The following is an 85,664-nucleotide window of genomic DNA, read 5'->3' as shown; positions in this document are numbered from 1 at the left end:
GGGGGATAGTATACTTTAGAACAGTCACTTCTGGTTGACCAGCTGGGTAAGCAGGGAGAGCCGTTCCATCCCAACTGGTTCTAGTCTTACTTAACGTATCAACGCATACTTCAGCACTAAGCGTAGTTGATAGTAATAAAAGTGAAAGTATTTTAGCGCTAAAATATTCATACTATAAATTTATTGATAATTTAAAATGATGAATTAAGTTGTGGGAATATTGCATTTAAAAAAGTAATTGTTTTAAGGTGCTTAGTGTTTTGTTATTAATGATCTATAAGTTCATTTAAAACCATAGCAGCATGGCTTTCAACGACACCTGCATCAAATCCATACATATGACTATACTTGTTTCTTAAACGTTCTTTAACACTTTTAGTAATGGTGTTTTGCCAACGTTTAAACCAAATGAAGTGATTGCCATCAGCTTTGATTGTAGGGTAATTAGTTGAATTTAGTACTTCTTTTGTTGCTAGCGTTAGATCATGAATATAGTCAAGTAGTTTATAAATATCTGTTTTAGTGCCAATATTACCATGACCACCATTAATAAAGTCCCATTTGGCACAAAATTTATCACTAATTAAATAGTTTAAGTCACGAATATATCCGCGGGGAAAATGTTCAGCTCCTGCAAAGTTATAAAATGGCAACTGATCAGGGTTAATCATATCTACAAAGTGTAATACTCTTTCTTTAGGGAGTAAGATCAAGGTATTATCTTTGGTATGACCTGCACCTTTTAATGTATTAAGTACAAGTTTTTGGTTACCAAAATTAATGGTCTTCATTCTTTTAGAAAAGGTTTCTGTAGGAACTGGTACTTTGGGGTTAATAGACCCATTGTTACTAAAATCTGCATATTGTTTAATGTTATCGTTTACCTGCTTACTTGCAATAATACGAAGACCACGTTTAGCCTTGCTTGGATACTTTTTATTGTTGAGTTCAATTAATGTGTCAGTACCACCAATATGGTCTAAATGATAGTGAGAGTATACGATAGCACTAATAGGTTTATCTGTGATTGAGGTAATGGCATTAAAAAGTGCCTTAGGGGATCAATCACTAAGACACCTTCATCATTTATTATAACGGTAGCATTATAATATTGAACGCCAATCCAGTATGTTTGCGTACCAATTTTTTGAATTGTGTATTCATTATCGTATTGTAAGTTGAATAAATCTTTAATTTTTTCTTTAGTTTTTAAAATTATTTGACTTGAAGGTTCAACATAATTAATAAGTAAGTCATTATGATGAAGGACTGGTTCCTGCTTAAGTTGTGAACTTGCATATGCAGTTAAACAACTTGAAAGAAAAAAGGGGGCTAATGAAATCATTATGCGTTGCTTCATGTATTCAAACTCCTCTTGGTAATTACTACAGCTAGCAAGTGCTGGTTAACTTTAAGCCAATTAATAACTATACTTCAAATGCATAAGTAATATAGTTAACATGCATGAAGTGAATAACTTATTTTGGTGGCGTAGGGGAACCGCGTGGCAGCCTTTAACCTTCGTAAGCTGGATTTGAACCTGTTAACGGTATTAGAACAATTACTTGACTGCCGTCATGTTAGCCAGGCAGCTTCTGCTCCTCAATATGAGTCAACCTGCAGTAAGCCGAGCGTTGGCTCGTTTACGTGAACAGTTTGATGACCCACTTTTGGTAAAAACGCCAAATGGTTATAGGTTAACGAAGCGAGCAATCTTGATACATAATCAGCTTCAACAGGTACTATTGGGTGTGAGGAGTTTGATCCTGCACGCTTTAAAGGTGAGTTTAAAATCGCTGCGTTAGACTATGAAATGTTCGTTGTCATCCCCAAGCTAATGGCAAGGCTGCGTGAGACAGCGCCAGGTGTTCGTATACAAGTTATGCAGTATGACCCTCATATTGGTTTATTATCATCGTTTAATAATGGAATTGATCTGATTTTATATTCGACCGATGATGCACCAGAAGGAATTTTCAAGCAAAAATTATTCAGTGATAATTATGCAATCGTGATGTCTAATACCCATCCCTTGGCTAAGAAAGAGATTAATATCAAAGCCTATTGCATGTTAAAGCACGCTATTGTTTCAGGGGATGGGATAAAACCCACAGATATTGATAAAGCACTTAAACAGCTAAAATGTAAACGAGATGTTGTGTTATCAGTACCACATTTTGCTTTAGCACCAAAAATTGTTGCTAATAGTGATTTTGTTATGACGATGCCAAGTAAGCTAATTAAGTATATTGGTGAGACAGAAAATATTTGTTTGAAGAAGTTACCGCTCACGATGGTAGACTTTTTTATTGAGCAGTTTTGGCATGAACTGAATCATTATGATCTTGCTCATCGTTGGTTGCGACAGCAGGTTAAAGAGGTTGTTGATGGTCTATAGTAGACAGGAAGGGATAGAAAAATAGGTAGATTATGATAGACAAAGCAAGACGATTTGCACTCGAAAAACATGGAAGTCAAACTTATGGCGATAAACCATATTCTTATCATCTGGATAAGGTCGTTGAGCTTTTAGCCCCTTATGGCGAAATAGCGCAAACGATTGGTTATTTGCATGATGTTGTTGAGGATACTGATGTAACGCTTGATGAACTTGCCAGGGAGTTTAATCAGTTTATTGCTGATGCTGTAGGGGTTTTAACCGATCAGGCTGGTGCTAATAGAAGGGAAAAAAAACTGAAGACATACACATTAATGGAAAATGTGACTGGTGAATTGCAAGTGGCATTGGTGGTCAAAGCAGCAGATCGATTAGCTAACCTTCAGACATGTATCAAGTATAACCGATACGATAAACTTAAAATGTACTTAGAAGAACACGAGCATTTTAAAACAGCAGCTTTTAGACCAGGCTTAAGTGATGATTTGTGGCAACAAATAAATGAGTTACTTGATGTTAGTACGTTATAAAAATGAGTTTAATGATCGGTATATGACAATAAGTTTTAAGATTGCATAATATTTATGAATTGGAATGAGTATAAATCAGCATTTCTAGTGGGTGGCTATTTAAGAAAGATAGTAGTAAAAGATGTCAGCGTTGATGGCTGGCAGCTATTGATTGATTTTTTACGTAGTACTGATGCTAAGTTAGATTTATACAAGGGTGGTGAAAAAATTTTTCTTCCTCATAGTGTCAAAAATATCGTTACGAGTATTGAACAGTCTTATAGCTTAATTATCACTTTAAATATGATTAAGTTGTACTGTGATTTTGCTAAAGTGCAACAAATAATACTGATATTTGAACCCACTGAAGTTGATGATGAAATAAAGGCTAAAATTATATTTAGGTTGATGTCTACAGTAGGTAGAATATTAGATAAAAAAGTGGTGCTTACCCAGGAAAATAAAAATAATAAAATATTATTTGAATATGTTTCTGGTGAGGGACTTGAGTATTTGGTATTTTGATGTTGTTAGTGATGACTAAGTGTGAGTGTATTAGTGGGTATATCAAAAAAAATAATGACTGTATATGCGATATGGTTTTTCATGATTATGCTCATTGCACTCTATGGTAATTTCTTTGCAAATCATGGAGAGTTTGGCGTTGCTTGCCACTTATGGCTAATCATTACGGGTATTCCAGCTTCACTTTTATCTGGATATTTTCCTCATGGTTCTTTGTCTGGAATTTTTTTTGCAGGGCTACTTGGCATGATGCAATGGTATTTTGTCAGTATTGCTATATTGTTTTTTCTTAAGAGATAACCCATTTATACGGACTTAGAACGAGTAATTATCTAGTTTGTGAGTCTAGCAGACGTGTTTGAGTATTATGACGGTAGGTGTTAGCGTGAAAGATAGAATCAAAGGTGCTTTAGTCGGGCTTGCTTGCGGTGATGCAGTGGGCACTACACTGGAGTTCAAGCCAAAAGGGTCATTTACACCTATTAAAGATATGGTTGGAGGAGGTCCTTTCAATTTGGAAAAAGGGCAATGGACTGATGATACGTCAATGGCGTTATGTTTAGCGCATAGCCTGCTTTATCAGAAGGGGTTTGACCCAACAGATCAGATGAATCGTTATTGTAACTGGTATCAGCATGGTTATATGAGCTGTAATGGTGAATGCTTTGATATTGGAATAACAGTAACCAAAGCGCTTAATCAATACCTAAAAACAAACAATCCATTTTGTGGTTCTGAAGATAAATACTCATCGGGTAATGGTTCTCTGATGCGGTTGGCCCCTATACCAATTTTTTATCAAAGTAATTACGAACAATGTATTTTCTATGCAGGAGAAAGTTCCCGTACAACAGATGCCTCGGTAGAGTGTATTGAAGCATGTAAATTATTCGCCAGTTTGATACTAAGTGCTTTTGAGTCAGATAAAAAAATTGAAGGTATTGCCCATAGTAAATTTATCGATTTTAATTATGATGATAACCAAGGCAGTGGCTATGTTGTTGAAAGTTTAAATTCCGCTTTATGGTGCTTTTTTAACAGTAACTCCTTTGAGGAAAGTATCTTACTTGCGGCTAACCTTGGAAATGATGCAGATACTACCGCTGCTATTTGTGGTCAAATTGCCGGTGCTTTTTATGGTTTTTCAGCTATTCCCAAACATTGGCGTGAAGGAATTTACATGGCAAAAGAAATAGAAAATTTAGCCATAGATCTATACCAGACTGGTAAAGATAGTGTTTAAGTGGCAAGACGGGAGGCAGATTAAACCTTAACTTCTACAGATAATGAGTCAGTACAATTTATATAAAAAATCACTATTTTGAGAGGTGCCCTAAAGAGCTATATCCCTATAGCGTTGAGTTGTTCTTCTCATTTCTAGTTGTCGTTGCATAATAGAGAGTTCTGCACGATTTTTTCTTTCTGTGTTTTTTAATAGTTGTGTCAAATAGTCATACTTCTCTTGAGATTGTTGTTTTTGTGTCTCTAACTGTATGGTTAGAGCATTATTTTTATTAATAAGGTCTTCGTTAGTTTGTTTGGCCTCGAGTAAGGCTTGCTTAAAACGACTAAGCTCATCATTAAACTGTTTTTTAAGTTGATTAACTTGTTGTTGGCTTTTTAAGAGGGAATTATCATGGAGGATTTCGTTAGACTCCACCCGTTGAATAGTATTTTCTTTAACGGATGTTTTTTGAGTACTTAAGCGAAGGCGGTTTCTTTTTGCGGCTTCTTTAATGAGTGTTAACTCATTCATAGCGTTATTAGAGCTTTGGTCCCATAGGTTTGAGGAGTATGTTTTATTTGAGCATAGTGTTTGTGTAACAAGTCTGGTTGTTCCTGTGCCAAGATAAGGTCCTTGTTTCGCGCTTGATAATATTTGTTTAAAAGGTATGTTCCAGGAACGGTCAGCCATTCCATCTTGATCAAAGTCTAGAAGAAATAAAACAATTGCTGTGACATGTAGGTGAGTATCAATTAATACATAAGCACACCTAACTGTTTGGCCTTTTAATTCATCCATACAGACAACGCCATCTAAAATAGCTTCAAACTCAGGCATGATCATTTCTTTGCAAATACCCTGAGTATTGAAAAACATAATGGCTTCAGTGTGCTTATTCAAGGTCAGCTCCTTTACCCGTATCTATCTCTAAAAGTACTGTGTAAGAAAATTCTTTTTGACTGAGATATTTTCTTGTTTTTTAAATAACTTATTACAGTTAAACTTCGCTCTATTGTAGCGGTATGCCCATAATTAAGCTGTGATGCTAATAGCAATAAATAAAAGATATTTTTTTTATTATCCTAAAAAAATATCTTTTATTCTAAAATGGAAATAGTAGATTGTTTTTTTAAACAAAAAGCTATTAATATATGATATACTATAGCATTTGGAAATAACTCGATCGGACGAAGCATCGTTGCAGTACATCAATCATGATTAAATGAACACCTGTGGTAATGCGATGTATGCCAGTGGTAGACAAAGGCTGGATAATGCACATCGAACTGGTTGCCGCAAGGAGGCGGCAACCAAGCCTTCAGGGAAGGATTCACGGCAGCGTTATGCAGACGTTTGACAAAGGTGGACTTTTATAAAGGTAAAGTTATATGCGATTGCCTTGTCTAATGGTGCTACATGAGCTGAGGGTAGAATCGATGGAAAACAGCGTTTTTTGATCTGGAAATAAGAAACTTAAGGAAAACTAAAAACCTTATAAAATAAATGGAAAAATTGTAAATAGCTAATATTTAAATTTTTTGTTTTAACGCTTTTTTAATAGATGTGTTCAGTGGTTATAAATATTGGTGCGCAATTTATTGATTTTTGCATTTAATTCCCCATCTTTATGTTTGCGGTTTACTTTATACTAAATTCTTGGTGTTTAGAGCTTTCAAGACTTTTTATGTATTAAATATAGAGTGTGACTTTAAATAGCGGTTTTGGTATATATTTGCTCAAATATTTTATACGATTTTAAGAAAAGTTCCAACCTGGGCACTAAGTGTTTAAAGTAGTGAAGTACTGTATATTGTTCAGAAATTTTATAAATTAATATTGAATTAGTATTTTAATAAAAATAACTTGTTGATATTTATTGGAAGAATAAGTTGGCCCATTTTTTGAGGCGTTTGGCTCGTGTGTTTTGATATCTAAAGTAAATGTAAAATAATATTGAGGTGGACAGTCAATATGATTTCTTTTAAAAAAGGCCAAAAGTTTTGTTTTGTAGGGCTTGTAACATTGTTAACGACTAATGTAATGGCTGGAGCAGTTGATTTGTCTGGTTGGGTAGTAAACAATCATCCTGGTCCCGGGGGTTCAAACTGGGTTGTTTCTGGCGCGGATAATGATACTGTACTGCAAACGGTAAATGGTAATCCTACCGTTTTTTTTGATCCAGTAGGCAATGCTCAAGGTACCTCTTTAAGTGGGCAAATTACTGTTGAAACAACTGGGGATGATGATTTTATTGGTTTTGTGTTGGGTTATGATCCTGATGAAATTAATAGTGCAGTAAGTGACTTTATCCTTGTGGATTGGAAGCAGGGTAACCAAGGTTCATTTGGTGGTACAGCATTTGAGGGATTGGCTATTTCACATGTAACCATGCCTGGAGTAGGTGCATTTTGGGGACATGATACGGTACCGCCTGGTGTGTCAGAAATTGCACGTGCTACTAATTTGGGGTCTACAGGTTGGGCAGATAACCAGCCCTATACGTTTGATATTATCTTTACCTCTTCATTGATTGAAGTCTTAGTGGATGATGTCCTTGAGATTTCTGTTACCCCTGATGATGCAGGTTTAACTGAGTTTGATAATGGCTCATTCGGCTTTTACAATTACTCGCAAAGTAATGTACGTTATGCGGGCATTACTGAAGATGTAGTTCCTGATCCAGAACCTGATCCTACGCCTGTTCCTGTTCCGTCGACCTTGGTAATTTTTCTTCTTGGATTGTTTGGGGCTGGTATAGCTCGTAGAGGTAAATAAACTTTTTTAGTAGATCTGTAGCCAGTTGAATGTTTTATACCTTCAACTGGCTATGACTCATTAATCGATGTAGTGCTGATAAAATTGGCTATAAAATAATTTCTCAGGGTCATACTTTGCTTTTAATGCTTTGAAGTGCTTCCAATCAGGATATAGAGTATTGAATTGTTCTTTTGAGGGGAATCGTTGATAGGTTAGGTAATAAGTACCATTATATTTTTGGGCTAAATCAACTAAATGTTGGGTCCAAGTTTTAGCTTTCGATAACCCTTTTTCATCGGTTTCAATATTTATAAACAATACTATAGCAATCATATCATCATTTGCATAGTTGAGAGTACTTTCTTGGTTTTTCTTTAAATAGCGTAGTGTCATACTCAATAAGTTTACATTTTGGGTTGTGAGTTCTTTTCGCAGGTCATCCATGAAGGCCTTAAAAAATACGGTAGGTATAAAGTATTCTTGTAAGATATCGGTGTTATCTGGTGAATGATATGTTAAGAATTTAATAGGAGGACGCATGGCATTATTCCTTGAAAGATGTTGTATCTGACCAGGAATATCGATTAAGTTTTTTTGTAAATGCCAGCGTAATTTTTTTCCTGCAGGACTATGTCTGGATAAATCAAATAAATATTTATTTCGTGTTATATGTTTTTCATTATTAAGCTTTTCAGAAAGTGGTAAATGGTTTTTGCATATGTAGTTTACTGAGTAACACTCTTTTAGAAAACTTTTACCTTTTACGATAGAACATCGGCCATAGTGAAGTGTGACGTTATTATGCTGTAACATTTGTTCCAAGTGCGGCCAGTAGACTGAGTAGTCAATAGGGGTTACTGTTTTTTTGAGGGGCGTATTGGTTGTAAGTGACAGTTCTACTTCTAAAATAACAGCAAGTGATCCATAGCCCCCAATGATTGCACTAAATAACTGTGGCGATGATTGTCGGCTAATCACTTTGGTTTCACCATTAGCAAACATGATGCGTAGTTTATTGATCGTTTCAATCAAAGGTCCGTAGCTCGGGTCTCGGCCATGGATATTAGCACTTACTGAGCCGCCGATAGAGAAAATGTTTGATGACTGCATTACCTTTACTGATAGACCATAAGGGTTTATTTTTTGTTGTATTTCATCCCAAGTTACCCCGCTTTGTACTGTAATAGTATGCTCTTTAAGTGATAGATTCGTGATTTGATTAAAATATGACATATCCAGAACTAAGGCATTTGGGTAAGTAATATGCCCGCCTTGGCTATGTCGAGTGCCAGATATAACTACTTTTAATTTGTGAGTATTGGCATATTTAAGTGCTTGTGCTACATCATGCTCTGATCTTACATGGACAACTTTTGTAATTGCTGTTCGATTTAAGTGAGTAATATCATCCCAAGTGGCTGCATAGCTAACATGACAAAGTGTAAAAAAGAAAGCAAGGATTAGCGTGGAGGGTTTAATATACATAAAGGCTTTTAATATGGAGTAAGTGCTCATTACCCTAAATCTTTTGCTCAGCTTACTCAACTCAATAATCAACAAACGTTAGCTTATCAAATTAAGTAGCCATCACTGATACGCTAAGTATTGCCCAGAGCTGCCAATGATTTCTTTCACTCTGGGCGTTAAACAGCACTTGTGTTTTAGACAGGTTACAATTAATAGTGTTGTGAGGTTGTGCCAATGGTGTTTGTCAATGTAAACTCAATATCCCCAGATAAACCTAATGCAGCACGATCATAATAGAGTTCAATGCCATTAGGGATATGGGCTTCGCAGTAATCTGGCACTAGTCTCAATACAGTGAGTTGTAGTGGTGGTTGTTCATTTTTATTGTTTTTGATATCAATTTTAAAATCACTTTTTGATGTACATCCTCCAGATGCAACATGTAAGACAATTGAATTAGGTTCTATATCAAATCCCATTAATACTTCTTTAACACCTTCGGCAAAAGTTGTTGTTGATATTGCCAGAGTGGCAATTAAACTGATAATGCTGTGTAGCTTCATTTTTTCCTCCGTAATCTTGTGTACACATGGATATTCTTTTTGCCAAGTGCAATATTACAATTGAGTTAGCTGTTCTTACTCATAAGAAAATTCTTTAATTTAGCATCCCTCATATAGGCGTTGTTATATTATTTGTTTTATTGAGCATTTACTATAGCATTTAATTAACTATTCATTGTGTATAGTAAACTCAGTAGCTTGTAAGCTATCTTTATTCAGCTATTTACGCAGAATGTTTGTACCGAATTATGAGTGATAAGAAGCTAAGTAATAGTAGCAATGAAGAAGGTTCAGGAACTTTTGTTGTGTTAAATTGAATTTCTCGTATTTGAAATCGATGTGGTAGTTGAGATTCGATTGGATACAGTCTTATACGGTTGAATGGACCTACTTGCTTTGAATAGGCTATATCATGCGTAGAGACAGATGTTGGTGAGGTTAATGCTTCCTCAAAGGCTACGAGTGTTTTAGCGTTAAAGAAAGCGAGGCTAAATTTTGTTAAACTATCATCGTTGACGGCATAGTCATTGTAAATACGGATAAAGTCACTGGAGTATAAAGCGTCAAAACTAAACTCTATATAAGCATTATCCGTATAGGGGCTAACATATACTTGGTTTCGTGTATCTCCATCACTAAACCTTGCAGCAGAACCATAGACAAAATGCATGCCATTTGTTGTTATAGTATCTGCGGTTATGAGTCCTGCATGGGCAAATGAGAAGGTTAAACCTAAAATAAAATACATCAGAACGATCCGATAAAAACAATGCATTGCAGGCCTCACTAGAATAGAGATGATTAAAGATTGAATAGTAAAGAGTGACGGTAGCAATAGGGCAAAAAAGTGTAAATTGGACTTTAGTCTTATAGGTAAGTGTTTTTAGTGCTGGTAGCCATCAGAAATGTTAGCATCTGCTTGGCTGGTAATCATTCTGGCTGGGTAAATATGCACAGTGAGGGAAAATAGGTAGACTGTTTGATTTCAAAGCATTGACATTAAACGACTGAATGAGTCTATTATATGAGCTGTTGCAGGAAGTTTTTTATCGTCACCTACCTGGTATTTTCCGCTTCGAACTAAACAGCCCCCCAAGCCAGCATTCATTGCCCCTATCACATCACTTTCGACATCATCGCCAATCATAAGACATTCTTTGGGGGAGAAAGTAGTAGAACGAACAGCTTGCGTAAAAAAGGTATAACTGGGTTTACCCATAATGATTGCCTGGGTGTTTGCAGCCCACTCTAAAGCATGAATAAAGGCGCCGGCATCTAACATTAAGCCTTGCTTATCTTTAAAATATTTATTTTTACCGATTCCAATTAATAAAGAACCAGCCATACACAGTTGAAAAGCTTTATTGAGTGTGCGGTAGTTAAGTTGTTCTCGAGCATCACCTAAAAGTATGCAGTTTGGCTGATGTTGGTCAAGCTCACTGAAATCTTCTTTTAAGGCCTCGTGAATAAGGCAAAAAGGCCTAAGGTTATTTGCTTTGATGTATTGTTTAGCAGCTATAGGTGCAGTAAACAGCTCCTGACTGTCAATCTTATAACCCATTTTATGTAGTTTGGTAATAATGTTCTGGTGATTCTGGGTGGCGGTATTAGTCACGAAACGCAGCACTAAATCCATTGAGCGTAGTTTTTCAAGTGTTGTTACTGCTTCTGGAATGGGTTCATCTCCTACATATAACACACCACTTAAGTCGATGAGTAAAGCTTTATAGGTAGGTTTCATGTTGTTTCACCACAGGTTATGTAGGATTGCATAAAGTTAGCTGCTCTTTAAAGGTTAGTGATTACTGATGAGGCACGCAAAAATAGAGTACGTAACATGCGTCATATTCAGGGCAATTGAGCTTAGCCATCTATACTACAATTATTCCTTTCAGGGTAAGTATAGGAAAGGGATATCTTATTCGTGGGCCTTTATTTGGGAGTGGTTGTTGATGCGCTAATGGTTATGCCAAAATACTTTTTCTTTTTCATGTTGTTTTATCTATCGACGCTTCAAGCAAGTGATCAAGAACAGATCGTGTTAGCGAATGGCGAGTGGCTGCCTTATTTGTCAAAAAACCTTAAACATTATGGTGTAGGTTCCCATATTGTCTCTGAGTCATTTGCTGAGGTTGGCATATCTGTCAGATATGTTTTTTTGCCATGGAAGCGCGCTTATGAGAGTAGTAAAAAGGGAAAGTATCATGGTACGTTGATTTGGAGTCCATCAAAGGAACGTAAACAATTGTTTTTCTTTAGTGAGCCTGTTGTTTACGGGACCTCAGTTTTATTTAAGTTGAAGAGTCATCATTTTCAGTGGCAGACTTATGATGATTTAGCTGATTATAGAATAGGTGGTGTATTGGGTTATTCCTACCAGTTGGAAGATAACCCAAATATTAGGATTATTCGTATTCCGAGTGAAATTGAAGCATTTAAAATGTTAGCCAAGCAACATATTGATCTTTTCCCATCAGATTTAGATGTAGGCTATGCGACACTTCACGGTAGTTTGCCTGATAGTGTCGTCAACGTGATTGACTATCACCCGAAACCTTATAATGTTACTTCTTACCATTTAATTATTAGTAAAAAAGTAAAAAATGCCCAGGAGCTAATTGATCGATTCAATAAAGGTCTTAATATTCTTAAAGCGGATGGTCGCTATGATCAATATTTACGGGATTCTCGTATGGGTGGATACCAAGTTAAGAAAAAAGAGACTATTAAAGGATCAATTAAGTGAAGTTGTTTTAATGAAAACTTGCTATTAAACTACAGGCTATGAATTAAGGACGTTTCTCTAAAATTCTGTTTAAAGAATAATGATATAAATCGTAGTAAAATTTAGTTTTCCCTACTTTAAAAATGGCTTTATTGATTCGTTCAACATCTTCAATGGGTATGCTAGCTTTGCTAAACATAAAATGAATCGAGTCATCATTTACTGGGTAGTCTAAAAAGATAAACCTTCCTTCAAGGCCCATTTTTTTAACACGAGACTCTAGAAATGTTTTATCATGTAAGACTGCATCAATTCTGTCATACTGGAGCATTCTTAATCGAGTAGAGTCATCAGTTGTTGTAAAAAGAATGTCCGCAAAGGTGGCATCACTTTCTTTTAGACGTTCAAAATCCTTTCCATAAAAGGCCCCTAAATGGACAGCTACTCGCATTTGAAGTCTTGCGATGTCTTTAAGAGTAGTTATGTGCCATTTGTTTTTATCCTCTTTTCGAACCATTAAACGCATTTGTTCAAACCGGTAAGGCACTGAGAAATTAGCAAACTCTCTTCTTTCTTCGGTAATAGAGGCTAGTGCAATCATATCCAGTCTGCCATAACGAATCTCATGAATCGAACGTTTCCATGGCAAATAGATAAACTTGTAATGACAACGTGCTTCAGTAAATACTTTATCGATTAGTTGAATATCGAGTCCTGTTGGTTTTTCAGTAATATCACCCTCCATAAAAGGTTCAAAAGGTAACCAGCCGATACTAATTTCGTCTTTTTTACATAGGTTAATATCTTGAGCAAATGCTTTTGAAAAACAGAATAAGAGGAAGTAAGAACAATAAAGCACTAACTGAAAATTAGAGTGAAATGTCATGTTACTTTCTCTCAAAATGTTTTCTAAAACATATCATAACTGCTTATTTGACTTCATACTAAAACAATTCAATGTTATTGTCTGAAATACTATTACTAGTTTAGTTAGTAACTTAGTGTGTTGATTTAAATAAATTAAGTTTGTCATAGTATGGGTTAGACATCTTTAACCTGTTTGAGTTGTTGTTCTTTAGATTGAGAGTTCTGGCTTACTGTATGAAGTGCCTTAATCACTGACCGAACGCATTCTTCTTTAACTTGAAAGAAAGGAGATAAGTCGATGGACTGCATAAATTTTGCGCTTTGATCATGTAATTCTTTATCATGAATGAGTGCTAAGGCTTTATTGATATAGTCCGTAATGGATGAGGCTCTTAAACTTGGTGGTGCATCAACCTGATTGAAAAAGTCACTATCTGTTTTTTCAAAAAAGTCACCTATAGGGCAATCCATGATGAGTTTAGGTACACCGACCATAGATAAGTCAATATTGGTGTTTACACCACCAAAAGGAAAGGTACCCAACGCAAGGTCACAGTTGGCTAAATCTTGCAGGTACTGAGCATAAGGCTTATGCGTATGGATTACCGTAGGTCCAATGTGTTGAAGTGAAAAGTGGCCAAGATTGTCACCAAAGGCGGAGCGAGTTTGTAAAATAAAAAAGTGAAACTCAACGGCGATATTAGCTTGCTGTTTAATAGACTGACATGTAGCTAAAAAGGAGGGAGAGAGCTTAGGTAAACTACTATTGATCGCTATACGAAAAATGCCATCATGCTGCTCTTTTTCAGGGATTTTATCGGGTAAATCAGGACGACGTGTAAAACCCTGTTGAGGGAAGTTAACGGGTATGACTGTTTCTTGACAATAGGGTGCAAACCCATTTTCTTGCTGATCGATGCCTAAGGGTAATATGTAATCAATGCTGTCACTAAATGAGGCATGAGGATGCCCCAGAAACATAACTTGAACAGGCGCAAGTCTTAGGTTTGCGAAAAAGACTGCCCACCTGCTCATACCAAGAGAGGGATAAATAATCATATCAGCTTGTAAGTCGATAATCTTTTCAAGATCACTGTTGATGGTGGGGACATCATCATCAAGATAAACAACGCGATGACCATCTTCTTCAGCTTTTTTATCAATCATTGTCTTATTGCACACTAAGATAACTTCATAATGTGTTTTTAGTGCTTGTAATATGGAGTGGTAACAGCGGTACATGGAATGGTTTGATTTATAGGTTTCCATACCCATAATAATGCGTTTAACTGGATGTGATAAAGTTGTGGGTATATGGTTTATTTTTTTATGAACTTTTTTATTTATCTGATACGTTACCCAACGCTCACAAAGTTTATTTAATGCTTTTTTAAGGTGATTTTTGTCAGGGTGTTGCAAATAAGTGCAACCCATCCATGGATTAGGTAACAAACCATAAACGACAGGTTCCAAAGGGACTTTATCGAGTAACTGGTAGGCGCTGACAAGCTCAGCACAATTTTGTTCTGATCTTGAGCCAAAACTGCAATTTAAATTATAGAGAAGACCTAGAAAGAAATAACCAGCTGTTTTTGAGTTGTACTCAAACAATAAGTTATGATCAATTTTAATACTGCTTTCTAAGGAAAAAAATAACAAAAGTTGTTGAAAGTCATCATCACTTTGAATGTTAAGGACATACTGGTTATTACAGACTCCTCTAGCGATAAGGATATGATCCATATTTCTATAAGTAGAGGCACTAAAAATATTACCCACATGGCATTTATAAAATAAAAATGAGAGCCGTAAATCATTGCCCATTGAATAAGCTGGATCACTGGCTAATGCAGTAATAGCTGCCGCCAGTCTATTGTAAAGGCTAAGACGTTGACTCAGGGTTTTACGATTATCGAAGGGAATAAAACCGATAAAGTAGGCTTGATTGTTAGTGATATCGTTTGGATCGACAAAAATAGTACCGAACTGGTTGGAGTTATCCATAAACTTTAAGAGCTGTATTAACAGCTTTTCGGCAACTTGATGGTTGCGCCGATAAACTGCCAGCTCAAAATCAGTGAGACCAAAGTCAATCGTTGGTTTGTTGTTTTCAGCCATGATAACTCCCCCCATTGCCCGTTAACGAGTCCATGTATTCATTAGAATGTTGGCTTTTCCTTACGCAAAAATGAGGTGTTGAAACACCTCATTAATAAGTAAGTAGTAAGAAACCCCAATAATTAATAACTACTGTAATAACTGTAGTACTTGTTGAGGTTGAGCGTTAGCTTGGGCGAGTACAGAAATACCTGCCTGTTGCAAAACCTGGGTTCTTGATAATTCTGCTGTTTCTGCTGCAAAGTCTGCGTCTTTGATACGAGAGTTGGCTGCAGCCAAGTTCTCTCTTGCAATTTCCTGGTTTGCAATGGTTGATTCAAAGCGGTTTTGAATGGCCCCTAAGTTAGCGCGTTGAATATTGATTGACTGTAGTGCGTTGTCTACTGCATCCAGAGCACGTAATGCACCTTCAACTGTGGAAATATCAATATCCTGAACAAACTGACCGGTTTCTGCGCCACCATAAGTGCCTGCAGATAAACCGTGGTTGGAAAGTCCATTATTGGTGTTTGATGTTAGCGTTATCGGGTTTGCTGATGATAGTCGAATGGATGACTCATAAACGGCTGTGGCGGCAATACCTGTTGCAGCACTGGTCAGCGTATTGAACACGATATCAACATTGCGTCCATCTTCAGCGAGCAGTTGGACACCCGCAGTACTACTACCGGTATCAACGGCGGTAACTCCCGTTTGACCCGCAATAGCATTGATTGCATCCACCACGGCAATTCGACTCTCTTCGGCATCAGTGGTAGTGGAAAAGCCAGTGGTTACAACCCCATTAATAACAATATTTCCTGTCAATGCGGCTGGTGTCATGGCTGCACCATTCACAAGGTTAGGGTTAGCTATCGCAGTGACACCTGTTTGCTCACTGACTTTATTGATCGCGGCTGCTTTGGTAATTGCACTGGTGTCTTTACTGGTGGAGGAAGCTGTATCGTCCAGAATATTTCCAGCTGGCACAGGGACACCATTGATGACAATATTGCCATCACTTAGTGTATTCCCTGAATCTGCCAGTGAGGAGAGAAATGCACCTGTACCACTGTATTCGCCAACGGCTAACCCGACATTTTGATTAAGCTGGCCATCAGGACCCTGGTCGATTTTAATGGTTGTGCCATCACGGGAGATTAAGGTGAAGCCACCTGCAGCAGTACCTGCCAGTTCTTCTGCGGCAGTGGGAGTGGCACCTGCAGCAACGTTACCCGTTGGTAGCCCAGTGGCTGCAGCGGTTAACCCACCTGCTGCATAAACGAGGGTTATGTTTCGACCATCTTCAGCTTCTAGGGTAATGCCCGATTGATCATCCCCAGTATTTACAGCATTAACACCTGTTTGATCTGAGTTGGCATTGATAGCTGCGATGACCGCATCACGGTTTCCCTCAGAAGAAATACTGGTATTGACGGCCAGTGAGATACGTACTCCATTGAGGAATATATTTCCTGTTTGATCAGCCACCGTTTGTGCTGTTCCCGCAACGGTATTAGTAAGTACCTCTGCGGTTACGCCTGTTTCGTCAGATTCACTGTTAATTGCACTGACTTTAGAAATGGCGCTGGCACTCTTATTAGTCAGTGACGCAGTATCATCCGTCGCTTTAGAGCTTGGAATACTGACACCGTTGATAATAAGATCCCCTTGTACCAGCGCATTGGCGGTCCCTCGAGCACTTACTCCAACATTTTGTGCTGCTCCCAGTTCATCAACTCGGGCACCTTCGATGCCAAACGTGACACTTTCTCCTTCATTGGCACCTATCTGGAAAGTCACTTGGGTGAATGTGCCATCCAGTAATTTAGTACCGTTAAAACTGGTTTGATCAGAAATACGTGCTATTTCTTTTTTAAGCTGCTCGACCTCGGCATTTAACGCTTCTCGGTCAAAGGCATTATTAGTCGCATTGGCTGATTGCAGAGCAAGGTCACGAATACGTAACAGGTTGTCTTTCATTGCTCCAAGTGCACCCTCTGCTGTTTGCGAGAGTGAAACACCATCACCCGCATTGCGGATTGCTACCGATAGGCCTTGAACTTGGGCGTCAAATCGGGTCGAAATGGCAAGACCAGCGGCATCGTCTTTTGCACTATTGATACGAAGTCCTGAAGATAAACGTTGCAAGGCAACGGCATTATCGGTTTGAGACCTATTCAGATTTCGCTGAGCATTCAGCGAAGGAATATTGGTATTAATTATTTGAGGCATGGCTTTTCTCCACCTTAATACCAGCCGGTCTGCTTCCCTTGTATCAAATGTGCGGGTTACGCCGGCAACTTGGCAACAAGTTGAAATTTGCGTTGCCTATGGTGGGGCAATGCTTATGCCAAAGTGAAAAAAAACTGAAAAAACAATTACATAATTATTTAATAAAAATACCACTTAACCATTAATCGACAGGAAACCGGCAAGATAAAACGTTACAAGGCAAACTATTGCCGGTTAAGCCATAGACAATGATTGCCTATTCACTTAGAAAGGCTTCGTGAAAGTTGTTTAGGAAATAACGACGAAAAGGAGTATGTTGCTGTGATCAAGAGAGCTGTATGAACGAAAGGCCAGTATAAAACAGTGGCTCAGTTATTTTTGAGAAAAAAGCGCTTGGAGACGTCTATGGTTAAACCACCAAGCGTAGATATCACAATATAAAAGAATACAGCACTAGCTTTGTAATAAACTTAACACTTGTTGTGGCTGAGCATTGGCTTGGGCTAATACCGAAATACCTGCTTGCTGTAATACCGTAGTTCGGCTGAGTTCTGCTGTTTCTTGAGCAAAGTCTGCATCTTTTATCCTTGAGTTTGCAGAGCTTAAATTTTCCTGAGCAATTGCTTGATTAGCGATAGTTGACTCAAAGCGGTTTTGGATAGCACCTAGTTTAGCGCGTTGTAAATTAATAGATTGAAGGGCATTATCAATAGCGTCTAAAGCCGTAAGTGCTCCCTCTACGGTTGAAATATCGACATCTTCAATAAACTGTCCTGTTTCTGCACCACCAAATGTACCTGCAGTAAGCCCTTGGTTGGTTAAGCCATTTGTTGTATTTGAAGTTAAGGTAAATGAACCTGCCGATGATATTTGTATTGAAGATTCGTAGGTATCAGCAGCGGCTATGCCTGTTGCAGCACTTGTGAGTGTTGAAAAGCTGATGTCAATATTACGGCCATCTTCCGCAAGTAGTTGAACACCACCTGTTGTACTACCCGTATCAATAGCAGTCACTCCCGTTTGACCAGAAATGGCATTAATAGCAGCAATAACCGCTAGTCGACTTTCTTCTGCATCGGCAGATGTGCTAAATGTTGCTGTTGTGACACCATTTATTGTGATATTACCCGTAAGGGCTGCTGGGGTCATCGAAGCACCATTCACTAAATTGGGATTAGCCTTGGCGGTTACTCCGGTTTGTTCACTGACTTTATTGATAGCGGCAGCTTTAGTAATGGCACTGGTTGTTTTGCTGGTTGATGACGCTGTATCGTCTAATACATTACCTGCAGGTATAGGTACACCGTTAATGACAATATCACCTGTATTTAGACTGTTTCCTGAATCTGCTAGGGATGATACAAATGCTTGACTACCACTGTATGTTCCAACGGCTAACCCCACATTCGCATTAAGCTGACCATCTGGACCCTGGTCTATTTTGATATCACTGTTATCACGACTGATTAAGGTAAAACCACCTGCAGTTGTTCCATTCAGTTCTTCTGCCGCAGTAGGTGGATCACCTGCGGCGACGTTGCCTGTAGGTAACCCTGTTGCAGCAGCGGTTAAATCATCGGTACCCCCTCTACCAAAGACAAGCGTTATATTTCTGCCATCTTCGGCTTCTAATGTAATACCAGAGGCGTCAATTCCGGTATTAATTGCAGTGACGCCCGTTTGTCCTGAATAGGCATTGATCGCTGCAACTACCGCATCACGATTGGCATCAGAGGCTAAGCTAGTACCCACTGCTAAAGGAATTCTCACACCATTAAGGAAAATATTACCTGACTGATCTGCCACTGTCTGGTTGGTGCCTGCAACCGTATTTGTGAGTACTTCCGCAGTGATGCCTGTTTCATCAGAGTGGCTATTTATGGCAGAAACTTTAGCTATGGCACTGGCACTTTTATTGGCGATTGATGCTGTGTCATCACTGGCTTTTGAGCTGGTAATGGTCACGCCATTGATGATTAAGTCACCTTGCGTGATGGCATTGGTTGTTCCCCTGGCACTTACGCCTACCGTTTGTGCTGCACCTAACTCATCAACGCGAGCACCATCAATACCAAAGCTAACAGTTTCCCCTTCGTTGGCGCCAATTTGAAATGAAACACTTTTAAATGTGCCATCAAGGAGTTTAGTGCCATTAAAATTTGTTTGTTCAGATAAGCGTTGTACTTCTGCTTTTAATTGTTGTACTTCAGCATTTAAAGCCTCACGGTCTAATGCACTGTTGGAAGCATTGGCTGCTTGTAACGCAAGATCGCGAATACGTAATAAATTGTCTTGCATGGCTCCAAGCGCACCTTCGGCGGTTTGGGCTAATGACACACCATCACCTGCATTACGAATGGCAACACCAAGTCCTGTAATTTGCGCATCAAAGCGAGTTGCTATAGCTAAGCCTGCAGCATCATCTTTTGCACTGTTAATTCTTAAACCAGACGACAAACGTTGTAGGGCGACGGCGTATTGATTTTGAGATCGATTTAAGTTGCGTTGAGCATTCAACGAGGGAATATTGCTATTAATAACTTGTGGCATGTTCCTTGTCTCCCGCCTGGATGGTGCTGAGTGGTAGGCACTATAACCTTAACCTTCAACCTTAACCTTCAAGACATCCCTTAATTTAAAAAATAGAGACTGTTTCTGGACTAGTAGCTAAACAGCAACTCTTATGCCATTGAATAAAAAACTATTATTATTCAAAATAATACGAAGTTTGATGTATTTATTGATGAGTGATAGCGGCAAAAAAATGCCGAAAAAAAGTGACAGAGATAAAGTTATGTGAAATTAAATATACACTTGAATGACTAATATACGACAGAAAATTATTTTATAAAAAAGTGAGGAAAAAAACTAAAGGAAATCAGTTTGTGGTCGTTATTAAAAGTACTACGGAACATTAGATCTCCCCAAAAGTAGTATTTGAGGTGTGTTGGTAAAGGGAGTAACTGACTAAGTAAGGAGCGATCACATGCCTCAGGTCATTAATACTAACCTTGCTTCTATTAGTGCACAGCGGTATTTGGGTATTTCTCAATCAGATAAAGAGCAAGCAATGCTACGTTTGTCGTCTGGTTTAAGAATTAACAGTGCAAAAGATGATGCGGCAGGTTTAGCAATTTCTACTCGTTTTACATCTCAAATTCGAGGTACGACAGTTGCCATACAAAATGCAAATAATGGTATTTCTTTAGCACAAACAGCTGAAGGAGCATTAAATTCTATAGCCAGTAATTTACAACGTGTTAGAGAGCTAGCGTTGCAGTCAGCTAATGGTAGTAATACCGATATTGACCGTGATGCATTAAACCAAGAGGTGCAGCAGTTAGTTGCAGAAATACAAAATGTGGCGGATAAAACCAATTTTAATGGTAAAAACCTGTTGGATGGATCTTTCTCAAACGCATATTTTCAAACTGGAGCGAATCTGGGAGATACTATTTCAGTAAGTATTGCTAGGACCAGTACTGATTCATTAGGTACCTCACTTGAGGCGGGTATTTCTTCAATGCTAACGGGTAATAGCCAGCTAAATGCAGGCGATTTGGTTATTAATGGTATTGCTGTCGGTGCGTCTTCAGGAGCAGATGATACATCATCCACTAATTACCAAGAACGAGGGGCTATAGCAAAAGCAGCTGCTATTAATAAGGTTTCAGAACAAACGGGCGTGATTGCTAAAGTTAATGCGGCAACTATTGCAGGAGGTACTTACTCCAATACCGATGACAAAACCGGGCAAATTACCGTCAATGGTGTGACAATTGATTTAGTAACAGATAGCGCATTAAGTACCGAAGCCAATTTAGAGGCGGTAGTTACCGCAATTAATGAAAAGTCTGGCCAAACAGGTGTTATAGCGTCTTTTGATGGCAATTCAACCACAGGGATTACGCTAGTTGCTGACGATGGCAGAAATGTTGATATTCAAGACGTTTCAGGTAATGCCTCAGCTGACTTTGGTTTAGCCACAGGGAACACCACCTACTTTGGTACATTTACTTTAATTTCACAAGATGGTGAAGATATTACTATCGATTCAACGACAGGTAATATTGATAATGCTGGGTTAGAAGTAGGCACATTCAGTGGTGTAAATGGTGGTTCGGTCGGTGATAATGTTACGAATACAGCATTATCAATTGGTGACTTAGTTATTAACGGTGTTGCGGTAGGTGCTTCGTTAACGTCATTAGATACATCATCAACGACAGGTAACGCAGCGAGTGCTATAGCAAAAGCTGCGGCGATAAATGCGGTGAGCGAAAAGTCTGGGGTGACAGCAAAAGCAAATGCCACAATTGTCACTGGTGGAACAATTACAACAGGTACTGCCCAAAGTGGTAATGTGGTTATTAATGGGGTAGATATCCAGATATCTTATGGTGCAGATGATTCTGCAAGTGATATTCAAAATACTATTATTAATGCCGTTAATTCTAAGTCAGGGCAAAATGGGGTTAGAGCAGAAGCTTTCGGCAGTACTTTCCGGTTGATCGCCGATGATGGAAGAAATATAGATGTCAGTGCGATAAACACAGTGGCAAATGCGGGTTTTTCTGTAGCAACCACTTATAGTTCAGTGTCTCTTACTTCGGCAGGGCAGTTTACACTCACCTCAAATACAGGGTCGATAAGTCGGGCAGGTTTCCAAATAGGTACTTTTGGAGGTCAAGAAGCTGGACAGTTATTGGATGATTTAGATATATCTACCCTGAGTGGGGCAAATGATGCGTTAATATCCATTGATAATGCGATTAGTAGAGTCTCTGAGCAAATTTCAGCGCTTGGTGCCTTGCAAAACCGCTTTTTATCAACTGTGAGTAACTTATCGGTTAATAGTGAAAACCTGTCAGCAGCAAATTCCCGTATTTTGGATGCTGACTTTGCGGCTGAAACGGCTGAAATGAGTCGTGCTACTGTACTACAACAAGCCGGTATTTCAGTGTTGGCACAAGCCAATGCTCAACCCCAGCAAGTGTTGTCGTTATTACAGTAGTAAAATGGACTCCCTTTGTGAGAGGGACGTAGAAATTAGCATAATGTATTAATAACCAGCCCAGACCCTATAGCGGTTTGGGTTTGGTCATGAAAGAGGACATTATCATGGGAGGTATAACACCAATAGGTTCTCCTGTGGTCGCACCTACTGTTGATGATACTAAAAAACACTCGTCGTTAAATACGATAGATAACGTTCAACAGGGGGAAATGCCGCGTGTTGAAAATACAGAGCCGCAGGTTAATGTTAATCAACCCAAAGCATTCAATGAACAGCAAGTTACTGCTGCTATTGAGCAGTTAAATGACTTTGTTTCTGCTAGGCAAAGAGATATTTTATTTAAAGTTGATGATGATGCAGGGCGAGTGGTGATTTCTGTGGTTGATCGGGAATCTGAAGAAATTATTCGGCAGATCCCTGAGGAACTTGCATTGCGTTTAGCTAAAAATCTTAAAGAGCATGGGGATTTAATATTAATTAAACAACAGGCTTAGTAGTGGTTTAATTATGTTTTATTGTGATTAAGATTTTTATACTTTTATGTTAATGGTCAGTATTTTTAGACGTGAGAAAAAGATAAAAAAATAGCCGCCCAAAGGCGACTATTTAAAAAGCAAAAACAAAGTAGATTTATTTGTCTCTATTTTTACTTATGCTTTTTTGCGACGGATGCGAGTCAAACCTAAAAGACCTAGACCCATCAATGCTAAAGCTGAAGGAGTAGGTACTGTGCCTTTAGCGTGAAGTAAATCATTACCACATTCCATAGTGTAATGCAGCCAGAAGTCTGTACCTTCACCCAAGAAGCTTAAGTCAAAACCATTCGCATAGTGGTGAGATGCTTGACCGATTTCTGCGTCACCTTCATAACCTGTTTGAGCATCAGTCAATAGGTCAAGTGTGAAAGAACCAGTTGTTACTTGCTGACCACCACCGGCATAAGCCCAAGGGTTAGAGAATTGGTGGTTGTTTAAAGTCGTTGTTAATGTTTCTGAGTCAGCATCTAACTTGAAGACAGTGTAAGTTAATTGATTCCAGTCGATGTCCAGCACATAGTCATAACCGAAAGTATCTTTTACTTGCTGGCCTGGACCATAAGCACCAGTGTTAGAAGAGAAATCACCGTCAAGGTCGATAAAGATATCACCTGAAGCGAAATTACCCTGACCGTTTTTTAAGTCAAAGCCACTTACGATCCCAACATTGTAGTTATCGCTTTTGATGACGGCTTCAGTATCAAACAGTTGAGTACCTGACTGGCCAACTTCAACTTCTTGATCTTCGTGAGAGCTGCCATACCAGTCATTGTATGATCCAGCTTGAGAATTTCCATCATAAATTGTGAGGTCACCACCTAAAGGTGAAGCCATCACTTGTGAAGACACTGCAACAACTGTTGTAGCAAACAATGCAGCTAATTTATTCATTTAGAATCTCCCTATAACGCCTATGGCGTGTAATAAAAAGTCTGTGAGTTACTTCAAAAGACAATATGCTTGCGAGCGAGAGGTATAAGCATATGTTATGCCAAAAATAAAAAACTTAATAAAAACAATTATTTATATATTTTTTGTGTTTATTTTAAAACTCGCTGTAAAAAAACCTTAATGTGATTAAGTTCTATAAAAACAGTGATTTGGTTTGCTTTTGTGGAAAAAAAACATGTTTTTGTTCACGGTTGGAATGATGAAAAACAAAAAATTTAAATTGCGTCTCACTTATATTTTGTTGTTTTTCAAAAAAGTATGTTTATTCCAAACAGGTAGATAATCATGATGTGTAAAAAAAACTAACAGTGCCTGTGTTTTGATGCGTGGGAACTAGGAATTCGCACTGTTTTAACCATTGCTTAAAGGTGCATGTTTCTTTGATGAAAAAAATATTGTGAATTAGTTAAAGTTTTTTTGGGGCATGTCGCTAACAGGAATAGACAGGTTATCGCCATGAATTCGGTGCGCAAGTTCGGATGAAGGGATGGCCTGATGAGATGGCTTGTTGGATGAAGTAGTGAGCAGGAGTTTGAGACATGCCACAAATAATTAATACCAATATCGCCTCGCTGAATGCCCAGCGTAATCTGGATAGATCACAGTCTGCGCAGGATACTGCATTACAGCGGCTCTCATCTGGTTTGCGTATTAATAGCGCACGTGATGATGCTGCTGGCCTGGCGATTTCGACACGTTTTGAATCACAAATCCGCGGTACCAATGTCGCAATTCGTAACTCAAATGATGGTATTTCTTTAGCGCAAACCGCTGAAGGTGCCTTAAAATCTGTTACCACAAACTTACAACGTATTCGTGACCTGGCATTGCAATCTTCTAACGGTAGTAACACTGAAATAGATCGGGAGGCACTGAATGCAGAGGTACAGCAACTGATTTCAGAAATTGAAAATGTTGCTGAGAAAACGAATTTCAATGGTAAAAAGCTGTTAGATGGTTCATTTGATAATACGATCTTCCAAACAGGCGCTAATTTGGGCGATACCATTGGCGTTAGTATTGCTAAAGTATCAACAGATGGTTTGGGCTCTGCACTGGAAGCAGGCATTTCCTCAAATGTGACTGGGAATGCGCAGCTAAGTGCGGGTGACCTAGTCATTAATGGTATCGCTGTTGGTGCATCCTCAGGTGTTGATGATACATCTTCTACCGCTTTCCAGGAGCGTAGTGCTATTGCCAAAGCTTCAGCAGTTAATAAAGTTTCTGAGGAAACGGGTGTTATTGCTCGCGTTGACTCTAATGCTGTGGCTGGTAACACTTACTCAAATACTGATGATAAAACGGGTCAGTTAACAGTTAATGGGGTAACTATTGACTTAGTGACTGACGGTGCTCTCAGTACTGAAGCCAACTTACAGGCTGTTGTTACAGCAATTAATGAGAAATCAGGCCAAACTGGTGTTGTTGCATCCTATGATGGCAATGCAACAACAGGTATTACACTGACTGCTGAAGATGGACGAAATGTAGATATAGCTGATGTATCTGGTAATGCCTCAGCAGACTTTGGGCTGGCAACAGGAAACTCTACATACATAGGTACCTATACACTGATCTCTCAAGATGGCAGTGACATCAGTCTTGATACCACTACAGGAAATATTGACAACGCAGGGTTTGAAGTAGGGTCCTTTAGTGGTGTCAACGGCGGAGCTGTAGGTGATAATGTTACTGCTAACGCATTAGTGACAGGTGACCTTGTTATCAATGGGGTTGCGGTTGGGCCTTCTCAGTCATCCTTTGATACAGCATCAACCACTCAAAATGACGGCTCTGCGATATCTAAAGCTGCAGCGATCAATAAAGTAAGTGATCAAACTGGTGTAACTGCTGTTGCTAATACAACGGTTGTTACTGGTGGGGCAATTACTACGGGTACAGCACAAAGTGGTAACGTGGTCATCAATGGCATCAGTATTGCCATATCTTATGGGGCTGCTGATACTACTAGTGATATTCAAAACACCATTATCTCCGCTGTTAATACCAAGTCAGGTCAAACAGGTGTTAAAGCAGAAGCATTTGGTAGCACTTTCCGCTTATTAGCTGATGATGGTCGTAACATTGATGTTAGTGCAATTAATACTGTAACCAATGCTGGATTTACCGTTGCCACTACGCGAAGCTCTGTAGGCCTCATCTCTGGAGGGCAGTTTGAGCTATCAACAGATACCGGAAATATTAACTTTGCAGGCTTCCAAGTTGGTACTTTTGGAGGGCAGGAAGTCGGTCAGCTGGTAAGAGATATTGATATCACCTCTGTTGAAGGTGCAAATGAGGCACTTGTCTCTGTCGATAATGCCTTACAGCAAATATCCAAACAACAGGCGGAATTGGGTGCAATCCAAAACCGTTTCCTATCAACCATTAATAACCTGTCAGTGAGCAGTGAAAACTTATCAGCTGCCAACTCTCGTATCCAGGATGCGGACTTTGCGGCAGAGACTGCTGAGTTGAGTAGAGCTCAGGTGCTCCAACAGGCAGGTATTTCAGTCTTGGCACAAGCCAATGCAAGGCCACAGCAGGTTCTGGCTCTCCTGCAGTAACAGGACGCCAGAGAATAGGGATGAACCAGACCCAGGCCAGCAATGGCCTGGGTATACGTGTTGGTTAAAAAAGGATAAATGAGGTGCACTATGAATGACCTCAAAGTGTCAACGTCGATAGTTAGCACACGTGAGCTTGATACAAATAAAGGTAAGCTATTGCCTCAGGCTGATCGGCAAGGGCTAGTGAGCGTTAATCAGTCCCCTACGGCTACAGGTCACACCTCACAAGCAAAGTCTGTGCAAGAAGCACAGTCAGCCACGGAAGAGCAGCTGTTGGATAAGCAGGAAACGCTTCGTGAGCAAGTTGAGCAAGCAGTTGCTCAGCTCAACGACTATGTACAGACAGTACAACGGGACTTACTGTTTAAGCTCGATACAGATAGTGGTGAAACCGTAATTTCAGTCATTGACCGGAGCACCGATGAGGTTGTTCGGCAGATTCCTGATGAGGTTGCACTACGTTTGGCACGAGATTTGAAGGATTCTGCATCATTTGAGTTATTTAACACGAAGGTGTGAGGCTAAAGTCTTGATGTTAGATGGATTTATAAGGTTTTACGTTAAATAGATAAAACAGGTAAAGATTTGCCGCTTCTTGCCGTTACTATAATTGATGAAAGGATAATCAATTTTGTGTTGAGTACAAAGATTTATGAGTAACGACAATTTGATTCGCCGCGTGATGCAGCAATTCCAGAAAGGAATGATCTTATGGCCAGCATTAGTTCAGTAGGTTTTGGTTCAGGTGTATTTAGTTCAGAGCTAATTGACCAGTTGGTGCAGGTTGAACGTGAACCTACTGTAAAGCGTTTAGACCAGCGGGAAGCTGAAATAAATACGCAGTTATCTGACTTTGGCCGTATTCAAAGTGCATTAATTAACCTTCGACTTTCTGCACGCGTTTTAAGTAATCCTGATGCTTTAGGTGCTTTGAAAGCGACATCAACAGCCAGTAATTTTTCAGCGACGGTTGATGACTCCTCTGCGGTAACGGGCACCTACAGCGTTGAAGTAACTGAGTTGGCTCAGGCGCACGCGATTGCCACAGGTGTTTTTGTTGATAAAGAAACAACATTAGGCACAGGTACACTGAATATTACCGCTGGAGGCACTTCTGCAGCTATTACTATCGATAACGGTAATAACACTTTGGAAGGCGTGCGTGATGCGATTAATGCTGAGTCGGACCTTGGTGTGACTGCCAGTGTGATTGACACGGGTAGTGGTTATCAACTGGTACTGGCAGCAACTGAGACGGGTCTAGATAATGCTGTTGAAGTGAATGTCACTGATGATGATGGTAATAACATAGATACTTCAGGCTTATCACAACTGGCATTCAATGGTAGCGCGCAAAACCTAACTGAAACCGTCGCGGCACTGGATAGCAGTGTCAAAATTAATGGTATTACCCTAACACGTAGCAGCAATGTGATTGATGATGCAATTGAAGGGGTGACATTAAACCTGACGGGCAAAAATGCTGGCTCACCCGCTACATTGAAGCTTGAGCTTGATAGTAGTGGCATTACTGAGCGTGTTCAGGATTTTGTTGATAAGTACAATGAACTGCAAACCCTGGTTAATGAAGTAACTGCTTTTGATACGTCCACAAATCAATCTGGAAGTTTGTTAGGGGATGCTTCTCTTCGTAATATCATGTCACAAACACGAAATCTGCTGGGTAGTATCGTCAGTGGACTAGAGAGTGCGGGGGTGAGAACCCTATCTGAAATTGGTATTACCACTAAAGCCAGTATTGGAGAATCATCCTCTGATAGTGGAACCCTGATTTTTGATGCAACAACGTTTAAACAAAAGTTAGCTTCGTCCCGCGATGATATTATGGCGATTTTTGCAGAGCAGGGACGTACAACCGATAGTCAGGTTAAGTTTCTTTCTTCAACAGATTTAACAAAAGCGGGTAGCTATAGCATTAATGTGACACAACTTGCCACCCGAGGAGCGCTGACAGGAAGCCTTGGACTGGCCGCACCCGTGACCATTGATGATGATAATAATAATTTTAAAATTAAGGTTAATGGTGTTGAGTCTGCCGACATAACCCTTACCAATGGCAGCTACACACTGGATGAATTGACGACAGAAATTGCTACACAAATTAATGCAGATAGTAATTTAAAAGGCGCTAATGCCACCGTCAATGTCAGTGTTGATGGCAGTAACCAATTGCAAATTACTTCAACAAAATATGGTAGCAGCTCGACTATAGAATTTACTCAAGTGGACACAAACTCAGCAGCAACCTTAGGGCTTTCTGTGGCTACAGGTACAGCAGGTGTTGATGTTGCTGGAACCATCAATGGTCAAACGGCAACAGGTGTTGGCCAAACTTTAAAAGCGGCAACGGATGATGACAGTACGGGTATTAAGGTGCAAATCACTGGGGGCAGTACTGGTGATCGAGGAACAGTCACATTTATTGAAGGGGTTGCTGAGCAGTTAGTCAGTCTGGTGACCAGTTTCGTCTCTGTTGATGGAGCCTTATCAACTAAAACGGATGGCCTTAATACAACGTTGCAGCAAATAAGTGATGAGCGAGTAAAACTTGATGAACGCCTGGAAAGCTTTCGTGATCGGATAACCAAGCAGTTTATCGCCGCAGATATTTTAGTGACAAAACTGCAGTCCACTCAGGATTATATTAAGCAGCAGCTGGATGCTCTGAATGGTGTTAACCAGAAAAGTTAAAATAAAAAAATAATGAAAGTGCTGCGTTTCTAACACGTGGCTTTTACAAAAACGACTAGTTAAGCAACAGGCATAGGATGTAGCGATGAATGCAATGAATCAACTTCAGCAATATCAGTCAGTAAATCGAGAGACAGGGGTAATTGATGCCGATCCTCATAAGCTAATCCAGATGTTATATGACGGGTTAATTGAGCGGTTGGCAACTGCCCGTGGCTTTATTTTGCGTCAAGATTTTGAAGCAAAAAATGTCTTCATTAATAAGTCGATAGAAATTCTGGAAGGTTTGCGCTCTTTTTTAGACCACGACCAGGGTGGAGAGTTGGCTGCTAATTTGGACAATTTATATCAGTATATGGAATTGCAGTTATTTAATGCCAATGCAGACAATGATGCAGATAAAGTCGATGAGGTCATCAAGCTTGTAAAAACGGTCAAGGATGGCTGGGATGAGATTCGCTCTGAAGTCATGAAATCTTAACCTCATAGCGTTTCGATTGATACCGTTGTTTAACTGATTAATTAAAAAGTCTGATACTGAATAATGCACGTGGTTAAGGTGGATGGTTATGACAGGCTCTGATCGAGGTAGCACGACAGTTGCGCAATTAGAGCAGCTACAAAGTGACTTGCAACATGCTTTACTAAACCAAGACTGGTCGAGTGTGACTGACTTAGATGGACGTTGCCGCAATATTGTTGGTGCTGCAATGCAGCAGGGAGCTCCCGCTGATTTATTAGTGGCTATGGGTAAGCTATTAAGCACATACCAACATGTCATTGATGCTTGTGCTGCACATAAACAATCATTAAGTGCTGAAATTCATCGTTTACAGCGACACAAGCAAGGCGTTGCTGTTTACCAGCAAATGCAATAACTTTCCATAGCAATAATTTAGTTACTATGAATATATGGTTATAACAGTCCTGCTGTGGTACTTCTTTAATGTCCTTTATTAGCCGTTAGTGAGAAAGTATGTATAGATTATTGAATACTGACTTCCTGTCTGAGGCTAAGTTACTTACCTTACTTTTTACTCACCAGGTCATTTGACCGACGCTTTTTTATTGTCTTTACTCACACATACTGAGTCAAAAAACCAGCGTTTTTTCAAGACAACAACCGTTTTGTTAGCAATCTGTCCGAAAACTGTCTTATTGCTTATTTGGGTCATTGAGTTGTTGTAGCAATATGCCCCGTAGGTATCGTCTTAAATACTCATTTTTTAGCGTGTGTGTAGAGAGCAACGCCCATGTGGCAAGAAGCAAAGATACTGCTAGTTGATAGTGAGCCGCATCGTCGTGATGATCTGAAGATTATTCTCGAGTTTTTGGGGGAGGAAATCCTGTTACTTGAGGATAATCAATGGCAACAAGCGGTTGTTGATATTGATGCGGTCAAAGATATTGCAGCTATTTTTCTGGGGCAGATTAGCCTGCCGCTTACAACAATCATCCAGCAGATACATGACTGGGAGCCTTCTGTACCCGTATTACTGATTGGTGACCAGGTACTGCCTGAGGATATGAATATTGATCATCGCCAGCAAGTGATTGCCAATGTTGACTTTCCCCCCACCTATAACAAGCTGCTTGATTCTTTACATCGAGCGCAGGTTTTTCGTGAGCATTTCAATAAGAGTCGAGGTCGTGGACAGCAGCGAGAGCTTCAGTTATTTCGGAGCTTGGTAGGTACCAGTCGTCAGGTACAGAAAGTGCGGGAAATGATGGCCCAGGTGGCTGATAAAGATGTCAGTGTACTGATTACCGGAGAGTCTGGCACGGGTAAGGAAGTGGTTGCCCGAAACCTGCATTATAACTCTCACCGCCGGACTGGGCCGTTTGTGCCTGTGAACTGTGGTGCGATTCCCAGTGAGTTGCTGGAGAGTGAGTTATTTGGTCATGAAAAGGGAGCATTCACGGGAGCGATTTCAACACGTATTGGTCGGTTTGAGTTAGCCCAGGGCGGTACACTCTTTTTGGATGAAATTGGCGATATGCCTTTACAAATGCAGGTGAAGTTATTACGGGTTCTGCAAGAAAAAGTGTTCGACCGAGTGGGTAGCACTAAGGCTATTCAAGCTGATGTCAGAATAATTGCGGCTACTCATAAGCTCCTGGAAGATATGATTCAAGAGGGAACATTCCGAGAGGATCTGTATTACCGGCTTAATGTTTTTCCTATTGAAATGCCCCCACTTCGCGAGCGAGTTGAAGATATTCCATTATTATTGAATGAATTGATTTCGCGGATGGAAAATGAAAAACGAGGGTCAATTCGTTTTAATTCGGCAGCCATTATGTCGTTGTGCCGTCACGATTGGCACGGGAATATCCGGGAGTTGGCAAACTTAGTGGAACGTTTAGCCATTATGTATCCTTATGGTGTTATTGGCGTGCAGGAACTACCGAAAAAATTTCGGCATCTTGCGCCTCAAGATGAAAGCAATGCTGATATTGCAGCCATGTTTCCAGAAACAAACATTACCTCTAGTGGTTTGGTGGGAGTTGACTCACCAGCACTCTTACCTGTTAATGGGTTGGATTTAAAAGATTACCTCAGCAACCTGGAATGTTCGCTTATCAAACAAGCCCTTGATGATAGCCATGGGATTGTCGCTAGAGCCGCAGAGCGACTTCATATTCGCCGAACTACGTTGGTTGAGAAAATGCGAAAGTATGGCCTTAACCGCAAAGAATCATTTTCCGCAAATAGTTAACTTGTAACCCTCCAAAGTCTGTAAATTGACGCTCTCCTTAATCAAGTTTCTAACCTATTGAATTGTCTGACTATTTAGGTTTGGCCTGGACCTTGCTTTATCTTTAAAAAGTTTAACTAGATCACATTGCTGTAGTCGTGGCTTATTAAGAAAGCTATTGAGTACATGTGAACAAAGGCGCTAGTTAAGTGCCTGGCAAGGAGTCGAGCCTATGACGGGCAGAGTCGAAAGGCAACGTCAAACTTCAAACTATAAAGCCGTTTCCACTGGGGCTATCTCATCAATGGCAGAGGTTGCCAAGGCAGAACCCAGTGCATTTGCAGCAGCCCTGCAGGATGTGCAGTCATCCGTGGATGATCGAACAGGGCTGGAGAAAGCATTTTCATTGTTTAACCAAATGTCTGAGCAGCTTTCAGAGTCTTACCGTCAATTAGCTGGCAGGGTACAGGCATTGAAAAGCGAGCTGGCAGATGTTGGTGAACAGCGTTTGCAGGAGCTGGCTGAAAAAGAGCGGCTAGCGAACCGTCTGGAGCATTTATTAAACCTGCTACCTGGTGGCGTCGTTGTGCTGGATGGGCATGGGGTCATTCAACAGTGCAATCCTGCAGCCATTGAGCTTTTAGATGAACCGCTTTTAGGTGAGCGCTGGCTAGCAGTGATTAATCGCTGTTTTGCACCAAGAGAAGATGATGGGCATGAGATTTCACTAAAAAATGGTAAGCGGGTCAGTATTGCTACTCGGTCACTGGAGTTAGAACCTGGGCAGCTCATTCTTCTCACTGATTTAACTGAAACCCGATGTTTACAACAACAGTTAAGTCACCATGAGCGGTTGTCAGCCTTAGGCAAAATGGTGGCGTCACTCGCTCACCAGATTCGCACACCTCTTTCTACCGCTATGCTTTATGCCGGCCATTTACAAAATCCGTCACTTCCCAGAGATAAGAGCAGTGCTTTTGCGAATAAGTTGATGTCCAGGCTAACGCACCTTGAGCGCCAAGTGAGTGACATGCTGGTCTTTGCTAAAGGGGAATTGGTATTAGCTGACAATATAACGGTTAAGGCTTTGTGGCAGGAGCTTCAGCAGACAGTAGTAAGCGCGATGGGTATTGGCCAGGTTAAAGCTGGTCAGGTTAACCTGCGTTGGCGTTATCAGTTGGAGCAGCCTTACTTTATTCGTTGTAACAAGGATGCATTAATCGGTGCGCTGATGAACTTGGTTAACAATGCCTTAGAGGCGGGTAAACCAGGTCTTACCTTGGTGATTTCCTGTAGTCTTTATCAACATTACTTACGGCTATCAGTGGTGGATAACGGGCCAGGCATGAGTGCCAAAAGCTTGGCACAAACGCAGGAACCTTTTTTTACCACTAAACCCCATGGTACGGGGCTAGGAATTGCTGTTGTGCAAGCAGTAACTAAAGCGCATCAAGGTGAGTTTGCGATTCACAGCCGAGAAGGGCAAGGCACTGTGTGCCAAATCCTCCTGCCCCTAAATATATCTGCCGTTTCTGAAGAGGATCCATCATGGCCAAGATAACCATATTGATCGTAGAAGATGATCCTGATTTACGAGAAGCGTTAGCGGATACCTTGGCGCTGACAGATTTTAATTACTTACTGGCAGAAGATGGGCAACAAGCCATCCAGTTACTGCAAAATAAATCCATCGATATGGTGGTATCTGATGTCAATATGCCAAAGGTGGATGGCTATCAGTTGTTGCAGTGGGTTCGCCAGCATGTACCTCAGCTTCCTGTATTGCTGATGACTGCTTATGGCTCAGTAAGTCAAGCGGTCGAAGCAATGAAGCAAGGTGCAGTAGACTATCTGGTTAAGCCGTTTGAACCTGATGCGTTACTGGCTGAAATTCGGCGGGTATTACAGGGCACTCCGAAAAAAAGTTGTGATGAGCCTGTTGCTGAAGAGGAAAGTAGCCGTCAACTACTGTTGTTAGCCAGAAAAGTAGCTGCTACAGATTCTACGGTATTAATTACGGGTGAGAGTGGTACGGGGAAGGAAGTACTCGCACAGTACATACATCGACACTCGCCAAGAAATGAGCAGCCTTTTGTAGCCATCAACTGTGCAGCCATTCCAGAAAACATGCTAGAGGCTACTTTATTCGGTCATGAAAAAGGTGCCTTTACTGGGGCATACAGTAGCTCACCTGGAAAGTTTGAGCTGGCAAACAACGGAACGCTGTTGCTCGATGAAATTACAGAAATGCCATTAGGATTACAGGCTAAATTATTGCGTGTGCTTCAGGAGCGAGAAGTAGAACGGGTTGGTGGTCGTAAGACCATTCGCTTGGATGTGAGGATCATTGCAACAACAAACCGTGAAATGCTGAGTTATGTGCAGCGTGGTGAGTTTAGGGAAGATTTATATTACCGACTGTGTGTTTTTCCGCTGATGTGGCAGCCGTTACGAACCCGCCCAAGAGATATTGTGCCCCTTGCTGAGCGTCTTTTAGTCGTCCACTGTCGAAAGTTAAAGCATCCTATTGTTAAGCTCAGTAATGAAGCTAAAAAAACATTATTGCAATACACATGGCCTGGTAACGTCAGAGAGCTTGATAATGCCATTCAACGTGCATTGATTTTACAGCAAGGCAATCTTATCCGCCCAGCTGACTTATGTTTAACTACGACCAGTACAGTGGGACAACCGGTGTTACAGACAATGGCACCTGTACTAAAAGAAAGAGTGATTAATACATCAGCACCCACTGACAATAATGCACAGCCCATGATGGCTAAAGAACTGACCTCAAATGAAATAGAGGAGGGGATGTTAGCTGGTGAGGACACTCATGGTTCAGGTTCAGCGATGGAGAGTAGTTTTGATCGTGCAATAGAATCAGGCCCATTAGGTGAGGACCTAAAACAGCGTGAATATGAGTTGATTATTGATGCGCTCCGTACTGAAGGGGGACGCCGCAGAGAAACAGCGCTAAAGCTTGGTATCAGCCCAAGAACGTTGCGTTATAAGCTCGCCAAAATGCGAGAGCAAGGTATTGATATTGAAACGATGATTGCTTAGCGAACTACGAGGCGGGACTGATGAATAATAATGTCACACTCAATCGGATGATGCTTGATTTGCGAGCAATGCAACTGGAGAGTCAAATCAAGCCTGCGGCAGACCAAGTGCTTCCAGCAGAAAAGGAATTAAGCGTTGAGCGAAAAGAAACACCTCATTTTGCCACACTATTTAAACAAGCGATCAATTCTGTGAATGAATTACAACAGGAATCAAGTGATTTAAAGACTCGTTACCAGTTTAGTGATCCAGAGGTTAGCTTATCTGATGTCATGGTTGCAGGCCAAAAAGCCAGTGTGGCTTTTGACGCAATGGTTGAGGTGCGTAATAAATTAGTACAGGCCTACGAAGAAATTATGAAAATGCCAGTTTAGGTTATGCATGAGTTTAGGAAGACAGGAGTAGGCATACAATGGCTGATCCGATAACTGAACCTGGTAGCCCAGGCGCAAAAGCTGAAGGTGCAGCGGCTGTACCTATGGCTCGAAGTAGCAACCCATTCTTTGATGTGCTCAATGACTTGTCAATTTCTCGGCAAGTACTCTTTTTAGTCGGACTGGCAGCCAGTGTGGCTATTGGCTTTGGCATTGTTTTATGGTCACAGGAGCCTGACTTTCAGCCAATTTATGGTTCTCTGGAAGGCTATGATGCAGCTCAAGTGCTGAATGTGCTGGAAACCAGTGATATTCGCTATAAGGTTGAGCCAAAAAGTGGCGCTATTTTAGTCCCTGCAGAATATGTTGCTGAGGCACGGCTCAAGCTGGCAGCAGCGGGTATTAAAAGTGATAGTACCGTTGGCTTGGAAGTGCTGGATAAAGAGCAGGAGCTAGGCACCAGTCAGTTTTTGGAAAATGCGCGATACCGCCGGGGACTGGAAGGTGAACTTGCTCGAACGGTTGCGAGTATGCGCGCCGTAAAATCGGCACGTGTTCATTTGGCAATTCCTCGGCGGACGGTATTTGTTCGTGATCGCCGCAAACCCAGTGCCTCTGTATTTATTGACTTACAGCCTATGCGTGAGTTAAAGCATGACCAGGTAAGTGCTATTCGCAACTTAGTGGCATCCAGTGTGGCTGATATGGCGGCGGCTGATGTGACGGTGGTGGATCAAAATGGCACGCTATTATCTGTAGAGGAAAGCAAGGATGATACGGAGTTAAAAATAGCCAATCAGCAACTGGCTTATACCGTGCGTGTTGAAGATAAGCTAACACAACGTGTGCACAATATTTTAGAACCCATTTTAGGTAAAAATAATTACCAAGCTGAAGTATCAACCGATATTGATTTTAATAATATTGAGCAAGCTGTAGAGCAATTTAATCCAGATGCGCCAGCTATTCGCAGTGAACAGTTATTAGATGAGACTCAAGGTGCAAAAAGCACGGCAAGTGGTGTACCTGGGGCATTATCAAATCAACCGCCAGGTGAGGTCACTGTTCCTGAGCAGGTTGGTACCGAAAATCAGACTGCGGCGGTGACCACTGCAGAAAATACCTCTGCTTCTAAAGCCGTTAACTCTCGCTCGAAAAAGACCAGAAATTATGAGCTGGATAAAACGGTAAGTTATACCCGGTTTCAGCAAGGACAGATCAGACGATTGACGGTTGCTGTTGTCGTAAATGATCGGGCAACGGTTAATCCTGACTCTGGTGAAGTGACTTATTCCCCCTGGAATCAGGCCGACCTTGATCGCTTTTCTCAGCTGGTAAAAGATGCTGTGGGGTTTGATGTGACACGGGGTGATAGTGTTAATGTGGTTAACGCTTCTTTTGTGCCTTCTCCTGAGGAGGTGATTCCCCCAGTTAATTTTTGGACAGAACCCTGGTTTTGGGAGGTGGTCAAACAGGTACTGGCAGGCATATTTATAATCGTGCTGCTGTTTGGAGTCGTCAGACCTATGGTACTGAGTTTATTTGGTAAGAAAAAAGAAAAAGAGGATGAGTTAGCCGTACTGGGTGGACCTGAAGGAGATGCTTTTGGTGAGTTTTCTGACACAGACATGGCACAGGATCAAGTGAGTTTATCAGGAGGAGGAAGCATGCTACTTCCTGGTCCCCATGAGGGTTATGAGCAGCAGCTTAATGCCGTCAAAGGCTTGGTTGCTGAGGACCCTGGTCGGGTCGCGCAAGTCATTAAACAGTGGGTAACCGAAGATGGCTGAGGCACAAGCAAGTCCGGCACCAACCCAGAGTGCGGGAGTTACTGAAGAAACGGCGCTAGCCTCCAGAATGTCTGGAGTACAGCGTGCTGCTATTTTTTTGTTAAGTCTTGGTGAATCTGAAGCGGCAGAAGTCTTGCGCCATATGGGGCCAAAAGAAGTACAGCGGGTGGGTGCTGCAATGGCCTCAATGGATAATGTTAATCGCAACCAAGTGACATCAGTACTGAAGTTCTTTATTGAGATTGTGCGAAACGAGACCGGCTTAGGCGTAGGTGCTGATGGTTATATTCGCAAGATGTTGACCCAAGCCTTAGGTGAAGACAAAGCCAGTGGCTTAATTGATCGTATTTTACTAGGGGGCAATACAACCGGATTGGATACGTTGAAATGGATGGAACCAAGAGGTGTAGCTGATGTGATTCGTTATGAGCATCCACAGATACAGGCAATTGTTGTTGCTTATTTGGACCCAGACCAATCAGCAGAAATTCTCAGTTATTTTGCTCCAAAAGTACGGTTAGACATTATGTTACGGGTTGCAGGGTTAACAACTGTCCAGCCTGCAGCGTTACAAGAGTTGAATGATATTTTAGAACGCCAGTTTTCTGGCAGTGGTACGACCAAAACGACCTCTATGGGTGGGGTGAAGCGCGTTGCAGATATCATGAACTATGTAGAAGGTTCCATTGAAGCGCCGCTTATGGAGTCAATCAAACAGGTTGATGATGACCTGGGGACTCAAATCGAAGATTTGATGTTTGTCTTTGATAATTTGGCAGATGTGGATGATCGCGGTATTCAGTCATTACTTAGAGAAGTTTCTTCAGATGTTTTGATTATTGCACTTAAAGGTGCTGATGAAACCGTTAAAGAGAAAATCTTTAAAAATATGTCAAAACGTGCTGCTGAACTGCTTAGGGATGATTTAGAAGCAAAAGGACCAGTCCGCATTAGTGAAGTTGAAACGGCTCAAAAAGAGATTCTGACTATTGCACGGCGGATGGCCGAAGCTGGCGAGATAGCTTTGGGTAAAGGTGGTGAGGAAATGGTTTAGGGGAAAGGTTTTGACATATGCCAAAATCGCAAGAAAGTACCATTATACGTGGCGAAGCCGCAAAAGCTTTTCAGAAACTAGGACTACCTAATTTTGCAGGTGCCAAACATCTCGTTCGTAGCCAAGCTAAAAATGATCCAAAAGGGCAGTATTACATCCCTAAAGAGTCAGTGCATTATGTGCCTCGTTCAGCCGTTAAACCAGAAAAAACCGCACACTCAGCTACAGCGGATAGTCCACCACCTAAAGTCGATTCCCAAGCTATAAAGCCAAAGATACAACCTAGCCATGAGCAAAAAGCAAAGTCTAAAAATAGGGTGGAGAATAAAGCCAAGGATGCGAGTGAAGCGATACCTTCAGCGGTGACTCATTATCCGCCCACAACCACTGGAAGCGAGCACTCGGCTTTAACCGTCGAAGCATTGCTGGAGGCACTGGATAAAGCGCGTGATAAAGGTTATCAGGATGGTTTTGCTTTAGGTCAGCAGGAAGGCAAAACCAGTGGCTTAGGCGAGGGGCAAAAGCAAGGTTATGAAGAAGGTTATCAAAAGGGCGTTCAAGAAGGTCAACAAGCGGGACGGCAAGCTATTCAAGGTGAATTACAACAGGTTCAGCAACAGCTGGCTTCAGTATTAGATGGATTATTTCAGCCCTTGTCTGAGCAGGATGAACAATTAACCAAGGTACTGGTTGATATGGTTACTCAGATTGCACGTAATGTCATTCATCGTGAGCTTCATGCTGACTCAAGCCAAATTACTACATTGGTAAAAGAGGCGATGCGCATGCTACCTGCAGGAGGGCAAGCTATTCGCGTGTACTTACATCCCCAGGATTTAGGGTATATCCGTGATCTTCAGCAGCAACTTCAGGCGACATGGCAACTATTACCCGATGAGCAATTGTTACCTGGTGGTTGTTGTGTTGAGACCAATCATAGCATTGTTGACGCAAGCGTCGCTTCACGCCTGGCTCATTATGTGGATGCCATAGCTGAGCAGCATTTGCATGTGCATGCGGTCAGTCTTGAGCAGATGCAACATCAAGAATCTCCAGATCCATCATCAGTAAAGGTATCTAACTCTGTGGAAAAAACAAAACCTTTAACATCCTCAGATAGCAAGGGCAAGCCAAATGAGTCTCAAACGTCTGGCACTGACTGAGCGCTTAGAGCCTTATCAATCGGCGTTAAATAGCTGTCCTACTATGCAAGTGGAGGGACGGTTGACACGGGTGATAGGTTTAACCTTGGAGGCTGTGGGTTGTCGAATGGCATTGGGGCAGCGCTGTCAGGTCATTTTGGACAATTTGCAAAAAATTGAAGCGGAAGTGATGGGGTTTGATGAAGAAAAAATATACCTCATGCCGCTGATGGCTACGCAAAGTATTCACCCAGGTGCACGTGTCTTACCGTTAGAAGGTGAAAGTCTTATACCTGTAGGATTTAACTTATTGGGCCGGGTATTAAATGGGTTAGGTAAACCACTTGATGGTAAAGGTCCGTTAAAGCCTGATGATTATGTGGGATTAACAGGGCACCCTATTAATCCGCTGCAGCGCTTTCCTATAAAAGAACCGCTGGATGTTGGCATCAGAGCCATCAATGCATTGTTATCTGTGGGTAATGGTCAGCGATTGGGGCTGTTTGCAGGGAGTGGTGTTGGTAAAAGTGTACTGTTGGGTATGATGACACGCTTTACCAGTGCTGATATTACCGTAGTAGGGTTAGTGGGAGAGCGGGGGCGTGAGGTCAAAGAGTTTATTGAGCAGACATTGGGAGAGGAAGGCCTAAAGCGTTCAGTTGTCGTTGCGGCGCCGGCTGATGACTCTCCTGTGCTTCGACTACGGGCTGCCATAGTATGTACACGTATTGCTGAGTACTTTCGCGACCAGGGTAAGCGTGTGTTGTTATTAATGGATTCATTAACCCGTTATGCTCAGGCTCAGCGGGAGATTGCCTTGGCGATTGGCGAACCCCCTGCCACTAAAGGGTATCCTCCCTCGGTATTTGCCAAAATTCCTCAGCTCGTAGAGCGTGCTGGAACAGATGAAAGTGGACAAGGCTCAATTACTGCCTTTTATACCGTGCTAACGGAAGGGGATGATCAGCAGGAACCTATCGCAGATGCTTCTCGGGCCATTCTCGATGGGCATGTGGTGCTGTCTCGTAAATTAGCTGAGTCTGGGCATTATCCAGCCATTGATATTGAAGCATCGATTAGTCGAGCGATGCCGCAAATAGTTGATGAAAATCACATTGAAATGGCCCAGCAGTTTAAAAAAATCTATTCGGTTTATCAAAAAAATCGTGATTTAATTTCAATTGGTGCTTATCAACAAGGTAGTGATCCGGCCACGGATGAGGCTATTCGATTGAACCCAGCAATGATGCAGTTTTTACAGCAAGGGTTGCGTGAAAGTGAGTCTCTGGCCAAAAGTGTTGAACGTTTACAAGCCTTAATGGCAGAGCGTCAACTTTAGTCTATAGATGATGATCTGATTGTAATGGTCGATTGCTATAGTCATTTGTCTCGCGGCTCACCCGAAGTAAATCATTTGCTTTAAGGGTTATGTCATGGAAACGAAACGCTCGGACCGTCTGTCGACGGTGCTTCGTGTCGCAGAGGTCAAAGAGGCTCAAGCCGCTAAACAGTTTGGCCGCTTGCAAGAACAACTGTTGTATGAGCAAAAGAAGCTTGAACAGCTGTTGAATTATGAAACTGAGTATCAGGAAAATGCCAAGCCAGTGGCTGGTCGTCCAGTGACTGTCCGTCGTTTGCAGCAGATGAGTCAGTTTCTTGCTCAGCTAACGCAGGCTGTACACCAGCAGCAAGAGCAGGTAGATAATATTAATAAACACTGTAAAACGTTGCGGGATGTGTGGGTTGATGCTCATCAGCATGCACAAACAATGCAACAGTTGCTGGATCGTTATCGTCAAGAAGAACAACGGCAGGAAGAAAAGCAAGAGCAGCAGGACGCAGATGAAGTAAACACTCAGCAGTTTATTCGTGGCAAGCAAGGACCGTAGCTGCACCTGTGCTTTTAATAATTAAAGGCTATGCTTTATTGAAAGCATTTTGTTAGCCATCGGTTGGGAAAGGAGCAAGGGGGAATTCATGGCCGTAACTGCCATACAATCCGAGGATGGATCTGAGCTCACCATTCGCATTCAGGGACGGTTTGACTTTAGTGAGCATCAATCTTTTAGAGATGCATACGAACGTACGGATAAGTTGCCAAATCAGTACACTATTGATCTTAATGAAACAACTTACCTTGATAGTTCTGCCTTAGGCATGCTGCTCTTGTTACGCGATCATGCAGGAGGTGATACAGCTAATATTCAAATTGTTAACTGTAAACCGGACGTAAAAAAAATCTTGCTCATCTCGAACTTCGAACAGCTTTTCTCCATTCAGTAACTAAATAATGTGATACATCATGGAGCTGGCTGAGCGTTCTCTCAAAATTTTGGTTGCGGATGATTCTGAAACCGATCGGATGATCTTGCGGACATTGGTTCAAAAGCAGGGTCATCGCGTAGTAACGGCAGAAGATGGCCAACAGGCCGTTGAGCTATTTCTCCTTGAGCGCCCCCAGCTGGTTTTACTTGATGTCTTAATGCCAGTAATGAGTGGCTATGAGGCTGCTCGGCAAATTAAGCAGCTGGCAGGTGAAGAGTTGGTTCCTGTCATTTTTCTTACTTCGTTAAAAGATGCTCAGTCTCTTGCGGAATGCTTAGATGCAGGGGGGGATGATTTTTTATCAAAGCCCTACAGCCCATTGATTTTGCAGGCCAAAATCAATGCATTTAACCGAATGCGGATGATGCATCATACGTTGCAAGTTCAGCGGGATAAGATTGCTGGTCACAATAAGCGACTACTTCAGGAGCAGGCTTTTGCTAAGGAGATTTTTGATAAAGTCGCTCACTCTGGTTGCTTGAATGCTCATAACTTACAGCATTTACAGTCACCTTATGCCATGTTTAATGGCGATGTATTAATTGCTGCACGTAAACCCTCTGGTGGAATGTTGGTATTCATTGGGGACTTTGCCGGACATGGTTTACCTGCAGCGATTGGCGCTATGCCTCTGGCTGAAATTTTTTACCATATGGTAGCAAAAGGCTTTTCTATGCCAGAGATTCTTAGTGAGGTGAACAGTAAAATGAAACAGGTGTTGCCTGTCAGTGGTTTTTGCTGTGGTGGCATGGTGGATGTGGACTTTGATAGTAAAGTCATGAAGGTTTGGATTGGAGGGCTTCCAGACTGTTATCTATACCGAGCTAAATCCAAAACACTTGATGTCCTTTCTTCAAAATGGTTACCGTTAGGTATTTTGTCTCCAGATAAGTTTGATACAGGCTATGAAATTATTGAGGTTGAGTACGGTGATCGGCTTTATCTTTGGTCCGATGGTGTTATTGAAGCACAAGATGACCAGAAACATTTTTTTGGTGAGGAGCGTCTAAAAGCAGTATTTGCTAATAACGAAGACTCTGATCAGCTTTTTAATGAAATTAAAGAGGCTGTTTTTAGTTTTATTGGGGAGCCGACAGATGATCTATCTATGATCGAGATCAGCATGGTGCCTCGGGAGAGTTTTAGTGATAAGCCAGTACCAGTAGAGCCCAGCACCATACGTGGAGCACGAAATTGGTCGGCCTCTTTTGAGTTTCGTCCTGAGACGCTACAAAGCTATAACCCAATACCATTAATTTTGCACTGCTTAATGCAAGTTCCTGGAGTGAATTTACACAGTGGCCGGTTGTATACCATTTTAGCTGAACTGTATTCCAATGCTTTAGAGCATGGTGTTTTGGGTATGGACTCTTCATTAAAAGCCTCACTCCATGGTTTTACACAATATTATGCGGAGCGTGAGCGTCGACTTCAGCAATTAGACAATGGTTTTATTCGCTTTTGGCTGGAACATAAGATTGAGCAGCAAGGGGGGGTATTGATTATTACTGTTGCTGATAGTGGGCCAGGGTTTGACTACCAGAAGATGTTGAACCGTATCACTCAAGATACTAATTACCATGGTCGCGGAGTAAATTTACTACGTTCTTTTTGTCGGCGGATAGACTATTCCAACGTGGGTAACCAAGTCACTATTGAATATGGTTGGAATAATGAGCTGGATAGTGCTCGTAAGGAGCATCACTGATGCATATGATGTAAGGAAACACTATGGAACATATTGATTTAGCTGCGTTGCAGGAACTACAAGAAGTTATGGAGGATGAATATAATCAGCTGGTGGAAACCTTTATTCGTGATAGTGAACAACGGATTGCCGCAATGGATAAGGCGCTTTTAGAGCACAATGCGGAACAAATGAGGGAGCTGGCTCACAGCCTCAAAGGAAGTTGTTTAAATATGTTTATTACCCCTCTTGCACAACAAGCAAGGGAAATTGAAAACCTCGCAAGAGAACAGCAACTTGAACCCATTTCGTCATTAATTGCAGGGCTACAGCAAGAGTTTAAAATTGTATCAAGGTTGCTAAAAGAAACCCTCACAGATTAATTTGGTTGGGCATAAAGTTTGCTCACTTTTTAGTGAATGCAGTCAGGATCCCTACATTAACTTGGGTTGAGAAATGGCTATGAGTGAGCAAATGGGTATTTTTGAGCTGGGGCACTCTAAATCTCAGGATAAAGCTTCACGAGTGCGTCAGAACGTTCAAGAAAGTTCCAGTCCAGCCGCGTCAGACCAGAGTGAGTTTAAGCAGGTTTTGCACGATAAAGGCAAAACCACACAAGGCAGTTCAGATGAAAAAACGTTACATAAAGCGCTTGAGACTCAGGAAAAAGAGGCAAAAGTAACGGAGCAAAATCATCTGGATATAGAAAGCGATGCGACCAATGATGTTGTTGATTCTTCCTTATTGTTCATGCCTATTACTATGCAATGGACTGCCGGCCGGCAACAGGCTGCCAGTGCTAATCAAAGCCCGACTATACTGCCTTCAGCTCAATTACCCTCAGCTCAAACAAACTATCTGCGCCTGTCCCAATCTGGCCAGGTAACAACTGGCCTTGATCAACTACTGCAACATAATGCTCAGGCTATACCCACTGTCCAGCTGACATCGATGATGTCTGAGGATAAACAACTGCTTATGCAGCTAAGAGAAAATATGAATAGTGGAAGTTTTTCTCTGGCTTCTGGACAAGGTAATGGTGAAGCAATCAGTTTAAAGCAGTTATTAGACAATCAGGGTCAGCAAAACAACGATGATGGTTTAGCGAAGCATTCACTTTCTCCGTTACAGCAGGCAATGTTTAATCGAGGGGGGAATAGCTCATCAACTGATTTTTCACAGCTACTTCAAGGACTATCGACTGGAGTAATGCCTAAACATGTTGATGTAAGTGGCTTAAGTGCAACGAATGTAGATCCAAGTCTGCAAGTCGTGAATCAAAATACAGTAGCTTCTTCAGCTGATAGAGCTGGAAGCTTGGTGACAACAACACCCCATGCTAATACGACTAACCAAGATATGCTGCTTAGTACGCTGGTCTCGCCTTCATTAAGAGCACCTGAGTGGGGGCAAGCGTTTCGGGAGCAAGTAAGTTGGCTGACGGGGCAAGGTGTACAACTTGCGCATTTGCAGTTGGACCCTCCAGACCTGGGCCCTGTTGAGGTCAAAGTGAATATTCATCATGATCAGGCTAATATTAGTTTTACCAGTCATCATGCTCCTGTCAGAGATGCCATTGAGCAGCAAATTGCACGTCTTCGTGAGCAACTTATACAACAAGGATTTACGGATGTTAATGTCGATGTATCTGGGCAGGATCGACAGGAACATCAAGGGGCAATGGGCAGGAATGGTCGTGATGTAGAGGCTGACTGGAATCACTCGTCTACAGCAGAAGACGGCATGGAAGTGCAGGCGGTTGTTCAGCCCATTATTGGTGGCAGAGTAGGTGGTGTGGATTTTTATGCTTAACAGTCATGTCTGAAGAAAGTGCAGAAGAAAAGCGTACAGTATATTTGTTCTTTGTTTTCTTAAATACAACATTATATGTTTTTTCCAAATCAAAAGTACCTAGTAGTTATTTAGTGGAAACTGGAAATGTTGCTTTCAGTATCGACTAGTTGTAAAGGAATGAGTAATAATTCAGTTATCTGGTGCATGACCAGCTTGTCATCACCTTAGTGCTTTTTATACGATAGGTAGTGTTAAACCATGTTCAATGCTTGTTGAACATGGTTTTTTGTTTTTTTCACCAGCAAAAGCTTAACTTTGTACTTTAATTATCAGTAATTGTTTTTTCAGTTTCAGGTATATCCATAATAAAGGGTATAGACAACACGCAAACGCAGGGGCTGTAAATGACCAAACACATTGGCATTTTAACAAGTGGTGGAGATTGTCCTGGTCTAAATGCTGCAATTCGTGGAGTGGTAAAGGCTGGCCAGTATGGCTATGGCATGGAGTTTATTGGATTTAAAGATGGTTTTCGTGGAATTGCTCTTGATCGATCGATGGAACTTAATGACAACGTCCTCTCTGGGATTTTGACTGATGGTGGCACGATTTTAGGTACAAGCCGCGATAAACCACACAAGATGCCTATTGGTAACAAAGTGATTGATATGACGGAGACCATCGTCCAAAACTACCATCGTAATCATTTAGATGGGTTAGTTTGTATTGGGGGGGGAGGAACTCAAAAAAATGCACTGCGTTTAAAACAGGCAGGACTTAATGTCATTACATTGCCCAAAACCATTGATAATGATGTTGCCATAACGGATGTGACCTTTGGCTTCGATACCGCATTAGGTATTGCAACTCAGGCTATTGACCGTTTACACACGACAGCTACAAGTCATCACCGAGTCATTGTGGTGGAAATCATGGGGCATAATGCTGGGTGGCTGGCATTAGGTGCCGGTATTGCGGGAGGGGCTGATGTTATCTTATTGCCTGAGTTACCTTATCGACTGGAAACCGTAGCTGAAGCCATTAAGCACCGTGTTCGTTCTAACAAGCGATTTAGTATCATAGCTTATGCAGAAGGCGCTTTAACGGTTGAAGAAGCTCAGCGTCTAACAGCATTAGAGCAACAGCGAAGTGCTACACAGGATAAAGCAAAACGAAAAGAGTTAAAGCAGCAAATAAAAGCGATTGCAAATCAACATGCTGATCATAGTGTGTGGTTAACTGAACAAGTTGAAAAACTCACTGGGCAAGAGTCGAGATTAACAATATTAGGCCATTTGCAACGGGGAGGTACTCCTTCTGCAGGTGATCGCCTATTGGCAACACATTTGGGAGCAACCGCTGCTCAATTAATTCACCAAAACCAATTTGGAGTGATGGTCGCCATTAATGGACAGTCATTAATTCCTGTACCTCTTGAAGAGGTTGTTTTGCAAAAGAAACGAGTGCCAGAAAACCATCCTTGGGTACAAACTGCAAAAGAGATAGGAATTTGCTTAGGGGTTTAACGCTTGATACGTTTTGTTAATGAAAAATACACTATGTAATATTATCTATTTAATGTTATCCAACTGTTGTATTTTCCTTTATTTTGAGGGTTAACAATGGATAAAAATATTTTTCTGACGTGCAATAAGTTGCTTTAGCTCAGTATTAATGGGTTTTAAAGTTGTCGCTCACGATGCGATAGATATAATTGCAGCTATCGACAGAAATCAGCCACATACGTATCGAAAACTAGAACCATTGTTCCTTAGAGTCCGTTAGAAATTTTTTTCGTCTGATGCAAAAAAGACAATTATCATTAAAACGACTACCAAGTTCTTTCATGTCAATCAGACTACCGTTTCATAAGTATTAGTTATATAAGTGTTTGGAGGTCCTTTACGTATGTCTAAATTTATTGGCGTTCTCACCAGTGGCGGTGACTGTCCTGGATTAAATGCGGCTATTCGTGGTTTGGTTCGGGCGGGCCAAAATCAATATGACATGCAATTTGTCGGTTTCCTGGACGGTTTTCGTGGTATGGCACAAGACCGGACTTTAGAGTTAAACAGAAAAACACTTTCAGGCATTTTGGTTGATGGTGGAACTATCTTAGGTACCAGTCGTGATACACCAGCTCGTACCAGAGAAATGACCGATGAAATTGTTGCTACCTATAATCGCCATCACCTTGATGCATTAGTATGCTTGGGTGGTGATGGTACTCATAAAAATGCAATGCGTTTAAAAGAGGCAGGGTTGAATGTGGTAACCATGCCTAAAACGATCGACAATGACATTGCATGTACAGACGTAACATTTGGTTTTAATACAGCCTTGGGTATTGCAACTGAAGCAATCGATCGTCTGCACTCTACAGCAACCAGTCACCACCGCGTTATGGTTGTAGAAATAATGGGTAACTCTGCTGGCTGGTTAACATTGGGGGCAGGTATTGCTGGTGGTGCTGATGTTATTCTTCTGCCAGAAATCCCCTACGATGTGGATATGATTTCTGCAGCTATCAAGCGTCGTGCACGCGCAGGTAAGCGTTTTAGTATCGTAGCCGTTGCGGAAGGTGCGATTACTAAAGAAGATGCTAAGGTGGTAGCAGAACTCAAAAAACAGCTGGCAGCAACAGAAGGTGAGCAAGAGCGGGATCAGCTTGAAGAAAAAATTCGTCGCTTAGAAGGCGCGCGTGTTGGACATAGTGTCAAACTGACTCAAGAAATTGAGGAAGTTACTGGCCAAGAATCCCGTTTAACGATCTTAGGCCATTTACAGCGTGGTGGTACACCATCATCATTTGACCGTTTATTAGCAACCCGTTTAGGTACTGCGTGTGCCAGAATGATTCATGAAGAAAAGTTCGGCAATATGGTTGCAGTTAAAGGCCAAGAAATTGTACCTGTGGCTATTGAAGAAGTAGCAAATACCACAAACCGTGTTCCTGTTGATCATGCTTGGGTAGAAACTGCTCGCTTGGTTGGAACTAGTTTTGGTGATCAATAAACACTTATTTTAGGCAAGTACCCTTTTATGGGGTTGTCTGAGTACTACAGTCGGCTTTGTCAGTAGTACTGAAATGAAACAGCAAACCTGAAATAAGAAAGTAAAACTAAGATTGAGTAACACTAAGACTATAAGTTGCTTGATAAAAGCATTACAAAAAGCGCTGCGCATTTTGCCAGCGCTTTTTGTGTATTAAACCAACCATTTTCTGAAGCGCTTTTGACACTTTCTTTTCTTTATCTATTACTTGTTAATTTTAAAAATACAACAGGACTTGTTTGTGGGGAGGGAGAAAGTTGCAGGCGAAACAGAAAAGGGCCGAATTATTTGCAGGGTGCTAATACAGAAGTGACTTATGACAAGCTGTTTGGTTTTAGCTTGTGCGTACTTCAGGAGGTGATTTTATTAGTTGAATTAAGCGGGAACTCGCGTATTCTGAAGCCAATTTTTTGAGTTGATTATATCATGGATGATACTCAACACATCATTTGCCCACTAAAGTGGGTGCAGCTAAGCATTTATTATTATGTATACCCTCATTTAGTTTGCGTTTTTATTAGTCTGAGGAACAGCCCATGGAATGGATTGTACTGTTAATTATTTTGTCATTTTTGCTTCGTCCCAAAGATAGGGGTAAACCCTATAATCATTATTTTTCTTTATTAAACCAGCAGCTTCAAAAAAAAGCCGGAGGACAACCTTCTCAGTTGGTAGACTTAGATACGGTAGATAATAATCTTGAGGCTGTTCAACAACGGCTTCATGGTAAAACTAAATTACGTTTAGTCGTAAAGTCAATGCCATGTTTACCACTCATTAATTATTTGATGGAACGTACTGGTAGCCGACGGCTGATGGTTTTTCATCGACCTTTTTTATCATTTTTGCATCGATATTATCATGATGTTGATTTCTTATTGGGTAAACCATTACCCATTGCTGCTGTCGCCAGATTTTGGCACACATGTGATGATGAGCAAAAACAGCGGTTGAGTCATATTCAATGGTTGATCGATAGTCCAGAGCGGCTAAGGCAATACCTGCGTTTTGCACGGCAACAACACATTAAGTTGAACATAAATGTGGAAGTGGATATTGGTTTGCACCGTGGTGGAGTCAGCTCTGCGGATGAACTTTCGGTATTATTGGGGCTAATTGCAGATCATCCACGTTATCTTCAATTTAGTGGTTTAATGGGATATGAAGCCCATATTGCCAAATTACCTACATTACCTTGGCGTAAACAACAACAGCTATTTCGAGCTCGGGATGAAGTCGCCAGGCGTTTCACTCAATTAGTAAGCTTTATACAACAGCAGTTTCCAGACTTATGGCATGATCAATTAACGTTAAATGGGGCGGGTAGTCAAACTTATATGTTTTACCAACATATGTCGTTATTTAATGATATTAGTGTAGGCTCTGCATTGCTTATGCCTAAGAGTTTTGAACGACACTGGTTACGTGGCCACCGTGCAGCTTACTTCATTGCAACACCAGTATTAAAAAAACTGAACCGGTTTGAGCTACCCTTTTTAGAGGTGATTTCAAAGGCCATTGGTTGGTGGAATCCTAACTGGCGACAAGCGCTATTTATCTATGGAGGGTATTGGAAAGCTATCCCTGAAGCGCCAGGTGGGTTGAGTCTAAACCGTCTCTATGGACGAAGCTCAAATCAGGAAATTCTGACCAGTTCTACTCGTACTGCATTGACGATGGATGACTTTGTTTTTTTTCGGCCACAACAAAGTGAAGCAGTAATGTTGGAATTTGAGGACTTGCTGATTGTCAGGCGGGGACAAATTGTAGAAAAATGGCCTGTATTATCACGAAGTATTAGCGAAGTGAGCCATGGGTGAGACTGAAACTTGGGATTTTCCCAAACCTTTTGTCATGTCAATTTTAGTGCAAGCTGATGCCATTGATCACTATGGACATGTCAATAATGCTGTATATGTAAACTGGTTACAGGAAGTCGCATGGCGTCAAATTGCTGCAGAAGGGATCAGCCTTCATGATTATCAGCAGTGGCAATGTGCATTAGTCGTCAGGCAGCACTGCCTGGACTATTTGCTACCTGCTTATCTTGGGGATCATTTGCAGTTAGCAACCTGGATTACCCGGTGTGATGAGCGTTGGGCATTACAACGTACATTTCAACTGGTGAGAACCAAGGATAAGCAAACATTACTACGTGCCGTCAGTACCTATAACTGTGTTACCCCACAAGGTAAACCACGTCGCTTTCCTGCAGGATTACTAGCAACTTATCAGCGGCTCACAGGTGATACATGTTGAGTCGTGTTTGGTATAACCAACCTATTGTGTGTGGTGCTGTTTTACTCATTAGCGTATTGGGTATGTTGGCTGCAGGTAGTCTTTGGTATCAAGCAAAAACAGCAGAGCAGTTATTTAAACAACGACAACTACATTATTCTCCTGTGTTGTTTGCCGCTCAGCAGTTTCCGTTAGGTGATTTTGAGGTAGAGTGGAATACCAAGAAAGGTGGTGTACTTTCTGTGGTTGATCCTGAGCAAAAGACAATATTGTGGCAAAACCAACCCGGGCTGGGGTTTGTGACACTGAAAGCTATACCTAAGATGCTTCAAGAAAATCAGCTACCTCTTATAGCACAGGCATGCCAGCAACAACTCATTTATGGATTTGCTCGAAGGCCAAAAAAACTGCAAGTGATGGGTAAGGTATTTTGCCCTAATGGTCAGTATTACGATTATAGTTTGGTTTTTAGCGCAATTAATCAGCAACAAGTCGATTTGAATTTGCAGTTTGCGAGTGCTGATGTGGTTGCTCTTACTTTGAAAACAGCCATTGATGGTAATGAAAAAATAATAGGGTATACCCAGGATGAGACGCCAACTAAAGCCCATAGTGAGGCAATGAAAATTGCTTCTGACTCCCCGAAGCATACGTTACCTTATTGGCTATCCACAAAAAACAGAGGCATGGTTTTGAAAGCCAAGTTTCAGGGAGCGTTTGATTTAAAAGAAGCAGAACAAATTGTTGCGAGTGGGCCTGGCAGTAAGCTATATCTCCATACGTTTAGTGCTGCCTCCAAGGAAAAGCTTTGGCAATATCTTCAACCCCTTCATCAGCGTTAATAACACCTGATAAAGCCCTGTGCTGGGTTCGCTTATAGGTTTGCGTTATACTGGCTGCATATTGCTATGTAAAACAAGGCCAGGACTGATGAAGCGTCTTTTACTCCGTTTGCTAAAAATCTATCGTTGGCTCATCAGCCCACTGCTAGGCAATAACTGTCGGTTTTACCCAAGTTGTTCGCACTACGCTGAACAGGCATTACAACAACATGGCGTTAGTTATGGTCTTTGGTTGACTGTGCGTCGCTTACTCTGTTGTCATCCATGGCATCCTGGTGGTTACGATCCAGTACCTGGAGATGACGCAGCATCTGTAATGGTTGACAGTGAAAAAAGTTTACCCCGTACTGATCGTCTAAAGTCTGATGGACTTAATAAATATTGCTGTTTAAAGCAGCGGGCAAAATAACTTTCATCTTTAAATCCTACCAAGTCACTGATTTCAGCAATAGATACGTTGGATTGCTGAAGTAATTCTTTTGCAGCAGATAAGCGGAGTTTTCGAAGGTAGGCTGTGGGGGGTTGATTGGTTGCTTGTCGAAAGCGTCGGTTAAAGGTGCGCAGGCTGACTTGCAGTTGGCTGGCAAGAGCTGACCATTCCACTTCAAGCTGATAATTTTGCTGCAACCATAACTGTGCCTGCAGTACTGTTTCATCAGCATAGTTTCGGTTATCAGTAAATGAGTAATGAATGGACTCAAAAGAACGTCGAATTTCTTGGGAAAACTGCTGCTCAACCCGAGTGGCAATTGAGTGTCCACAGATAACACCCACAAAATGAATCATCAAATCAGCCATAGAGTTAACACTACCCGCACAATATATTCGACCCGCTTGGGTTATGAGGTGATGTTGTTGTAATTGGACTCTAGGGTAGTGTTTTTGAAAGTTGTCAAAGTAAAACCAGTGAGTAGTGGCTGGTTTATTATCAAGTAATCCCGCTTCAGCAATAAGTGAGACTCCAGTGCCTGCCGCGCAGAGCGTAGCGCCTTGTTGATACTGTTTCTTCAACCACTGAGTCAGTGCTTGCAGCTGTCGTAGACTCCGTTGGGGGTTTCTCCAAAGACCAGGAATAACGATGCAGTCTGTTTGTTCGATATGCTCAATACTGGTTTGAGGCGTAATCGTTAAGCCACCAGTAATGGTAACTGGTGTAATTGTCTGGCCAGCCAAGGTGACCTCAAATCGATTCTGTCGTTTATGGCTGGCGATAAGATTAGCATTAGCGGCATGGAGAATTTCCATAGGTAGCGTAATACTCGTACCCAGCATATGAGGAAGTGCTAATACTGTTATATGAGTTGGCATTGGTTAACCGTGATGTTGAGTCATGCTATGGGTGACAGGTGTTAAGCATTATAAAACATTCTAGGCAGTTGGCGATATAGTCCGATAATTTGGCTAAAAAATCCAGATCGCTTTAAGTAACTGCTTTTACACTTAGATTAAGTATTACATTGAGTTTGTATTTAGTGATGAGCTGTTGATTTAAGGAGAGTGCTTTGTCCAGACTTCCAGTGATTATTGGCATGGGAGGGATTAATCCTGCTGGCCGTACATCCATGCATCATGGTTATCGTCGTTTGGTTCTGGATGCTCTGCCTGCTGATGAACAACGAAAGACGCTATTAAGTCTCGCACAGCTGATGAATTTACCTGCTGAAGCGATAGATCGGCAGTTTATTGAGTCTCATACTTTAATACGTAAACTGGAATCAAATTTATTTGACCCTAGTGCGTTATTGCACCATCAAAAATTAGGCTTGGCGGCTGGTAGTGTCATACAGGTTAAAACACGTCAGTTGCCTAGTCCATTACCTGCACACTGGCGACTGCTTAAAGAAGAAGATGGCATTAGCCATGTGGAACTAATGTCAGCTGAAACACTACTACAACCCGCTTTTCGTCAGGCAATTGTCAATAGTGCTGGGCAGCTGCCGATGGGGTTTAATCCAGCGGAATTATACCCATCCCGTAACCATCCTCGAGGTTTGCAGCTTGCTATTTATGGTGCTTCGGATGCTATTCAGTCTTTAGGATTTGACTGGGCTAGTATCGGTCGCTTTTTAGCGCCTGACCAACTCGGTGTGTTTGCAGGCAGTAGCATGAGCCAGTTGGATTACAATGGCAATGGCGGGATGATGCAGGCCCGGTTACTGGGTAAACGAGTGACCTCAAAGCATTGTCCATTAGGGTTTGCGGAAATGCCTGCCGATTTTATTAATGCCTATGTGGTGGGAAGCTTAGGAGGAACTGGTACAAATATGGGGGCTTGTGCCACTTTGTTGTATAACCTGAGCCAGGGTATTGATGCGATTCGTAGTGGCAAGCATCGGTTAGTCATTGTGGGGAACAGTGAAGCACCATTACTACCAGAAATATTTGATGGTTATTCGACCATGGGGGCTTTGGCAACGGATCAAGGCTTAACTCAGCTGGATGGACTTACGCCAAGTACGCTTGTTAACCATCGCCGTGCTTGTCGTCCTTTTGGTAATAACTGTGGTTTTACTTTGGCAGAATCAGCACAGTTTTTTGTGTTATGTGATGATGAGTTAGCATTGGCGTTAGGGGCAACTATTTACGGTGCTATTGGTGATATTTTTGTGAATGCTGATGGTTATAAAAAGTCAATTTCTGGGCCTGGTGCAGGTAACTATTTAACAATGGCAAAAGCCGTTGCGTGTGCGCGTTCAATTTTGGGCGAGTCTGCTCTACCAAAAAGTTATGTGTTAGCGCATGGTACAGGAACACCACAAAACCGAGTCACCGAATCTCATATTCTGAGCGAAACCGCGAAAACATTTGGTATTTCACATTGGCCTGTCACTGCCATTAAGTCGTATGTTGGGCACTCTCTTGGTGTGGCGGCTGGCGATCAACTGGCTGTGGCACTTGGTGTTTGGGCTGAAGGTGTCATTCCTGGTATTACCACAATTAATGAAGTGGCTGATGATGTTTATCAAGATAATCTGCAAGTATTATTGGATCATTTACAAGTGCCTGCGAATGAACTGGATATTGCTTTTATCAATGCCAAAGGTTTTGGTGGTAATAATGCATCAGCAGCCGTATTAGCTCCCCATGTGGCAACCCACATGCTAGAAAAGAAGCATGGACAGGCTGCGATGACTGCTTATTGGCAGCGTAATGAGCATATCCAAGCAGCCGTTTCAGACTATGATGAAGAGTGTATTGCAGGTCAGCGCTCACCGATTTATCGTTTTGGTGATGGCGTCATTGATGCTAATGAGCTTGGTTATACGTCCTCTGCGGTCAGTGTTCCTGGTTATGAAAAAGCAGTAAACTTAAACTTAGAAAATCCTTATCCCGATATGGTTTAAAATACCTCTGTATAGAAAGGCTATCATAATAGCTTTGTGACATTTTCCAGAAGGTATAAATTTTCTAGCAGATATAAAGTACCCATTCATGAGCAAGTAAATAAATAGAGTGGGTGCTTTGTGATAAGGTATAACTTTCAGGATATGTGGGAATTTAAATTAAACTAAGGCATTGATCGTAATGGTCACTAAACAATCAGTATATGGGATATTATCTTTTTCACTCGCAATTTTAGTGATTGCGAGTGGCGTGTTTTTTCTTGGTTGGATGGGGGCATCAAGTACAGATTTGGGGTCTGATTTACGCGAAGCAAACTATCTGGGAATGGTCGTACTTGTTTGTATAATGCTTAATTTAGTTGCGTTGGTCTTAGGGATCATTGGTTTAACAAGGCACCAAAACAAGAAGTCACTCGCCGTATGGGGTATTATTATTAGTGGTTGTTCAGCACTGTCGATTTACTTGCTGATTAGCTAGTTTGTGTTGTATTTTTTTGTCCATAGCGTAGATATGTAATAGGAAAGTCTTTACCAATAATACGTTTTATCCAAGCAGGAGGGGCTAACTCGTGTTCACTGTTTCCTGTCGATAAATATAAATCAGTAAATCCCCGTTCATGAAGCTCTTGAGCAATTTGCAAGCCATCTTTTTCACTATCCAATAAATGTACGTCAATAAAAACAGGTGTGTCTGGTGGAATGTTTGGTAATGTGGTTAGCAGTTGTTGGTAAGAGGCATAAGCGACACCTTTGAGGTTATATTGACTGGCATTAATTTCCCAGCAGGTTCGAATTAATGAGTCATCCTCAATTTGTACAAAATCGGGTTGAAAATAGAATGGTATGGTTTGTGATAATTGATCAGTGATTTGTTCTTTGGCGTTTTGGATTGTAGTAAGTTCTGGGTAAGTAGCAGGTTTCTGGAGGGGGGCTGACGTTGTGTTTACGGACGTTGCTTGACAAATACTATCAAGAAGTTTGAGTAGATGTGTACGTGTCATTGGTTTAGGGATAGATAAGTCGGCGCCTGTTTCTGAAATTTTTCTTTGTAACTCAAGTGCATAGCGATTTGAATGAATACACAGTATGGTTGATGGATAATGGGCTTTTATGATGGGGGCTGCCGTTAAGCCGCTCATGTAATTGTTGCCAAAATCGATATCCAGAATAATGATGTCACTTTGACGAAGCACTGAATTATGGCGAAGGGCTTGTTCTGTAGTGTCAAACACATCAATGGTGATATGTTGGTTAAGATAGTTAGACGTACTGATATATTCTTTAATGTAATCCCGGTAAACAGGTTCATCATCAATAATAACGATGTGTAATTGGCGTTGGTTTAATTTCTCATATAATTCTTTTTCAATTTTATTTTCATCGTGTTGTGTAAGTTGCGGATTTGAGTGATTTTCCGCGGCTTTAATAGCATATTGGGTATAGTACTCTTGGCTTGAGCAAAGAAGACTTTCCATTGTTTGTACAGAAAGTTCATCCGTTATCGGTAGGGTAAAGCTAAATTCGGTGCCAGCTTCTTTGGTCGACGTGACACTGATTTGACCTCCATGGGCTTCCACAATTTTTTTGGTAATGGCTAAGCCTAAGCCAGTGCCATTATTTTTATTGAGTGAGAAAAATGGGTCAAATATTTTTGAGAAAAACTCTCTAGGAACATAACTATTACTGTTGCCAATAGCAATTTCCATCCAGTTATTATCGATTTCTTTAGATAAAAACCATATATTACCTGTCCCTCCCATATGTTCAATTGCGTTGGAAATGATATTGCTGAGTACTCGAATAATACGGTTTGGATCTATATTCAGCTTGTGGGAATGTTGCAGGTTATAGGTAAGATCTATGGTTAGGTTATCATTATATCGAAATTGCTCTATGAGTGCCTGGTGTAATATTTTCTTTAAGTCGGTTTTTTTCTGAACAAGGGGTGGTTGGGGGTTGCCAATTTCCATAATGTCTTGAATCATGCTATTGACGTTGTCAAGGGCTGCATGTATAGGGGTGATACTCTTTTTTAAAATGGATTTAATTTCATAAATATTATCAATGCTGGAAATGAGTTCTATAACAGTATTGAGTAGAGTAAAAGGTTTACGGACATCATGAGCTAACATCTGAGTGGTTTGCACCATGGTATGATAACTTCTTGCTTTGGCAATTTTTTTATTAGCTTTGTTTAAATTAGTTTGAAATTCAAGAAGTTTGTCGTAAACAATATTATATTCAAGTACATTAAATGTCGTTGTCTTTTTGATATGTAAACCATCAAAAGTATTGACTAGCTTATTGATGTCATGAATAACATATTTTTTGTAAAAAAACAGAATGCCATTAATATTAACTAAGAAAGTAATGATAATCGTAATGCAGAGCCAAAAAACACTGTTTGAGCCAATCTCCAAAGGTAATGCAATTTCTTTAGCGACATAAACGACTGTTTTATTGTTATATATGATGGGGTTAATACCAATAAAAGTATTTGTTTTTTCATTATGGCAAGTGGTAGATTGATAGGGAATTATGTGACATTGGGCTCTGTCAATTAACCAGTTTTCAATAACTTTTTTATTGCCAATGGCTAAACCCGTTAAGTTTGAGTGAGCAAGAATATTAAACTTAATAAATTCAAGCGCCTGATAATTATTAGAGATAACTTGAAGGATAATTTCTTCTTTTGTGTTATTGTCAATGAAGTTGACAAAACTGGCTGCACGGTTAATCACTTCCTGTTTTTGCAGTTTTAGTCCAATGATAATAGCAAAGGTAATCAGTGTTGTTTGAATAATAATTAATGACAGAAAGAAAACAACACTGATCCAGACGATAGATTTTTTTTGAGGATAACTACTCACTGAGCCTGTACCCATCTGGCGTCACTTTCATCGTAAATAATTTGTGATAAGCTATGTTGCCATTAGCGTTGAACTCAACTCCTGTTACCCCATGATAGTTAATTCCTGCAAAGGGATTTCGTTGAGGATGACTAGCTTGAGCAAAATAACGATTAAAAATACGTGCGGCGTCGTAGGCTAAAAGAGAAATGACCATTGGTTCTTTATGATATGTTGAACGATACTGTTCTATTATGGCTTGAAAGTCTGGATCTGGGTCGAAGAACGTATTTTGACGAGTGAAGTATGCGGTTATCTCTTTTTCTTTGAGACGATCAAAGAAGGGTTGAAATTTACTTGATCCCCAACTGACAGTACCAATAAAGGTTGTGTTGTGTTTTTGAGTGTTTTGTTGAATATAGTTAACAATTTTAGCAGATAAGCTGGATCTGGTAAGTAAAACAACCAAATCAGGTTTATTGTCTTTTTCAAAAAATGGGATAATGTTTTCAATCGTCGGGTTAATTTCAGTAATGTTAGTATCGGTAAAAGGTTGATTTCTTGCCTTTAGCGCTTGAGTAAAAGCTTTTTGGTAATCTCTCATTCTGGACTTATCAATTGAAGTGATAAGTAATATATTTTTAAATTTTTGTTTGGTAAAGACGCTGTTAAGAATATGCTTAACGTTGTCCTCAATTGGCCGTTGCATTGAATAAATATAGGGTCTGTTTATTTCTGTCGTGATGGGAGTGTAAAGTGAAATAAGTGGAGTTTTATGCTTGTTGAATAAATCCCTAACAGGGATTATATCATTTGCACTGTCAAAACCAATAATTCCATCACAACCTGCGGTAATCATCTTTTCTACAGCTTTAATGCTGCCTAGTGGAGAGGGTGAGAAAAAATGGACTTCGGTCGTTGTATGGTTTTCTTCTTCTGCAGCAAGTCCTAGTTTGATGCCATTTATAAATGCTTCACCATAAGCTGGACTGGTTTTTACTGAAGTGCCTGTCAAACATAGTTTTTTTGGTGATAAGTGTGATGTTTCAGTTGTTGATGTGGGATCTGTAATAGCAATTGATTCTGGGATAATTAATATAGTTGAAAATAACACTATGAATGTAGGCCAAGAAAAAAAACTAAGTATTCTTGTAAAGTGATTTGATAAACCAGGAAGTAATGTTTGTTTATATATTTTTGCTAAGGGTCTTACCAAGGGGGTTAATGCTTTCATTATTTTTATCCTTATTATTGTTTTGTCGTACTCATAAATTTGTCTAAAAAATCCTGGCTATTAAGGTTCTTGGTAAATGTTTTTAGTTGAGTTGTGCTTTTTTGGATAGTATCAGCAGCAAGAAGTATGTCTTGTAAAGTGGAGGTGTTCTGTAATGTAACGTCATCTGTTATTGGTTTAGGGGTTGTAGGTAATTTGTGAATAAGTATCACAAGTACTTCGCTCAGCGAACTTATTGGTGTTGTGATGTTGATGAGTTCATGTTTGATAAAACGAAGCAGTTGTAACGACGTATCTTGCTGTACTTTTTTTAACTGAGCTGGAATAGGGACGATTGATATGACCTTGTGCTCAGTTGCTGGTGAAGAATCTATGTGCACGGAAGGTGGTGGTATTAGCGTGGTAAGGATGGGTAATGTGGTTTGACAAGTGGGTATAGATAATAACGTATTTTCACCTGGTTTTATTGAGTTTACTGCTTGGGCAATTGAATCCTGTTGATTAACTAAATTGAAATGTTTAAACAGAAAACTGGCATACCTATTTAATGGCGTTAATGTTTTATTTTTACTTAAGGAAAAAATAGCCATAGTTAAATTATCAAACGCTGTCTGGTCAGAGGTTTTTTTTGAAAAAAACTGACATAGTTTGTTAAATGAAAATAATTTCAGTGCAGTTGGAGATGCTTTTGTAGTATTTTTGAGTGGTGAGCGTTGATAGTAATGAGAACGCATTTGGTCAACTATACCCAGTACCTGTGCGATAATAATGATAGGTAAGGTTATTAGTATTTCGGGTGATGATGTTTGGATGAATAATAGGATAACAGATAGGCTACATACTATAAGAGAAACATGTTGTGCAAGCACTAGTCGGCTAATTCTAAACAAAACCATTTTTTTCTCTTCCGTTTAAGCAACGGTAACGCTTATACTCCTTTAAGTGAATAAACAATTAAGGAAAAAAATGCTATCCATTGCTCGATGAATCATACTAATTGTTTAACCCCTCCTTATGAGAATGCGTGCTGAATGAAAGCAATAACTCAAAGATAGGGTTTATATACCCATTTCGAAGTGGTATACATAGAATTGGCCAAATTGTAACTGTAACCCTTTTAAACATCAACTAAACACAATGAACTTGTCGTATAACTTCTCTGTGATAAAGGTTGTCTTATTAAGGCGACGTCTATGTAAAGGAGGCGAGAAAACGAATGGATGTAAAAAACAAGTGAAGATGAGAGAGGGCAATCCATGGTGTAGACGCCCTAAAAATGGTTTTAAAAGACACAGCTAGTCATGTTTTCTGCTAGCGCTCTTAGAATATCAGTCCGGGTGATTAATCCTACTAATCGATTATTTTCAACAACAGGATAGACCTTGGGTTTATGGTCTATCATTTGCTGGGCTAGATTAATAATATCTTGATTGGGTGAAACGGTAAGTACATCCGTACGCATGACATCATTGACAATCGCATTTTGATCACAGAAGTAAGAAGATTGTAGTACCTGCTTGATGCAGTCTTGTTCTGAGACAAACCCAATCACCTCCTTATTTTCATTAATAACGGGTAGCCCGCTGAGATGATCTCGCATCAAACGATCGAGTACGACCTTTAGAGGTGTGCCACAGGTGAAGGGTAAGTGGTACTGCGTCATATAATCTTTGACTAAAATAGGTAGTTGCTTTGTTGCTGTACTCTGTGCGGTTTTAGCCATGTTTTATTACCTAAAGAATACGTTTAAACGTTAGTTCATAACTTTATTGTAGATCATTTGGGTGTGTGGACCTGCAAAACGCTACAGATCCATTTTATAGGTTGTTATATCAAACAGTTTGTTACCTGTTTATGCACCTGGCCCACAATCTAGGCAATGCTCGATCATTGCCGGACCCAGGTGCAGCTTACTATTCAGGTCACGCAATGCGGTTCGAACACCTTCTTCAATAACGGGATGATAAAAAGGCATTTCAAGTATTTGTGCTACAGTTAAGCGTTGTTGAATGGCCCAGGCGAGTAAGTGGGCAAGGTGTTCAGCGCGTGGGCCGATCATTTCTGCTCCCAGTAAGATGCCTGTACCATTTTCCCCATAAACATGCAGACTACCTTTGTTTAAGCCCATTACACGGCTACGACCTTGGTCGGCAAAAGAAACTTTACCTGTCGCGAAGCACCCACATTGGCCATGAGATTGTTGTAATTGATGAAAAGATTTACCTACCACTGCAATTTGTGGATCAGAAAATACCACGCCAATGCTTGCTCTACGTTGACCTGCTCGGATATCCGGGTAACGACCTGCATTATCGCCGGCTATTCGTCCTTCATCTGCAGCCTCATGGAGCAGTGGAATATCATTATTGGCATCACCCGCAATAAAGATGGGTTGATCCCCACACTGTAAGGTGAATCGGTCAAAGACTGGGACACCTTGTTCATTCAGCTTAACACCTGTATTTTCCAGCCCAATATGATCAACATTAGGGCGACGGCCTGTGGCTGCAAGCACATAGTCAAAACATTCTGTATGATCATGACCTTGTGCATCTTTGAAAGAGATGACAACTTGATCATTAGAGCGCTCCATATTGGTTACGCGGGCATCAGCATCAATCGCTAATTCTTCAGCCATAAGTTGGTTAGCTTGCGACAATAACTCTGGATCAGTGAGTGGGCCAATAGCACCACCTAAGCCAAATACGCGAACAGTAAGACCTAAGCGGTGTAGTGCCTGACCAAGCTCTAAACCAATCACCCCAGTACCAAATACTGCAACGGAGGAGGGTAAATCATCCCAGGCAAATAAGTCATCATTAATAATTAGGCGTTCACCTAATTTTGCAAAGCTTGCAGGGTAGGTGGGGCGAGAGCCTGTTGCGATAACAATACGCTTGGCAGAAATTTTCGTTTGGTCGTCAACTAGGAGTGTTTGCTTGTCGATAAATTGGGCATGGCCTTTCAGCTTATCTGTATCAGGAATTGCCTCTACAGACTCCAGTACAAAACCGACAAAGCGATCTCGCTCCCGCTTAACCCTTGCCATCACTTCCTGGCCATTTATTTCCACAGGACCTTGAGTATAAACACCAAACTGATCGGTATGTTTTGCATGGTGAACGGCCTCAGCGGCAGCAATCAATAATTTGCTTGGCATACATCCTACGCGAGCACAGGTTGTACCATAAGCACCAGACTCAATGAGAACAACACTGTCAGTGTGCGCTTTTGCGGCACGATATGCTCCAAGACCTGCTGTTCCTGATCCGATAATGGCAACATCTACTGATAATTCATTACTCATGGTGGTTTTACTCTTGATATGATGTATACACGTCAGTTAAGGGTATTACTGTGTCAGCAAGCTGCCTGAAAGACTCAGGCAGTGTTGTAAAGTGCATTAATTGTTGGCGATGATGATTAAGCTTCTGCCAGGAACTCAGCTAACTGATCTGCACCACCAATATGTTGACCTTTAAGAAAGACTTGAGGTACGGTGTTTTTACCTGTGACGGCACTGAGACCGCGTTGGCTTACCTCTTGTTGAACAATAATTTCTTCATAGGCTAAATCATGTTCGTTAAGCATCGCTTTGGCGCGAGCACAGTGTGGACAGCCTGCCTTGGTGAAAAGGGTATAATACGCAGGCTCTTGTGCTTGAGGACAAACATAACTCAGCATGGTATCTGCATCGGATACTTCAAAGGGGTCACCTGGTTTTTCTGGCTCAATAAACATTTTTTCTATTACGCCATCATTTACCACCATTGCATAACGCCAGCTACGCTTACCAAACCCTAGATCAGTTTTATCCACTAACATTCCAACTGCTTCTGTCAAAGCAGCATTGCCATCAGGTAGCATTTTGACATGTTGTAATTTTTGATCCTGCTGCCAGGCATTCATTACAAACGTATCATTTACAGATACACACAAAATGTCGTCAATACCATTCGCAAAGAATACAGGTGCCAGCTCATCATAACGCGGTAAATGACTGGATGAGCAGGTAGGGGTGAAGGCACCTGGTAAACCAAATACGATAACGCGTTTGTTTTGAAATAAGTCATTTGTAGTTAGAGTTTGCCAATCATTATTGACTCTAGCTTGAATGTTAATATTAGGGATTGTTAAGCCTTCTTGATTTTTCAGCATTGTTTTTCCTTTGTTTCAAAGCGGGATAATTAAAGGTCGTTGCCTGTCGTTTATGTGTTGGTTGTAGTATGAAGTGATTGAATAAATTAATTAAATTAATTTGTTTAAACGAAGCTATAGTATAAAACTATAATATTGAGAGGACCGATAGACTCAAAGCTTGGTTGCTGTGCGAGAGAGGCATTCAGCTATGCTTGTAAAAGTGATCAATAAGACTTAAAGCATGATGCCTGCTGCATGGATGAAAACAAAACACATAACAACATTGTGAAACGATTCGTTATTTTTAGCTTGCTTGTGGGGCTGACGGTAGGGGTCATTGCTGTTTTAAAGTGGACAGCTAAAACGCCTGAGCATCGTGAGCAGCTACCTGTTATCACGCAAGTTGAGGTACAACAGGTACAAAAACAAGCGTTGTCTCCGGTCATTGAGCTTTATGGGGTGCTGGAGTCTCCTTATGAAGCAGAACTGACTGCACCTGTGACCGCATTTGTGAAAACGACGCAGGTACGTGAAGGTGATAGTGTTAATCAGGGTGATATGTTGGTGCAGTTAGATGATCGCGACCTGCAACTGCTTTTAAAGCAACGGTTAGCAGAGATCACTGATATTGAAGCACGTATTGAAGCAGAAAGGCTGCGTTACCAAGTGGATCAACAGCGATTAAAAGACGAGCAAATGTTGTTAGCCATTGCTGAACGAGGTGTTGCCCGACAGCAGTCATTGCGGGGTAGAAATGCGGCTTCAGAGACGCAGCTAGATGAAGCGCGTCGGCAGTTTTCACAGCAGGCTTTAAATGTTACTAACATACATTATCAAATTGCTGACCACCCGCATCGCCTTTCACAGCTAAATGCTCAATTGCAACGTGCGCAAGCCCTGCGAATGCAAGTGGAGTTGGATATTGAACGGTCAATTGTACGCTCACCTTACCCAGCTAAGATTATTTCTTTGCATACCGCCCCAGGCGCCCGGGTAATAACAGGAAAACCGCTGGTAACGCTTTACGATGCAGAAACCATAGAAGTGCGGGCGCAAATACCTTCTCGTTACCTTGCTGATATTCAACAGGCGATGGATCAGAAATACGCGATTACAGGTGAGCTGGCTCTGGATAATCAGTTATTACCTATTACTTTGATGCGACTAGCACATGCTGTAAGACAAGGGCGTGGCGGGCTGGATGCTTTTTTTAACATTGAAAGCACTTCGTTAAATCTTGCGATTGGTCGACCTATACAGTTGACAATTCATTTGCCCCCGCAGGATGGCGTGACGGCTCTGCCGCCACAAGCTATTTATAATGATGATATGGTATATCGTGTAAAGGAAGGGATATTACAAGGCGTTGCCGTTAAGCTATTGGGTAGAAATAAGTCAGTTGAAGGGAAGTCCAGGGTACTTATTCGCAGCGACGCATTGCACGCTGGCGATTATGTGATGACCACGCATTTGCCTGATGCTATTTCTGGACTTCATGTGCGTATTGTTAAAAGAGATCGATCAGGTAAGCGTGCACCTTAAATAGTCAGCTTGTTTTCAATTACTTTACTGCGGCGTACCATCTGGAGAAACGGCTAGCTTTAACCATAACTCTTCTCTTTGCAGAGGTGTTCTTGCAGGCAGGAGTGGGTTTTCAAGAATAAAAAGCTGTCGATCATTAAGACGAGCTTGTTCGATCGCTTTTTTATGAAACTTATTAAAGATGGCATCAAAGCTGCCATCTTTGATCATTTTTTCTAAGCCTTTGGTTATTCTTTTCGCAAGTCGTTCATTATCTCTGGCGACGAAGAAATAATAGGGCCAGGGGTAATAAAGCAGTAATTTTTCTTCAATTTTAATTCGGGGGAAGCGACCTTTATGAGCGCGATACTCATTAAATACTTCATTCATTCCTCGTGGAAATAAGGCGACTTTATCCGTCGCGAGTAGTTCAAATAAAGACTCATAGGTTGAACTTGTGGCAATGGTAAATTGATTATGTTTAAAAATAGCTACATCCCCCCAGCCTTTAACTTGTCCAACAGTAAATGCCCGAAGCTCATCTAAAGATTTTACATCAAGCAGTTTTTCTTGGGTGTTTTCGGTAACTAGAATAAGTCGGTAACCGAGAATTCCTTTGCGTAAGGGGATTCTGATAGGAATCAATTTACTTTCTTTCTCTTCTGAAGTTGATGTCCATATGACGGTGAATAAGTTGGTGCCTGCGGCAAGTTCTTCAATAGACTTGGCTTCAGAAACAAGCTTCTTTGCGGCGTGCAACGTATATTCCCCAAAGGTTTTGGTGGTTTCGTCCATGGCCTTACGCAGCAGTGCAATGAGGTCTAAATAGCGGGTATCTTTGTGAGATTGAGAGCGGGGATGAATGACCATATCATTTGCCATACTGGCCATGGAAAATAGCATAGCGACTAGTATTGATAAGAGCGTTTTTGACATACCATTCTTCCTTGAAAAGAAGATGAACTTGGTTAATCGAAACAATTCAGCGTCTTGATTTTCTATAATGCTAGTAAGCATAGTTGATCGGGTAAAGAGTACCTAATGCGAATACCAAGCGGGTTGTTGTGGGTTAAGCACTCCATAATAGTATGGTGTTGTTTATTTATGAGTGCTTGTGACAATACCCAACATGATGAGTCAACTACGGCAAGTACTGAAAAAAAAATTGAAACGATAGAAAAGAAATTATCACCTGAGCAGGTTAATGAATCTGCCAGTGGTGATGATACACGTTTCCAACAAATAGCCTTGGAGACTCTAAATAACATAGCAAGTTATGACCAACCGCGTATCCAATTCTTATGGATTCCTCCACAAGCCAAAAATCGGCGACAGTTAACGCTTTGGTCAATTAAGTTGGATGGTTCGGATTTACGACGTGTGGCTACTACGAAGGAGTTGTATGGTGATTACCGCCACTCCGTTGTGATATCGTCTAAACCAGTACGCTCACCGGATAATCGTTATATTATTTATACGTTCATCAGTGATAAAAAACGAATTGTGTTGTTAGACTTAGTGACAAGGGAACGTAAAGTCATTGACGAAGGCGTCGCTTCAGCACGTTTTACCTGGTACCCTGATAGCCAGCGGGTTATTATCAATAGAGCCTATGAAACAAAAGTATTTTCATTACAAACAGGCCAGTTGTCTTCGATCAATCATCAGGAAAATGCAGGGTTATATTTAATCAATGAAGGTAAGCAGTTTTTTGCTATTAAAAAAGGAAAATACACTATTTATGATTTACAGTTCAATAAAGTAAAATCCGGAGGATTTGACTACTTACCGCAATCATTATTGCATTTAAACAGTGTATCGAATGATGGTCGTTACCTTGCATTTGGCTATGATTTGTTTGATCTTAAAACTAAACAACACTTTACATCTCTGAGTGATGCCCCTATTTTAGGAATTCATAATGATTGGATTTTGATTTCTAAAAATGGCTTTCAGAAAATTAATATTAACACCCGAAAAATGGAACAAATTTTTGCTGCACCAGCAGGTGGTTCAGGGCGAAAAGGGGTAACACTTTATAACTTATAAGGCCAAAAAATTTCGATTAATGTACACCATTAAGGATGACATGAGCGCTAAACAGCTACTGCATGTTTATTAAGTAGTATAGGCAAGCGAGTTGTGAGTTGTGCTTTTATTATTTTGGCATTTTTGTACTTCGTGAAGTATGACTGTAATGACTTGCTTTAACTTGAATGGTTTTCCTATATGATTATTCATGCCCGCATTCAGAGCTTTTTTCTTGTCAGTTTCCATTGCATTGGCAGTCATTGCGATAATGGGTAACGTCTTGCATTGTTGTAGTTTTGTACGGATGATATTTGTTGCGGTATAACCATCCATATTTGGCATTTGAATATCCATGAGTACTACATCAAATGGTAGTTTGTTATTTTCCAAGGTATTAACTGCAATTATACCATCTGACGCAACGGTGACATTCGCACCGGCTGATGTTAGCAGTTTTTTGGCAACGAGTTGGTTAGTAGGGTTATCTTCCACGAGTAAAATTGATAAACCTCTCAAAGATTCATTTTTTTCAGCTTTTATAGGTGATAACTGAGGTTTATCTGGTTTAACAGCATGAGATACGGTACTAAGTAAAGATGAAGGCGTTACTGGTTTATTAATTATAGCAATATTTTCTAGTTTCTGAGTAAAATGTTGCGCCTGATATGATGTCATCATCATGACAATAGGTATATTTTTAGGTAATAATGACTCTTGTAAAGATGAGATAGCATCAATCTTATACGTTTCAAACAAACTTGTATCGATAAGTAAGCATTTATATTCGTCACCTCTGGACTGTAGTTTTGCCATGAGTTGGTCTATAGTGTTAGCGGATCCTGTTTTCCAATTTAGTATATCTGCAGCCTTTTTAAGGAAGCAAATTGCCTGACTATTGTTTGAAGCAATTAATATTTTAATGTTTTGAAGTGTATGGCTTTTTTTATAGAATTCTTTGACTGACATGAATGAGTGAGAATCGTCTAGTGGGTATGGAATAGTAAAACTGAATTTGCTACCTTTGTCGATTTCACTTTCGACTGATAGTATTCCTCCCATTAAATGGATCAAGCGTTTACAAATTGCTAGACCTAATCCGGTACCGCCAAATCTTCTTGTGGTAGACGTTTCAGCTTGACAAAAATCTTCAAAAATTGTCTCAAGTTTATCTAAAGGAATGCCAATACCTGAGTCAATAACACTGAATAGTAATTGTCCATAATCACTCGATGAGCGCTTGATACTAATAATGACTTCACCTTGATGTGTGAACTTAATAGCGTTAGAAATTAGGTTTATAAGCACTTGTTGTAAACGTAGTTCATCGGCTAATATGACCATGGGGATATCGGGTTCGATATCAAATAATATTTCTACATTTTTATCTCTGATATTTATAGAAGCTATAGTCCCTATATTATTGAGTAAATGCTCTAAGTTGCAAGGTTGAAGATCTAAAGAGAGTTTTCTTGCCTCAATTTTGGAAAAATCTAAGATGTCATTTAAGATACCTAATAGTACATTGGCAGCAGACTCTGTTCTTTTAACATAGTCAAGTTGTTTATGGCTGAGCTGGGTAAGTTTTAATAGTTCTATCATGCCTAAAATAGCATTCATGGGTGTACGAATTTCATGGCTCATATTGGCTACAAACTCAGATTTGGCAATATTGGCTTTTTCAGCATTTGCTTTTGCTTCGCGAAGTTGTAACTCTTTTTCCAGTTGTTCTGTGATATCCAGGTTGATACCAAGGACTGTTTTTACTTTATAAACATCGTCTCTCTCAATGGTTGCGCTAGATTTGATATGTCTTATAGAGCCATCCTGACGTATAATTCGAAAAAAAAACTCAAATGCTTCATTTTCTTTAAGTGTATTTAAAACGTTAGAATATGCATTTTCTTTGTCATCAGGATGGAGAAATTTCAACCAGGTTTTTAAATGTAATTTGCTACCAGATGCTGGAGGAGATATACCGTACATCTTAAACATCAAAGGGTTCCAATCTAATTCGTTTGTTTCTATATTCCATGTCCAAATACCTAGTTGAGCAACTTCTGATGCTTTAACCAACTGATCTCGTATGGATTCTAGCTTTTTTCGATTGGCTACTTGCTGGGTCATATCCGATGCAATAAATAAGTAGCCAGTAGTATTTGAAGAGGTATCAAGGAGTGGAGTTATTTCTTGATAAACAGGGAAAGGTGATTGATATTTATTGATATAATGCCACTCATTATGATGAAGAGAATACTTTGCCTCTAAAACAAGCGTTTCGAATGAAATACCCACTGCTTTATTAAGCTGCTTGGATAGAGACTGAGCCACTTGGGCAATGTCTGACATTTGTATAAACTTTAATGGTGTACATTTGTTGATGATCTCATCAGGATGGTAACCAAGCATTTTTTCTGCTGCAGGATTAAAAAGGGTTATTACCCCTTTGGGGTTAGTGATTATAATCGCTACGGGAGCTTGTTTTAAAATGGCTGATTGTAAATTTAGATAGTGCCTTATTTCAGCTGTTCGCTCTGCTACCTGTTTTTCTAGTGATGCGTTAAGTGTACGAATTTTATTTTCAGTTGCTACTTGTTGGCTAATATCTCTAACAATCTTTGCTACACCAATAATCTCGTTTTTTTGATTTTTTACGGGAGACACAGATACCGATACATCCAGCAAATTTCCATCTTTACAGAGTCTTTGAGTATTAAACTGTGAAATTGAGTTTCCTTGGGATATTTGGTTAAGAATATGCGTTTCTTCATGTTGTCTTGTGTTGGGCACGATAAGATCATTGATATGCTGACCAATAGCCACATTCGAAGGTATTTTAAACATTGTGGCTGCGCTATTGTTCCAGTTAGTTACGGTGCCATCAAGTGTACAGCTAATGATTGCGTCTTCACTGCTTTCTACAATTGCGGCTAGGCGAGCTTGTTCAACTTTAACGCGTTGGCGTTCATGAACGGCAAAACGATATAAATAAAAGAGCCCGCATAGTGTGATTGTAACAACTAGCATAGTAAATATACTATTTAAAAAATCTTTGACGATAATACTTGTTATAATTGCTTTTGGGAAAATGAGCTTTAAGAAAAGTTGATTGCTGGTTTCTTCGTATAAAGAGATACTTTTATCCTTAACCAGGAAGTGTTGTTGATTATATTTTTTTACTTCAGATAGATCTTTTTCTAAAATATTTGTTTTTGAAACTACTTTAAAATCTTCGTTCCAATTGGTTTTTTTTGCTAAATTATCAGTAGAATGTAGGATGAGCTCTGGGTTAATGAGATATTCTCCAGACTCTTTAATTAGGTAAAGTTGGTAGAAATTTAACCGTGTTTTTTTGAGATTTTTAAATAAATTATTTGCATTATAAGTGATTGCAAGTAAACCAAACAGATTGTCATTGTTATCATAGACTGGCGTACTTACAATGAATGTGGGAATAGTTGACGGTTCAGTGCTAGCATTTACTTTTGTTTGCGTAATGTCTGAGACAAAGAACTTTCCTTGTTTAAGCTTTATTGTCTCTTTAAAGAAGGTTTTATGTCTAGTGGGAATTAATTTATCTTTTGAGATAACCTCAATGCTGTTTGCCCATTGGTCTATTCGAACGAGCTCTAGTCCTTGGTTTGCAAATTCTATATATCGAACTTGAGTGATATTTGGATGAGATTTAATATAACCTTGAAAAATAATATTTAAACGTTTAACCCATAATGCTGTGGTGCTGTTTTCCTGTGGATCTTGGTCATTATTATGACTAGCGCGAATAATACCTTGAATGGGGGGGACTGAAGCAAAGAATGAAAGGTCACTTTTTAACCGATTAACCGTATTGATAAACTTGGTTTCGGCTATTTCAGCTTGACTCTGAAGTAAAACATCATAATCATGGTAAACACGCTTTGCCTCTTTGAAGGATGAAATACCAGCAAGTAAACTGATTATGATAATAAAGAGTGTGATTAATGCAATAATATAGTTTTTCTTTATAAAATTAGTTATATTGCTCATAATTAGTGGGTGTGCTTATAAAAGTTATTTACAAGATATAGAAAATTCTTCATTTGGCTAATACCATATATTTTCTACCTGTAATGTGTTTTTAACGTTTTTATTCAAATGTTGTAACACACTGATGTTTTAGTGCTTTAGATCCACTGTTAAATTTTTTAGCTGAAGAATGAACAATACTTGATAATGTAACATCCGTGTTAAACAACATGCTTCTAGTTCTCTCTAAAATAACTGAATTTGATTTTGACCTTAAATTGTGTTGGAGATGATTTTCATTATAGATAGTAATAGCGAAGGATATATATAGAATTTAGGTTTGGTTGATAGAGTAGTCTTAAGTAGTGAAATGAGGAGGTAATGATTACGATCTATTACTGACATCTTTTTTGATGTTGATCTTGTTTGCCGCATCCCTTGCGGCAAACAGTTCGACGTGCGTTATCCAGCCTTTGTTTGCCTCTGGTGTGCATCGAAATACCAAAAGGATTCATTTAATCATGATTGAGGTATAGCAATAATGGGTATGCAGTGGTTGAATTTGTTTGTGAAACAAGTGCTGAGAGCACCGTGTGTAGTAGAGATTAAGGATGGTCTTCTGTTGTGGGAGGAACAAATAAATTCATGAACGGCATTTGCACGATATCTATTCATCACTTGAGGGGAAAAGTAATTTAACTTTATATTTAAGCGCTAGTGATTTCTGATATTCAGGTGTAAAAACCTGTTTCATGGCTGTATTCAGTCGATTAAATAACTGCTCATCAGATTGAGCGCTGAGGGCCATGTAATAGCCGTGTTCAAACATAAAAATTGCAGGTTCTACTTTTGAAAAGTCAAACTGTAAATTTTTTATTCTGAGTGGTAGGCTCTCTACGTTGCCAATAATGAGGTCTGCTCGGTTATTAAATAGCTTTTTAATATTGATTTCCTCCGATACTGATAAGTCAAGGTGTTTCTCATCGATAAAACCTCTAGCATTCAGAAATTGATGAGTTACATCATCACGCATAATTGCCGTTTTAAAATTTTTAGCATCATCTATCGTCGTAAGACTAATGTCTTTTCTACTTTTTAATTTATAAAGATAAAACTTTTTGCCAGGTAAAATCGGTCCTAGCCATTGAAATAACGCTTCACGTTCTGGTGTTCGGACAATGGTGTAAATCAGTATATTTTCTTTTTTGAGTGCAAGATCATAAGCTCTGGCCCAAGGGTAAAGACGAATTGTGTAATTAATATTTGCTTTTTTAAGTACTTTTTGAACAATCTCTGTTGAATAGCCGGTGACTAAGTTATTTTCTTTATAGTTATAGGGTGGCCATTCCTCAGTGACGACCAATAGCTCGCTGGCATGAAGTGTCAGTGTAAGAAAAAGAACAATCAATCCTGTTAAGTAAGTACTCATATGTAATAATCCAATCATATTTAATGCTTTTTATGGAAATACCTCTTATAGATACCTCTAAAAATACACTTTTTCTTTGATAACATACGTCTGCGCAGTGCTTATGGCCCTGCTAGTATTAATACATACTTGAGGCTGCTATTGCTAAATATGCAGTAGCTGTTTAGCCTTCATGTAGTCCTTATAGAGGTGCCCTTATTATGAGTTAGAGGAGGGGAGTTTACCCAATACTTTGAAGGTAATCCCCCCTTAAACAAAAAGAGTCATGTGTACTTATAACAGCGTAGTTAATTACCGGTTAGATTGTATAGTGATTTTACGTTTATTAGTGATCTCAGATTCTTGACGTGGAATGGTAATTTTGAGTACACCATTCTTCATTTCTGCCTGAATAGCATCAGTATTGGCATCTTCGGGTAAGGATAAAACCCGTTGAAATGTACCGTAGTGTCGTTCAATACGATAAAAATGCCGATCTTTATTTTCTTTTTCTTCTTGTTTGCTGCCTTGAATAGTCATGATATCGCGCTTTATTTCTATATCAATATCTTTTTCTGTAAGGCCTGGAGCCTCAAGTGTTATTTGGTAACCATTATCATCGCTTGAGACATTTAAACTAGGTCGAAATGATTCGGGGTTTAGCCCACTGTTTGAATTAGTAGAAAAATGGGATGGGTCAAGGTTTGGTAAGTTAAAACCACGGAACGCTTCATCAAAAAGGCGCTCAATTTCGCGGTGGAGTTGGAATATAGGGTAGTGTTTATAATTGTTCGAAGAGACAGGCATATCTTTTGACTCTGCCTCTCGTGTTACAGGCATTACATGCTCATTAGTCTTTTGGGATTCTTCATGCTTGAACCAGTTCCAAGGATTAAGTTTTTGTAAATTCATGATAGACCCCTTTTATTCATTTCAATGACATATACTGTTTGCTTTTTCGGAAAAGAAAGCCTAGCGGATAGAGGAGAGAGAAGCATATTGTTCTCTTCTTCACAAGTCTACAACAAGTGCATATAAGTAAATTATTGAAGGAATTGATTAATAATTAATGAAATCATGATTACTTCCCAGTGAAAGGGGGATAACACATTTTTGTTAATGTGAGTTGTGTTAGTCGCATAGCTAACAAATTGACTTTGCAAAGAAAAAAACAGTGGAACTGTCAAATCTCTGACAGTCAGTGCGTGCTATGCTTAAAAAGATGCTTGTGTTAGTGAGAGCGTTCTTTAAAACGGCTGGCACTTTTTTTGCCGCTAAATTCATTCCTGGGAATCTGTTAAGTAAGATTTTGCAGTGGAAACTTATAGAGCGTCTATTGGGTAAAGTGTGTTGGTTACTTGTAGCTATACCCTTCACGAATCATTTTTAGGGTTTGTTGTCAGCGTTCTTCACCCTAGTCACTTATTAATATAAGCTTCTGGGGCTTCATCACTTGACGGCCGCCCCTAAAAACCCTTCGTTATGGGTATATGTTTATTGATGGTAAGAAAACAGTCATTATTTGTGAGCCGATAAGGGAATGACGTAAAAATGGCAGATCAGGATGAGACAGAAAGTCCAGAAGCTGAAGTTGATAGTGAAGCTTCTGGAGGGAAAAAAAAGAAGTTAATTATTTTTATTGTTGTGGTGTTAGTCGTGTTGGGTGGTGCGGCTGGAATCACCCTATATATGTTGATGGGGAGTGGCGAAACAGCAGGTGAAGGTGATTCATCAGCAGAATCGCAAAAAGCGACCAAGCCCCCAGCAATTTATTTTGCTATGGAGCCGCCATTTACGGTTGATTTTCAGGTAGGTGGTCGACAACGATATGCTCAACTGTCAATAACAGTGATGGGTAGGGACCCTGAGGCAATGGCTGCAGTCAAACAACATGAGCCTCTGATTAGAAATAATTTGGTGTTGTTGATTGCCAGTGAGGATTTTCAGACATTACAAACGTCTGAAGGCAAGGAAATGTTAAAGCAGAAAGCAACGGAATCAATACAACAGGTGTTACAGCAGGAAATTGGTAAGCCTGGTATTGAAACGGTGCTATTCACTGGTTTTGTCATGCAGTAGTAAGTGTTATACGAGGGCTGAACCGTGCAAGACCTACTCTCACAAGACGAAATTGATGCGCTCCTTCATGGTGTGGATGATGGTGACATCGATACCGAAACGGATGAGGCGCCTGATGGTATTAAATCTTATGACTTGACCAGCCAGGATCGGATTGTCCGTGGGAGGATGCCGACCTTAGAAATGATTAATGAACGTTTTGCCCGTTACACGCGTATCAGTATGTTCAATATGCTACGTCGCAGTGCTGATGTTGCTGTAGGCGGTGTTCAAGTGATGAAGTTTGGTGAATATGTTCATACGCTTTATGTGCCCACTAGTTTAAATCTAGTCAAAATGAAACCGCTACGAGGGACGGCGTTATTTATTTTGGATGCCAAACTGGTTTTCAAGCTCGTGGATAATTTTTTTGGTGGGGAAGGATTACATGCCAAGATTGAAGGGCGTGAGTTTACACCTACTGAAAATCGTGTTGTGCAAATGGTACTTCGGCAGGTTTTTGTGGATTTGAAGGAAGCTTGGGGACCTGTGATGAAAGTTGAATTTGAGTATATAAATTCTGAAGTTAATCCCGCATTGGCGAATATTGTGAGTCCCTCAGAAGTCATTGTGGTGAGCACGTTTCATATTGAATTAGATGGTGGCGGCGGGGATATGCATGTCACACTGCCATACTCAATGATTGAACCCATCAGAGAGTTATTAGATGCGGGAGTGCAAAGTGATGTGGATGATCGAGATGAGCGCTGGGTGAAAGCGTTAAGGGAAGAAATACTGGGAGTTAACGTTAAAGTAAACTCTAATATTGTTAAAACCGAAATGCGTTTACGCGATATTCTTGAACTGGAGGAGGGCGATATTATTCCCTTTGAAATGCCCGACAGTTATGTTCTATCAGCAAATGATATCCCAGTATTTAAAACACGACTGGGGGTCACGAAAGAAAAGCTGGCGATGCAAGTATTAAGTTTGATTGAACGACCAAAGTATTAGTTGAACTCATTTGACTTAATCAACCAGCGGCAGGCTTGAAAGTGATAACTTACAGCTAAATGGGGGAGGCGGGCCAATGCTTTGTCCAATAGCTAAGGAAACTAAAATAAAAACGAGTGACTTCGTCAATAATAAAACAAGGTTGCATGACTGCACTGCAGTTGACTTACAGGAGTTAAATAATGGCAGATGATCCTGATAATACAGAAGAACAGCCTGAAACTGACGTAGAAAATACTGGCGAGGCAGAGCAAGAGTCTTCTGAAGCGCAGGATACTGATAAGTCAGAAGAACCCCCTGTAGCTGATGAAGAAGCTTCTGACGAAGAGGGAAGTGGTGAAGAAAATGGGGCCAGTGATGAACAAGCACTGGCAGATGAATGGGCTGCGGCTTTAGCTGAATCAGAATCAGAAGATAAAAGTGGTCAGGAAGATATTGATGAATTATTTCAAACAACAGCATCGCCCATGGATATGGACGAGCTGGAAGATATTACTGAACCCACTGAAATTCGCAGTCTAGAGGAAGGCCCTAATTTAGATGTTATCTTGGACATACCCGTCACGATTAGCATGGAAGTGGGGGGGACAGATATTACTATTCGTAATTTGCTGCAGTTAAATCAGGGCTCGGTCATTGAACTGGATCGATTAGCAGGGGAACCACTGGATGTGAAAGTGAATGGAACACTAATTGCACATGGAGAAGTAGTGGTTGTCAATGAGAAGTTTGGTATACGTTTAACGGATGTCATTAGTCCAACAGAGAGGATTAAAAAATTACGATAGTTTTAATTAAGCGCACTACACTTGACGTTTAGGTATAACCGATTCTATTCGTTAAACTAAGAGAATACTGAACATGAGTCGTCGTTGTTTTTTTTACTTAGTATGTTGTATTTATTCATCAAACATTTGGGCGGCACCAACAACACCGCCTACAACATGGGGGATGTTGATTCAAGTTGTGCTGGCGCTAGCGGTGGTTTTATTTGTGATATTTGCAGCTGCCTGGATTGTTAAACGTAGTGGTGCAATAAAACCTATGGCAAGCCCTGCCATAAAAAACCTTGCTGTTATGCCAGTAGGTAGCAAGGAGCGGCTGGTTTTAGTGCAAATAGGTGAGAAGCAAATTTTATTGGGTATTTCGCCAGCAGGTATGAATACGATTCATGTATTTGACCAGCCTGTTATCACCAGTAAAAATGAAGTCAGTAATGATTTTTCGAAGCGTTTAATGGAAATGATTAAACAACGACCTTGAGTTAATAACGCCTAAAAAAATACTGATAAATTTATATATCCGTCTTTTCTGGTATAGCAGATGACTACGTTTTAAATTAAAAAATTAGCATTTATTAAGCAAAGAGGACACATGAGTCCACTGAGCCGTATATTGAGTCAAATACCTTACAATGCACTGATAATGATGTTGTTGTTAGTGGTTGTACCATGTGTTAATGCGGCACCCGCTACAACAATTCCAATCTTAACAGTCACTGATACCCCTAAAGGGCAAGAGTATTCTGTCACAATTCAAGTGTTGGCATTAATGACATTACTGTCCTTTTTGCCGGCCATTGTGATTATGATGACATCCTTCGCACGAATAATTATTGTTTTTTCAATTTTACGACAAGCGATGGGGCTGCAACAAACACCCTCAAATCAAATTTTATTGGGAATGGCGTTATTTTTGACATTTTTTATTATGTCTCCAGTGTTAAATAAGGTAAATGAACAAGCCATTCAGCCATACATGGCAGAGAAAGTCCCAGTTCAGGAAGCGTTGAAAATTGCTGCGGGTCCCTTTCGAGAATTTATGCTAGCGCAAACTCGAGAAACAGATCTGAATTTATTTGTGCGTATTGCTGACGTGGGTGATTTACAGTCAGTAGATGATGTTCCATTAAATATATTGATTCCTGCCTTTGTCACCAGTGAATTAAAAACGGCCTTTCAAATAGGTTTTTTATTATTTATTCCTTTTTTGATTATTGATTTAGTGGTGGCGAGTGTATTAATGGCCATGGGGATGATGATGTTATCACCATTAATTGTTTCATTACCTTTTAAAATCATGTTGTTTGTGATGGTTGATGGTTGGGCCATGATTGTTGGGACATTAGCGACAAGTTTTGGCGTCACGTAGTCTTTGATGAACAAGGCTTGAAGAGGAATAAAAATGACACCTGAAGTTGTGATTGATATTTTCCGGGATGCTTTGTTTCTCATTGTGCAAATGGTTGCTGTCATTGTAACACCTAGTTTAATCATCGGCTTGATTGTCAGTACATTACAGGCGGCCACGCAAATTAACGAGCAAACGTTAAGTTTTTTACCCCGGCTATTAGTCACATTGTTAACAATAATGGTGACTGGGCCCTGGTTGTTAGGGCAGTTAATGGATTTTTTTAATAAGCTTATTCTGAATATTCCCGGATTGATTGGTTAAGACCATGTTTCAAGTGCCTGCTGAGGATGTTGGTACCTGGATTACCCCCTTTCTATGGCCGCTATTTCGTGTCAGCTCATTATTTATGGTGATGCCTATCTTTGGCGCACAAATGGTTCCAGCGCGCGTTCGTTTAGCACTGGCATTAGCCGTTACCCTGATGCTAATGCCCGTGTTACCAGCGATGCCTAAAGTAGATCCTTTTTCTCTGAACGCCTGGTTGATTAATTTACAGCAGGTATTGATTGGTACATTAATGGGGTTTGCATTACAGGTTTTTTTTCATTTATTTGCGATGGCGGGTCAAATGATTGCCATGCAAATGGGACTTGGTTTTGCGTCTATGAATGATCCAGCCAATGGCGTAACCGTCACGGTATTAGGTCAGTTTTATTTGATTATGACAACATTATTATTTTTGGCGGTTAATGGTCACCTTGTTGTGATAGAGGTATTGGTTGAAAGTTTCCATACCATGCCAGTTAGTGAGGGGTATCTGTTGCCTGCAGGGAGTGCTGAGCGTTTAGTGCTTTGGTTTAGTTGGATATTTTCCAGTGCATTGCTGATTGCTATCCCTGGCGTGACGGCGTTATTGATTGTTAATTTAACATTTGGCGTAATGACGAAAGCAGCACCACAGTTAAATATTTTTTCATTGGGGTTTCCAATGGCATTAATGTTTGGCCTGTTTATTGTTTGGGTAACCGTTACAGGGTTTTTAGATCAATATTTAGCTTTCAGTGAACAAGCGTTACTTTTTTTAAGGGACTTAGTGGCCCAGTAGCATAATGTATTCTGAGGTGTGCCCGGAATAACCTATGGCTGAGGAAAAAGATACAAGTCAGGAAAAAACCGAAGAACCTACCCAGAAACGTTTGCAAGATGCAAAGAAAGAAGGTCAGGTTCCTCGTTCAAAAGAATTAACCACCATGGCGATTTTACTTATCGCTTCGGTTAGTTTGGTATTGTCTGCTGGATTTTTGGCGCGTCATTTAATCGTGATTATGCGGCTGAACTTAGATGTAGAGCGGGAAAAAATATTTGATACGGCGACGATGTTGCAGTTTCTGGGTGCTTCGCTGAATGATGCAATCATTTCTATTTTCCCATTAATTTTATCCTTGATGTTGGCAGGTATTCTGGCGCCTATTTTACTGGGAGGATGGGTTTTCAGTGGTAAATTAATACAACCCAAATTGAACCGTATCAGTCCATTGGCGGGTTTGAAACGTATGTTTTCAGCCAAGTCCTTAGTGGAACTGTTAAAGGCGATTGCCAAAGTGGTGGTGGTAGCCTGTTTTGCGATAGGAGTATTACTGTGGGAACAGAACCAGATTTTGCATTTAGGACGTGCCTCTGTCGACAATGCGATTATTTCTAGTTTATGGCTTATCGGTTGGGCGGCTATTGTGTTGAGTATCAGTTTATTGCTGATTACCGCCATTGATGTCCCATTTCAGATTTGGGATACCCGTCAAAAGTTAAAAATGACGAAGCAAGAGCTTCGGGATGAATTCAAAGATACTGAAGGTAAACCTGAAGTTAAAAGCCGTATCCGTCAGTTACAGCGGGAAATGGCTGAACGTCGAATGATGTCTGAAGTGCCAAAAGCTGATGTGGTGATCACTAACCCTGAGCATTACTCTGTGGCAATAAAATATAACCCTGATAAAGCAGATGCCCCTTATGTTATTGCTAAAGGCGTTGATTTTATTGCATTAAAAATCAGGGAAATTGCGGTGGCATCGAATGTAACGATCTTAGAAGCGCCACCACTTAGTCGGGCGATTTATCATAGTACGGAGCTAAATCAACAAATACCCAGTGGCTTGTATATCGCTGTTGCACAGATTTTAGCCTATGTGTACCAGCTTAAGCAGCAGCGCTATGGTAAGAAACCTCGTCCGCCTAAAGACTATCCCATTCCTGAAGAATTTCGTCACGACAATTAAATGGCAGTGAGCTGTTTTGTCGTGTGTAGATAGGGCTATTTTCCAACCTGAGTAAGCGCTTAAGACGTAAAGCTGAAGGCTTTCATCCGATAGTGATATGGATGGGAAAGGTTTTTGCACAGCCAATACAAAGCTGATCGGGCGGACGTTGATTAGCAACAATCCTTTACTACAAGGAGAAGGCTTAGTGGCAGATGGTATGATGGTAGTGAGGACACTGAAAGGCCTTAGTCAGGGTAACTTAGGGGTTCCGGTTCTGTTAATGGCAATCTTAGCCATGATGACATTACCTGTTCCCCCGTTCTTGTTAGACGTGTTATTTACCTTCAACATCACTCTGGCACTGGTTGTCTTGCTGGTATGCGTTTATAGCATGCGACCACTGGACTTTGCAGTGTTTCCCACCATTTTGCTGGTAGCAACGTTGTTACGTTTAGCGTTGAATGTTGCTTCAACGCGAGTGGTGTTACTACGAGGCCACACTGGAGGAGATGCAGCAGGAAAAGTCATCGAGGCTTTTGGTGAAGTTGTGATTGGCGGAAACTATGTGGTGGGCTTGGTGGTTTTTGTCATCCTCATTATTATTAATTTTGTTGTGGTGACTAAAGGTGCAGGTCGTATTTCTGAGGTATCGGCCCGATTTACTTTGGATGCGATGCCAGGTAAACAGATGGCGATTGATGCTGACTTAAATGCAGGTTTGATCAATCAGGACCAGGCACGAGCCAGACGGACAGAAGTAAGCCAGGAGGCTGATTTTTACGGTTCCATGGATGGTGCCAGTAAGTTTGTTCGAGGGGATGCAGTTGCAGGGCTACTGATTTTAGCTATCAACATTATTGGTGGCTTATCCATTGGGATGGCCCAGCATCAGTTACCATTCCAAACCGCTTTACAGAATTACTCACTATTAACCATTGGTGATGGATTGGTTGCGCAAATCCCTTCCTTACTCCTTTCCACTGCTGCGGCGATTATGGTGACACGAGTTTCTGACGCAAAGGATATGGGCCATCAGGTTCGTCAGCAAATGTTCTCTTCACCTAAAGCCATTGGCGTCGCTGCGACAATATTAATGGTGATGGGAGCAATCCCTGGTATGCCTCATGTTGCATTTTTAGGGTTAGGGGGGATTGCTGCGTTGGGTGCCTGGTGGATTCATCGTCAAAAAACTAGCACGACGCCAGTCGCTGAACCCGGTACAGGACTACAGCCTGCAGCAGGTGGACAAATTGTGCCTACGGGGGCAACGGCTCAGCCCTCCCCATCATCTGTTGAAACCAAGGAGCTGGGTTGGGATGATGTAACACCTGTAGATATGGTGGGATTGGAAGTAGGCTATCGTTTAATACCATTGGTTGATAAAGCCCAGGGAGGAGAGTTACTCAGTCGAATCAAAGGGGTTCGTAAAAAGCTTTCACAGGAGCTGGGCTTTCTCCTGCCTTCAGTCCATATCCGCGATAACCTTGATTTGTTACCCAATGTGTATCGGATTACGTTGATGGGGGTGACCATCAGTGAAGCAGAAGTGCATCCCGAGCGAGAATTGGCCATTAATCCTGGCCAGGTATTTGGCTCTCTAGAGGGGATTGCTGCCAAAGATCCAGCATTTGGTCTTGATGCGGTATGGATTGAACCAGGACTAAAAGACCAGGCTCAGACATTAGGGTACACCGTGGTTGATGCATCGACGGTGGTTGCGACGCACTTAAATCAGGTGTTGTTTAAGCATGCTCATGAGCTAATTGGTCATGATGAAGTGCAAAGGTTACTTGAGTTGTTAGGACGACAATCACCTAAGCTGGCGGAAGAGCTTCCCAGCAAGGTATCTCATAGTACGCTGTTAAAAGTGCTGCAATGCTTACTTATTGAGCGAATTCCTGTTCGTGATATCCGAACCATTGCTGAGGCGCTGGCCGAAGTTGGGGCGAAGAGTCAAGATCCTGCCACTTTAACTGCTTCCGTCAGAACCGCATTAGCTCGCTCTATAGTGCAAAGCATTGTAGGTACGTCCGATAAGATTCCAGTGATCACCCTTGAGCCGCAGTTGGAACAAATGTTGCTGCAATCTGCTCAGCAGGCCAAGCAGTCAGGTATGAGTGTTGAAGATGGCTTTGTGATTGAGCCTAGTTTGGCTGAGCGGTTACAACGTTCACTGCAAGATGCAGTATCACGACAGGAAATGGCAGGACAACCTGCCGTGCTGTTAGTGGCGGGACCGATTCGACCCATGCTGGCCAGGTTTGCTCGATTTGGCATACCCAGCATGTATGTATTGGCTTATCAAGAAATACCAGACAATAAAGAAGTAACTATTGTCGCCAGTGTGGGCCAGCACGAGTAGTTTGCTGGCAGATACTGAGGTAAAGCACGGCATAGGAAGGACATATGAATATTAAACGCTACTTTGCTGCTGATATGCGCCAGGCACTTAAATTGGTTAAGCAGGAGTTAGGTGCAGATGCAACCATTCTTGAACAACGACGAGTAGCAGGTGGTATCGAGTTAGTGGTAGCCAGGGATGTGCCGACTATTCCTTCTCATGTTTCTGCCTCTCAAGCTTCTGCGAATATACGTAACCACAAGGATGCACCTTATAAACAACAATCATCATCCCCTAAATCAAAACGTACCTTTTCTCAAGATAATGAATTTAGTTGGCAAGGACATCACGTAAATCAGCAAATGCAGACAGAGGGGAGTGCTAAGCAAAACCATCACCAATCCCTTGTTGATCTTGAGAACTATAAACAAGCCAACCGTTTACGGAATGGTAAAAGTCCAAAACCATCCCCATCTGAAGCTCAGCATCAAACTACCAAGCAAGGGCAGCCATGGCCAAATACCAGCGCTTATCAGGATGTGCAAAGTCATAAGCAGCACAACAAGCCTGAGGTTCAGTGGCAGCAAAGACAAGCCTTGGCTGAACCCAAAAAAGAGCGTATTGAACAAACAGGAGAGACTGCACCAGGGCTACTGGCTAATTTGCAACAAGAGTTGCATGGTATGCGGATGTTACTTCAGCAACAAATGGGACAAAAAGCGTGGGGTGATTTTTGCCAGCTTCATCCTGTAGCTGCTATGGTTTGGCGGCGATTGGTGGGGATGGGGTTGTCACCACAGCGGAGTCACACCATTGTGCAAAATCTTCCTGCTGATACTGGGGTAAAAGCTGCCTGGCGCCAGGTATTGGGACAGCTTAGTCGATTACTGAATACTACTAAGCGGGATTTAGTGGATGGTGGCGGTATTTTTGCCCTGCTTGGAACCACGGGCAGTGGCAAAACAACCACTGTTGGTAAATTGGCTGCGCGTTATGCGCTGAAGCATGGTACGGAGTCATTGGGATTGATTACCTTAGATACATTTCGCATTGGCGCCTGTGATCAGTTGAAAACCCTGGGACGTATTTTAAATGTGCCCATTAGAGTGGTGAGTGATGTATCAGGGTTGCAACAGGCGCTGGATGCTTTTCGAGGTAAGTCATTGATTTTGATTGATACAGCGGGTCTGCATCCGCAGGACGATAATTTACAGCTACAATTAAATTTACTTGATCAAGTACGACCAATGATCAGGAATTTATTGGTGCTGGCAACCACCAGTCAGCGCGCTGTATTGCAGCGAGCAATCGATACTTACTCAACAGAACAAACGGTTGGTACGATTTTAACAAAAGTGGATGAGACGCATAGTCTTGGAGAATCTTTAGATATGGTGATCGCTGGCCAATTAGCCGTGTCTTACTATACAGATGGCCAGCGAATTCCAGAAGATATTGCATTGGCTCGTAGTCATACACTGTTGAGTCGGGCTGTAGCCATATCGGGTGCACTTGATGAAGACGATGCAGCGTGGCTTGTGCAACAGGAATGGACGGTCTCAGGACATTCTCTGTTTAACGAGCGTGCGGTTGGGTAATCACAAGCAATGTTTGTTGTCTGAGTGAACAACACGATGGGAATTAAACATCCAGTTCAGGTACTCGCTGTAACCGGAGGCAAGGGAGGCGTTGGCAAAACCAATGTAGCGCTTAACCTGAGTATTGCCCTTGCAGAAATGGGGCGTCGAGTCATGTTACTTGATGCTGACTTGGGGTTGGCCAATATTGATGTGTTGCTAGGGTTATCACCAAAACACACGATTGCTGATGTATTAGCAGGAAAATGTGAGTTGCGCGATATTCTTTTGCATGGACCTGGAGGCATAAAGATTATCCCAGCATCTTCCGGTACCCAGGCGATGACGCAGCTATCGTTGCAACAGCATGCAGGATTGATTAGTGCTTTCAGTGAAATTAATGATCAACTGGATGTGTTGATTATTGATACCGCAGCCGGTATTTCGAGTTCTGTCGTTAGTTTTGTGATTGCCAGTCAAGAAGTATTGATTGTGGTAACTAATGAACCCACTTCAATTACGGATGCTTATGCGCTGATCAAACTCCTCCATCGTGACCACCAGGTTATGCGCTATCGGATTATTGCAAATATGGTTCGCAGCCAGCAAGAAGGTCAGCAGCTTTTTAATAAGTTGACCAATGTCACTGAGCGTTTTTTGGATGTGACCATGCAATATTTAGGTGCAATTCCTTTTGATGAAGCTTTACGTAAAGCCGTTCAGCGTCAGCGCCCGTTGTTAGAGTGCTATCCAAGGTCTAAAGCAGCCATAGCGATTCGTGGTGTAGCGCAAAAGATTGATAACTTTCCATTACCCGCCTCACCTCGAGGACATTTGGAATTTTTTGTAGAAACCTTGGTGTCCTGTGAAGTCGGACGTTGTTGATGAAATCAGTGCAAGGTGTTGGATTATATTCCCAAGTGAGTGGGCAGCAGGGACAGCAGCTTGTCCAGCGTTATGCTGGTCTTGTTAAACGAATAGCTTTACATACCGCTGCTCGATTACCTGCCAGCGTCCAATTAGATGACTTGATTCAAGCTGGAATGATTGGACTGCTTGAGGCTGCGCGAAAATATGATGCGAGTAAAGGGGCAACATTTGAAACCTATGCCACAATTCGTATCCGAGGCAGTATTGTCGATGAAATTCGTAAAGGGGACTGGGTGCCTCGATCTGTCCACCGTAACAGTCGACGAATAGCTGATGCTATTCAACACATTGAAGCAAAGCATGGCCGGGATGCAAAGGACTATGAAATAGCGGAAGCGCTCTCACTGTCACTGGATGACTACTATGCTATGTTGAGTGATTTGTCTGGTAGCCGCTTATTTTCCTTTGAAGAGCTAACGGACTCTGGTGATGCACCACAGGAATCAATGGCCAGTGAGCACACCAGTGACAAACCTCCTGATGAGCTACAGCAGAAAAAGTTACGGCAAGATTTAGCACAGGCGATACAAACTTTGCCTGAACGAGAGCAGCTCGTGCTTGCACTTTATTATGATGAAGAATTAAACCTAAAAGAAATTGGCCAGGTGTTAGGTGTCAGTGAATCCAGGGTGAGTCAAATTCACTCACAAGCAGCTATGCGGCTTCGAGCGAGGCTTGTTGACTGGCAGCCTGAGTAAATTTTGTTTGTTAATAAAGCCGTATTTTTACGCTAACACTTTTTATTAATTACGATAGATGATGTCTAACGCTCATCAGGTTCATACCTAACTGATTGATCATTAATTAATTATTCTTACAAGTCATTAAATGGCTATGGTTTAGTGCTTATTTCTGGCTATAAAGTGTTATTGCATAATGAAAATATTTTGCACTCTTTCTAAACATAAATCGAATAAACTGGCATGCCAATAATCACCTACTAGACTTGTAGTAGATGTTAAAAGGCAGCATCTGTGCATCATGAGGGAGGTCGCCTTGGATAAAAATATGAAGATCCTTATCGTGGATGACTTTTCCACAATGAGGCGAATCATTAAAAACCTACTGCGAGATTTGGGATTCACCAACACGGCAGAAGCGGATGACGGTCAAACAGCACTTCCAATGTTGAAAAGTGGTGGTTTTGATTTTTTAGTAACGGACTGGAACATGCCGGGTATGACGGGAATTGACTTATTAAAAGCAGTTCGTGCTGATCCTAAACTTGCGTCTTTACCGGTTTTAATGGTAACGGCTGAAGCTAAACGAGACCAGATTGTTGAGGCTGCTCAAGCTGGTGTTAATGGCTATGTAGTCAAGCCTTTTACGGCTCAAGTATTGAAAGAAAAAATTGAAAAAATATTTGAGCGTGTGGATGCCAGTGGTTAAGAGGCTGATATGTCGTTATTAGATAAACAAACTGATGGATTGACACCAGAAGAGTTTGAAGAAGACTTAAAAAATCGTGCACATAAAATGGTGGAACACCTGGAGAAAGGCAATTTAAAAGATGCCATGCAGGTTATCCATGAAATTAATGAAGTGCGTGACAAAAGTCTTTATAAAGAAATTGGCCGTCTGACAAGGGCCTTGCATGAAGCCATTAAG

The 85,664-nt window shown here is 40.9% G+C and carries 77 protein-coding genes and 2 pseudogenes (1 of these 79 only partly in view); 55 read left to right on the top strand and 24 right to left on the bottom strand.

Going from position 1 to position 85,664, the window contains the following annotated elements; translation table 11 throughout:
- Positions 1 to 266: 266 nt before the first annotated feature.
- The 3 genes and pseudogenes from KCG35_RS05505 to KCG35_RS05500 form a co-directional block, all read right to left on the bottom strand.
- Positions 267 to 791 carry an MBL fold metallo-hydrolase gene (locus KCG35_RS05505; RefSeq protein WP_230409028.1) on the bottom strand — a complete coding sequence of 175 codons (525 nt, stop codon included), beginning with the start codon at positions 789 to 791 and terminating at the stop codon, positions 267 to 269.
- Between the two features lie 102 nt (positions 792 to 893).
- Positions 894 to 974: pseudogene (locus KCG35_RS27060) on the bottom strand (hypothetical protein); the annotation flags it as partial.
- A 5-nt stretch (positions 975 to 979) separates the two neighbouring features.
- Positions 980 to 1,360, bottom strand: a complete 381-nt coding sequence (locus KCG35_RS05500) for a hypothetical protein (RefSeq protein WP_215818661.1) — start codon at positions 1,358 to 1,360, stop codon at positions 980 to 982.
- Between the two features lie 144 nt (positions 1,361 to 1,504).
- Here KCG35_RS05500 and KCG35_RS05495 point away from each other — a divergent pair, with 144 nt between their 5' ends.
- From KCG35_RS05495 to KCG35_RS05465, 7 genes are all read left to right on the top strand, one after another.
- Positions 1,505 to 1,651 carry a hypothetical protein gene (locus tag KCG35_RS05495; protein ID WP_215818677.1) on the top strand — a complete coding sequence of 49 codons (147 nt, stop codon included), beginning with the start codon at positions 1,505 to 1,507 and terminating at the stop codon, positions 1,649 to 1,651.
- Positions 1,608 to 1,805, top strand: coding sequence for a LysR family transcriptional regulator (locus KCG35_RS27055; protein ID WP_215818660.1), 198 nt, complete (start codon positions 1,608 to 1,610; stop codon positions 1,803 to 1,805). The genes KCG35_RS05495 and KCG35_RS27055 overlap by 44 nt, the downstream gene beginning before the upstream one ends.
- Entirely contained in the window at positions 1,745 to 2,398 is a 654-nt protein-coding gene (locus KCG35_RS05485) for a LysR substrate-binding domain-containing protein (protein WP_309227298.1), read from the top strand. The genes KCG35_RS27055 and KCG35_RS05485 overlap by 61 nt, the downstream gene beginning before the upstream one ends.
- A gap of 32 nt (positions 2,399 to 2,430) precedes the next feature.
- On the top strand, positions 2,431 to 2,928 hold the full coding sequence (locus KCG35_RS05480) for an HD domain-containing protein (protein ID WP_215818658.1): 498 nt from the start codon (positions 2,431 to 2,433) through the stop codon (positions 2,926 to 2,928).
- Positions 2,929 to 2,982: 54 nt separating this feature from the next.
- A complete protein-coding gene (locus KCG35_RS05475; protein ID WP_215818657.1) occupies positions 2,983 to 3,432 on the top strand; it encodes a hypothetical protein in 450 nt (149 codons plus the stop codon).
- Between the two features lie 81 nt (positions 3,433 to 3,513).
- The gene (locus KCG35_RS05470) at positions 3,514 to 3,732 is read left to right on the top strand and encodes a hypothetical protein (protein ID WP_215818656.1); all 219 of its coding nucleotides are present in this window, start codon (positions 3,514 to 3,516) and stop codon (positions 3,730 to 3,732) included.
- An 85-nt stretch (positions 3,733 to 3,817) separates the two neighbouring features.
- Positions 3,818 to 4,675, top strand: coding sequence for an ADP-ribosylglycohydrolase family protein (locus tag KCG35_RS05465; protein ID WP_309227297.1), 858 nt, complete (start codon positions 3,818 to 3,820; stop codon positions 4,673 to 4,675).
- Positions 4,676 to 4,765: 90 nt separating this feature from the next.
- On the opposite strand, the gene KCG35_RS05460 is transcribed toward KCG35_RS05465, so the two are convergent.
- On the bottom strand, positions 4,766 to 5,557 hold the full coding sequence (locus tag KCG35_RS05460; protein WP_215818655.1) for a hypothetical protein: 792 nt from the start codon (positions 5,555 to 5,557) through the stop codon (positions 4,766 to 4,768).
- Between the two features lie 322 nt (positions 5,558 to 5,879).
- On the opposite strand from KCG35_RS05460, the gene KCG35_RS26645 reads away from it, so the two are divergent.
- Together KCG35_RS26645 and KCG35_RS05455 are read left to right on the top strand one after the other, a co-directional pair.
- Positions 5,880 to 6,014 (top strand): hypothetical protein, encoded by a 135-nt coding sequence (locus KCG35_RS26645; protein ID WP_255561869.1) that lies wholly within the window; start codon positions 5,880 to 5,882, stop codon positions 6,012 to 6,014.
- A 614-nt stretch (positions 6,015 to 6,628) separates the two neighbouring features.
- Positions 6,629 to 7,432, top strand: a complete 804-nt coding sequence (locus KCG35_RS05455; protein WP_215818654.1) for a PEP-CTERM sorting domain-containing protein — start codon at positions 6,629 to 6,631, stop codon at positions 7,430 to 7,432.
- A 60-nt stretch (positions 7,433 to 7,492) separates the two neighbouring features.
- On the opposite strand, the gene KCG35_RS05450 is transcribed toward KCG35_RS05455, so the two are convergent.
- The 4 genes from KCG35_RS05450 to KCG35_RS05435 all read right to left on the bottom strand — a co-directional run bounded on the left by KCG35_RS05450 (position 7,493) and on the right by KCG35_RS05435 (position 11,185).
- Positions 7,493 to 8,929, bottom strand: coding sequence for an FAD-binding protein (locus tag KCG35_RS05450; protein ID WP_215818653.1), 1,437 nt, complete (start codon positions 8,927 to 8,929; stop codon positions 7,493 to 7,495).
- A 161-nt stretch (positions 8,930 to 9,090) separates the two neighbouring features.
- The gene (locus KCG35_RS05445; RefSeq protein WP_215818652.1) at positions 9,091 to 9,444 is read right to left on the bottom strand and encodes a hypothetical protein; all 354 of its coding nucleotides are present in this window, start codon (positions 9,442 to 9,444) and stop codon (positions 9,091 to 9,093) included.
- Positions 9,445 to 9,667: 223 nt separating this feature from the next.
- Positions 9,668 to 10,219: a hypothetical protein gene (locus KCG35_RS05440; RefSeq protein ID WP_215818651.1), complete on the bottom strand. Its 552-nt coding sequence runs from the start codon at positions 10,217 to 10,219 to the stop codon at positions 9,668 to 9,670.
- A gap of 210 nt (positions 10,220 to 10,429) precedes the next feature.
- On the bottom strand, positions 10,430 to 11,185 hold the full coding sequence (locus KCG35_RS05435; protein WP_215818650.1) for a TIGR01458 family HAD-type hydrolase: 756 nt from the start codon (positions 11,183 to 11,185) through the stop codon (positions 10,430 to 10,432).
- Positions 11,186 to 11,368: 183 nt separating this feature from the next.
- On the opposite strand from KCG35_RS05435, the gene KCG35_RS05430 reads away from it, so the two are divergent.
- Positions 11,369 to 12,190 (top strand): substrate-binding periplasmic protein, encoded by an 822-nt coding sequence (locus KCG35_RS05430; protein WP_215818649.1) that lies wholly within the window; start codon positions 11,369 to 11,371, stop codon positions 12,188 to 12,190.
- A 43-nt stretch (positions 12,191 to 12,233) separates the two neighbouring features.
- On the opposite strand, the gene KCG35_RS05425 is transcribed toward KCG35_RS05430, so the two are convergent.
- From KCG35_RS05425 to KCG35_RS05410, 4 genes are all read right to left on the bottom strand, one after another.
- Positions 12,234 to 13,055, bottom strand: coding sequence for a substrate-binding periplasmic protein (locus tag KCG35_RS05425; protein WP_215818648.1), 822 nt, complete (start codon positions 13,053 to 13,055; stop codon positions 12,234 to 12,236).
- Positions 13,056 to 13,210: 155 nt separating this feature from the next.
- On the bottom strand, positions 13,211 to 15,154 hold the full coding sequence (locus KCG35_RS05420; protein ID WP_215818647.1) for a hypothetical protein: 1,944 nt from the start codon (positions 15,152 to 15,154) through the stop codon (positions 13,211 to 13,213).
- Between the two features lie 129 nt (positions 15,155 to 15,283).
- Positions 15,284 to 17,368, bottom strand: coding sequence for a flagellin N-terminal helical domain-containing protein (locus KCG35_RS05415; protein WP_215818646.1), 2,085 nt, complete (start codon positions 17,366 to 17,368; stop codon positions 15,284 to 15,286).
- Positions 17,369 to 17,821: 453 nt separating this feature from the next.
- On the bottom strand, positions 17,822 to 19,918 hold the full coding sequence (locus tag KCG35_RS05410) for a flagellin N-terminal helical domain-containing protein (protein WP_215818645.1): 2,097 nt from the start codon (positions 19,916 to 19,918) through the stop codon (positions 17,822 to 17,824).
- A gap of 436 nt (positions 19,919 to 20,354) precedes the next feature.
- Here KCG35_RS05410 and KCG35_RS05405 point away from each other — a divergent pair, with 436 nt between their 5' ends.
- Both KCG35_RS05405 and KCG35_RS05400 read left to right on the top strand, forming a co-directional pair.
- The gene (locus KCG35_RS05405) at positions 20,355 to 22,382 is read left to right on the top strand and encodes a flagellin N-terminal helical domain-containing protein (protein WP_215818644.1); all 2,028 of its coding nucleotides are present in this window, start codon (positions 20,355 to 20,357) and stop codon (positions 22,380 to 22,382) included.
- Positions 22,383 to 22,471: 89 nt separating this feature from the next.
- Positions 22,472 to 22,879, top strand: coding sequence for a flagellar protein FlaG (locus KCG35_RS05400; protein ID WP_215818643.1), 408 nt, complete (start codon positions 22,472 to 22,474; stop codon positions 22,877 to 22,879).
- Positions 22,880 to 23,035: 156 nt separating this feature from the next.
- Here KCG35_RS05400 and KCG35_RS05395 read toward each other — a convergent pair whose 3' ends face one another.
- Complete coding sequence (locus tag KCG35_RS05395; protein ID WP_215818642.1) at positions 23,036 to 23,812, bottom strand: PEP-CTERM sorting domain-containing protein; 777 nt, start codon at positions 23,810 to 23,812, stop codon at positions 23,036 to 23,038.
- Between the two features lie 599 nt (positions 23,813 to 24,411).
- On the opposite strand from KCG35_RS05395, the gene KCG35_RS05390 reads away from it, so the two are divergent.
- The 25 genes and pseudogenes from KCG35_RS05390 to yidD form a co-directional block, all read left to right on the top strand.
- Positions 24,412 to 26,439 carry a flagellin N-terminal helical domain-containing protein gene (locus KCG35_RS05390; RefSeq protein ID WP_215818641.1) on the top strand — a complete coding sequence of 676 codons (2,028 nt, stop codon included), beginning with the start codon at positions 24,412 to 24,414 and terminating at the stop codon, positions 26,437 to 26,439.
- A 90-nt stretch (positions 26,440 to 26,529) separates the two neighbouring features.
- Positions 26,530 to 26,961 (top strand): flagellar protein FlaG, encoded by a 432-nt coding sequence (locus KCG35_RS05385; protein ID WP_215818640.1) that lies wholly within the window; start codon positions 26,530 to 26,532, stop codon positions 26,959 to 26,961.
- A 192-nt stretch (positions 26,962 to 27,153) separates the two neighbouring features.
- Positions 27,154 to 29,154, top strand: coding sequence for a flagellar filament capping protein FliD (fliD, locus tag KCG35_RS05380; RefSeq protein ID WP_215818639.1), 2,001 nt, complete (start codon positions 27,154 to 27,156; stop codon positions 29,152 to 29,154).
- 85 nt (positions 29,155 to 29,239) lie between these two features.
- Complete coding sequence (gene fliS, locus KCG35_RS05375; RefSeq protein ID WP_230409027.1) at positions 29,240 to 29,635, top strand: flagellar export chaperone FliS; 396 nt, start codon at positions 29,240 to 29,242, stop codon at positions 29,633 to 29,635.
- Positions 29,636 to 29,723: 88 nt separating this feature from the next.
- Positions 29,724 to 30,032 carry a flagellar protein FliT gene (gene fliT, locus KCG35_RS05370; protein ID WP_215818638.1) on the top strand — a complete coding sequence of 103 codons (309 nt, stop codon included), beginning with the start codon at positions 29,724 to 29,726 and terminating at the stop codon, positions 30,030 to 30,032.
- A gap of 375 nt (positions 30,033 to 30,407) precedes the next feature.
- A complete protein-coding gene (locus KCG35_RS05365; RefSeq protein WP_215818637.1) occupies positions 30,408 to 31,874 on the top strand; it encodes a sigma-54 interaction domain-containing protein in 1,467 nt (488 codons plus the stop codon).
- A 211-nt stretch (positions 31,875 to 32,085) separates the two neighbouring features.
- Complete coding sequence (locus KCG35_RS05360; protein ID WP_304956741.1) at positions 32,086 to 33,414, top strand: sensor histidine kinase; 1,329 nt, start codon at positions 32,086 to 32,088, stop codon at positions 33,412 to 33,414.
- On the top strand, positions 33,402 to 34,919 hold the full coding sequence (locus KCG35_RS05355; RefSeq protein ID WP_230409026.1) for a sigma-54-dependent transcriptional regulator: 1,518 nt from the start codon (positions 33,402 to 33,404) through the stop codon (positions 34,917 to 34,919). Before KCG35_RS05360 ends, KCG35_RS05355 begins: the two co-directional genes overlap by 13 nt.
- A gap of 20 nt (positions 34,920 to 34,939) precedes the next feature.
- A complete protein-coding gene (fliE, locus tag KCG35_RS05350) occupies positions 34,940 to 35,293 on the top strand; it encodes a flagellar hook-basal body complex protein FliE (RefSeq protein WP_215818636.1) in 354 nt (117 codons plus the stop codon).
- 38 nt (positions 35,294 to 35,331) lie between these two features.
- On the top strand, positions 35,332 to 37,083 hold the full coding sequence (fliF, locus tag KCG35_RS05345) for a flagellar basal-body MS-ring/collar protein FliF (protein WP_230409025.1): 1,752 nt from the start codon (positions 35,332 to 35,334) through the stop codon (positions 37,081 to 37,083).
- A 67-nt stretch (positions 37,084 to 37,150) separates the two neighbouring features.
- A complete protein-coding gene (fliG, locus tag KCG35_RS05340) occupies positions 37,151 to 38,137 on the top strand; it encodes a flagellar motor switch protein FliG (protein WP_215818670.1) in 987 nt (328 codons plus the stop codon).
- A 17-nt stretch (positions 38,138 to 38,154) separates the two neighbouring features.
- Positions 38,155 to 39,300: a flagellar assembly protein FliH gene (locus KCG35_RS05335; RefSeq protein ID WP_215818635.1), complete on the top strand. Its 1,146-nt coding sequence runs from the start codon at positions 38,155 to 38,157 to the stop codon at positions 39,298 to 39,300.
- Positions 39,272 to 40,618, top strand: coding sequence for a flagellar protein export ATPase FliI (fliI, locus tag KCG35_RS05330; RefSeq protein WP_215818634.1), 1,347 nt, complete (start codon positions 39,272 to 39,274; stop codon positions 40,616 to 40,618). The genes KCG35_RS05335 and fliI overlap by 29 nt, the downstream gene beginning before the upstream one ends.
- Positions 40,619 to 40,712: 94 nt before the next feature.
- Complete coding sequence (fliJ, locus tag KCG35_RS05325) at positions 40,713 to 41,168, top strand: flagellar export protein FliJ (RefSeq protein ID WP_215818633.1); 456 nt, start codon at positions 40,713 to 40,715, stop codon at positions 41,166 to 41,168.
- Between the two features lie 88 nt (positions 41,169 to 41,256).
- Complete coding sequence (locus KCG35_RS05320; RefSeq protein ID WP_215818632.1) at positions 41,257 to 41,562, top strand: STAS domain-containing protein; 306 nt, start codon at positions 41,257 to 41,259, stop codon at positions 41,560 to 41,562.
- Positions 41,563 to 41,581: 19 nt separating this feature from the next.
- Positions 41,582 to 43,312: a SpoIIE family protein phosphatase gene (locus tag KCG35_RS05315; RefSeq protein ID WP_215818631.1), complete on the top strand. Its 1,731-nt coding sequence runs from the start codon at positions 41,582 to 41,584 to the stop codon at positions 43,310 to 43,312.
- 23 nt (positions 43,313 to 43,335) lie between these two features.
- The gene (locus KCG35_RS05310) at positions 43,336 to 43,674 is read left to right on the top strand and encodes an Hpt domain-containing protein (RefSeq protein WP_215818630.1); all 339 of its coding nucleotides are present in this window, start codon (positions 43,336 to 43,338) and stop codon (positions 43,672 to 43,674) included.
- A 79-nt stretch (positions 43,675 to 43,753) separates the two neighbouring features.
- On the top strand, positions 43,754 to 45,103 hold the full coding sequence (locus tag KCG35_RS05305) for a flagellar hook-length control protein FliK (protein WP_215818629.1): 1,350 nt from the start codon (positions 43,754 to 43,756) through the stop codon (positions 45,101 to 45,103).
- Between the two features lie 386 nt (positions 45,104 to 45,489).
- Positions 45,490 to 46,611 carry a 6-phosphofructokinase gene (locus KCG35_RS05300; protein WP_215818628.1) on the top strand — a complete coding sequence of 374 codons (1,122 nt, stop codon included), beginning with the start codon at positions 45,490 to 45,492 and terminating at the stop codon, positions 46,609 to 46,611.
- Positions 46,612 to 46,993: 382 nt separating this feature from the next.
- Entirely contained in the window at positions 46,994 to 48,100 is a 1,107-nt protein-coding gene (locus KCG35_RS05295) for a 6-phosphofructokinase (protein WP_215818627.1), read from the top strand.
- Between the two features lie 135 nt (positions 48,101 to 48,235).
- Entirely contained in the window at positions 48,236 to 48,553 is a 318-nt protein-coding gene (locus tag KCG35_RS05290) for a hypothetical protein (RefSeq protein ID WP_215818626.1), read from the top strand.
- Between the two features lie 122 nt (positions 48,554 to 48,675).
- A complete protein-coding gene (locus KCG35_RS05285; protein WP_215818625.1) occupies positions 48,676 to 49,959 on the top strand; it encodes an alanine racemase in 1,284 nt (427 codons plus the stop codon).
- Positions 49,952 to 50,398: an acyl-CoA thioesterase gene (locus KCG35_RS05280; protein ID WP_215818624.1), complete on the top strand. Its 447-nt coding sequence runs from the start codon at positions 49,952 to 49,954 to the stop codon at positions 50,396 to 50,398. The genes KCG35_RS05285 and KCG35_RS05280 overlap by 8 nt, the downstream gene beginning before the upstream one ends.
- The gene (locus KCG35_RS05275; protein WP_215818623.1) at positions 50,392 to 51,219 is read left to right on the top strand and encodes a hypothetical protein; all 828 of its coding nucleotides are present in this window, start codon (positions 50,392 to 50,394) and stop codon (positions 51,217 to 51,219) included. The genes KCG35_RS05280 and KCG35_RS05275 overlap by 7 nt, the downstream gene beginning before the upstream one ends.
- An 88-nt stretch (positions 51,220 to 51,307) precedes the next feature.
- Positions 51,308 to 51,454 (top strand): annotated as a pseudogene (yidD, locus tag KCG35_RS27230) (membrane protein insertion efficiency factor YidD); the annotation flags it as partial.
- Between the two features lie 44 nt (positions 51,455 to 51,498).
- Here yidD and KCG35_RS05270 read toward each other — a convergent pair.
- Positions 51,499 to 52,527: a GlxA family transcriptional regulator gene (locus KCG35_RS05270; RefSeq protein WP_215818622.1), complete on the bottom strand. Its 1,029-nt coding sequence runs from the start codon at positions 52,525 to 52,527 to the stop codon at positions 51,499 to 51,501.
- 194 nt (positions 52,528 to 52,721) lie between these two features.
- Here KCG35_RS05270 and KCG35_RS05265 point away from each other — a divergent pair, with 194 nt between their 5' ends.
- Together KCG35_RS05265 and KCG35_RS05260 are read left to right on the top strand one after the other, a co-directional pair.
- Complete coding sequence (locus KCG35_RS05265; protein ID WP_215818621.1) at positions 52,722 to 54,563, top strand: beta-ketoacyl synthase; 1,842 nt, start codon at positions 52,722 to 52,724, stop codon at positions 54,561 to 54,563.
- A gap of 181 nt (positions 54,564 to 54,744) precedes the next feature.
- The gene (locus tag KCG35_RS05260) at positions 54,745 to 55,041 is read left to right on the top strand and encodes a hypothetical protein (protein ID WP_215818620.1); all 297 of its coding nucleotides are present in this window, start codon (positions 54,745 to 54,747) and stop codon (positions 55,039 to 55,041) included.
- Here the strand turns inward: KCG35_RS05260 and KCG35_RS05255 are convergent.
- The 6 genes from KCG35_RS05255 to KCG35_RS05230 all read right to left on the bottom strand — a co-directional run bounded on the left by KCG35_RS05255 (position 55,034) and on the right by KCG35_RS05230 (position 62,804).
- A complete protein-coding gene (locus KCG35_RS05255; RefSeq protein WP_215818619.1) occupies positions 55,034 to 57,448 on the bottom strand; it encodes an ATP-binding protein in 2,415 nt (804 codons plus the stop codon). The genes KCG35_RS05260 and KCG35_RS05255 overlap by 8 nt on opposite strands.
- The gene (locus KCG35_RS05250) at positions 57,426 to 58,646 is read right to left on the bottom strand and encodes an ABC transporter substrate-binding protein (protein ID WP_215818618.1); all 1,221 of its coding nucleotides are present in this window, start codon (positions 58,644 to 58,646) and stop codon (positions 57,426 to 57,428) included. The genes KCG35_RS05255 and KCG35_RS05250 overlap by 23 nt, the downstream gene beginning before the upstream one ends.
- A 14-nt stretch (positions 58,647 to 58,660) precedes the next feature.
- On the bottom strand, positions 58,661 to 59,542 hold the full coding sequence (locus tag KCG35_RS05245; protein ID WP_215818617.1) for a hypothetical protein: 882 nt from the start codon (positions 59,540 to 59,542) through the stop codon (positions 58,661 to 58,663).
- Positions 59,543 to 59,928: 386 nt separating this feature from the next.
- Positions 59,929 to 60,369 (bottom strand): CBS domain-containing protein, encoded by a 441-nt coding sequence (locus tag KCG35_RS05240; RefSeq protein WP_230409024.1) that lies wholly within the window; start codon positions 60,367 to 60,369, stop codon positions 59,929 to 59,931.
- Between the two features lie 129 nt (positions 60,370 to 60,498).
- Positions 60,499 to 61,953, bottom strand: coding sequence for a dihydrolipoyl dehydrogenase (locus tag KCG35_RS05235; protein WP_215818616.1), 1,455 nt, complete (start codon positions 61,951 to 61,953; stop codon positions 60,499 to 60,501).
- A 116-nt stretch (positions 61,954 to 62,069) separates the two neighbouring features.
- Complete coding sequence (locus tag KCG35_RS05230) at positions 62,070 to 62,804, bottom strand: glutathione peroxidase (protein WP_215818615.1); 735 nt, start codon at positions 62,802 to 62,804, stop codon at positions 62,070 to 62,072.
- Between the two features lie 237 nt (positions 62,805 to 63,041).
- On the opposite strand from KCG35_RS05230, the gene KCG35_RS05225 reads away from it, so the two are divergent.
- A complete protein-coding gene (locus KCG35_RS05225) occupies positions 63,042 to 64,328 on the top strand; it encodes an efflux RND transporter periplasmic adaptor subunit (RefSeq protein WP_215818614.1) in 1,287 nt (428 codons plus the stop codon).
- Positions 64,329 to 64,352: 24 nt separating this feature from the next.
- Here the strand turns inward: KCG35_RS05225 and KCG35_RS05220 are convergent, their stop codons facing one another.
- Complete coding sequence (locus KCG35_RS05220) at positions 64,353 to 65,243, bottom strand: substrate-binding periplasmic protein (RefSeq protein ID WP_215818613.1); 891 nt, start codon at positions 65,241 to 65,243, stop codon at positions 64,353 to 64,355.
- Between the two features lie 168 nt (positions 65,244 to 65,411).
- Here KCG35_RS05220 and KCG35_RS05215 point away from each other — a divergent pair, with 168 nt between their 5' ends.
- The gene (locus KCG35_RS05215; RefSeq protein ID WP_215818612.1) at positions 65,412 to 66,356 is read left to right on the top strand and encodes a TolB-like translocation protein; all 945 of its coding nucleotides are present in this window, start codon (positions 65,412 to 65,414) and stop codon (positions 66,354 to 66,356) included.
- A 69-nt stretch (positions 66,357 to 66,425) separates the two neighbouring features.
- Here the strand turns inward: KCG35_RS05215 and KCG35_RS05210 are convergent, their stop codons facing one another.
- The 3 genes from KCG35_RS05210 to KCG35_RS05200 all read right to left on the bottom strand — a co-directional run bounded on the left by KCG35_RS05210 (position 66,426) and on the right by KCG35_RS05200 (position 72,660).
- On the bottom strand, positions 66,426 to 70,361 hold the full coding sequence (locus KCG35_RS05210; protein WP_215818611.1) for a PAS domain S-box protein: 3,936 nt from the start codon (positions 70,359 to 70,361) through the stop codon (positions 66,426 to 66,428).
- Between the two features lie 646 nt (positions 70,362 to 71,007).
- On the bottom strand, positions 71,008 to 71,769 hold the full coding sequence (locus tag KCG35_RS05205) for a substrate-binding periplasmic protein (RefSeq protein ID WP_215818610.1): 762 nt from the start codon (positions 71,767 to 71,769) through the stop codon (positions 71,008 to 71,010).
- A 291-nt stretch (positions 71,770 to 72,060) separates the two neighbouring features.
- Positions 72,061 to 72,660 (bottom strand): Hsp20/alpha crystallin family protein, encoded by a 600-nt coding sequence (locus KCG35_RS05200; protein ID WP_215818609.1) that lies wholly within the window; start codon positions 72,658 to 72,660, stop codon positions 72,061 to 72,063.
- A 639-nt stretch (positions 72,661 to 73,299) separates the two neighbouring features.
- On the opposite strand from KCG35_RS05200, the gene KCG35_RS05195 reads away from it, so the two are divergent.
- The 14 genes from KCG35_RS05195 to KCG35_RS05130 all read left to right on the top strand — a co-directional run.
- The gene (locus tag KCG35_RS05195; RefSeq protein ID WP_215818608.1) at positions 73,300 to 73,827 is read left to right on the top strand and encodes a flagellar basal body-associated FliL family protein; all 528 of its coding nucleotides are present in this window, start codon (positions 73,300 to 73,302) and stop codon (positions 73,825 to 73,827) included.
- 24 nt (positions 73,828 to 73,851) lie between these two features.
- Positions 73,852 to 74,820, top strand: a complete 969-nt coding sequence (gene fliM, locus KCG35_RS05190; RefSeq protein ID WP_215818607.1) for a flagellar motor switch protein FliM — start codon at positions 73,852 to 73,854, stop codon at positions 74,818 to 74,820.
- A 182-nt stretch (positions 74,821 to 75,002) separates the two neighbouring features.
- Entirely contained in the window at positions 75,003 to 75,608 is a 606-nt protein-coding gene (gene fliN, locus KCG35_RS05185) for a flagellar motor switch protein FliN (protein ID WP_215818606.1), read from the top strand.
- Positions 75,609 to 75,681: 73 nt separating this feature from the next.
- Positions 75,682 to 76,083: a flagellar biosynthetic protein FliO gene (gene fliO, locus KCG35_RS05180; protein WP_215818605.1), complete on the top strand. Its 402-nt coding sequence runs from the start codon at positions 75,682 to 75,684 to the stop codon at positions 76,081 to 76,083.
- Positions 76,084 to 76,194: 111 nt separating this feature from the next.
- Entirely contained in the window at positions 76,195 to 76,971 is a 777-nt protein-coding gene (gene fliP / locus KCG35_RS05175) for a flagellar type III secretion system pore protein FliP (RefSeq protein WP_230409023.1), read from the top strand.
- Positions 76,972 to 77,004: 33 nt separating this feature from the next.
- Entirely contained in the window at positions 77,005 to 77,274 is a 270-nt protein-coding gene (gene fliQ / locus KCG35_RS05170; protein ID WP_215818604.1) for a flagellar biosynthesis protein FliQ, read from the top strand.
- Between the two features lie 4 nt (positions 77,275 to 77,278).
- On the top strand, positions 77,279 to 78,058 hold the full coding sequence (gene fliR / locus KCG35_RS05165; protein ID WP_215818603.1) for a flagellar biosynthetic protein FliR: 780 nt from the start codon (positions 77,279 to 77,281) through the stop codon (positions 78,056 to 78,058).
- Positions 78,059 to 78,092: 34 nt separating this feature from the next.
- Positions 78,093 to 79,226: a flagellar biosynthesis protein FlhB gene (gene flhB, locus KCG35_RS05160; RefSeq protein WP_215818602.1), complete on the top strand. Its 1,134-nt coding sequence runs from the start codon at positions 78,093 to 78,095 to the stop codon at positions 79,224 to 79,226.
- A 199-nt stretch (positions 79,227 to 79,425) separates the two neighbouring features.
- Complete coding sequence (flhA, locus tag KCG35_RS05155; RefSeq protein WP_304956743.1) at positions 79,426 to 81,570, top strand: flagellar biosynthesis protein FlhA; 2,145 nt, start codon at positions 79,426 to 79,428, stop codon at positions 81,568 to 81,570.
- Positions 81,571 to 81,614: 44 nt separating this feature from the next.
- Positions 81,615 to 83,147: a flagellar biosynthesis GTPase FlhF gene (gene flhF, locus KCG35_RS05150; RefSeq protein ID WP_215818601.1), complete on the top strand. Its 1,533-nt coding sequence runs from the start codon at positions 81,615 to 81,617 to the stop codon at positions 83,145 to 83,147.
- Between the two features lie 36 nt (positions 83,148 to 83,183).
- A complete protein-coding gene (locus KCG35_RS05145) occupies positions 83,184 to 84,011 on the top strand; it encodes a MinD/ParA family protein (protein ID WP_215818600.1) in 828 nt (275 codons plus the stop codon).
- Positions 84,011 to 84,754: an RNA polymerase sigma factor FliA gene (locus tag KCG35_RS05140; protein ID WP_215818599.1), complete on the top strand. Its 744-nt coding sequence runs from the start codon at positions 84,011 to 84,013 to the stop codon at positions 84,752 to 84,754. The genes KCG35_RS05145 and KCG35_RS05140 overlap by 1 nt, the downstream gene beginning before the upstream one ends.
- A 310-nt stretch (positions 84,755 to 85,064) precedes the next feature.
- A complete protein-coding gene (locus KCG35_RS05135; RefSeq protein ID WP_444972204.1) occupies positions 85,065 to 85,445 on the top strand; it encodes a chemotaxis response regulator CheY in 381 nt (126 codons plus the stop codon).
- Positions 85,446 to 85,454: 9 nt separating this feature from the next.
- Positions 85,455 to 85,664, top strand: the 5' portion of a protein-coding gene (locus KCG35_RS05130) for a protein phosphatase CheZ (RefSeq protein WP_215818598.1). Its footprint extends 582 nt past the window's final position; the window shows 210 of its 792 coding nt (coding positions 1–210); its start codon is at positions 85,455 to 85,457; its stop codon lies beyond the right edge, outside the window.

Source organism: Zooshikella harenae, from assembly GCF_018837975.1.
GTDB classification, from domain to species: domain Bacteria; phylum Pseudomonadota; class Gammaproteobacteria; order Pseudomonadales; family Zooshikellaceae; genus Zooshikella; species Zooshikella harenae.
Note: the sequence above shows the minus strand (reverse complement) of the source record. Positions and strands in the feature narration are given on the sequence as shown.

What these genes read in the sequence shown, in the direction of transcription:
- KCG35_RS05410 (WP_215818645.1), bottom strand. Translation starts at nt 19,918, where the DNA reads ATGCCACAAGTTATTAATAGCAATATTCCCTCGTTGAATGCTCAACGC.
- KCG35_RS05245 (WP_215818617.1), bottom strand. Translation starts at nt 59,542, where the DNA reads ATGGTTTTGTTTAGAATTAGCCGACTAGTGCTTGCACAACATGTTTCT.
- fliQ (WP_215818604.1), top strand. Translation starts at nt 77,005, where the DNA reads ATGACACCTGAAGTTGTGATTGATATTTTCCGGGATGCTTTGTTTCTC.
- KCG35_RS05355 (WP_230409026.1), top strand. Translation starts at nt 33,402, where the DNA reads ATGGCCAAGATAACCATATTGATCGTAGAAGATGATCCTGATTTACGA.
- KCG35_RS05360 (WP_304956741.1), top strand. Translation starts at nt 32,086, where the DNA reads ATGACGGGCAGAGTCGAAAGGCAACGTCAAACTTCAAACTATAAAGCC.
- KCG35_RS05405 (WP_215818644.1), top strand. Translation starts at nt 20,355, where the DNA reads ATGCCTCAGGTCATTAATACTAACCTTGCTTCTATTAGTGCACAGCGG.
- KCG35_RS05135 (WP_444972204.1), top strand. Translation starts at nt 85,065, where the DNA reads ATGAAGATCCTTATCGTGGATGACTTTTCCACAATGAGGCGAATCATT.
- KCG35_RS05455 (WP_215818654.1), top strand. Translation starts at nt 6,629, where the DNA reads ATGATTTCTTTTAAAAAAGGCCAAAAGTTTTGTTTTGTAGGGCTTGTA.
- KCG35_RS05400 (WP_215818643.1), top strand. Translation starts at nt 22,472, where the DNA reads ATGAAAGAGGACATTATCATGGGAGGTATAACACCAATAGGTTCTCCT.
- fliE (WP_215818636.1), top strand. Translation starts at nt 34,940, where the DNA reads ATGAATAATAATGTCACACTCAATCGGATGATGCTTGATTTGCGAGCA.
- KCG35_RS05230 (WP_215818615.1), bottom strand. Translation starts at nt 62,804, where the DNA reads ATGCTGAAAAATCAAGAAGGCTTAACAATCCCTAATATTAACATTCAA.
- KCG35_RS05335 (WP_215818635.1), top strand. Translation starts at nt 38,155, where the DNA reads ATGCCAAAATCGCAAGAAAGTACCATTATACGTGGCGAAGCCGCAAAA.
- KCG35_RS05145 (WP_215818600.1), top strand. Translation starts at nt 83,184, where the DNA reads ATGGGAATTAAACATCCAGTTCAGGTACTCGCTGTAACCGGAGGCAAG.
- KCG35_RS05250 (WP_215818618.1), bottom strand. Translation starts at nt 58,646, where the DNA reads ATGAAAGCATTAACCCCCTTGGTAAGACCCTTAGCAAAAATATATAAA.
- fliR (WP_215818603.1), top strand. Translation starts at nt 77,279, where the DNA reads ATGTTTCAAGTGCCTGCTGAGGATGTTGGTACCTGGATTACCCCCTTT.
- KCG35_RS05470 (WP_215818656.1), top strand. Translation starts at nt 3,514, where the DNA reads ATGATTATGCTCATTGCACTCTATGGTAATTTCTTTGCAAATCATGGA.
- KCG35_RS05420 (WP_215818647.1), bottom strand. Translation starts at nt 15,154, where the DNA reads ATGGCTGAAAACAACAAACCAACGATTGACTTTGGTCTCACTGATTTT.
- KCG35_RS05385 (WP_215818640.1), top strand. Translation starts at nt 26,530, where the DNA reads ATGAATGACCTCAAAGTGTCAACGTCGATAGTTAGCACACGTGAGCTT.
- KCG35_RS05240 (WP_230409024.1), bottom strand. Translation starts at nt 60,369, where the DNA reads ATGGCTAAAACCGCACAGAGTACAGCAACAAAGCAACTACCTATTTTA.
- KCG35_RS05255 (WP_215818619.1), bottom strand. Translation starts at nt 57,448, where the DNA reads ATGGGTACAGGCTCAGTGAGTAGTTATCCTCAAAAAAAATCTATCGTC.
- KCG35_RS05440 (WP_215818651.1), bottom strand. Translation starts at nt 10,219, where the DNA reads ATGCATTGTTTTTATCGGATCGTTCTGATGTATTTTATTTTAGGTTTA.
- KCG35_RS27055 (WP_215818660.1), top strand. Translation starts at nt 1,608, where the DNA reads ATGAGTCAACCTGCAGTAAGCCGAGCGTTGGCTCGTTTACGTGAACAG.
- flhB (WP_215818602.1), top strand. Translation starts at nt 78,093, where the DNA reads ATGGCTGAGGAAAAAGATACAAGTCAGGAAAAAACCGAAGAACCTACC.
- KCG35_RS26645 (WP_255561869.1), top strand. Translation starts at nt 5,880, where the DNA reads ATGAACACCTGTGGTAATGCGATGTATGCCAGTGGTAGACAAAGGCTG.
- KCG35_RS05435 (WP_215818650.1), bottom strand. Translation starts at nt 11,185, where the DNA reads ATGAAACCTACCTATAAAGCTTTACTCATCGACTTAAGTGGTGTGTTA.
- KCG35_RS05310 (WP_215818630.1), top strand. Translation starts at nt 43,336, where the DNA reads ATGGAACATATTGATTTAGCTGCGTTGCAGGAACTACAAGAAGTTATG.
- KCG35_RS05365 (WP_215818637.1), top strand. Translation starts at nt 30,408, where the DNA reads ATGTGGCAAGAAGCAAAGATACTGCTAGTTGATAGTGAGCCGCATCGT.
- KCG35_RS05275 (WP_215818623.1), top strand. Translation starts at nt 50,392, where the DNA reads ATGTTGAGTCGTGTTTGGTATAACCAACCTATTGTGTGTGGTGCTGTT.
- KCG35_RS05270 (WP_215818622.1), bottom strand. Translation starts at nt 52,527, where the DNA reads ATGCCAACTCATATAACAGTATTAGCACTTCCTCATATGCTGGGTACG.
- flhA (WP_304956743.1), top strand. Translation starts at nt 79,426, where the DNA reads ATGATGGTAGTGAGGACACTGAAAGGCCTTAGTCAGGGTAACTTAGGG.
- fliD (WP_215818639.1), top strand. Translation starts at nt 27,154, where the DNA reads ATGGCCAGCATTAGTTCAGTAGGTTTTGGTTCAGGTGTATTTAGTTCA.
- fliT (WP_215818638.1), top strand. Translation starts at nt 29,724, where the DNA reads ATGACAGGCTCTGATCGAGGTAGCACGACAGTTGCGCAATTAGAGCAG.
- KCG35_RS05445 (WP_215818652.1), bottom strand. Translation starts at nt 9,444, where the DNA reads ATGAAGCTACACAGCATTATCAGTTTAATTGCCACTCTGGCAATATCA.
- fliP (WP_230409023.1), top strand. Translation starts at nt 76,195, where the DNA reads ATGAGTCCACTGAGCCGTATATTGAGTCAAATACCTTACAATGCACTG.
- KCG35_RS05505 (WP_230409028.1), bottom strand. Translation starts at nt 791, where the DNA reads ATGAAGACCATTAATTTTGGTAACCAAAAACTTGTACTTAATACATTA.
- fliS (WP_230409027.1), top strand. Translation starts at nt 29,240, where the DNA reads ATGAATGCAATGAATCAACTTCAGCAATATCAGTCAGTAAATCGAGAG.
- KCG35_RS05415 (WP_215818646.1), bottom strand. Translation starts at nt 17,368, where the DNA reads ATGCCTCAAATAATTAATACCAATATTCCTTCGCTGAATGCTCAGCGA.
- KCG35_RS05215 (WP_215818612.1), top strand. Translation starts at nt 65,412, where the DNA reads ATGAGTGCTTGTGACAATACCCAACATGATGAGTCAACTACGGCAAGT.
- KCG35_RS05320 (WP_215818632.1), top strand. Translation starts at nt 41,257, where the DNA reads ATGGCCGTAACTGCCATACAATCCGAGGATGGATCTGAGCTCACCATT.
- KCG35_RS05425 (WP_215818648.1), bottom strand. Translation starts at nt 13,055, where the DNA reads ATGACATTTCACTCTAATTTTCAGTTAGTGCTTTATTGTTCTTACTTC.
- fliF (WP_230409025.1), top strand. Translation starts at nt 35,332, where the DNA reads ATGGCTGATCCGATAACTGAACCTGGTAGCCCAGGCGCAAAAGCTGAA.
- KCG35_RS05295 (WP_215818627.1), top strand. Translation starts at nt 46,994, where the DNA reads ATGTCTAAATTTATTGGCGTTCTCACCAGTGGCGGTGACTGTCCTGGA.
- KCG35_RS05210 (WP_215818611.1), bottom strand. Translation starts at nt 70,361, where the DNA reads ATGAGCAATATAACTAATTTTATAAAGAAAAACTATATTATTGCATTA.
- KCG35_RS05280 (WP_215818624.1), top strand. Translation starts at nt 49,952, where the DNA reads ATGGGTGAGACTGAAACTTGGGATTTTCCCAAACCTTTTGTCATGTCA.
- KCG35_RS05225 (WP_215818614.1), top strand. Translation starts at nt 63,042, where the DNA reads ATGGATGAAAACAAAACACATAACAACATTGTGAAACGATTCGTTATT.
- flhF (WP_215818601.1), top strand. Translation starts at nt 81,615, where the DNA reads ATGAATATTAAACGCTACTTTGCTGCTGATATGCGCCAGGCACTTAAA.
- KCG35_RS05500 (WP_215818661.1), bottom strand. Translation starts at nt 1,360, where the DNA reads ATGAAGCAACGCATAATGATTTCATTAGCCCCCTTTTTTCTTTCAAGT.
- KCG35_RS05195 (WP_215818608.1), top strand. Translation starts at nt 73,300, where the DNA reads ATGGCAGATCAGGATGAGACAGAAAGTCCAGAAGCTGAAGTTGATAGT.
- KCG35_RS05260 (WP_215818620.1), top strand. Translation starts at nt 54,745, where the DNA reads ATGGTCACTAAACAATCAGTATATGGGATATTATCTTTTTCACTCGCA.
- KCG35_RS05235 (WP_215818616.1), bottom strand. Translation starts at nt 61,953, where the DNA reads ATGAGTAATGAATTATCAGTAGATGTTGCCATTATCGGATCAGGAACA.
- fliG (WP_215818670.1), top strand. Translation starts at nt 37,151, where the DNA reads ATGTCTGGAGTACAGCGTGCTGCTATTTTTTTGTTAAGTCTTGGTGAA.
- KCG35_RS05450 (WP_215818653.1), bottom strand. Translation starts at nt 8,929, where the DNA reads ATGAGCACTTACTCCATATTAAAAGCCTTTATGTATATTAAACCCTCC.
- KCG35_RS05315 (WP_215818631.1), top strand. Translation starts at nt 41,582, where the DNA reads ATGGAGCTGGCTGAGCGTTCTCTCAAAATTTTGGTTGCGGATGATTCT.
- KCG35_RS05305 (WP_215818629.1), top strand. Translation starts at nt 43,754, where the DNA reads ATGAGTGAGCAAATGGGTATTTTTGAGCTGGGGCACTCTAAATCTCAG.
- KCG35_RS05300 (WP_215818628.1), top strand. Translation starts at nt 45,490, where the DNA reads ATGACCAAACACATTGGCATTTTAACAAGTGGTGGAGATTGTCCTGGT.
- fliN (WP_215818606.1), top strand. Translation starts at nt 75,003, where the DNA reads ATGGCAGATGATCCTGATAATACAGAAGAACAGCCTGAAACTGACGTA.
- KCG35_RS05390 (WP_215818641.1), top strand. Translation starts at nt 24,412, where the DNA reads ATGCCACAAATAATTAATACCAATATCGCCTCGCTGAATGCCCAGCGT.
- KCG35_RS05395 (WP_215818642.1), bottom strand. Translation starts at nt 23,812, where the DNA reads ATGAATAAATTAGCTGCATTGTTTGCTACAACAGTTGTTGCAGTGTCT.
- KCG35_RS05200 (WP_215818609.1), bottom strand. Translation starts at nt 72,660, where the DNA reads ATGAATTTACAAAAACTTAATCCTTGGAACTGGTTCAAGCATGAAGAA.
- fliI (WP_215818634.1), top strand. Translation starts at nt 39,272, where the DNA reads ATGAGTCTCAAACGTCTGGCACTGACTGAGCGCTTAGAGCCTTATCAA.
- KCG35_RS05475 (WP_215818657.1), top strand. Translation starts at nt 2,983, where the DNA reads ATGAATTGGAATGAGTATAAATCAGCATTTCTAGTGGGTGGCTATTTA.
- fliO (WP_215818605.1), top strand. Translation starts at nt 75,682, where the DNA reads ATGAGTCGTCGTTGTTTTTTTTACTTAGTATGTTGTATTTATTCATCA.
- KCG35_RS05480 (WP_215818658.1), top strand. Translation starts at nt 2,431, where the DNA reads ATGATAGACAAAGCAAGACGATTTGCACTCGAAAAACATGGAAGTCAA.
- fliJ (WP_215818633.1), top strand. Translation starts at nt 40,713, where the DNA reads ATGGAAACGAAACGCTCGGACCGTCTGTCGACGGTGCTTCGTGTCGCA.
- KCG35_RS05140 (WP_215818599.1), top strand. Translation starts at nt 84,011, where the DNA reads ATGAAATCAGTGCAAGGTGTTGGATTATATTCCCAAGTGAGTGGGCAG.
- KCG35_RS05220 (WP_215818613.1), bottom strand. Translation starts at nt 65,243, where the DNA reads ATGTCAAAAACGCTCTTATCAATACTAGTCGCTATGCTATTTTCCATG.
- KCG35_RS05205 (WP_215818610.1), bottom strand. Translation starts at nt 71,769, where the DNA reads ATGAGTACTTACTTAACAGGATTGATTGTTCTTTTTCTTACACTGACA.
- KCG35_RS05285 (WP_215818625.1), top strand. Translation starts at nt 48,676, where the DNA reads ATGGAATGGATTGTACTGTTAATTATTTTGTCATTTTTGCTTCGTCCC.